125 protein-coding genes, 7 pseudogenes and 1 other annotated feature (1 of these 133 cut by a window edge) are annotated in these 112,768 nt (G+C 50.4%); of the genes and pseudogenes, 68 read left to right on the forward strand and 64 right to left on the reverse strand.

Annotated elements, in window-relative coordinates; genetic code table 11:
• Positions 1-17: 17 nt before the first annotated feature.
• The 8 genes from ihfA to thrS all read right to left on the reverse strand — a co-directional run bounded on the left by ihfA (position 18) and on the right by thrS (position 7,228).
• A complete protein-coding gene (gene ihfA / locus J1779_RS21025; protein ID WP_004089944.1) occupies positions 18-314 on the reverse strand; it encodes an integration host factor subunit alpha in 297 nt (98 codons plus the stop codon).
• A 4-nt stretch (positions 315-318) separates the two neighbouring features.
• Entirely contained in the window at positions 319-2,706 is a 2,388-nt protein-coding gene (gene pheT / locus J1779_RS21030) for a phenylalanine--tRNA ligase subunit beta (protein ID WP_122096211.1), read from the reverse strand.
• A 14-nt stretch (positions 2,707-2,720) separates the two neighbouring features.
• Positions 2,721-3,704 carry a phenylalanine--tRNA ligase subunit alpha gene (gene pheS, locus J1779_RS21035; protein ID WP_056773454.1) on the reverse strand — a complete coding sequence of 328 codons (984 nt, stop codon included), beginning with the start codon at positions 3,702-3,704 and terminating at the stop codon, positions 2,721-2,723.
• A 99-nt stretch (positions 3,705-3,803) separates the two neighbouring features.
• Positions 3,804-3,928 (reverse strand) — a sequence feature (Phe leader region).
• The gene (pheM, locus tag J1779_RS21040; RefSeq protein ID WP_106120997.1) at positions 3,879-3,923 is read right to left on the reverse strand and encodes a pheST operon leader peptide PheM; all 45 of its coding nucleotides are present in this window, start codon (positions 3,921-3,923) and stop codon (positions 3,879-3,881) included. (Overlaps the previous feature by 45 nt.)
• A 125-nt stretch (positions 3,929-4,053) precedes the next feature.
• On the reverse strand, positions 4,054-4,410 hold the full coding sequence (gene rplT / locus J1779_RS21045) for a 50S ribosomal protein L20 (RefSeq protein WP_056773451.1): 357 nt from the start codon (positions 4,408-4,410) through the stop codon (positions 4,054-4,056).
• A 41-nt stretch (positions 4,411-4,451) separates the two neighbouring features.
• Positions 4,452-4,649, reverse strand: coding sequence for a 50S ribosomal protein L35 (gene rpmI / locus J1779_RS21050; RefSeq protein WP_056773448.1), 198 nt, complete (start codon positions 4,647-4,649; stop codon positions 4,452-4,454).
• 95 nt (positions 4,650-4,744) lie between these two features.
• Positions 4,745-5,296, reverse strand: a complete 552-nt coding sequence (gene infC / locus J1779_RS21055; RefSeq protein ID WP_013576136.1) for a translation initiation factor IF-3 — start codon at positions 5,294-5,296, stop codon at positions 4,745-4,747.
• Positions 5,297-5,299: 3 nt separating this feature from the next.
• On the reverse strand, positions 5,300-7,228 hold the full coding sequence (gene thrS / locus J1779_RS21060; RefSeq protein WP_122096209.1) for a threonine--tRNA ligase: 1,929 nt from the start codon (positions 7,226-7,228) through the stop codon (positions 5,300-5,302).
• Between the two features lie 290 nt (positions 7,229-7,518).
• Between thrS and J1779_RS21065 the strand changes: the two genes are divergently transcribed.
• Entirely contained in the window at positions 7,519-8,199 is a 681-nt protein-coding gene (locus J1779_RS21065) for a MarC family NAAT transporter (RefSeq protein WP_122096208.1), read from the forward strand.
• A 23-nt stretch (positions 8,200-8,222) separates the two neighbouring features.
• Here J1779_RS21065 and J1779_RS21070 read toward each other — a convergent pair whose 3' ends face one another.
• A complete protein-coding gene (locus tag J1779_RS21070) occupies positions 8,223-8,858 on the reverse strand; it encodes a transglycosylase SLT domain-containing protein (protein ID WP_082465712.1) in 636 nt (211 codons plus the stop codon).
• Positions 8,859-9,181: 323 nt separating this feature from the next.
• Here J1779_RS21070 and J1779_RS21075 point away from each other — a divergent pair, with 323 nt between their 5' ends.
• Positions 9,182-10,051 (forward strand): fructosamine kinase family protein, encoded by an 870-nt coding sequence (locus J1779_RS21075; RefSeq protein WP_056773440.1) that lies wholly within the window; start codon positions 9,182-9,184, stop codon positions 10,049-10,051.
• Positions 10,052-10,159: 108 nt separating this feature from the next.
• Here the strand turns inward: J1779_RS21075 and J1779_RS21080 are convergent, their stop codons facing one another.
• Positions 10,160-10,708, reverse strand: a complete 549-nt coding sequence (locus J1779_RS21080) for a YniB family protein (protein ID WP_056773435.1) — start codon at positions 10,706-10,708, stop codon at positions 10,160-10,162.
• Positions 10,709-10,901: 193 nt separating this feature from the next.
• Here J1779_RS21080 and hxpB point away from each other — a divergent pair, with 193 nt between their 5' ends.
• From hxpB to J1779_RS21105, 5 genes are all read left to right on the forward strand, one after another.
• Entirely contained in the window at positions 10,902-11,567 is a 666-nt protein-coding gene (gene hxpB, locus J1779_RS21085) for a hexitol phosphatase HxpB (RefSeq protein ID WP_217204682.1), read from the forward strand.
• Positions 11,568-11,866: 299 nt separating this feature from the next.
• Positions 11,867-12,703 (forward strand): 5-dehydro-4-deoxy-D-glucuronate isomerase, encoded by an 837-nt coding sequence (kduI, locus tag J1779_RS21090; RefSeq protein WP_056773426.1) that lies wholly within the window; start codon positions 11,867-11,869, stop codon positions 12,701-12,703.
• Positions 12,704-12,779: 76 nt separating this feature from the next.
• A complete protein-coding gene (kduD, locus tag J1779_RS21095) occupies positions 12,780-13,541 on the forward strand; it encodes a 2-dehydro-3-deoxy-D-gluconate 5-dehydrogenase KduD (RefSeq protein ID WP_217204683.1) in 762 nt (253 codons plus the stop codon).
• Positions 13,542-13,692: 151 nt separating this feature from the next.
• The gene (locus J1779_RS21100; RefSeq protein ID WP_122096205.1) at positions 13,693-14,250 is read left to right on the forward strand and encodes a metal-dependent hydrolase; all 558 of its coding nucleotides are present in this window, start codon (positions 13,693-13,695) and stop codon (positions 14,248-14,250) included.
• Positions 14,251-14,435: 185 nt separating this feature from the next.
• Positions 14,436-15,827 (forward strand): L-cystine transporter, encoded by a 1,392-nt coding sequence (locus J1779_RS21105; protein WP_217204684.1) that lies wholly within the window; start codon positions 14,436-14,438, stop codon positions 15,825-15,827.
• A 251-nt stretch (positions 15,828-16,078) separates the two neighbouring features.
• Here the strand turns inward: J1779_RS21105 and kdgR are convergent, their stop codons facing one another.
• Positions 16,079-16,870: a DNA-binding transcriptional regulator KdgR gene (gene kdgR / locus J1779_RS21110; protein ID WP_056773416.1), complete on the reverse strand. Its 792-nt coding sequence runs from the start codon at positions 16,868-16,870 to the stop codon at positions 16,079-16,081.
• A gap of 238 nt (positions 16,871-17,108) precedes the next feature.
• Between kdgR and J1779_RS21115 the strand changes: the two genes are divergently transcribed.
• Positions 17,109-18,512, forward strand: a complete 1,404-nt coding sequence (locus J1779_RS21115; RefSeq protein ID WP_056773413.1) for an MFS transporter — start codon at positions 17,109-17,111, stop codon at positions 18,510-18,512.
• 63 nt (positions 18,513-18,575) lie between these two features.
• Here J1779_RS21115 and htpX read toward each other — a convergent pair whose 3' ends face one another.
• The 4 genes from htpX to J1779_RS21135 all read right to left on the reverse strand — a co-directional run bounded on the left by htpX (position 18,576) and on the right by J1779_RS21135 (position 23,117).
• On the reverse strand, positions 18,576-19,454 hold the full coding sequence (htpX, locus tag J1779_RS21120; RefSeq protein ID WP_056773410.1) for a protease HtpX: 879 nt from the start codon (positions 19,452-19,454) through the stop codon (positions 18,576-18,578).
• Positions 19,455-19,736: 282 nt separating this feature from the next.
• On the reverse strand, positions 19,737-21,815 hold the full coding sequence (gene prc / locus J1779_RS21125) for a carboxy terminal-processing peptidase (RefSeq protein WP_217204685.1): 2,079 nt from the start codon (positions 21,813-21,815) through the stop codon (positions 19,737-19,739).
• A 19-nt stretch (positions 21,816-21,834) separates the two neighbouring features.
• On the reverse strand, positions 21,835-22,524 hold the full coding sequence (proQ, locus tag J1779_RS21130) for an RNA chaperone ProQ (protein WP_056773403.1): 690 nt from the start codon (positions 22,522-22,524) through the stop codon (positions 21,835-21,837).
• A 95-nt stretch (positions 22,525-22,619) separates the two neighbouring features.
• Positions 22,620-23,117 (reverse strand): GAF domain-containing protein, encoded by a 498-nt coding sequence (locus J1779_RS21135; protein WP_217204686.1) that lies wholly within the window; start codon positions 23,115-23,117, stop codon positions 22,620-22,622.
• Positions 23,118-23,372: 255 nt separating this feature from the next.
• Between J1779_RS21135 and yebS the strand changes: the two genes are divergently transcribed.
• From yebS to J1779_RS21160, 5 genes are all read left to right on the forward strand, one after another.
• A complete protein-coding gene (gene yebS, locus J1779_RS21140) occupies positions 23,373-24,620 on the forward strand; it encodes a membrane integrity lipid transport subunit YebS (protein WP_056773397.1) in 1,248 nt (415 codons plus the stop codon).
• A complete protein-coding gene (locus J1779_RS21145) occupies positions 24,589-27,219 on the forward strand; it encodes a PqiB family protein (protein ID WP_217204687.1) in 2,631 nt (876 codons plus the stop codon). The genes yebS and J1779_RS21145 overlap by 32 nt, the downstream gene beginning before the upstream one ends.
• Positions 27,220-27,349: 130 nt before the next feature.
• A complete protein-coding gene (rsmF, locus tag J1779_RS21150; protein WP_274388823.1) occupies positions 27,350-28,828 on the forward strand; it encodes a 16S rRNA (cytosine(1407)-C(5))-methyltransferase RsmF in 1,479 nt (492 codons plus the stop codon).
• Positions 28,829-29,188: 360 nt separating this feature from the next.
• Positions 29,189-30,910, forward strand: coding sequence for a sensor domain-containing diguanylate cyclase (locus J1779_RS21155; protein WP_217204688.1), 1,722 nt, complete (start codon positions 29,189-29,191; stop codon positions 30,908-30,910).
• A 210-nt stretch (positions 30,911-31,120) separates the two neighbouring features.
• The gene (locus tag J1779_RS21160) at positions 31,121-31,363 is read left to right on the forward strand and encodes a DUF1480 family protein (protein WP_217204689.1); all 243 of its coding nucleotides are present in this window, start codon (positions 31,121-31,123) and stop codon (positions 31,361-31,363) included.
• A 44-nt stretch (positions 31,364-31,407) separates the two neighbouring features.
• Here the strand turns inward: J1779_RS21160 and J1779_RS21165 are convergent, their stop codons facing one another.
• The 4 genes from J1779_RS21165 to J1779_RS21180 all read right to left on the reverse strand — a co-directional run bounded on the left by J1779_RS21165 (position 31,408) and on the right by J1779_RS21180 (position 38,241).
• Complete coding sequence (locus J1779_RS21165) at positions 31,408-32,058, reverse strand: hypothetical protein (RefSeq protein ID WP_217204690.1); 651 nt, start codon at positions 32,056-32,058, stop codon at positions 31,408-31,410.
• Positions 32,059-32,148: 90 nt separating this feature from the next.
• Positions 32,149-32,541 carry an ASCH domain-containing protein gene (locus tag J1779_RS21170; RefSeq protein ID WP_056779198.1) on the reverse strand — a complete coding sequence of 131 codons (393 nt, stop codon included), beginning with the start codon at positions 32,539-32,541 and terminating at the stop codon, positions 32,149-32,151.
• A 97-nt stretch (positions 32,542-32,638) separates the two neighbouring features.
• The gene (locus tag J1779_RS21175; RefSeq protein WP_238485247.1) at positions 32,639-35,404 is read right to left on the reverse strand and encodes a WG repeat-containing protein; all 2,766 of its coding nucleotides are present in this window, start codon (positions 35,402-35,404) and stop codon (positions 32,639-32,641) included.
• A gap of 74 nt (positions 35,405-35,478) precedes the next feature.
• Positions 35,479-38,241 (reverse strand): WG repeat-containing protein, encoded by a 2,763-nt coding sequence (locus J1779_RS21180; RefSeq protein ID WP_217204692.1) that lies wholly within the window; start codon positions 38,239-38,241, stop codon positions 35,479-35,481.
• A 513-nt stretch (positions 38,242-38,754) separates the two neighbouring features.
• Between J1779_RS21180 and J1779_RS21185 the strand changes: the two genes are divergently transcribed.
• Positions 38,755-39,012: a DUF1883 domain-containing protein gene (locus J1779_RS21185; protein ID WP_056779210.1), complete on the forward strand. Its 258-nt coding sequence runs from the start codon at positions 38,755-38,757 to the stop codon at positions 39,010-39,012.
• Positions 39,013-39,320: 308 nt separating this feature from the next.
• Positions 39,321-40,499, forward strand: a complete 1,179-nt coding sequence (locus tag J1779_RS21190) for a M20 aminoacylase family protein (RefSeq protein WP_217204693.1) — start codon at positions 39,321-39,323, stop codon at positions 40,497-40,499.
• Positions 40,500-40,511: 12 nt separating this feature from the next.
• Here J1779_RS21190 and J1779_RS21195 read toward each other — a convergent pair whose 3' ends face one another.
• Entirely contained in the window at positions 40,512-41,210 is a 699-nt protein-coding gene (locus J1779_RS21195; RefSeq protein WP_217204694.1) for an extensin-like domain-containing protein, read from the reverse strand.
• Between the two features lie 264 nt (positions 41,211-41,474).
• Positions 41,475-41,693, reverse strand: a complete 219-nt coding sequence (locus J1779_RS21200; RefSeq protein ID WP_056779223.1) for a DUF7661 family protein — start codon at positions 41,691-41,693, stop codon at positions 41,475-41,477.
• A 581-nt stretch (positions 41,694-42,274) separates the two neighbouring features.
• Between J1779_RS21200 and J1779_RS25740 the strand changes: the two genes are divergently transcribed.
• Positions 42,275-43,933, forward strand: coding sequence for a methyl-accepting chemotaxis protein (locus J1779_RS25740; protein WP_217204695.1), 1,659 nt, complete (start codon positions 42,275-42,277; stop codon positions 43,931-43,933).
• A gap of 133 nt (positions 43,934-44,066) precedes the next feature.
• Here the strand turns inward: J1779_RS25740 and J1779_RS21210 are convergent.
• Positions 44,067-44,773 (reverse strand): annotated as a pseudogene (locus J1779_RS21210) (phage portal protein); the annotation flags it as partial.
• Between the two features lie 50 nt (positions 44,774-44,823).
• Between J1779_RS21210 and J1779_RS21215 the strand changes: the two are divergent.
• The 4 genes and pseudogenes from J1779_RS21215 to J1779_RS21230 all read left to right on the forward strand — a co-directional run bounded on the left by J1779_RS21215 (position 44,824) and on the right by J1779_RS21230 (position 46,807).
• Positions 44,824-45,033: pseudogene (locus J1779_RS21215) on the forward strand (HP1 family phage holin).
• Positions 45,014-45,240 (forward strand): annotated as a pseudogene (locus tag J1779_RS21220) (glycoside hydrolase family protein); the annotation flags it as partial. The pseudogenes J1779_RS21215 and J1779_RS21220, both read left to right, overlap by 20 nt.
• An 8-nt stretch (positions 45,241-45,248) precedes the next feature.
• Positions 45,249-45,632: a phage virion morphogenesis protein gene (locus tag J1779_RS21225; RefSeq protein WP_238485266.1), complete on the forward strand. Its 384-nt coding sequence runs from the start codon at positions 45,249-45,251 to the stop codon at positions 45,630-45,632.
• A 176-nt stretch (positions 45,633-45,808) separates the two neighbouring features.
• Positions 45,809-46,807: a DUF6896 domain-containing protein gene (locus J1779_RS21230; protein ID WP_217204696.1), complete on the forward strand. Its 999-nt coding sequence runs from the start codon at positions 45,809-45,811 to the stop codon at positions 46,805-46,807.
• A 247-nt stretch (positions 46,808-47,054) separates the two neighbouring features.
• On the opposite strand, the gene J1779_RS21235 is transcribed toward J1779_RS21230, so the two are convergent.
• Positions 47,055-47,285: a hypothetical protein gene (locus tag J1779_RS21235; RefSeq protein ID WP_238485248.1), complete on the reverse strand. Its 231-nt coding sequence runs from the start codon at positions 47,283-47,285 to the stop codon at positions 47,055-47,057.
• A 533-nt stretch (positions 47,286-47,818) separates the two neighbouring features.
• Between J1779_RS21235 and J1779_RS21240 the strand changes: the two genes are divergently transcribed.
• From J1779_RS21240 to J1779_RS21250, 3 genes are all read left to right on the forward strand, one after another.
• Entirely contained in the window at positions 47,819-48,106 is a 288-nt protein-coding gene (locus tag J1779_RS21240) for a DUF3892 domain-containing protein (RefSeq protein WP_217204697.1), read from the forward strand.
• Between the two features lie 814 nt (positions 48,107-48,920).
• The gene (locus tag J1779_RS21245; RefSeq protein ID WP_217204698.1) at positions 48,921-49,088 is read left to right on the forward strand and encodes a hypothetical protein; all 168 of its coding nucleotides are present in this window, start codon (positions 48,921-48,923) and stop codon (positions 49,086-49,088) included.
• A 273-nt stretch (positions 49,089-49,361) separates the two neighbouring features.
• Entirely contained in the window at positions 49,362-50,753 is a 1,392-nt protein-coding gene (locus J1779_RS21250) for an RNA-binding domain-containing protein (RefSeq protein WP_217204699.1), read from the forward strand.
• A gap of 58 nt (positions 50,754-50,811) precedes the next feature.
• On the opposite strand, the pseudogene J1779_RS21255 reads toward J1779_RS21250, so the two are convergent.
• Together J1779_RS21255 and J1779_RS21260 are read right to left on the reverse strand one after the other, a co-directional pair.
• A pseudogene (locus J1779_RS21255) lies at positions 50,812-51,850 on the reverse strand (phage portal protein).
• Positions 51,851-52,273: pseudogene (locus J1779_RS21260) on the reverse strand (phage terminase large subunit family protein); the annotation flags it as partial.
• On the opposite strand from J1779_RS21260, the pseudogene lysC (J1779_RS21265) reads away from it, so the two are divergent.
• From lysC (J1779_RS21265) to J1779_RS25585, 5 genes and pseudogenes are all read left to right on the forward strand, one after another.
• A pseudogene (gene lysC / locus J1779_RS21265) lies at positions 52,269-52,445 on the forward strand (Rz1-like lysis system protein LysC); the annotation flags it as partial. The pseudogenes J1779_RS21260 and lysC (J1779_RS21265) sit on opposite strands and share 5 nt — an antisense overlap.
• Positions 52,408-52,875 carry a phage tail protein gene (locus J1779_RS21270; RefSeq protein ID WP_217204701.1) on the forward strand — a complete coding sequence of 156 codons (468 nt, stop codon included), beginning with the start codon at positions 52,408-52,410 and terminating at the stop codon, positions 52,873-52,875. The pseudogene lysC (J1779_RS21265) and the gene J1779_RS21270, both read left to right, overlap by 38 nt.
• Entirely contained in the window at positions 52,868-53,134 is a 267-nt protein-coding gene (locus tag J1779_RS25580; protein WP_238485249.1) for a phage virion morphogenesis protein, read from the forward strand. Before J1779_RS21270 ends, J1779_RS25580 begins: the two co-directional genes overlap by 8 nt.
• A 46-nt stretch (positions 53,135-53,180) precedes the next feature.
• Complete coding sequence (locus J1779_RS21280) at positions 53,181-53,345, forward strand: hypothetical protein (protein ID WP_217204702.1); 165 nt, start codon at positions 53,181-53,183, stop codon at positions 53,343-53,345.
• Positions 53,346-53,560: 215 nt separating this feature from the next.
• Positions 53,561-54,085 (forward strand): phage baseplate assembly protein V, encoded by a 525-nt coding sequence (locus tag J1779_RS25585; RefSeq protein WP_238485250.1) that lies wholly within the window; start codon positions 53,561-53,563, stop codon positions 54,083-54,085.
• Positions 54,086-54,228: 143 nt separating this feature from the next.
• Here J1779_RS25585 and J1779_RS21290 read toward each other — a convergent pair whose 3' ends face one another.
• Genes J1779_RS21290 through J1779_RS21300 form a run of 3 tightly spaced genes read right to left on the reverse strand, consistent with a single transcriptional unit; the run spans position 54,229 to position 56,238 of the window.
• A complete protein-coding gene (locus J1779_RS21290; RefSeq protein ID WP_217204703.1) occupies positions 54,229-54,861 on the reverse strand; it encodes a hypothetical protein in 633 nt (210 codons plus the stop codon).
• A 25-nt stretch (positions 54,862-54,886) separates the two neighbouring features.
• Positions 54,887-55,360 carry a BRCT domain-containing protein gene (locus tag J1779_RS21295; RefSeq protein ID WP_217204704.1) on the reverse strand — a complete coding sequence of 158 codons (474 nt, stop codon included), beginning with the start codon at positions 55,358-55,360 and terminating at the stop codon, positions 54,887-54,889.
• Between the two features lie 11 nt (positions 55,361-55,371).
• Positions 55,372-56,238 carry a helix-turn-helix domain-containing protein gene (locus J1779_RS21300; protein WP_238485251.1) on the reverse strand — a complete coding sequence of 289 codons (867 nt, stop codon included), beginning with the start codon at positions 56,236-56,238 and terminating at the stop codon, positions 55,372-55,374.
• Between the two features lie 116 nt (positions 56,239-56,354).
• Between J1779_RS21300 and J1779_RS21305 the strand changes: the two genes are divergently transcribed.
• The 9 genes from J1779_RS21305 (at position 56,355) to J1779_RS21345 (ending at position 61,802) form a co-directional block, all read left to right on the forward strand.
• On the forward strand, positions 56,355-56,771 hold the full coding sequence (locus J1779_RS21305) for a hypothetical protein (RefSeq protein ID WP_217204706.1): 417 nt from the start codon (positions 56,355-56,357) through the stop codon (positions 56,769-56,771).
• A gap of 31 nt (positions 56,772-56,802) precedes the next feature.
• Positions 56,803-57,309 (forward strand): phage regulatory CII family protein, encoded by a 507-nt coding sequence (locus tag J1779_RS21310; RefSeq protein WP_217204707.1) that lies wholly within the window; start codon positions 56,803-56,805, stop codon positions 57,307-57,309.
• A gap of 2 nt (positions 57,310-57,311) precedes the next feature.
• Positions 57,312-57,482: a phage filamentation protein Fil family protein gene (locus J1779_RS21315; protein ID WP_217204708.1), complete on the forward strand. Its 171-nt coding sequence runs from the start codon at positions 57,312-57,314 to the stop codon at positions 57,480-57,482.
• A gap of 7 nt (positions 57,483-57,489) precedes the next feature.
• Positions 57,490-57,792, forward strand: a complete 303-nt coding sequence (locus J1779_RS21320; RefSeq protein WP_047609593.1) for a hypothetical protein — start codon at positions 57,490-57,492, stop codon at positions 57,790-57,792.
• Positions 57,793-57,857: 65 nt separating this feature from the next.
• Positions 57,858-58,136: a DUF2732 family protein gene (locus J1779_RS21325; RefSeq protein WP_238485252.1), complete on the forward strand. Its 279-nt coding sequence runs from the start codon at positions 57,858-57,860 to the stop codon at positions 58,134-58,136.
• 2 nt (positions 58,137-58,138) lie between these two features.
• Complete coding sequence (locus J1779_RS21330) at positions 58,139-58,360, forward strand: TraR/DksA family transcriptional regulator (protein WP_217204709.1); 222 nt, start codon at positions 58,139-58,141, stop codon at positions 58,358-58,360.
• A gap of 82 nt (positions 58,361-58,442) precedes the next feature.
• The gene (locus J1779_RS21335) at positions 58,443-59,231 is read left to right on the forward strand and encodes a hypothetical protein (protein WP_217204710.1); all 789 of its coding nucleotides are present in this window, start codon (positions 58,443-58,445) and stop codon (positions 59,229-59,231) included.
• Entirely contained in the window at positions 59,232-61,499 is a 2,268-nt protein-coding gene (locus J1779_RS21340) for a replication endonuclease (protein WP_217204711.1), read from the forward strand.
• Between the two features lie 111 nt (positions 61,500-61,610).
• A complete protein-coding gene (locus J1779_RS21345; protein ID WP_112168809.1) occupies positions 61,611-61,802 on the forward strand; it encodes a hypothetical protein in 192 nt (63 codons plus the stop codon).
• Between the two features lie 245 nt (positions 61,803-62,047).
• On the opposite strand, the gene J1779_RS21350 is transcribed toward J1779_RS21345, so the two are convergent.
• From J1779_RS21350 to J1779_RS25665, 5 genes are all read right to left on the reverse strand, one after another.
• Positions 62,048-62,941 (reverse strand): DUF4435 domain-containing protein, encoded by an 894-nt coding sequence (locus tag J1779_RS21350; RefSeq protein ID WP_217204712.1) that lies wholly within the window; start codon positions 62,939-62,941, stop codon positions 62,048-62,050.
• Positions 62,941-64,332 (reverse strand): AAA family ATPase, encoded by a 1,392-nt coding sequence (locus J1779_RS21355; RefSeq protein WP_217204713.1) that lies wholly within the window; start codon positions 64,330-64,332, stop codon positions 62,941-62,943. Before J1779_RS21355 ends, J1779_RS21350 begins: the two co-directional genes overlap by 1 nt.
• Positions 64,333-64,539: 207 nt before the next feature.
• On the reverse strand, positions 64,540-65,553 hold the full coding sequence (locus J1779_RS21360) for a phage portal protein (RefSeq protein WP_217204714.1): 1,014 nt from the start codon (positions 65,551-65,553) through the stop codon (positions 64,540-64,542).
• Complete coding sequence (locus tag J1779_RS21365) at positions 65,554-67,317, reverse strand: terminase ATPase subunit family protein (RefSeq protein WP_217204715.1); 1,764 nt, start codon at positions 67,315-67,317, stop codon at positions 65,554-65,556.
• Positions 67,314-67,436 carry a hypothetical protein gene (locus J1779_RS25665; protein WP_274388824.1) on the reverse strand — a complete coding sequence of 41 codons (123 nt, stop codon included), beginning with the start codon at positions 67,434-67,436 and terminating at the stop codon, positions 67,314-67,316. The genes J1779_RS21365 and J1779_RS25665 overlap by 4 nt, the downstream gene beginning before the upstream one ends.
• Positions 67,437-67,459: 23 nt before the next feature.
• Between J1779_RS25665 and J1779_RS21370 the strand changes: the two genes are divergently transcribed.
• From J1779_RS21370 to J1779_RS21505, 31 genes and pseudogenes are all read left to right on the forward strand, one after another.
• Entirely contained in the window at positions 67,460-68,308 is an 849-nt protein-coding gene (locus J1779_RS21370; protein ID WP_217204716.1) for a GPO family capsid scaffolding protein, read from the forward strand.
• Between the two features lie 35 nt (positions 68,309-68,343).
• Positions 68,344-69,483: a phage major capsid protein, P2 family gene (locus J1779_RS21375; RefSeq protein ID WP_217204717.1), complete on the forward strand. Its 1,140-nt coding sequence runs from the start codon at positions 68,344-68,346 to the stop codon at positions 69,481-69,483.
• A gap of 3 nt (positions 69,484-69,486) precedes the next feature.
• Positions 69,487-70,143: a phage terminase small subunit gene (locus J1779_RS21380; protein WP_217204718.1), complete on the forward strand. Its 657-nt coding sequence runs from the start codon at positions 69,487-69,489 to the stop codon at positions 70,141-70,143.
• 95 nt (positions 70,144-70,238) lie between these two features.
• The gene (locus J1779_RS21385) at positions 70,239-70,709 is read left to right on the forward strand and encodes a head completion/stabilization protein (RefSeq protein ID WP_217204719.1); all 471 of its coding nucleotides are present in this window, start codon (positions 70,239-70,241) and stop codon (positions 70,707-70,709) included.
• Positions 70,709-70,912, forward strand: coding sequence for a tail protein X (locus tag J1779_RS21390; protein WP_113876574.1), 204 nt, complete (start codon positions 70,709-70,711; stop codon positions 70,910-70,912). Before J1779_RS21385 ends, J1779_RS21390 begins: the two co-directional genes overlap by 1 nt.
• Positions 70,913-70,917: 5 nt before the next feature.
• A complete protein-coding gene (locus tag J1779_RS21395; RefSeq protein WP_112287005.1) occupies positions 70,918-71,127 on the forward strand; it encodes a phage holin in 210 nt (69 codons plus the stop codon).
• The gene (locus J1779_RS21400; protein WP_217204720.1) at positions 71,108-71,617 is read left to right on the forward strand and encodes a lysozyme; all 510 of its coding nucleotides are present in this window, start codon (positions 71,108-71,110) and stop codon (positions 71,615-71,617) included. Before J1779_RS21395 ends, J1779_RS21400 begins: the two co-directional genes overlap by 20 nt.
• On the forward strand, positions 71,617-72,042 hold the full coding sequence (gene lysB / locus J1779_RS25590; protein ID WP_238485253.1) for an Rz-like lysis system protein LysB: 426 nt from the start codon (positions 71,617-71,619) through the stop codon (positions 72,040-72,042). Before J1779_RS21400 ends, lysB begins: the two co-directional genes overlap by 1 nt.
• Positions 71,930-72,175, forward strand: coding sequence for an Rz1-like lysis system protein LysC (gene lysC, locus J1779_RS21405; protein ID WP_238485254.1), 246 nt, complete (start codon positions 71,930-71,932; stop codon positions 72,173-72,175). The genes lysB and lysC (J1779_RS21405) overlap by 113 nt, the downstream gene beginning before the upstream one ends.
• Positions 72,138-72,605 (forward strand): phage tail protein, encoded by a 468-nt coding sequence (locus J1779_RS21410; protein WP_217204722.1) that lies wholly within the window; start codon positions 72,138-72,140, stop codon positions 72,603-72,605. The genes lysC (J1779_RS21405) and J1779_RS21410 overlap by 38 nt, the downstream gene beginning before the upstream one ends.
• The gene (locus J1779_RS21415; RefSeq protein WP_217204723.1) at positions 72,598-73,056 is read left to right on the forward strand and encodes a phage virion morphogenesis protein; all 459 of its coding nucleotides are present in this window, start codon (positions 72,598-72,600) and stop codon (positions 73,054-73,056) included. Before J1779_RS21410 ends, J1779_RS21415 begins: the two co-directional genes overlap by 8 nt.
• A gap of 500 nt (positions 73,057-73,556) precedes the next feature.
• Complete coding sequence (locus J1779_RS21420) at positions 73,557-74,435, forward strand: hypothetical protein (protein ID WP_217204724.1); 879 nt, start codon at positions 73,557-73,559, stop codon at positions 74,433-74,435.
• A complete protein-coding gene (locus tag J1779_RS21425) occupies positions 74,436-75,236 on the forward strand; it encodes a DUF3037 domain-containing protein (protein WP_217204725.1) in 801 nt (266 codons plus the stop codon).
• Between the two features lie 379 nt (positions 75,237-75,615).
• On the forward strand, positions 75,616-76,257 hold the full coding sequence (locus J1779_RS21430) for a phage baseplate assembly protein V (RefSeq protein WP_217204726.1): 642 nt from the start codon (positions 75,616-75,618) through the stop codon (positions 76,255-76,257).
• A 12-nt stretch (positions 76,258-76,269) separates the two neighbouring features.
• A complete protein-coding gene (locus tag J1779_RS25670; RefSeq protein WP_274388825.1) occupies positions 76,270-76,401 on the forward strand; it encodes a hypothetical protein in 132 nt (43 codons plus the stop codon).
• Positions 76,394-76,744 carry a GPW/gp25 family protein gene (locus J1779_RS21435; RefSeq protein WP_217204727.1) on the forward strand — a complete coding sequence of 117 codons (351 nt, stop codon included), beginning with the start codon at positions 76,394-76,396 and terminating at the stop codon, positions 76,742-76,744. Before J1779_RS25670 ends, J1779_RS21435 begins: the two co-directional genes overlap by 8 nt.
• 3 nt (positions 76,745-76,747) lie before the next feature.
• Positions 76,748-77,656 carry a baseplate assembly protein gene (locus J1779_RS21440; RefSeq protein ID WP_217204728.1) on the forward strand — a complete coding sequence of 303 codons (909 nt, stop codon included), beginning with the start codon at positions 76,748-76,750 and terminating at the stop codon, positions 77,654-77,656.
• Positions 77,649-78,176 carry a phage tail protein I gene (locus J1779_RS21445; protein ID WP_056780212.1) on the forward strand — a complete coding sequence of 176 codons (528 nt, stop codon included), beginning with the start codon at positions 77,649-77,651 and terminating at the stop codon, positions 78,174-78,176. The genes J1779_RS21440 and J1779_RS21445 overlap by 8 nt, the downstream gene beginning before the upstream one ends.
• 9 nt (positions 78,177-78,185) lie before the next feature.
• Positions 78,186-78,572: pseudogene (locus J1779_RS25595) on the forward strand (phage tail protein); the annotation flags it as partial.
• Positions 78,573-78,617: 45 nt separating this feature from the next.
• Positions 78,618-80,594: a pyocin knob domain-containing protein gene (locus J1779_RS21450; protein WP_238485270.1), complete on the forward strand. Its 1,977-nt coding sequence runs from the start codon at positions 78,618-78,620 to the stop codon at positions 80,592-80,594.
• Between the two features lies 1 nt (position 80,595).
• The gene (locus J1779_RS21455; RefSeq protein WP_217204729.1) at positions 80,596-81,114 is read left to right on the forward strand and encodes a tail fiber assembly protein; all 519 of its coding nucleotides are present in this window, start codon (positions 80,596-80,598) and stop codon (positions 81,112-81,114) included.
• A gap of 105 nt (positions 81,115-81,219) precedes the next feature.
• Positions 81,220-81,360, forward strand: a complete 141-nt coding sequence (locus J1779_RS21460; protein WP_217204730.1) for a hypothetical protein — start codon at positions 81,220-81,222, stop codon at positions 81,358-81,360.
• 160 nt (positions 81,361-81,520) lie between these two features.
• Entirely contained in the window at positions 81,521-82,690 is a 1,170-nt protein-coding gene (locus tag J1779_RS21465) for a phage tail sheath protein (RefSeq protein ID WP_217204731.1), read from the forward strand.
• Positions 82,691-82,703: 13 nt separating this feature from the next.
• Entirely contained in the window at positions 82,704-83,213 is a 510-nt protein-coding gene (locus tag J1779_RS21470) for a phage major tail tube protein (protein WP_217204732.1), read from the forward strand.
• Between the two features lie 58 nt (positions 83,214-83,271).
• Complete coding sequence (locus J1779_RS21475; RefSeq protein ID WP_217204733.1) at positions 83,272-83,571, forward strand: phage tail assembly protein; 300 nt, start codon at positions 83,272-83,274, stop codon at positions 83,569-83,571.
• 32 nt (positions 83,572-83,603) lie between these two features.
• Positions 83,604-83,723: a GpE family phage tail protein gene (locus J1779_RS21480; RefSeq protein WP_120506653.1), complete on the forward strand. Its 120-nt coding sequence runs from the start codon at positions 83,604-83,606 to the stop codon at positions 83,721-83,723.
• Positions 83,716-86,310, forward strand: coding sequence for a phage tail tape measure protein (locus J1779_RS21485; protein ID WP_217204734.1), 2,595 nt, complete (start codon positions 83,716-83,718; stop codon positions 86,308-86,310). The genes J1779_RS21480 and J1779_RS21485 overlap by 8 nt, the downstream gene beginning before the upstream one ends.
• Positions 86,311-86,320: 10 nt before the next feature.
• A complete protein-coding gene (locus tag J1779_RS21490; protein ID WP_217204735.1) occupies positions 86,321-86,806 on the forward strand; it encodes a phage tail protein in 486 nt (161 codons plus the stop codon).
• Entirely contained in the window at positions 86,803-87,963 is a 1,161-nt protein-coding gene (locus J1779_RS21495; protein ID WP_217204736.1) for a phage late control D family protein, read from the forward strand. The genes J1779_RS21490 and J1779_RS21495 overlap by 4 nt, the downstream gene beginning before the upstream one ends.
• A gap of 319 nt (positions 87,964-88,282) precedes the next feature.
• Positions 88,283-88,504: a DNA-binding transcriptional regulator gene (locus J1779_RS21500; protein WP_217204737.1), complete on the forward strand. Its 222-nt coding sequence runs from the start codon at positions 88,283-88,285 to the stop codon at positions 88,502-88,504.
• Between the two features lie 138 nt (positions 88,505-88,642).
• Positions 88,643-89,698 carry a phage integrase gene (locus J1779_RS21505; RefSeq protein WP_217204738.1) on the forward strand — a complete coding sequence of 352 codons (1,056 nt, stop codon included), beginning with the start codon at positions 88,643-88,645 and terminating at the stop codon, positions 89,696-89,698.
• A gap of 884 nt (positions 89,699-90,582) precedes the next feature.
• On the opposite strand, the gene J1779_RS21510 is transcribed toward J1779_RS21505, so the two are convergent.
• From J1779_RS21510 to J1779_RS21660, 31 genes are all read right to left on the reverse strand, one after another.
• Complete coding sequence (locus tag J1779_RS21510; RefSeq protein ID WP_217204739.1) at positions 90,583-90,786, reverse strand: hypothetical protein; 204 nt, start codon at positions 90,784-90,786, stop codon at positions 90,583-90,585.
• A 152-nt stretch (positions 90,787-90,938) separates the two neighbouring features.
• Entirely contained in the window at positions 90,939-91,358 is a 420-nt protein-coding gene (locus J1779_RS21515) for a tail fiber assembly protein (protein WP_217204740.1), read from the reverse strand.
• A complete protein-coding gene (locus J1779_RS21520) occupies positions 91,355-92,242 on the reverse strand; it encodes a gp53-like domain-containing protein (RefSeq protein WP_217204741.1) in 888 nt (295 codons plus the stop codon). The genes J1779_RS21515 and J1779_RS21520 overlap by 4 nt, the downstream gene beginning before the upstream one ends.
• Positions 92,242-92,922, reverse strand: coding sequence for a DUF2612 domain-containing protein (locus tag J1779_RS21525; RefSeq protein WP_217204742.1), 681 nt, complete (start codon positions 92,920-92,922; stop codon positions 92,242-92,244). Before J1779_RS21525 ends, J1779_RS21520 begins: the two co-directional genes overlap by 1 nt.
• Positions 92,919-94,118, reverse strand: coding sequence for a baseplate J/gp47 family protein (locus J1779_RS21530; protein WP_217204888.1), 1,200 nt, complete (start codon positions 94,116-94,118; stop codon positions 92,919-92,921). Before J1779_RS21530 ends, J1779_RS21525 begins: the two co-directional genes overlap by 4 nt.
• Positions 94,115-94,468 (reverse strand): contractile injection system sheath initiator, encoded by a 354-nt coding sequence (locus tag J1779_RS21535; protein ID WP_217204743.1) that lies wholly within the window; start codon positions 94,466-94,468, stop codon positions 94,115-94,117. Before J1779_RS21535 ends, J1779_RS21530 begins: the two co-directional genes overlap by 4 nt.
• Entirely contained in the window at positions 94,465-95,220 is a 756-nt protein-coding gene (locus tag J1779_RS21540) for a Gp138 family membrane-puncturing spike protein (RefSeq protein WP_217204744.1), read from the reverse strand. Before J1779_RS21540 ends, J1779_RS21535 begins: the two co-directional genes overlap by 4 nt.
• Before the next feature lie 54 nt (positions 95,221-95,274).
• Positions 95,275-95,739 carry a hypothetical protein gene (locus tag J1779_RS21545; protein ID WP_217204745.1) on the reverse strand — a complete coding sequence of 155 codons (465 nt, stop codon included), beginning with the start codon at positions 95,737-95,739 and terminating at the stop codon, positions 95,275-95,277.
• The gene (locus J1779_RS21550) at positions 95,736-96,182 is read right to left on the reverse strand and encodes a hypothetical protein (protein WP_217204746.1); all 447 of its coding nucleotides are present in this window, start codon (positions 96,180-96,182) and stop codon (positions 95,736-95,738) included. The genes J1779_RS21545 and J1779_RS21550 overlap by 4 nt, the downstream gene beginning before the upstream one ends.
• A 54-nt stretch (positions 96,183-96,236) precedes the next feature.
• Entirely contained in the window at positions 96,237-96,581 is a 345-nt protein-coding gene (locus tag J1779_RS21555) for a hypothetical protein (protein WP_217204747.1), read from the reverse strand.
• 3 nt (positions 96,582-96,584) lie between these two features.
• Complete coding sequence (locus J1779_RS21560) at positions 96,585-97,649, reverse strand: hypothetical protein (RefSeq protein WP_217204748.1); 1,065 nt, start codon at positions 97,647-97,649, stop codon at positions 96,585-96,587.
• Between the two features lie 9 nt (positions 97,650-97,658).
• Positions 97,659-97,964 (reverse strand): phage baseplate plug family protein, encoded by a 306-nt coding sequence (locus tag J1779_RS21565; protein ID WP_217204889.1) that lies wholly within the window; start codon positions 97,962-97,964, stop codon positions 97,659-97,661.
• 2 nt (positions 97,965-97,966) lie between these two features.
• Positions 97,967-98,551, reverse strand: coding sequence for a phage baseplate protein (locus tag J1779_RS21570; protein ID WP_217204749.1), 585 nt, complete (start codon positions 98,549-98,551; stop codon positions 97,967-97,969).
• Positions 98,551-100,503: a transglycosylase SLT domain-containing protein gene (locus tag J1779_RS21575; RefSeq protein WP_217204750.1), complete on the reverse strand. Its 1,953-nt coding sequence runs from the start codon at positions 100,501-100,503 to the stop codon at positions 98,551-98,553. Before J1779_RS21575 ends, J1779_RS21570 begins: the two co-directional genes overlap by 1 nt.
• Positions 100,493-100,648 carry a DUF6889 family protein gene (locus J1779_RS21580; protein WP_217204751.1) on the reverse strand — a complete coding sequence of 52 codons (156 nt, stop codon included), beginning with the start codon at positions 100,646-100,648 and terminating at the stop codon, positions 100,493-100,495. Before J1779_RS21580 ends, J1779_RS21575 begins: the two co-directional genes overlap by 11 nt.
• A gap of 35 nt (positions 100,649-100,683) precedes the next feature.
• Complete coding sequence (locus J1779_RS21585; RefSeq protein ID WP_217204752.1) at positions 100,684-101,109, reverse strand: phage tail assembly chaperone; 426 nt, start codon at positions 101,107-101,109, stop codon at positions 100,684-100,686.
• A gap of 3 nt (positions 101,110-101,112) precedes the next feature.
• Positions 101,113-101,553, reverse strand: a complete 441-nt coding sequence (locus J1779_RS21590; RefSeq protein WP_056779060.1) for a DUF3277 family protein — start codon at positions 101,551-101,553, stop codon at positions 101,113-101,115.
• 9 nt (positions 101,554-101,562) lie between these two features.
• Entirely contained in the window at positions 101,563-103,053 is a 1,491-nt protein-coding gene (locus J1779_RS21595) for a DUF3383 domain-containing protein (protein ID WP_217204753.1), read from the reverse strand.
• A 3-nt stretch (positions 103,054-103,056) separates the two neighbouring features.
• Positions 103,057-103,599 (reverse strand): phage neck terminator protein, encoded by a 543-nt coding sequence (locus J1779_RS21600; protein ID WP_217204754.1) that lies wholly within the window; start codon positions 103,597-103,599, stop codon positions 103,057-103,059.
• Complete coding sequence (locus tag J1779_RS21605) at positions 103,592-103,978, reverse strand: head-tail adaptor (RefSeq protein WP_217204755.1); 387 nt, start codon at positions 103,976-103,978, stop codon at positions 103,592-103,594. The genes J1779_RS21600 and J1779_RS21605 overlap by 8 nt, the downstream gene beginning before the upstream one ends.
• Positions 103,978-104,484, reverse strand: coding sequence for a hypothetical protein (locus tag J1779_RS21610; RefSeq protein WP_217204756.1), 507 nt, complete (start codon positions 104,482-104,484; stop codon positions 103,978-103,980). Before J1779_RS21610 ends, J1779_RS21605 begins: the two co-directional genes overlap by 1 nt.
• The gene (locus J1779_RS21615; RefSeq protein ID WP_217204757.1) at positions 104,481-104,888 is read right to left on the reverse strand and encodes a DUF4054 domain-containing protein; all 408 of its coding nucleotides are present in this window, start codon (positions 104,886-104,888) and stop codon (positions 104,481-104,483) included. The genes J1779_RS21610 and J1779_RS21615 overlap by 4 nt, the downstream gene beginning before the upstream one ends.
• Positions 104,857-105,249 (reverse strand): STY1053 family phage-associated protein, encoded by a 393-nt coding sequence (locus tag J1779_RS21620; RefSeq protein ID WP_217204758.1) that lies wholly within the window; start codon positions 105,247-105,249, stop codon positions 104,857-104,859. Before J1779_RS21620 ends, J1779_RS21615 begins: the two co-directional genes overlap by 32 nt.
• Positions 105,250-105,289: 40 nt before the next feature.
• Positions 105,290-106,237, reverse strand: coding sequence for a DUF2184 domain-containing protein (locus J1779_RS21625; RefSeq protein ID WP_217204759.1), 948 nt, complete (start codon positions 106,235-106,237; stop codon positions 105,290-105,292).
• Positions 106,238-106,247: 10 nt separating this feature from the next.
• Entirely contained in the window at positions 106,248-106,766 is a 519-nt protein-coding gene (locus J1779_RS21630) for a structural cement protein Gp24 (RefSeq protein WP_217204760.1), read from the reverse strand.
• A 10-nt stretch (positions 106,767-106,776) separates the two neighbouring features.
• Positions 106,777-108,036 (reverse strand): DUF2213 domain-containing protein, encoded by a 1,260-nt coding sequence (locus tag J1779_RS21635; RefSeq protein WP_217204761.1) that lies wholly within the window; start codon positions 108,034-108,036, stop codon positions 106,777-106,779.
• A gap of 70 nt (positions 108,037-108,106) precedes the next feature.
• Positions 108,107-108,382: a hypothetical protein gene (locus tag J1779_RS21640; RefSeq protein ID WP_217204762.1), complete on the reverse strand. Its 276-nt coding sequence runs from the start codon at positions 108,380-108,382 to the stop codon at positions 108,107-108,109.
• A gap of 39 nt (positions 108,383-108,421) precedes the next feature.
• Complete coding sequence (locus tag J1779_RS21645) at positions 108,422-108,955, reverse strand: phage head morphogenesis protein (RefSeq protein ID WP_217204763.1); 534 nt, start codon at positions 108,953-108,955, stop codon at positions 108,422-108,424.
• Between the two features lie 70 nt (positions 108,956-109,025).
• On the reverse strand, positions 109,026-110,495 hold the full coding sequence (locus tag J1779_RS21650) for a DUF1073 domain-containing protein (protein ID WP_217204764.1): 1,470 nt from the start codon (positions 110,493-110,495) through the stop codon (positions 109,026-109,028).
• Between the two features lie 216 nt (positions 110,496-110,711).
• Entirely contained in the window at positions 110,712-112,109 is a 1,398-nt protein-coding gene (locus tag J1779_RS21655; RefSeq protein ID WP_420804215.1) for a PBSX family phage terminase large subunit, read from the reverse strand.
• Positions 112,039-112,768: the 3' portion of a hypothetical protein gene (locus J1779_RS21660; RefSeq protein WP_238485258.1), read on the reverse strand. The gene runs 80 nt beyond the window's last position; only the last 730 of its 810 coding nucleotides appear in the window; the start codon falls outside the window, past its right edge; the stop codon is at positions 112,039-112,041. The genes J1779_RS21655 and J1779_RS21660 overlap by 71 nt, the downstream gene beginning before the upstream one ends.

Consider the following 112,768-nt stretch of genomic DNA (forward strand, 5'->3'; position numbering starts at 1 on the left):
CTTTTAGAAGATGTTACTTATTCTTTCGGAGTGGCATTCTCAACGCGACTCTTCAATTTCTGTCCCGGACGGAAAGTCACCACACGACGCGCCGTGATCGGAATATCTTCGCCGGTTTTCGGGTTACGTCCCGGACGTTGGTTTTTGTCACGCAGATCGAAATTGCCAAAGCCAGACAGTTTAACTTGTTCGCCATTTTCCAAAGCTCGACGGACTTCTTCGAAAAATATTTCAACAAGGTCTTTGGCATCCCGTTTGCTAAGCCCAAGCTTCTCAAACAGGTGTTCTGACATTTCAGCTTTAGTAAGCGCCATAGGTTCAATCCCTCAAGGATGCTTGGAATCGCTGTTTTAGAGCCTCTACGCATTTTGCAACGGTAGCGGCGATCTCCTCTTCTTCCAGTGTACGGGCGGTATCCTGCAACACCAGACTGATAGCCAGGCTCTTGTAACCTTCAGCTACGCCCTTGCCACGGTACACATCAAACAAGTTTACGCCAACTACCTGATTTGCGCCAACTTTCTTGCACTCAGCCAAAATATCGTCTGCGGGCACGTTTTCAGCCACAACAACGGCGATGTCACGACGGTTCGCCGGGAAGCGGGAAATCTCTTTCGCATCAGGCAGTACGCGGTCTGCGACCTTATCCCACAGCATTTCGAAGACCACAGTACGGCCATTGAGATCGAGTTTACGTTCCAGTTCCGGATGGACTACACCAATGAAACCAATACGTTCGCCGCGTAAATAAATCGCTGCGCTCTGCCCCGGATGCAATGCAGGATTGGCTTCAACCCTGAACTGCACGTCGTTCATTTTGCCGGTAAGCTCAAGAATAGCCTCAAGATCACCTTTCAAATCGTAGTAGTCAACTGCCTGACGCGCCAGATCCCAATGCTCTTCATTTTTATTGCCGGAAATCACGCCAGACAGCATGACGTCCTGACGGATACCTAAATCAGCTTGAGTATCAGGCACAAAGCGCAGGCCACTTTCGAATAAACGCACGCGACTTTGCTGGCGATTTTGGTTGTTAACGACCGCAGTCAGCAAGCCAGACCACAGGGAAAGGCGCATTGCTGACATTTCCACGGAGATCGGACTTGGCAGAATCAGCGCGTCTTCGCCCGGATGCAGTAAAGCCTGCACTTTAGGATCAACGAAGCTGTAAGTGATGGCTTCCTGGAAACCACGATCAACCAGCAGATTTTTCACACGTTTCAGCGACAGATTGGCTTCACGGTGACGGGTCATTTCAAGATTCGCTTTTACCGGCACATCTGGAATGTTGTTGTAACCGTAAATTCGGGCAACTTCTTCCACCAGATCTTCTTCGATCTGCATGTCAAAGCGCCAGCTCGGTGCGACTGCCACCCAGTGATCGCCGTTATGGGCAACGTCACAACCCAGTCGGGTCAGAATATCCGTGACCTGTGCATCCTCAACATGGTGACCAATGAGGCGATCCAGTTTTTCGCGACGCAACGTAATGGTTGCCGCTTTCGGTAAATCTGACGCAGAAGTCACATCAATGACCGGACCGGCTTCACCGCCACAAATGCTTAACAGCAGCGCGGTGGCACGTTCAATGGCTTTAAATTGCAGTTCAGGGTCAACGCCACGCTCATAGCGGTGCGATGCATCGGTGTGCAAGCCCTGACGGCGTGCGCGGCCTGTGATCGCCAGCGGAGCAAAGAAGGCCGACTCCAGCAATACATCCTGCGTTTCGTCATTAACGCCAGAGTGCTCACCACCGAAAATACCGGCCATCGCCAGCGCTTTTTGGTGATCGGCAATCACCAGCGTGTCTTCTTTCAGCTTGGCTTGCGTACCATCGAGCAGCGTAAGCGCTTCATCTTTTTGCGCCATACGTACCACGATACCGCCATTGATACGGCTGAGATCGAAGGCATGCATTGGCTGACCCAATTCCAGCAGCACGTAGTTGGTAATATCCACTACGGCATCAATAGAACGGGTGCCACAGCGACGCAGTTTTTCACGCATCCACAGTGGCGTTGGCGCTTTAACGTTGATGCCTTTCACCACGCGGCCCAGATAGCGAGGACAGGCTTGCGGTGCCTGAACATCGATAGACACTGATGCGTCGATCGTTGCAGCTACGGGTTTCATCTCAGGTTCGTTAAGTGGAAGCTGATTAACCACGGCCACGTCGCGCGCTACACCGATAATACCGAGGCAATCTGCACGGTTTGGCGTTACGCTGATTTCGATGGTGCTGTCATCCAGCTTCAGGAATTCGCGGATATCTGTTCCGACCGGCGCATCCAGCGGCAGCTCGATGATTCCGTCATGATCTTCGGAAATACCCAGCTCGGAGAACGAGCACAGCATCCCTTCTGAAGGCTCACCGCGCAGTTTTGCGGCTTTGATTTTGAAATCACCCGGCAGCACGGCACCGACAGTTGCCACGGCAACTTTGAGGCCCTGGCGGCAGTTTGGTGCGCCACACACGATGTCCAGCAGGCGATCGCCACCCACGTTCACTTTGGTGACTCGCAGTTTGTCTGCGTTAGGATGCTGACCGCACTCCACAACTTCGCCTACCACTACGCCATTAAATGCGCCAGCGACAGGTTCAACACCGTCAACTTCCAAGCCGGCCATCGTGATTTGATCGGATAATGCTTCGCTGCTGATGGCTGGGTTTACCCACTCACGCAACCAGAGTTCACTGAATTTCATGTGATATTCCCGCCTTACTTAAACTGTTTGAGGAAACGCAGATCGTTTTCGAAGAATGCACGCAGGTCAGTCACGCCGTAACGCAACATGGTCAGGCGCTCCATCCCCATACCGAAGGCAAAACCGGAATACACTTCCGGATCGATACCGACGTTACGCAATACGTTCGGGTGCACCATGCCGCAGCCCAGCACTTCCAGCCATTTACCGTTTTTGCCCATGACGTCAACTTCCGCGGAAGGCTCTGTAAACGGGAAATAGGAAGGACGGAAACGGATCTGCAAATCAGCTTCAAAGAAGTTGTTCAGGAAATCGTGCAGCGTACCTTTCAGGTTGGAGAAGCTGATGTCTTTATCAACAATCAGGCCTTCCATCTGATGGAACATCGGGGTGTGAGTCTGGTCATAGTCGTTACGGTAAACACGGCCCGGCGCGATAATACGAATCGGCGGTTGCTGATCCTTCATGGTACGGATCTGCACACCGGATGTTTGGGTACGCAACAAGCGCTTGGCATCAAACCAGAAAGTATCATGGTCTGCACGTGCCGGGTGATGGCCGGGAATATTCAGGGCATCAAAGTTGTGATAATCATCTTCGATTTCCGGGCCAGTCTCGACGGTAAAGCCTAATTCACCGAAAAAAGTTTCGATGCGGTCAATAGTACGGGTCACCGGATGCAAACCACCGTTTTCAATGCGACGGCCAGGCAAGGAAACGTCAATCGTTTCTTCGGCGAGACGCGCATTCAGCACCGCAGACTCCAGCGTATTTTTGCGCGCATTCAGGGCTTCCTGAACCTGCGTTTTCGCTTCATTGATCACGGCACCCGCTGCCGGGCGTTCTTCCGCAGGCAATTCACGGAGGGTCGTCATCTGGAGTGTCAGGTGGCCTTTCTTACCCAGATACTCAACACGCACGTTATCGAGCGTGGCGATATCCTGAGCACTCTCTACGGCTGCCTTGGCATTGGCAACCAGCTCTGCGAGATGTGGCATTGCTTTCCTCTTCTTCTGGCCAATATGGCCCGATGTAAAATAACCGTGATTAATCAGGGGCGCGATTTTGACCCTGAACCTTAGTGTATAAAGCACAGATACAAAAAAGCCTCCACGAGGGAGGCTTAGGCGCTACTTTTCGTTTCTTCTCTTACGCGCGAAAGCCTTCCTGAGTCAGGCGCTAAAGTAAAAAAAGAAACGGAAAATAGCAGCATTCATGCTTGCGTTACCTTGTTGATGGACACTCTTGAACCGAAAATGAATCGACGTTGCAGCTATTAAACAACGAATCGGACTGATTTCAAACACAAAATATAAAAGAGGGAGCAAGCTCCCTCTTTCACCTGACTTACGCCAGTGCTGCTTTCGCTTTCTCAACCAGAGCGGCAAATACCACTTTGTCGAAGACTGCGATGTCAGCCAAAATCTTACGGTCAATTTCAATAGAAGCTTTTTTCAAGCCGTTAATGAATTTGCTGTAAGACATGTCGTTCTGACGAGCTGCTGCGTTGATACGCGCGATCCACAGCTGACGGAACTGACGTTTCTTTTGACGACGGTCACGGTAAGCGTATTGACCAGCTTTGATAACAGCCTGGAATGCAACACGATATACGCGCGAACGGGCACCGTAGTAACCTTTCGCCTGCTTTAAAATTTTCTTGTGACGTGCACGTGCAATCACACCACGTTTTACGCGAGCCATATGCTCTCCTGAGTTTTATATTCTAAATGAAAAAAGTGTATTTATGCGTACGGCAGACATGCAGAGACAAGGCCCAAATCGTTCTTGGATACCATGCCTTTTGGACGCAAGTGACGTTTACGCTTAGTAGCTTTTTTGGTCAGAATATGACGCAGGTTTGCGTGCTTACGCTTAAAACCACCGTTGGCGGTTTTTTTGAAGCGTTTAGCGGCGCCGCGTACTGTTTTGATCTTTGGCATTTTACATTCCACTTCGCATTGTTATTAACATGAATCAGAAAGGCGAATCCAGCATACGCGGTGCGAACAACGCGCAGCAGGATTACTTGGAAGCCTTACTGTTTCTTCTTAGGTGCGAGCACCATGATCATCTGACGACCTTCGATCTTCGTAGGGAAGGATTCGACAACGGCCAGTTCAGAATCTTCACACAGGTCTTTACGGACGCGGTTAAGCACTTCCATACCGATCTGTTGGTGCGCCATTTCACGCCCACGGAACCGCAGGGTGATTTTGGCTTTATCGCCATCTTCCAGAAAGCGAATCAGGTTGCGTAGTTTGACCTGATAGTCGCCATCATCGGTACCAGGTCGGAATTTAATTTCCTTAACCTGAATAACTTTTTGTTTCTTCTTCTGCTCTTTAGTCGACTTGCTCTTCTCGTAGAGGAATTTGCCGTAATCCATGATTCGACAAACTGGCGGCTCGGCATTCGGACTGATTTCTACTAAATCGACGCCCGCTTCCTCAGCTTTTTCAAGAGCTTCATTCAGACTGACAATACCAATCTGCTCGCCATCGACGCCTGTGAGGCGAACTTCTTGCGCGCGAATCTCTTTGTTAATGCGATTAGGACGCGCCGGTTGAACTCGTTTTCCGCCTTTAATACTTTATTCCTCCAGTTGATGAAGACTTCTGCTGCGGATCTCCGCCAGCAGTTTGTCAACGACTTCGCTAACGTCCATGCTTCCTAAGTCTTTGCCGCGGCGAGTTCGAACGGCAACTTTGCCCGCTTCGACCTCTTTATCGCCACAAACTAACATGTAAGGAACACGGCGTAGCGTGTGTTCGCGAATTTTAAAGCCAATCTTCTCATTTCTCAAGTCGGCTTTAACGCGAATGCCTGCTTCTTGCAGTTTTTTAGTTAATTCTTCGACATAGGTAGCTTGTGTATCAGTGATATTCATGATCACTACCTGAACCGGAGCCATCCATGTTGGGAAGAAGCCTGCGTATTCTTCAGTCAGAATACCAATGAAGCGCTCCATTGAACCCAGGATAGCACGGTGAATCATTACCGGGACCTGACGGTCGTTGCTTTCGCCAATATAAGAGGCGTTCAAGCGACCAGGTAATGAAAAGTCGAGCTGCACGGTACCACACTGCCACGCACGATCCAAACAATCGTGCAAGGTAAATTCAATTTTTGGACCGTAGAACGCACCTTCACCCGGCTGATATTCGAACGGAATCTCATTTTCTGTCAGTGCTGCCGCCAGATCGTCCTCTGCACGAGTCCACATTTCGTCAGTACCAATGCGCTTCTCAGGACGGGTGGATAATTTCACCACAATCTTCTGGAAACCAAATGTACTGTACATATCGTAAACCATGCGGATGCAGCTGTTCACTTCGTCGCGCACCTGCTCTTCAGTACAGAAGATGTGTGCATCGTCCTGAGTGAAGCCGCGAACACGCATCAGGCCATGCAATGCGCCTGATGGCTCATTACGGTGGCAGCTGCCGAACTCGGCCATACGCAGCGGCAGATCACGGTAGGATTTCAGACCCTGATTAAAGATCTGAACGTGTCCCGGGCAGTTCATTGGTTTGATGCAATATTCACGGTTCTCAGAAGACGTGGTGAACATGGCCTCTTTGTAGTTTTCCCAGTGCCCTGTTTTTTCCCACAGCACACGGTCCATCATGAACGGACCTTTCACTTCCTGATAGTCGTAAGACTTCAGTTTCATGCGCACAAAGGCTTCCAGCTCGCGGAAGATGGTCCAGCCGTCATTGTGCCAGAACACCATACCTGGTGCTTCTTCCTGCATGTGATACAGGTCAAGCTGTTTACCGATTTTACGGTGGTCGCGCTTACCCGCCTCTTCAAGGCGTTGCAGATAGGCGTTGAGTTGTTTTTTCTCAGCCCACGCGGTGCCGTAAATACGTTGCAGCATTTTGTTGTCGCTGTTACCACGCCAATACGCACCAGAGGTTTTCTGCAATTTGAAGTGATGGCAGAAACGCATATTAGGCACGTGTGGACCACGGCACATATCAACATATTCTTCGTGGTGATACAGGCCCGGACGGTCATCATGACTGATGTTTTCATCCAGGATCGCCACTTTGTATTCTTCGCCACGGCTTGCAAAGGTATCGCGTGCTTCCTGCCAGCTGACTTTCTTTTTAATAACGTCGTAATTCTTTTCAGCCAGTTCGTGCATGCGCTTTTCAAGCAGTTCGATGTCTTCCTGAGTCAACGTACGATCTAAATCCACGTCGTAATAGAAGCCATTGTCGATAACCGGGCCGATTGCCATTTTGGTATCCGGCCACAATTGTTTAATGGCATGACCCAAAAGGTGCGCACAGGAGTGGCGCAGAATTTCAAGACCGGCTTCGTCTTTGGTAGTAATGATCGCCAGTTGAGCGTCTGTCTCGATAAGATCGGTGGCATCAACCAGCTCACCGTTTACGCGACCTGCGATACAGGCTTTGGCCAGACCAGGTCCGATATCAAGCGCAACATCAAGGGGGGAAACGGGACGATCAAAAACGCGCTGGCTTCCGTCAGGAAGAGTAATAACAGGCATGTTAATTCCTTAATCTACAGTGGTGCCCCACACGACAGAGCACATCTAGAAAAATATTTGAGTGTAAATTCATTTAGTTATTCACGCTATTCAGCTTTACTTTGCCAAATATAGACACCTTCGATACATCAAGAGAGTGTACCGGGATGCGACGTAAAAACAGGCAAGGAGTTTACCATCCGTAAAGTGCGAATTTCCAGCGACCTGTGTTGCTAAAAGCGGATATTTTTCGTGTAATCCCCCCTGACACGCTAAGGTAACCACAGCAGCATTTCAAAAAAGGGAAGGATATGACAGAAGTCAGGCAGTTATTTGAAGTTTTGGGATTGGGCCTGATGGTACTGCTTCCGCTGGCAAATCCACTGACAACCGTGGCTTTAATGCTCGGGCTTTCAGGGAATATGACCACTCAGGAAAGAAACCAGCAATCGCTGATGGCCTCGGTGTATGTCTTTATCATCATGATGGTGGCGTATTACGCCGGACAGGTGGTGATGAATACGTTCGGAATTTCGATTCCCGGCCTGCGAATTGCGGGGGGGCTTATCGTTTCCTTTATCGGCTTCAGAATGCTTTTCCCGCAGCCACACGTTGAAGAAAGAATTCTTATCGAGAACAAAACGGCGGAAATGAAGAAACAGGATTCGCCAAATATCGCTTTTGTGCCTCTTGCTATGCCAAGTACCGCCGGGCCGGGCACCATCGCCATGATCATCAGCAGTGCTGCGACCGTGAAATCATCTGACTATCCACACTGGATTATTACCGTTGCACCGGTGATGATTTTCTTTTTAGTGGGCATGATTTTGTGGATTTCACTGCGCAGTTCAGGCGCCATTATGCGTCTGGTCGGTAAAAGCGGGATTGAGGCGATTTCGCGTCTGATGGGATTTTTGCTGGTCTGTATGGGCGTTCAGTTCGTCATCAACGGTATTATTGAGATTATCAAAACCTTCCCGCCAGCGGCCTGAACCGCGGGCGGGAAATTCAATGCTTACCGCATCGCGAGGTAAGCATTGTTCACTTTCCACAAGTAACGTGGCGCCTGTGGAGCCGGATGTTTGTTCTGAACATGCTGATAAAACTCCGTTGGCGACATCTGGTTGATCTGAGCAATCGCGAATGTTTTATCTTTCGCGAAGGTTCTCAGCAACGCGCCAGCACCGTTGACATAGGCTACGGTAGTGGCATAACGGCGCGTCTCTGGGTTATTTATACCCGCGAGCTGTTGCTGCAAAATGCTCAAATACGCTGTGCCCAAATCGATATTCACCGCAGGATCTTTCAGATCACGCGGTGAAGGCTGACCGTAGCGTCCTTTCATCCGGTAGGCATCGCGTCCTGCCGTTGAGGCCTTTAGCTGCATTAACCCAATCGCATTCGATTTACTGACAACGGTTGGGTTATATCCAGATTCGACCTGAATGATGGCTTTTACCAGTGTTTCATCTACGCCGTAAGTGCTTGCCGCCTGGCGAATCACCTCGCCGTAGGGGCCCTGATGCATTAATGATGTATCAGCCCGTGAAGGCGGTGATGGTTTCAAAAAATGCGTCGTCTGAACCGGCGTTTCTTTAGCGCAACCCGCCAGTAATAGCGCGGCCATCAAATAAAGAATGTTTGGTTTCACATTATCTCTCTCGCGACTTGGACGAGATGTAGCATATACATCTTCTTTCCTCACCTGAATATATTTTTAGTCTATTATTATTAATGTTTTGTTAAACAAAGGGGTTAGAAGCATGTCGATAAGATAATTCTGCTTATAAAACCTCTTTCACTTCACATATTCTGAAATTAGCATTTTCGTTGTTTATCAAGTTCAGGAAGTCTGCATCTCATAGGGCGAAAATTAACACCGTCTTCTGGTTCAGCCGTGCGCCGGATCGGGTTTTTGAAGCGGAAAAAACGCTAACTTAATGAATTATCGGGCCAGTCAGAAGGGGTCATACCATGTGGCAAGCCGTCAATCGTTTGTTGAGTGAACATCTGGGCAGTGCAGAAATCCGCGAACGTGTTGAGCTTCCGGGAGGTGAAATACATCCCGCCTGGCGGCTGAGTTATGGTGACAGGGATGTGTTTGTTAAATGCAACGCGCGCGAAATGCTGCCTATTTTCGCCGCCGAAGCCGATCAACTCGCCCTGCTCGCCCGCAGTCAGACAGTCCGCGTTCCTGAGGTTTATGGCGTGGGCAGTGACCGGGATTACAGTTTTCTGTTACTTGAATATATTCCGCAAAAATCTCTCGATGCGCATAATGCCTATCTTTTAGGTCAACAACTTGCCGCTCTGCACCAGTGGAGTGAACAACTGCAGTTCGGGCTGGATTTCGATAATGAACTGGCAACACTTCCTCAGCCCAACAGCTGGCAGAGACGCTGGGCAACATTTTTTGCCGAACAACGCATCGGCTGGCAATTACAGCTGGCAGCTGAAAAAGGCATGATTTTCGGCAATATAGACGACATCACTGCAATGGTTCATGGGCGGCTACAGAACCATCAGCCTCAGCCTTCCCTGCTGCATGGTGATTTATGGCCGCATAATTGTGGACTCTCTGAAAACGGTCCGGTGATTTTCGATCCTGCCTGTTACTGGGGCGATCGCGAGTGCGATCTGGCGATGCTACCTTTATATCCTAACGTTCCGCCTCAGCTTTACGACGGCTATCAGAGCAAGACGCCGCTCCCCGATGACTTCATTTCGAGGCAACCGATATACCAGTTATATTATCTGCTGAACCGCAGCAATTTATTCGGTGGCCAGCATCAGGTCGTCGCGCAACGCGCGGTGGAAAGGTTGTTACACGAAGATTTTAATTAGCAGGATACATGAGTAAATGCACAAACGAATAAGGCCTGAATAACTGAAATATTCAGGCCTTATTTATGCCTCAAAGCGGCTTAAATTAACCCGCCGGTTTCACCGGGATCAGCCCAGTAAACCTAATAATTTCAAAATGAAATAGCCGATAACCGCAATGATGGCGGGCAGAATATACAGCGGGAAATATTGTACAAGAATGGTATGTCGGGGGATCACTATGCGCTCTTCAATCTGGGGACGTGTACGCCCTTCTGCGCCTTTTGCCTGCTCAAGTATCAGCTGATCCTGAATGCCTTCCCGAATATGTTTCACCTGACGTGACATTCTTGCGCCAGAAGCCTGAAGTGCCAGCCCGACGAAGATCAGCCAGTAGATAACGAAGAACATAATATTCGCGCTGGTGAATCCCTGCCCCAGTGACGGCACAGGCGAGTTGTACCAGAACACGTTGAGGAATGTGGTGTTAAAACGCGCCATGTCCACCATAACATGGACAAAATCCAGCATTACCGCGTTGATACCCTCTTGAGTCTTAGTGTGTTCATTAATAAAGTTAAGCAATGAAATCAATGTGGAAAGCAGCGCGGGAATGAAAATTATCCACCCGGCAACTCTTTTCAGGACCGCGACACGCCCGGCTTGTTGGTACGTCATGAATTCCCCTTGTTAGGACGTCTTTATCTTCCGCTAAGTTTACCCACAGAAAGTCTGAACCGCTCATCATTTTAACCAGTTAGCAAAATACTGACCTGAAAATGGCTGCTTTAGGATTTTTTGCAACAGATTTAACCCTTTCTCAGCCGGTGATACAGTAACAGTCTAATTCACTGATATGGAGTTCGCCCGCATGGCCTATGCCCGCCCCGTTAACGCCGCAATTTTCGATATGGATGGTCTGTTGATTGACTCTGAACCTTTATGGGTTCAGGCAGAGCTGGATGTTTTTAGCAGCCTCGGTGTGGATATCTCACAGCGCCATTTACTGCCAGATACCCTCGGTTTGCGCATCGATCAGGTGGTGCGGATGTGGTATCAGGTATTGCCGTGGCAAGGCCCAAGCCAGGAAGAAGCATCGGCGATGGTCATCGCCCGCACCCTTGAACTGGTGGAACAAACTCGCCCGCTGTTGCCTGGCGTCACGCACGCGCTGGAGCTTTGCCGCGATCAGGGGCTGAAGATCGGTCTGGCCTCAGCATCGCCACTGCATATGCTGGATACCGTACTGGAAATGTTTAACCTGCAATCGTATTTTCAGGTTCGCGTCTCTGCAGAACACTTACCCTACAGCAAACCACATCCGGAAGTTTACTTACTCGCCGCCGCAGAGTTACATGTGGATCCGCTGCATTGCGTGACGCTGGAAGACTCTTTTAACGGCATGATCGCGACGAAAGCGGCACGTATGCGCTCAATAGTGGTGCCGGCTCATGAGTTCAGTGCAGATCCGCGCTGGGCCCTGGCCGATACCCGGCTTTCTACTCTCGAAGAATTGCGTCCTTCGCACATCAGCTGAACCTGAGGCGCAGCGCATTCTTGCAGCTGCGCCTCCTCTCCTCCTGCTAAATCCCTCGCGTTATCTGCACTAAAACTGACATCACAACAGATTAATGTCAGAAATTTTGAGCTGCCTCAAAAATAAATAAAACGTTATTTCATTTTTATTGAATTCACATACCGATGACCTTATGATTTCTGCAACACGGACGAGCCGGGAGCTCTCCTGCTTCTGTACGCTGTCACTGCCACGCAACGGTCAGACTAGCCCGGCAAGTCCTCCTTTATATGCACAACACAACGCACAAGAGGCACGACATGCAAGTTCGTCAAAGCATTCACAGCGACCACGCTAAAACGCTCGATACTGCTGAGTTACGCCGCGAATTTCTCATCGAGAAAATTTTCGAAAGAAATACTTACACCATGACCTATAGCCATATCGACCGCATCATCGTCGGTGGCGTAATGCCCGCTGAAAAATCGGTTTCTGTCGGTGATGAAGTCGGTAAGCAACTCGGTGTCAGCTATTTCCTTGAGCGCCGTGAGTTGGGCGTGATCAACATTGGCGGGCCTGGCATTATTGTCGTTGATGGCACAACGTATGAGATTGGTCATGAAGAAGCGCTGTATGTGGGCAAAGGCGCAAAACAGGTTGAATTCAGCAGCATCGATACGACAAAACCCGCCAAGTTCTATTACAACAGCGCCCCTGCGCACACCACTTTCCCAAACAAAAAAATCACTCTGGCAGAAGCATCGCCGCAAACCATCGGTGATGCTGCCACCAGCAACCGCCGGACAATCAACAAATTCATTGTTCCGGACGTGCTGGAAACCTGTCAGCTGACCATGGGGCTGACCAAGCTGGAAGAAGGCAGCCTGTGGAATACCATGCCGTGCCATACGCATGAGCGCCGCATGGAAGTGTATTTCTACTTCAACATGGAAGAAGAAACCGCCGTCTTCCATATGATGGGCAAACCGCAGGAAACGCGCCATCTGCTGGTGCATAACGAACAAGCCGTAATTTCACCAAGTTGGTCGATCCATTCCGGCGTCGGTACTAAGAATTACACCTTTATCTGGGGCATGGTGGGAGAAAACCAGGTCTTCGACGATATGGATCACGTCAAAGTCAGCGAAATTCGCTAATCCAGCGACTCCGCCATGATATGGCGGAGTCATCCAATCTTCAGGCGAACGTGCCGAAGCAAAAGAGACTCTGATTATGATCCTCAATGCGTTTGAATTAACAGGTAAAGTCGCCATTGTGACCGGTTGCAACACGGGTCTGGGACAAGGCATGGCGCTGGGACTCGCGCAGGCCGGGTGCGACATCGTGGGCATTAATGTTTCTGAGCCTGGCGAAACGGCTGAAAAAATCATGACTACCGGACGCCGTTTTCTGGATCTTCGTGCCGATCTGAGCAGTATTCAGGGCATTCCTGAACTGATTGTTCAGGCGGTGAATGAGTTCGGCCATATTGATATTCTGGTTAACAATGCAGGCATTATTCGCCGTGAAGATGCCATTGAGTTCAGTGAAAAAAACTGGGATGACGTGATGAACGTCAACAGTAAGACGTTATTCTTTATGTCTCAGGCAGTGGCTAAACAGTTTATTAAGCAAGGCAACGGCGGGAAAATCATCAACATTGCCTCGATGTTGTCCTATCAGGGTGGGATCCGCGTGCCTTCGTATACAGCGTCTAAAAGTGCGGTGATGGGCCTTACGCGACTGATGGCCAATGAATGGGCCAAACATGGCGTTAACGTGAATGCTATTGCGCCGGGTTATATGGCGACTAATAATACTGAGCAGCTCCGTTCAGACGGTGAACGCAGCAAGGAGATCCTCGATCGTATTCCTGCGGGACGCTGGGGTTTACCGGAAGATGTGATGGGGCCGGTGGTGTTTCTGGCCTCTCAAGCGTCTGATTACGTCAATGGATATACCATTGCCGTGGACGGAGGCTGGCTGGCACGTTAACTGAGAATACGTGACAGTATTAAGGCGTATTTTTATACGCCTTTTTCATTCTAATCATACCGTTGACAATTAGTTACAGGGTTCTGCTTCCAAGATTGTGACAGTTTCACTTATACTGGATAAAATAACAGTTATTCAGTTCGGACGCGTCATGACGGCGGAAGGCCACCTCATTTTTTCTATCGCCTGTGCGGTATTTGCCAAGAAGGCGCAGCTCTCTCCCGAGCTGGCGCACGGCGACTGGTGGCATATTATTCCCGGCTCATTACTGACCTGCCTGTTGCCGGACATCGACCATCCCAAATCTCTGATTGGCCAGCGTCTGAAATGGATTTCTCACCCCATCGCACGCGCCTTCGGGCATCGCGGTTTTACACACAGTTTGCTGGCCGTCATTGGCGGCATCTTCCTGCTACGCACGCATTTCCCCCACGACTGGGTTATTCCGGCTGATGCTTTTCATGCCATGATCATTGGTTATCTCAGTCATATACTTGCAGATATGCTCACGCCAGCGGGGGTTCCCCTGCTTTGGCCATGCCGATGGCGCTTTCGCCTGCCCATTATTAACAGTCAGAAAGGTAACCAGCTGGAACGAACGCTCTGTCTGATGCTGGTGGGGTTAACGCTGTTCTGGCCAGACTGGACGCCCATTATTGGTGCAATCAATCCTGACATTTTTAATCATCTTTTGAAGCTGTTCATCTGATCAGACTGAAATAGCGACGATGTGGTGAAAATAAATACAAAAACCATCAAAAAGTTATAATGCATTCTTTTTGGATATAAATGATCGGGCACCCAAACTGATATTCTGCACCCCAACGCTATGGGATGGTGCAATCCCTTTGGGAACACCCGTTTAAATATAAAACTATAAGTCTGGAGTTTGGTATGAATCTTCCGCTCGTTCTTAACGTAGTGGTTTTTGTCGCTTTGCTTTTATTGCTGGCGCAAACACGTCATAAACAATGGAGCCTGGCAAAAAAAGTCCTGGCCGGTTTGGGTCTGGGTGTTGTATTCGGTCTGGCACTGCAACTGATTTATGGTTCAGATGACCCGATTCTGAAAACGTCAATTACCTGGTTCAATATTGTCGGCAACGGCTACGTTCAGTTACTGCAAATGATCGTAATGCCGCTGGTCTTTGTGTCGATTCTCAGTGCCGTGGCGAAACTGCATAATGCATCTTCTTTAGGCAAAATCAGTTTCCTGACCATCGGTACCCTGTTGTTTACCACGCTTATCGCCTCCCTGGTGGGTATCTTCGTCACCGGTCTGTTCGGACTCACCGCCGAAGGTCTGGTACAAGGCACGCAAGAAACAGCGCGTCTGACGGCGATTCAATCCAACTATGTGGGTAAAGTGGCTGATCTGAGTGTACCTCAGCTGATCCTTTCCTTTATTCCTAAGAACCCGTTTGCCGATCTGACCGGTGCAAGCCCGACGTCGATCATCAGCGTAGTGATCTTTGCCGCTTTCGTGGGCGTTGCTGCCCTGCAGCTGGTGAAAGACGATGCTGAAAAAGGCCCGCGTGTTCTGGTCTTCATCGATACCCTGCAGGCATGGGTGATGAAACTGGTCCGTCTGGTGATGAAACTGACCCCGTACGGCGTACTGGCGTTAATGACCAAAGTCGTTGCCGGCTCCAACATTCAGGATATCGTTAAGCTCGGCAGCTTCGTTGTGGCCTCGTATTTGGGTCTGGCGATTATGTTTGTCGTGCATGCCATTCTGTTGTCTTTCACCGGCGTGAATCCGATGAAATTCTTCCGTAAAGTGTGGCCGGTGCTCACTTTCGCCTTTACCAGCCGTTCAAGTGCAGCAACTATTCCGCTAAGTGTTGAAGCGCAAACTCGCCGTCTGGGTATTCCTGAATCCATCGCCAGCTTCGCCGCATCCTTCGGTGCAACGATTGGTCAGAACGGTTGTGCAGGTTTATATCCAACCATGCTGGCAGTGATGGTGGCGCCAACGGTCGGCATCAACCCGTTTGATCCGGTGTGGATTGCAACATTAGTGGGTATCGTGACCCTGAGCTCTGCCGGTGTAGCCGGTGTGGGTGGCGGCGCAACATTTGCAGCCCTGATCGTGCTCCCGGCAATGGGCCTGCCGGTTACCCTGGTTGCATTGTTGATTTCAGTGGAACCGCTGATTGATATGGGCCGTACTGCACTGAACGTGAGTGGTTCCATGACAGCCGGTACGATCACCAGCCAGATCATGAAACAAACTGATAAAGCAGTTATGGATTCAGAAGAAACGGCTGAGCTGGCACACCGCTAAGTACTGAATGCTGAACATGTTGAGCCGAAACCGCTGGCTTTGGCGACATGTTCAGTAATCAGAAACACACATTGCAGTTCATTAACATCGGGCCTGGTGCGTCATTCAGTCACATAAAAAAGCCGTAATCTCTGTGAGACTACGGCCAGTGTGAAACAGTCGACACCATCAGGCGTTCAAACAGAGCTTAACAATTCATTTCACGTATCATCATTTCGGTTTGCGAAGACGTCGTTCTGCTCGGCACAAATTCAGAATGGATAATCGTGGAAACCAATTTGCTCTGAAATGTTACGCGCTGCGGTATGCAGCATTGCAACGTAGTCACTCTTACTTTCTTCAGAGAAACGAATTGTCGGGAAGGAAATACTTAATCCGGCAATCACCACGCCGAAACGATCGAACACCGGCACGGCGATACAGCGAAGGCCCTGCTCCTGCTCTTCATTATCTTCCCCAAAACCCTGTTCACGGACCTGATCCAGCGCCGTTTGTAAGTCAGCGGCATTCATAATGGTATTTTCAGTGCTGCGGGTGAACTCAATTTCCTGCAACAGTGCGCTCACTTCAGCTTTGTCACCCCAGGCCATCAGCACCTTACCAATCGCCGTTGTGTGCAACGGATTGCGTCGGCCAATACGGGAATGCATACGCAGGTTGTACATGGAATCGATTTTGTGGATGTAGACGATGCCATCTTCATCCAGCGCGCCGAGGTGGATGGTTTCGCGCGTCAGGCGTGACAATTCACGCATCTGAATATCAGCGCTGCGGATCAGATCAACGTTTTGCAACGCCTTTGCACCCAGCTCGAACAATTTGAGCGTCAGTGAATATTTCTCTGACTCCCCTTCCTGCGCGACGTAACCCAGAGATTTCATCGTCTGTAAAAAGCGATACACCGTGCTTTTCGACATCATTACGCGTTGAGAAAGTTCAGTAATACCAATTTCGCGCTCTTCTCCGAGCGCCTGTAAAATACCAAAAACTTTCAGAACGGAAGAAACGGAATCGGGTTGCTTATCAAGATCTGCGATAGCCATAGAGTGAATTACCTGCTCGCGTTGGTTTTGTTTCAAAAAAAATAGAACGTGGTTTTTATTATAGTGGCAAGCGTCACACAGAAGCAATCAAGCCGTTGAACAGGAATGTGAGAACTGTTAACCCTGTTTCATAATATGCATAGACTAAATAATTCGTCACAGACTGTGACTGTTGTCACTTTCAGTTCATTAGCGTAGTAATATTACCCTCACTGATGACTATGCGCTGACAGATCCTATGACCCCAAATGCTATACCCAACGACGGACTTCCCCTTCCCCAGCGATACGGCGCGATTTTGGCTATCGCACTGGGTATCACAGTTTCTGTGCTGGATGGTGCGATCGCCAACGTAGCCCTGCCGACCATTGCCAATGACTTTCACGCCAGCCCGGCCGCGTCGATTTGGGTCGTCAACGCCTATCAGCTGGCGATTACCATCTCCCTGCTTTCACTCGCCTCTCTGGGGGATATTTTTGGCTATCGCCGCATTTATCAAACAGGTCTGCTGGTTTTTAGCATTACATCCTTGTTTTGCGCTCTGTCAGACTCCCTGATGACGCTGACCATTGCACGGGTTTTACAAGGTTTTGGCGCAGCGGCAATCATGAGCGTCAATACGGCGCTGATCAGGATCATCTATCCGCAACGCTTTCTGGGACGGGGAGTGGGAATTAACGCGCTGATTGTGGCCGTCTCCTCTGCCGCCGGCCCGACGATTGCTGCCGGGATCCTGTCAGTGGCATCCTGGCAATGGCTGTTCGCCATTAACGTGCCGATCGGTGTCGCGGCGTTGCTTTTAGGCCTTAAATTCCTGCCCGCCAATTCGACACGCAGTCAGGGGCAGCGTTTTGATTTTACCAGCAGCGTGATGAATGCCCTGACCTTCGGTTTGCTCATCATCGCGATCAGCGGCTTTGCTCAGGGTCAGAATCATGGCTTAATTTTGGCAGAGGTCATCGCCTTGCTGATAATTGGCTGGTTCTTTGTACGCCGTCAGCTTTCACAGCCTTTCCCGTTATTGCCGGTAGATTTACTGCGTATCCCGATTTTCAGCCTCTCCCTCGGCACATCACTGTGTTCCTTCAGTGCGCAGATGCTGGCGTTCGTCTCTCTGCCCTTCTTCCTGCAAAATACGTTAGGACTGAACTCTGTCGACACCGGTTTACTGCTGACGCCGTGGCCGTTAGCAACCATGGTGATGGCACCCATCGCCGGTCGCCTGGTTGAGCGTTATCACCCCGGCATGCTCGGAGGTATCGGGCTTATCGTCTTTTCAATCGGATTGTTTTCGCTGTCACTGCTACCGCCTGAGCCTTCACATCTGAATATTATCTGGCGAATGCTGTTGTGCGGCGCGGGGTTCGGGCTATTTCAGTCTCCCAATAATCACACCATCATCACTTCCGCGCCGCGAAACCGCAGCGGCGGAGCAAGCGGGTTGTTAGGCACCGCACGTCTTCTGGGGCAGACGACCGGTGCGGCTATGGTGGCGCTGATGTTTAACCTGTTTCCGGAACATGGCACACATGCATCACTGATACTGGCCGGTACTCTGGCAGGAACCGGCGCGCTGGTCAGCCTGCTCAGAATGACGCAGAAAACCAGCAGTCAAAAGGCTGCTGAAGACCTGAAATCCTGAGCAGATCTCAGAAAGCAAAATGCCCGGCGATTGCCGGGCATTTTTATGTGCAATATCTGAGGATTACTTCAGATATTCGCCGCTGCGAAGTGCTTCAATACGTTTATCCAGCGGCGGGTGAGACATAAACAGCTCACTGAAAGACTTAGATTTACCGTTGATGCAAAACGCCATCATGCTGCCCGCTTCCTGCGGCTCATGGCTGGTTTTCAAACGCTGCAATGCTGCGATCATTTTCTCACGGCCAACCAGTTTCGCAGAACCGGCATCGGCATGGAATTCGCGATATCGCGAGAACCACATCGTAATGATGCTGGCCAAAATACCAAAGACCAGTTCGAGCACTGTCGCGACAGCAAAATAGATCATCGGATTGCCGTTACTCTCTTCGCCGTCACGGTTGCCAGACAGGAAGCCTGAGGCGACCTGAGCAATCAGACGGGAAATAAAGATCACGAAGGTATTCACGATCCCCTGGATCAAGGTCATGGTCACCATATCGCCATTCGCAATATGGCTGATTTCATGGGCGATAACCGCTTCGGCTTCATCCTGACTCATGCTTTGCAATAAGCCGGTGCTGACGGCAACCAGAGAAGCATCGCGTCGCGCGCCGGTAGCGAACGCATTGATATCCGGCGCGTGATAAATCGCCACCTGTGGCATACCGATGCCCGCCTGCTGTGACTGGCGGCGCACAGTCTCGACCAGCCAGCGCTCTGTTTCGTTACGTGGCTGCTCTATAACTTCACCGCCCACCGAGCGCAACGCCATCCATTTAGACATCAGCAAAGAGACGATGGAACCGCCGAAGCCAAACAACCCGGCCATGATCATCAGCCCCGGCACGCTGCTGGACTGGATGCCTGTCAGGCTGAGCACCAGCCCAAAGACCAGCATAACTGCCAGGTTTGTCATCAGGAACAACGCTATACGCATCATAAAATTTTCAATTCCTCTTCGTTACTTCATTATTATTCATTGGATCCTGCCACCGGGACATGCCCGTCCGGCTGATACTGATCCTATGGGCTTCTTCCACGGATTCAAGCGTTCCGCGGCCTTAAAGGCCTAAAATCACAATACTTTACATTTTGAAGTATTTTATTTCACAGATAAAGCCACGCTATATAACATAGAGATTGCGCTGTCTTTCATTTTCACGGCATAAAAAAAGCGCACCGAAGTGCGCTTCTTAAATTCACAGGCAGATCTGCGAAGCGATTATTTCGCCGCAGCCGGAGCCTGATCACTCAATGCTTTTTCCAGCTTGCCGAGATCAACCGCGATATTGTCGGCTTCATCAAGATACGGATCCGGTGCCACATAGTCTTTTGGCAAATCATCCAAAGATTTCAGCGGTTTCTTACCTTCACGTTTGAAGCGTTCATTCAGGCGGTTAAGACGCAGTGCATCATCCTCTTTATCTTCTTTATCACGCTGAGCGTAATTCAGAGAGGCAATATCACGTTTATCTTTCAGCGCTTTGTAGCGTGCAATATCTTGCTGGATGTACTGGAACTCAGGGTCCTTAGCAATACGCGCATCGTGATTTTTCAATAACTCAGGCAGGAACGGCTTCATGTCACCTAATTTATTGTACGTCGCGGCGTTGATGCTATCCCACGGAAGCGCGTTATCTTCGAACTTCTCGCCGGTTTCAATCGATTCAATACCGGTAGGCATCAGAATATCCGGGGTAACCCCTTTACGCTGAGTGCTGCCGCCGTTGATGCGATAGAACTTCTGGATAGTGTATTGCACGGAACCCAGGGCCGGCCATTCCGGGCGCAGCATCTGATCGTAAATACGGTTCAGCGAACGGTATTGCTGAACGGTACCTTTACCAAAGGTCGGTTCACCCACAATCAGTGCACGGCCATAATCCTGCATTGCCGCAGCAAAGATTTCAGACGCAGAAGCACTGAATCGGTCAACCAGAACCACCAGCGGACCTTTGTAGTAAACGACACCATCGGTATCGCTATCCTGACGGATGCGGCCATTGTTATCGCGAACCTGAACCACCGGGCCACTTGGGATAAACAGACCTGACAGAGAAACCGCTTCCGTCAGTGCGCCACCGCCGTTGGTACGCAGGTCGATAACCAGACTGTTAACGTTCTGCTTAGCCATTTTTTGTAGCTGAACTTTGACGTCGTCCGTCAAACCAACGTAGAAGCCAGGAATGTCCATGACAGCAACTTTTTCAGAGCCGACATTTTTAATGGTCATTTTGACTGCACGGTCTTCCAGACGAATTTTTTCGCGCGTCAGGGTAATCACATGATTTTTAGCATTTTTGCCCGCTGGCAGGATCTGCAAGCGAACTTTGCTGCCTTTTGGTCCTTTGATGAGCGCGACGACGTCATCAAGACGCCAGCCGATCACATCAACAATCGGTGAGGGTTTACCCGCCTGAACCTGACCTACGCCGACAATGCGGTCACCCACTGCAATGGCTTTGCTTTTGGCCGCCGGGCCGCCTGCTACCATTGAGTTGATCACCGTATAATCGTCGTCACCCTGCAGAACGGCACCAATACCTTCCAGAGACAGGCTCATTTCAGTATTGAATTGCTCGGTGCTGCGAGGAGAAAGGTAATTGGTATGCGGGTCGATTTCATGCGCAAAGGCATTCATCACCAACTGGAATACGTCTTCGCTGTTGCTTTGGGTCAGACGCTTCATCGCGAAATGATAGCGTTTGGAGAGCACGTCGCGAATTTCCTGATCGTTTTTACCGGTCAGCTTGAGGTTCAGCTCGTCATATTTGACTTTCGCATCCCACAATTTGTCCAGCTCCGCGCGGTCTTTCGGCCACGGGGATTTACTGCGATCAAGTTGAATCGTGTCGTTGCCAGTGAAATCCATCGGGCGGGCAAGCACTTTTAACGCATAGTCGTAGCGTTCAAAGCGACGCTTTTGCGCCAGATTGAATAAAGCGTATGGCGTGGTTAACTGACCGGATTTCAGTTCCTCACCCAAGGTTGCACGTTTATCAGTAAATTGTGCGACATCGGAAGCCATCAATACGTTGTGGCCATAATCGAGCATGTTGAGGTAACGGTCGAAGATCTTCGCTGAGAAATCTGCATTAAGGTCGAACTGACGATAATGCGAACGGGTAAAGCGTGCCGTAACACGCTCGCTCACCGTGGCGTCCTGAGGATCCTGTGTCAGGTCAGGGAGTTGAGCAAGAGTGACCGGTGCACTCTCATTCGCTGCAAAGCTGGTATTAACCAGCCCTGCTCCTGCCATTAACAGACCTGCGATAACGCTTAATCTGACAAATTTGTTCATGCCTGAGTTGGCCTCCGTATCAGAACTGCAAGTGTTCTGCGCGCACGATCATCGCCAGACCCGAAGAGAGTTGAACGCGAACACCGTCTTTGGCAATTTCCAAAACGGTAGCATCCATCGCACTCTGTCCTGCTCTGACTTTGATTTCTTGGCCAATTTGCAGTTTTGAAATGTCTGTTACTGGCACATGACGCGGTTCACGTTTTTCCTCACGCGGTGGACGAGGTGTACGTGGTTTGCGATTTTCCTGACCAGCCACAGCAGCGGGCGCATTTTCACGACGCGGCGCAGGCTTTTTAGCGGCCGGACGTGGACGGCGTGGCTCAGTGGTTTCACCGGCTTCACGACGTTTAGCCTGTTGTTCTGCACGTTGTGCCTGAACGCGGGCTTTTGCTTCTTCCAACTGTTTACGGGCATGTTCGACGTGCTGCTCTTCCAGTACGCCACATGAATTACCATCAAGGTCGACGCGTTCAGCGCCCACTTTAACGCCGTAGAGATAGCGCCAGCTTGAGGTATACAGACGCAGAGCAGAGCGTAACTGAGTTTTGCTCAGATTCTCTTCACCTTGCACGCGCTCGACCAAATCCGCAAAGATACCGATCTTTAATGGGCGTGCTTCGCCTTCGGCGGTAAAACAGAGCGGGAACCGCTCAGCCAAAAAGGCGATGACTTCTTTACTACTGTTCAACTTAGGTTGATTTTCCATGAAATTTCCTGATTACAACGGGTTTGCCAACCGGCGCAGGCATGAACAGGCGCCATTATAATGACGCCATTATTAAATGCCACGTTATCCGACGATCAACTTACGATCAGATTGACATATTTTTCAGCATCACTGTTTTCAAGATGCTGGCAAAGCCCGCTGACTAACTCTGTCAGCCCCAGCTCATCAGCTTCATCAAAGCGCTGATAAACGGTGCTATCAATGTCTAATACGCCAATAACCGTCCCTTTCACCATAATAGGCAGAACGATTTCGGCATTACTTGATGCGTCACATGCAATGTGGCCCGGGAAGGCGTGGACATCGCCCACGCGCTGAACGGTATTTTCCGCCACTGCGGTACCGCATACGCCTTTTCCTACCGGAATACGCACACAGGCAATTTTACCCTGGAATGGGCCGAGTACCAGTGTGATGCCGTCCATCAGATAAAAACCTACCCAGTTGACGCCTTCAAGACGTTCAAACAGTAAGGCACTGGTGTTCGACAGAGTGGCAATAAAATTGTTCTCTCCGGCGATCAACGCGCTCAAATCACGTTTTAATTCCGTGTAGAATGCTTCTTTATTCATGTAGTAACCAATAATAACCTAAGGGCATTGAGCCGTTCTGGTGTGCTTAACCTCTCTAAAATAAGCATTAATTGCCCATATGAAAAGATTAATCCTGTGTGACATCAAAAAGACTCACCTACAATAACTGTTTGCCGACCGCATAATACGTTATTTTGTCAAAAAAACCTGGCTGATCTTGGCCTGATGGCCTCGCCTGCCCCCCTGAGGGGATGCGTAATTGTAACAACAGGTATTCTTACTACTCCAGGTACTATGAAAATACACACGATATCAGCCCAGATCCCGCAAGTTCGCTACCAACGCTGTAGCGAATGCGATCATCTTTTTTCGCTTCCGGCGCTGAAACGCACACAGACTGCACATTGCCCGCGTTGCAATGCCAAAGTCGAAAAGGGCCGGGTTTGCTCCCTGCCCCGTCTGATCACTATTGCCATCAGCATCTTATTGCTGATGCCTTTCGCATTCACCGAGCCGCTGATCAGCATCCGTCTGTTGGGCACCCGTATAGACGCCAGCCTGCTCGAAGGCATCTGGCAGATGTCGCGTCAGGGCGATCCGGTCACAGCCAGCATGGTCGCGTTTTGCACCATTGGCGCACCGCTCACGCTGGCCCTCTCCATCCTTTATCTGCATTTTGGCAGCAAACTCGGCATGAATCTCAAACCCGTGTTGCTGATGCTCGACCGCCTGAAAGACTGGGTCATGCTCGATATTTACCTGGTGGGCATGGCCGTCGCCAGCATCAAGGTGAAAGAGTATGCCGATATCAATGTCGGCGTGGCGCTGGCCGCGTATCTGATGATGACGGTCATGGTCACGCTGACCATGATAAATCTTAATATAGAACAGCTGTGGGAAGAGTTTTATCCGCAGCGCCAGCCTAAAGGCGTGCCTTCGTCGCTGCGTCTGTGTTTATCCTGCAAATTCACCGGTCAGCCCGATGAACGTGGACGGTGTCCGCGTTGCCATACGCCAATGCGTGTGCGTTACAAACACAGCCTGCAAAAAGCCTGGGCTGCGCTGATTGCAGCGATGATCTTTTTGATTCCCGCGAACCTGTTGCCCATTTCGATTATCTACGCCAACGGTCAGCAGTTGAAGGACACCATTTTTTCTGGCGTAGTGTCGCTCGCCACCTCAGGAAATGTTCCGATCGCCGCGATTGTATTCATCGCCAGCGTGCTGGTGCCCTTTACGAAAGTTATCGTGATGCTGACGTTGCTGCTCAGCATCCATTTCAAAGCGATTCAGGGATTGAAAACGCGCATTCGTTTATTACGGCTGGTGACCTGGATCGGACGCTGGTCGATGCTCGATTTGTTTGTAATTTCATTGATGATGTCGCTGGTAAATCGTGACCAGCTTTTGTCATTTACAATGGGACCGGCCGCCTTTTACTTTGGCTCCGCCGTGATCCTGACCATTCTTGCCGTTGAATGGCTTGATAGCCGCTTGATTTGGGATGCACATGCAACAGGAAACGCCGAATACACCGACTGAAGCACGGATAAAACACAGACGCCGGATTTCACCTTTCTGGCTGCTGCCATTTATCGCTTTACTGATCGCCGGGTGGCTGATTTACAGCAACTTTCAGGAGCGCGGCACAACAGTCACCATCGACTTCCAGTCTGCCGCAGGGATTGTGGCGGGCCGTACGCCTGTGCGTTATCAGGGTGTCGAAGTCGGGACGGTTGAATCCATCAGCCTGACCAAGGATCTGCGCACCATTCAGGTGAAGGTCAGCATCAAAAGTGATCTCACTGATGCGCTGCGCGATGGCACGCAATTCTGGCTGGTCACCCCGAAAGCGTCGCTTGCCGGGGTTTCCGGCCTTGATGCACTGGTCGGCGGTAATTATATCGGCATGATGCCAGGTCCGGGTAAAGAGAAAGACCATTTTGTGGCGCTTGATACGCAGCCTAAATTCCGCCTCAATACAGGCGAACTGATGATTCATTTGCACGCTAAAGATCTGGGCTCACTGAGTACCGGTTCGCTGGTGTATTACCGTAAAATTCCGATCGGTAAAGTTTACGATTACGATATTGAAAGCGGTAATAACGGCGTGACGATTGATCTGCTGATCGATAAACGTTTTGCCAATCTGGTAAAAGACAACACCCGTTTCTGGAACGTCTCAGGTTTCAAAGGTGATTTCAGCCTCAGCGGTGCGAAAGTACAGATGGAAAGTCTGGCGGCACTGGTGAACGGCGCTATTTCAATGGATTCCCCTAACGAAGGTAAACCTGCAAAAGCCGATCAGTCTTATGTCCTTTATCCCGATCTGGCGCAAAGCCAGCGCGGTGTAGAAATCGATCTGGATCTGCCGAATGGCAATGGTTTGTCCGAAGGCCAGACACCTCTGATGTACCAGGGGCTTCAGGTCGGTACGCTGACCAAAATCACCCTGCAGGCAGACAGCAAAGTCACCGGTAAACTGACCGTCGACCCGTCTGTGCTGGATATGATCCGCACCGGCACGCGCATTGAAATGAACAGCCCGCGCATCAGCCTTAACAATGCCAACCTCAGCCAGTTGCTCACCGGCAACACGCTCGAACTGATCCCAGGCGAAGGTGAACCGCAGAAGCATTTCGTGGTGGTGGACAGTAACCGCAAGCTGCTTCAGGACCCCGGCACCGTCAAAATTCAGCTGATTGCTCCGCAAAGCTACGGCATTGACGCCGGGCAGCCGATCAAACTGTATGGCATCACGGTCGGACAAGTGATGGATCGTAAACTGACCGACGAAGGCATCCTGTTTAACGCCGCCATCATGCCGGAATACAAAGACCTGCTGCATAAAGACAGCAAGTTTGTGGTCAACAGCCGCGTGGACGTCAAACTGGGTATCGACGGAATGGAAGTGCTCGGCGCCAGCGCTCAGGAGTGGGTAGATGGCGGTGTACGCATCATTCCGGGCACCAAAGGCGCACCGGCGCAGAAATACCCGCTTTACAGCAACGCTGAAAAAGCGGCCGAAGGTATTCAGGGTGAGCAACCCGGCGCAACGCTGACGCTGACCGCGAAAAGCCTGCCAGACGTACAAACCGGCTCTGTGGTGCTCTACCGTAAATTCCAGGTCGGTGAAATCGTTAATGTTCGCCCGAAGGCCAATGAATTCGACGTGGACGTTTACATCCAGCCGCAGTATCGCAACTTGCTCACAGATAAAAGTATTTTCTGGGCAGAAGGCGGCGCGAAGGTTCAGCTCAACGGCAGCGGTTTGACCGTTCAGGCTTCACCGCTCGATCGCGCATTAAAAGGCGCCATCAGTTTCGATAATCTGGAAGGCGTGACGCTGACCAAGGGTGCGAAACGTAATCTGTATGACTCCGAAACCTCAGCCCGCGCTGTCGGCAGCCAGATCGTTCTCAATACCTACGATGCCAGCAAACTGTCGCCGGGGATGCCGCTGCGTTATCTCGGTATCACTATCGGTCAGGTCGAATCCTTGAAACTGGATCAGCAACTGAATCAGGTGGCAGCCAAAGCGGTGCTATATCCGGAATATGTTGATGCGTTTGCCCGTCGTGGCTCGCGCTTCTCGATTGTCTCACCTGAGATTTCTGCCGGTGGCGTCAGCAATCTGGATACACTGCTCCAGCCCTACATTAATGTGGAAGCGGGCAAAGGCGCACCGACGCGCAACTTTGACTTGCAGGAATCAACCATAACCGATTCCCGTTATACCGACGGATTAGGGATTGTGGTCGATGCCGCCGAAGTCGGTTCGCTGCAAATTGGTACGCCGGTGCTGTTCCGCGGTATCGAAGTGGGTACCGTATCCGGCTTATACCTTGGCGCGATGGCCGACAGGGTGAACGTCACACTGCGGATCAGTAAGAAGTATCAGTATCTGGTGCGGGCAAACACGGTCTTCTGGCTGGCATCCGGGTATGACCTGCAATTCGGTCTGACCGGCGGCGTGTTCAAAAGCGGCACATTCCAGCAGTTCATTCGTGGCGGAATTGCCTTCGCAACGCCACCGACAACTCCTCTGGCTCCGAAAGCCGCCAGCGGCAATCACTTCCTGCTTAATCCGGAGGCGCCGAAAGACTGGCAGGACTGGGGAACCGCAATCCCAAGAAACTGATCGCCCCCTCACGCACACAGGCCACCTTCGGGTGGCCTGTTCATTTTGGTCTGTCGCAGCTGCCGTTCATCGGGTGTAAATATGCTAGACTCCGTCGCTGGAAAACTTATTCAGTTCTGGAACCGCACTCTTGTCAAAACTCACCACCACCGGCGCCTTCGCCGATAAATTACCCGCTGCCTTTCTCGATGCGACCCGCGCGATCATGCCTGAAAACCTCAGCATGGAAGATTTCATTGCAGCCTGTCAGCGCCCTCTTCGCCCAAGCCTGCGGGTCAATACGCTAAAAATCAGCGTGGCGGCATTTCTCGAACTGGCCGCCAGCTATCAGTGGGAATTAGAACCGGTGCCCTGGTGCGGGGAAGGTTTCTGGATCAATCGTCATGCTCTGGATGAATCACGCTTAGGCAACGCGCTCGCGCACCTTGCCGGGCTTTTCTATATTCAGGAAGCCAGTTCTATGCTGCCGGTCACCGCGCTGTTTGCCAACGACACCCAACCCGTGCTGGTGATGGACGTTGCCGCTGCGCCCGGTTCAAAGACCACGCAAATCGCCGCACTGATGAATAACCAGGGCGGCATCGTTGCCAACGAATATTCTGCCAGCCGCGTCAAAGTGCTGCATGCCAACGTCAGCCGCTGCGGCGTCAGCAATACCGCGCTGACCCATTTTGACGGCCGCGTGTTTGGTGCCGCCCTGCCGGAAACGTTCGATGCGATTTTGCTGGATGCGCCCTGCTCTGGCGAAGGCGTGATCCGTAAAGATGCCGATGCAATGAGTAACTGGTCGCAGGCCAGCGTTCTGGAAATTGCAACCACCCAGCGGGAACTTATCGACAGCGCGTTCCATGCATTAAAACCGGGTGGCGTGCTGGTGTATTCCACCTGCACCCTCAACGCGCAGGAAAATCAGCAGGTTTGTCAGTGGTTACTTGATACCTATGCGGATGCCGTTGAAGTGGAAACGCTTGAACACTTATTTACTGACGCATCGAAAGCCGTTACCCCGCAAGGTTACCTGCACGTATTCCCTCAGGTTTATGACTGCGAGGGGTTCTTTGTCGCGCGCTTTCGTAAAACTGATTCCGTCCCGCGGCTGCCGGTGCCCGGCTATAAAGTAGGCCGTTTTCCTTTCTCTCCTATGTCACGTCAGGAGAGCGCCGAGATCGTGAATGCAGCGCAACTGTCCGGCCTGCGCTGGCCGGAAAAACAGTTCACCTTGTGGCAGCGTGATAAAGAAATCTGGTTGTTCCCGGCCGTGCTGGAACCGCTGTTTGGTAAAGTCCGCTTCTCGCGTATCGGCCTGCGTCTGGCAGAACGTTTCCCGAAAGGTTTCCGCTGGCAGCATGAGGCCGTGATCGCTTTCAGCGCCGCGGATGCGGTGAATCGTTTTGAGATAAATGATGAACTGGCGCAAAACTGGCTGCGTGGCGTGGATATCTACCCTGACACGGCACCCCCGAAAGATGAATGTCTGGTGACCTGGCAGGCGCAACCGCTCGGTCTGGCGAAGCGGATTGGCAGCAGAATCAAAAATAGTTTGCCGCGCGAACTGGTCAGAGATGGCGCCATCCGCCATCTGAATTTGCCGAACGATCAGCTAACGTGATTGTTGCTAAAGTTTACCGCGCCAGAAGATCACCCTGCTGGCGCAGAATATTCTCTTTATACTTTTCTAAAAACAGCAAAATCCCCCAAAGACGCACTTTAGTTAATACTCCTTACTCATCCCTTTAAGTGAACTTCCGAGAGCTAATCTCATGAATCAAATGCATGATAAAAATTTTATCCTGCAAATCTTTGATATGAAGCTATTTTATCTATTAAGGTTTATTGAATTATAAGTAGGAATAATCCTAGCCTGCCATGTATTATTGCCCTCAAGATAACATTGCTAGTGATATATCATTTTTCTAAATGAATCATAGTGCCTGATGTTGAGTAAAGAGCTGCCAGTCGGAGAAGTATCATGTCGGATGAAATGAAACTCGAATCAGCAGATGGACTGCTTTTACAGGAAATGGCCAGTCTGCGGGATATCATCGATAACAATTCTGACTGGATTTGGGAAGTCGATGCACAAGGACGTTACGTATTTTCCTCGAATAAATGCATCGAGTTTCTGGGAGTCCCGCCTGAAGAGGTTATAGGTAAAACCCCGTTCGACTTTATGCCGCCAGACGAAGCGAAACGTGTGGGCGAACAATTTGCCGCCATCGTTGAACGGCGCGCGCCCTTCGGCGGATTGCTTAACCGTAATATCCGCCCGGATGGAACGGAAGTTATTCTCGAAACCAGCGGTGTGCCACTGTTTGACCCCGACGGCAATTTCCGGGGCTATCGCGGCATCGACCGCAATCTGACCACACTGGATCAGGCTCCCGGACAACGTCTTTTTCAGCTGGAATCCATCTACTCGAACGCGCCTGTTGGGCTGTGCTTCATCGATCTGCACATGCGATATGTGACGGTGAATGACGCCATGGCAAATATTATTGGCCTGCAACCTTTTGAAGCCATTGGCCGCAAAGTCGGTGTTTTCCTGCCCGGCCTGTCGCCGTTGCTCAACAACGCACTGGAACTGGCGCAGCGCAACGAGCATACACCGGACAGAGAATTTTCGGTTCCGGGCAAAAATCAGGTGTTCTTCGTGCGCATTAAAGCCGCTTACGACGGGCAAAATCAGCTGAACGGACTGTCTGTGGCGATGACTGATATCACCAGCCTGAAGCGAATGGAGAAGGCTCTGCGGGAAAGTCAGGAGCATTACCGCAATATGGTCGAGCTGAACCCGCAAATTCCGTGGACCGCTGATCCGCGCGGCATGCTCAATGACGTCAGTTCACGATTTCAGCGCATAACGGGCATGACCCGTCAGGATATTCTGGCCGATAAGTGGATCCAGAGCATGCATGTGGAAGATCGTCGTGGCGCGGTTCAAACCTGGGAACAATGCCTGAAAACCGGTGCACCGCTGGATATCGAAGTGCGTTTTTGCCATGTGGATCGCGGCTGGAACTGGATGCGCATTCGCGCGGCAGCCAGTTATGCACCGGATGGCTCAATCCAGCGCTGGTACGGCACGGCGGAAGATGTTCACGAGCGTAAGCTGCTGGAACTGAAACTGGTCAAGGCTAACCGCCGTCTGGAAATTCAGGCACGTACAGATTCGCTGACCAAATTGCCCAACCGCCGCGAATTCAAAAAAGTGCTCAGTCACGAATACATGCGTTCCAAGCGCAACCGCACGCCGTTGACCGTTGTGATGATTGATATCGATTATTTCAAACATTTCAACGATCACTACGGACACTTATCAGGCGATGCCTGCCTGCGTCTGGTCGCCCGCACATTGCGTAAATCGTTAAAACGCAGCACGGACGTGGTCACGCGATTCGGCGGCGAAGAGTTTGCCGCGATCCTCCCCGATACCGATTTGAAAGGTGCCTGGATCGTCGCGCAGCACATCATGGAATCCATTGAAGCGCTGGGCATCAAGCACAGTTTCAGCGAATTTAACCGGGTGACCATCAGCCAGGGCATTGCGACCTATATGCCCGATCAGGATCCCGGCCTTGACGATCAGTCCGATATCGTCAGCGCTGCCGATGAAGCCTTGTATTTATCGAAAAATAACGGCCGCAATCAGATCAACGCCATGCCGGTTTCTGTAAGATTTAACCCGCTTTAACCTGCTGAAAATGCCGGAACGTCTTACTGACGCACCGGCACTTCTCCTCCTTGCCCTCAGCACGTCTCATGAGATTCATCCCACTTCTTCCCTGCTTGGAAATTTATTATGGCGCTTTTTGTGCTCTCGACTATTCTCAAGTAAGGGCGATCAACTGGTCGTACCTGATCCTGTTCAAATCACTGGCTTTAATCTGGCAAGGAGTACCTGATGGGAAAATCGATTATACGAATTGGCAGTTATGAAATTGATGATGCGCAGTTATCAGCACCTGAAGCAAAAGGCGGCGATAAGGTTCATATCCCCTGCAAATCAGATCCTGATTTATGCATGCAACTGGATGCCTGGGACGATAACACCAGCGTACCGGCGATACTGGATGGCCGTCATTCCGTGTTGTACAAAGAAAAATATGACAAACAGAATGACGAATGGATCATGAGACTGGAGTAACACAGCATGGCGAACGGGACGTTGTTCGCCATGCCGCTATGCGGTCACTTAGCGGCAGCCACCAGTGAAATACCCCGTCCGGCAAAAAAGCGAGAGAATGCATCAACGGACAGCGTAACGTCCTGCTGAGAAGAGATATCGTGGCCGGAAGGATTATGAAACGTTACAGACTGCGCTTCAGCCCGGGTAACAAGAACCAGATGACCCCCTTTATGCGGCGGCATTGACTCAGGTTTACGGATTGACGGATGCACCGACGCGATGAAAAAACGGTGATTTTCCAGCTCACCGGCAATATCTTTAGCGGATATCCCGACTTTCATCTGCGCACTCAGCGATAACTCCTTCCTCACGAACTCCACAAAGGGCGCATAAATCAGGCCTTTGATATTTTCGCCATCCCGCACATAAGCGCCATACGGCAAACTTTTCTGAGTCAGATTTAATATCGGCACTACGTTGCCCGACGTTGCTGCCAGTACCATTTTCAGACAGCACATTCCGCAGACATGGTTAGCCCACTCGATAAACTCTTCCTGTGAAGATGCCCCTGATTCACGCCATAGCGTCACTTCCGACAGCGAAATCTCCCCGGCAATGATCCCCGCAGCAGCATCAGGATCTTCCCATTGGCTGAAATAAGGGATCACAGATTGGGTAGAAAATGCATTCTGAAAAGCAGACTTTGCAGACATAACTGTTTCCTGAACGGGATGCGGATGAACAAGAGGGAGAATAGCTGAGTGATGGAAATTCAGGCCCGTAAAGGGCCTGAACGGAAAATATTAGAATTTTTCCACCAGCTTAAATTTCATCAATAACAGCGGCATGGTGGGCTCAAACATTTCATACTCTTCAAAGAAACGCTGATGCTCTGTGCGCCAGTAGGCCAGCGTACGGTCGCCTTCACCTTCTTCCCAGGCGTGTTGCTCAGTCACCTGGTCGAAAGGCACCTGCTTCACGTCAGTCAGCTGAACGGCGCAGACCGGATTGTTGCGGCCATCAACCACAACAAAGATCTCACCGGCTTCAGGCTCCGGGTCATCGTCGAGGTTTGAACAGGTCGCTGTTTTTGTGCCGTCGATAACGCGCTTTGCCAGTTCATCTGCGGATGATTCAGTATCACCAAAAGACCAACGTTCTGCGTCCCTGTATTTCAATGGGATCTGCGGGATCATAATTTATCCTTTCAATTGAGATAGTTCACAACGATTACCTGTAAACATTAGCACAAAAAAACCCGCCGAAGCGGGTTTCAGTCAGAGAAGGCACCGGCTATTTGGTACAGTTTTCTGGCATAACCGGCGGCCACTGTCTTGTACTTCCCGCTGCGTACAAGACCGAAATACCACATTCTTTATCGATACGCGCCAGAGGCTTACCGGTTTTATCAATCATCATCGACATCACCGGCGTCGACACCACGGCAACGCCGCTGTCAAACGGGGAAACGGCACTGAACACCGGCGGAATTGCAAAGTTGCCTTGTGCATCAACAAAACCATAACCCTGATCGATACGCGCAAATGCCAGGCCGTCAACCGGCAATCCTAAATCGGTAAATGAGACACCGTCAGTCGGTTTTCCTTGCGCATCAATCCAGGTTTTCCTGCCGTCCGCGCGGGTCAGCACAGCGTGGCCGTCGGTCATCCGGCTGGCAAAACCCTGAACCGTCAGCACCAGCTTGCCCGTACTGTCAACATAACGGGTGGCAGGCTCATCGTCCTGCGGATCGTAAGAGACAGACCAGGCACTGCCCGTCGGCAGTACCCATTTACCTTCCGGCATGGCGGCGATGCGTGCACCTTTATCATCAATCAACTCAGCACCCGCTGGCGTTGAACGCAACGCGCGCCCCTGCCCGAAAGCAGAGCCTTCGGACACCGGGACAGGCTGAATTTGCCACTCCCCCTGAGCCGTCAGGTAGCCTTGCTGTGGCTGACGGGAAAGCTTCACCCAATCGCCAAGCGCGCTGATATGTGTTTGCTGCTCGTGAAGCTGAACATTTCCTTTGGCATCCAGTAACCAGGACTGACCCGCCGCTGACGTTGCCAAAATGCGGCCATCGCTGAACTGGGTGACGGATAATCCTGCAACAGGGGAAATACGTGTCTGGGTATCATTGCCGATGATTTCAGCGATAGTACTTGATTCAGGTTGATCAGCCACAGCTGGCTGAGTAAGCAACCACAATGCGGCATTGATACGCTTAACCTCCGCATACTTTGGCTGGACCAGCACTTTACCCTGAGCGTCGACAATGCCCCATAAACCGTCTGGCATCTGTACTTCAGCCTGATTATTAGCGAAATTGCCGACACTTTTGTACGCGGGTTGTGAAATGGTTTTTTGACTGTTCGCGTCAAAAATCCCCCACAGCGCGCCTTCCGCAGCCGTCTCATGGTAACGGAACCAGCCGTTGCCCACAGATTCCAGCTCGAACACATCCGGCAGGCCATAGTGTTTGCCAGCGTGATCCATTGCCGTCAGCTTGCCGTCCAGATAATCCAGCGCATAACCGTTTACAAACGGAGAAATATTGTCTTCCGTCAGTGGGATCAGCGTTTTGCCCTGGGCATCCACCACGCCAGTACCCCCGGCGGTTCGCACAATGAACTGACCGACATTTTGGCTGCTGTCTGCAGGCTGTATATCCAGCCATTTGGTTTCAATCTGAAGTGAACCATCTGAACGCAGGAAACCCGCACCGGCTTTGCCCGAATCATTGTCTGGGCGAATTAAGGCCAACGGAGATTGCGCCCCGGCAGGCTCCGAACCGGCGTTCAGGGGCTCAATACGGCTGTCGCCAAGGGCACTGAGGCTTTTCTGATTCAGCAGCGCCTTACCGGCAGCATCAACGACGTTTAACACGTCGCCCTGTTCATCACGTAGCCACAGGCGATGATCAATCACTTCAGCACTGGCGATTTGTGCCAGCCATCCGACATTTTGTGCCCCGCCGATCATGCCGCCGGATGGCGCCACGATGGTGTTCACTTTCTTCTGCTCACCTTTGGTCAGCACTAAAAACTCACCGGTGTTTTGCCCCAGAGGCTGGCTGGCAGCAGGCACCGTCAGCGGCTGTTTGCGCCCTGGAACAAAGACCGTTAACGCTTCTTTGCCCGATGGATTCAGAACATAGTCACCTGACACCTGCAATGCAGACGCCCCGGCTTCGCTAAATGTCGCGATGACAGCGGCTGAATTATCGAGCAACTTAATGCCATCGGCGGTTTTAGCCAGCCAGAATGCGCCGGTTTCTTCACTGACCGTCAGATATTTCTGCTCATCCTGCACACCATCTGCGCGGATAAGCGTAATACCGTCGGCATTTTTAGCCAATGCAACAGCAGGATTTCTCGGGTCGAGCGTCAGCGCCGAATACTGGGGCTCAACACGCCAGGCGAGATTCTCGTCAGCAATGCCATAACCTTTGTTTGCATCAAACGCGATGAACAAACCGCTGGCACCAAAAGGCTCGACGATCTCCATTTTGTCCGTCGCGACATGCCGGACACCGTCCGGTGACAGCAAGACACTTTTAAACGAAAGCTGCAAACGCGCAGGAACACCGTCAGTCAGGGTTGCTTCATCAACTAACTCATCAAAAGCTTTACCGGCCTGCGCTCCTTTGCGATCAATCAGTTGCGGTTTGCCCGCGAGCGTCACCACAGCCAGACCCGACTGTGTGAAAGGCTGCACGCTGTCGAAAGTCGGTTGTATCAGCCAGTTGCCGGTCGTATCAATGAAACCCCATTTGCCCTGCTGCTTCGCGGCGGCGGTTCCGTAATGATAATCCCCGACGTCATCAAAGACGGGCTTGATCACCAGTTGGCCCTTGTTGTCTAAAAAGCCCCAACGGTCACCGCTTGCGTTCTCTGATGGTAAGCGGACGGCGGCCCGCCCTTCGTGAACATCACGCAGGCACAGATTCTGAACCAGAGGCTGCGCATTACGCGCCTGCATTTCAGCCTGAGCCGAGGGTAATGGTGCGAAACAACTGTCGGATTCTGCCGCCATCGCGGGAATTGTTAGTGTCAATAAGGCCAGCGCGCTTGTGGTATGAAACGCACCGAAAAGTGCGCGATGTAACCTTGAAGGTTTACTAACAATCATTAATTGCCTCCGTTACTGCAAGAAGGCGCTTTGGCTGGCCAGAGATAGGCACCTTTCGTATCAACAATGACACGCTGATTGCAGCGCACTTGTATCTTCGCCTGAACGGCACCCTCAGCGTTCAGCAGACTGACCACGCCCTTACCGCCGGCCCACGCATGTTTCTCACTGAAATCGCCTGCCCAGTTAAATTTAGGCAACACTGCAAACCGGCCTGTAGGATTGATGTAACCGAACAAATTACCGTAGGTCGATTTTTTCATGGCGGCGGCGAAATTGTCATTCATCGATCCCACCTGATCAAAATAGGCGCCGATCAATTTTTTACCCTGCTGATCCACAAACCCGAACAGGCCTTTATTGTCTCGCATTGGGATCACGCCTGAGCTCGCTTTATCTGCCAGCAGACTGTTGAGCCCTGAGAAGCGACGGACTTCATTGCCATCGTTATCGAACAGTACCGTTTCACCGGTAGCGTCATCGTTCATTGCCAGACGAACCAGTGAATTCAGCGGTTGTGCCTGGTCAAAACCATCGAGCGGAACGCCGCCGTGATCGTTGATGAGCGTTGTGTTGTTATCACTTACCCCACGGCTCCAGTTGAGTGGAGAAATGAAGTTAAACTCTGCGGTATACAGTGGCGGGATCTGCCATTCACCCTTGCCGTTAATGGCGCCGAAGTGCGCCGAGAAATTCAGCATCACCCAGTCACCTTTAAACGAGCTTGAGGATGCGACAATGCCTTTGCTCAGAGGTGCACGGCCGGCATCATCGATTAAGGACACGCCACCTTCCGACGGCTTAATCAGCCAGTGATTTTCCCCAACCCGTTGCGGACTGGCTAGCAAGTCAGTGGCCATCGCCTGGCCACTTTGCGCATTATAAAGGGCGAAATGACCGGTCACTGCACCGCGTTCACCGGGCTGATCGTTATCAGAGAAGGTAAACATCCCGTCACCCACATACTGAGGTTTGCCGCTGAGGCTGGCATCCGGTGCAATTGCCCAGGTTCCATCAAGATTAATCACGCCCCAGCCAGCATCTGTTTTCGCCAGCGCATAACCGTCGTTGAAGGATTCAATTTGCAGGTACTGAGGGGCAGCTTTGATGCTTTTGCTGGCAATATCCCAAAGACCCCAGCGCCGTGAATCACCTTCGCCTACCGCGTAATACAACATGCCGGCAGAAAGACGCTGGGCATTCTGTTGAATATCCGCTGGCACATCAACCGCATTGCCGTTGTGGTCGATTAAACGACGAGTCTCTGCTTTGTTGCTGTCGTCCACGGCCCAGGTGTAATCGCCGTTAAACGGGCTGATTTGCGAGTACACCGGCTGGATAACCCATTTCCCTGCTGAATCCACCGCCCCTGTTTTTTTGGTTTGAGTATGGATGATCAGTGGTGACTGAGAGATTGCATTATCAATGGATGCCCACTGCGGGTCCGAGAGCACCGCGCCTTGCGAGGTTAAAATGGCGGGTGGTCTGGCGGCATCTGATGAAGTCAGCACAGCCCATGGCAAAGTCCGCGAGGCATCCTGACTCTCTGAGGGTAATACCGGCGCATCATCCGTCATGACGCTGGTCGCCAGCGGTTGCAACTGATAATCCTTTAACGCCGCGAGCGTGGCATTATTGAGCAGCGCTACGCCGTTATTGTTATAGATTTGTATAACCTGCAGCGATTTACCTTCGTTTTGCGTGACCCAAAGCCGGTCACCCTGCTGTAATAACTGAGGTTTGTTGGCTTTCACCGAGACGATTTGATTATCGGCGCCGATAATGGTGACGCCTTTACTGCCTTGTCCGATAATGGCATTGCCCCAGACGAGGACGTTTTCAGCCTGATCGGCAGCGATATCCTGCACTTTTTCAAGCTTGCTGCTAAGCAGTTGTTTGCCGTTATCGTTCAGGGTCACCAGCCAACTACCAGATGACAGCGGGCGGACAGATTTGTACTGCTCTTTGCTCAGGGAAACACCCTGACGATCAACAAATGTCCAGTCGTTCTTCGTTTTCACCGCAACCACATTGCCGTTAAGCACAGGTTCGTCGCGGGTTTTCAGGATCATCGGATCAATGGCCCATTGACCGTTCTCGTCCAGATAACCCCAAAATCCGTCAGTTGCAGTATCACGTTTTTTCGCGGGAATAAGCCCCGATTGCGGTAAATCGAGGGCCATCACGTCATCAGGCAATGCAAGTGATCGATCGGTGGCGGCATTCCATAACGCCGGTGACACCTGAACCTGTACACTTGCCAGCGCCTGACCCTGCGTGAATCCTTTAGTGTCTGAAGAGGCAGCAAAAGGTAGGGTTTTGATGACTTCACCTTTGCGGTTAATCATCGCCAGTCGATTATCAGTCACGACCAGAGCGGTTCCCAGAGCATTGAAATCGGTAGCGCGGGTAAAGCGCGGCTCAATCGCCCAGTTGCCTTTTTTATCGATATAACCGAACTTATCGCCCTTTTTGACGGCGGCGACATCATTAACAAATCCGCTGACTTCGCTGAAGGCGGGTTTAATCACCATATGTCCGCTGGTATCGACATAACCCCATAAAGGTTCACGGGTCAAACTCACCTGAACCGGGGAAAGCCCCTGCTGGAAAGGTAACTGGCAATCTTTTGCCGTATTGGCATTGCCACAAGCCCGTAGCAGCGCATCATCCGCTTGTACCGGCAGGCTAAAAGTCGCGTTCAGAATCAACGCTAATGCACTGAAATTTCTGAAGTGTTTGAATGTTTCGGAGCAAATCATCCGATGCCCTTATGACTGAATGAGATAAGAAAGTGTAGTGCACACTCTTTTCTTGACCCGCTAAACAAGCGAGTTAGACGGTAAAAAATCCGATAAGAATCAATTTCAAGCGTGCACACATGCCAGACCTATAGGGTGTCAGCTTGCGAAAGAAAAAGCAGCTATTTTATTACTCTGTAACGAATGAATATTGGCAGTCACTGACGTTCACGATAACCGATGAATGTTACCGCCCCGCTTGCTTCTTTACCCTTTCTTAACCGTGAAAACACATGACACCTTTTTGATGAAGTTTTAAGCACCCTTATTTACAACACATCGATGACTCATTTGAATATCTGATGCGCAATCTCATAACTATTGATTAAGGTCATTATTTCGCCACCTGCAGTCTGCTTTTATAAGTTACAGAACGTTGTGTGACTTACATCACTCCAGAGAGTCCGGCGTAAACCCTGGCAGTGTTCAGTTACGGCGTATTTCAGATACATCACTTTATATTGAGGGACAGTCATGCCAAATGTGCGAGCCAGATTAAGTCTTTTTGGGGGCGACACTGTCGTCATTCGTTGTTCAGAGAAATGCCATATCCATCTCATGTGCGAAAATGACACGGAGCAACAGAACCGCCACTCAGGTTTCGGCGACGTACTGACGGTGAAAGATCAAAACACGGCCTATGTCGGCATCCCTTATAAAGGTATCTGGAATGTCCTCATTGATTCTCAATGTGACTCCCTGGAACATTCGATCACTTACCTCCCTGCCTGATTTCTCAAGCCCTCTTAAATGAATGCCTTTCTGGCAGGTCACTTTTCGCCTGCCAGATATTTCTAAAACCCCCTCCCGACTGTCCAGAGCGCAAATCATTTTTTGGACGACATCACGTAAAATACTTTAATCCGTTACATCAATTACATAGCGGTATTGAATTGAACATTCCAGATATTGAACAAACCTTATCAGAGGATTTATTTAGTGATTGCCAGCCCAGATTTGGCATTGCATTCTGTCTGAAGTAACCATGTGGCACCGGTCACGTAGACCGGATATCTCTCAGGCACAGACAGATACTCATAATGACTCATAAAACACTTTGCACCATCGCTGACGTCGCCGATCTCGAGCCGGGACTGCGAGAAATTCGCCAACACCTGCATCAACATCCTGAACTTTCTAACGAAGAAACCGCGACCGCTGCGTTGGTTGCGGATAAATTACGTGCGCTGGGCTATCAGGTGACCACGGGCCTGGGGGGACACGGTGTGGTCGGTTCGCTGACGTCGGGTTCCGGGTCGCGCAGCATCGGCATTCGCGCAGATATGGATGCATTACCTATCGCTGAACGAACTGGCGTGAGTTATGCGAGTCAGTACCAGGGAAAAATGCATGCCTGCGGTCACGACGGACATACCACCATGTTGCTGGGTGCGGCGGAACAGCTGGCCCGAAGCAAGAATTTCTCCGGCACCGTACATTTGATTTTTCAGCCTGCGGAGGAAATCGGCTTTAACAGCGGTGCAGAACGCATGCTGGCAGAGGGGCTGTTTGAGCGTTTTCCGTGCGACGCCGTTTACGGCCTGCACAATCATCCAGGCTATCCGGTTGGGAAAATGATGTTCCGCTCCGGGCCTTTCATGGCGGCCTGCGATACGGTGAACATCACTATTCATGGAAAAGGCGGGCATGCTGCACGGCCACATATGGCCGTAGACCCCATTCTGGTTGCGGGCAGCCTGGTGGTTGCTTTGCAGTCGATTGTGTCACGTAGCATTGATCCTAACGAAACGGCGGTGGTCACCATCGGTTCACTGCATTCAGGCCATGCGTCAAACGTTATTCCTGAAACTGCTCGGCTGGAAATGAGCGTTCGCTCATTCGATGCCGGGGTTCGTAAGATCCTTGAAGAACGCATCCGCACGTTGGTTGAACATCACGCAACAGGATACGGAGCACGGGCGGAAATCGAGTATGTTCCGGGTTATCCGGTTTTGGTTAATCACGATCAGGAAACCGCTTTCGCTCTCAGCGTGGCAAAAGAATTGCTGGGGGAAGAGAACGTAATAGACAATTTACCCCCGATTTCTGGCAGTGAGGACTTTGCGTACTTCCTGCAGCAAAAACCGGGATGCTTTTTACGCCTGGGGAATGGAGACAGCGCCGCCCTGCACAATCCGGCGTATAACTTTAACGATCAGAGCCTGACATTTGGCGCGGCCTACTGGACGCGTCTGGTTGAACGGTATTTGGCCGAATAAAGTTTTCATCTATTAACGACAAAAACCAAACCAGCGCATGCCAAGGTGAAAATGATTGGCATGCGCTGCATTGTAATCCGGCCCTATCGAGTTTCCGAAGTACGGACAGCTTTCTGAAAACAGTGCATGTATAAACTGTGCTTCATCACCGGATTGCGGCCATTGCTTTAAGACTGTCAGTTGCCGGCCATCTTTTAAGCGAAATCCGGCGATATCCAGCGCTTCAGCGGTGGCATGCTCACTCAGCCGGGCATCAGGTTTGCTATAGATATTGCGACAGGCATAACTGCCTAAATGGTCGATGCGTGTAAGCGGTGAACCCAATTTCTCTGATGCCAGCGGTTTGGCAACCTGAGAAACATACATCGCGCTACTCAGGGCCAGACGACAACTCGCCAGATAACTTGAACTGAGTGCCACATCTCCAAATCCCCTCACCCGCACGGGATTTTCCAGCGGGCACTTTCCCCCCATATTTTCTGCACGAGTAAACTGAATCGCACCGGATGATTGCGCGCGATCAAGCGCATCAAGACAGGCTTGCGGGTTACCGTCGAGACGACGGAGTTTATAGCGTGTAATGAGGTTCGGCGCATCGCTGACAGCCAGTGGCGCGAACGGGTTATAAGCCTGAGGAATACGGTCGCCAAGCCACAGGGCGCAGAGTATGGCGATAATGAAAATAACTATCGTGCCTGTCCAATATCGCATCACATTCCCTTTATCAGGCTTATGTTCCTGTTAAAAAGATAGCGGTTATAAGCTCAATGTAAACCCGCTACTGCACGGGTTACATCTCACCAGGCAAACTTACTTTGCTCTGACATAACCCTACATTCTGTTTGATACCTTAGATTCCGAAGACGAAGTTTCTTCTCCTGTGTCAACCGGGAACTGTCCTTCCCGATGTGTAAGACCCTCGCTTTACCCCTTTCAGCCCGCCCCGAGCGGGCTTTTTTTTTGTCCTCAACACGGTCACTCAACTCTAACCACATCAGGGTGCCGTTCACTCGCTGCCTCATGAAAAATATCCCCAAGCCAGCCGGGGATCTCACTCTCAGTCATTTCATCAGGAATGATAATTTCATAAAGCCGCGAGAACTTTCTTTCGGTGATATCCACGCGAAAAACCTGCCAACCCTCAGGCACTTTTAAAACCCCGAGGTATCTCCCGAAAACATTGTAAATCAACATGCTTCCTCCAATCAGATTCAACCAGGTATGGTTTCAGTAAAGCATAGCTTTGCGAAGCTGTTAATCATCGAGGAGCTTGCAGTAAAGGAAATAGGGTGCGGAGAAGATTGAGTGATCTCCTTCTGGCAGCTCTGCAAGCATTGAGTGCATGATTTCACATGGTGATCGCCCTGCTCACTTCTCCCCGCCATACCCGTGCTGGCGTGGATCACAACGGCTCGCGCAACCGCATCAAAAGCGACCTATAAAGCGGGCAGGCGTGACGGGGATAGCATTGCGCTCTATTAGGAAAATAATTTTCTTTAAGTATTCATTTTTTTAGCCCTTTAAGAACGAGATACAATTAGAAGAGAAAATATTAACATTTCTACACGCTGAAATAATATTCATACTTTTCAACATGAAGGCTTCGTTTATTCATTTTTATTTTTTTAAATCACTAAACATCTCAAGATAAAAATAATATTGCCGATATCATTGTTAGTAAAATATAAAACAGCTGTCCTGGCTGTTATATATATTATAAAAAATTCGCGGCTTTCTCAGGCGCAGTACAGTATCCAACACTTGAGGTATATAAAGTGAGATTCATAAGAGATATAAAAATACGAACAGCATTAATTACTATTCTCGTTACCTTTTCTTTTTTGTGGACTGGGGCATCATGTTTTGCGTTATACTCGCTTACTGAGTTGAAAGGCGAGCTTAGTCTTACTAATGTTCAGCAGCAAAACGGCGATATCATCAATAATGCCAATGCGCAGTATTATCGTGCTGTCACAGCATTAGAGCGTGCAATGATAGGTTTGGATAAGAATGAAAATGAAGTTTACGATCTAGAGTCAAAAGCAGCCCTTATCGAATTAGAAAGTCTTAAAAGTGGACTTAATCAATTTAAAAGCATCAGACATGGAAATCTCGACTCAAACACTGTGAATACTATATATAACAGCTCGTTATCTCTTTTTAACGATGCTTTATCTCCGATGTACAAGTCAGCGATAGAAAAAAACACAGGTGTTTTCCAGTCTTTAAAAAATGATAAGTATCTTCCACTGAGAAGAAATTTTAGTAGTGCCATTGATAAATACAATCAAAAAATAATGACTCTTAATGCTGAGGCAAATCAGAGGATTACTCAATGGGTTCAATGGTGTCAGTATATACTTATATGTGCTTTGGGCGTGAGTGTTGTAATCATGCTAACGAGCGATCGTTATCTAGCAAACTTTCTCGTTAAACCATTAAATATTGTAAAAGCGCACCTTGAATCTCTGGCATCCGGTAAACTTGACAGCAAGCTTTCTGACCAAGGTAAAAACTGTGTAGGCCAGTTAACTCCTTATATTAATAAGATGCAGACTAACTGGGCTAAAACGGTATACGACATACGCAATAGTGCTGATTCAATTTACAAAGGCTCAAGTGAAATTTCTATTGGAAATACCGATCTTTCATCAAGGACTGAAGAACAGGCTTCAGCACTTGAAGAGACTGCTGCCAGCATGGAACAACTTAGCTCAACTGTCCGACACAATGCAGATAATGCAACTCAGGCGAGTACTCTGGCAGATCAGGCAACTCGGGAAGCAAATCAAGGTGGTGATATAGTTAACGATGTTGTATCCACAATGATAAAGATTAATGCAAGCTCACATAAAATCGTCGATATTATTAGCGTGATCAACAGTATCGCTTTTCAAACCAACATCCTTGCACTTAACGCTGCCGTTGAAGCAGCGCGAGCCGGTGAGCAAGGACGGGGATTTGCAGTCGTTGCCAGTGAAGTAAGAAGCCTTGCACAACGCAGTGGGCAAGCGGCTAAAGAGATTGGAGTGCTCATTAATGAATCGGTCGAGAATATTAAGTCCGGGTCAGAACAAGTTACACTGGCTGGCGGAGCAATGGATAAAATAGTGAGTTCAGTCAGCCGTGTAAATGACATCATGAGCGAGATAGCTGCTGCATCATCTGAACAAAGCAAAGGGATAAGTCAAATTGGTATAGCTGTAGTTCAAATGGACAGTGTTACACAGCAAAATGCCGCACTGGTTCAGCAATCAGCTGCTGCAGCTGCTTCACTGGAAGAGCAAGCACGTCAACTCACAGAAATTGTCTCTGTGTTTAAAATAGAATATGAAGCCCCTCTGTCTTCTTCAACAATTCCCGTTATCAGACCTAATATACGAGAAAAAAACACCTTATTAGCCACAGAAACAGGTGGTTGGACCAAGTTCTAATGTTGGGCTCTTCTCTGAACATATGAGAAGGGCCACTCGCACCACCATTTTCATTTGTATATGTTGTATTTATATATACGAAATAAATTGCTGTTAGAAAAAATCAATCTTTATTAATTAGTAAGTGGCAAGTTTATCGTGTCTGAACGACTGAATAAATCACTCCTATATCAAACTCATAGTTAGCAAATGAAATGATTGTGCATATTGAGTTAATAACTTTCATTCTCTCCTGTAGCGGCCTCAGTTCATTCCATACGAACTCTTGCGCCGCCTGCTCCACCTCCCCAAACCCTCCGTCATTATCAGGAATGATCCCCATTGTCTGCGGCGGTACACGACGCGTACTTAGCAGATCATCACGGCTGGATTTTTTAATGTTAAAAAAATCATCCCCGGTCGCAACTTCACTCAGCGGCAGAATCTGAGTGCCGTCTCTCTTGCCGTTCGGTGCGTATATGATCAGGTTTGGGAAATAGCCCAGGTCTTTTGTATCCCTCATAGCCTTGCGCATTGAGTCAATATCACTGCTGCTTTAAGCAGCCAGGCAGAGTTCAGCGCCCTCAGGTATTCCGGCAGACAATAAATCTCCTGGTCAATATCTGGCTCGATCAGATGAAAGATGCTGCCTGCTGTGAACTGATGCGGCTCTTTCCATCCCTGTACAAACATGTACGTCCCCTCTTCCACTCGGCGCCGCATATATTTAGCCGGCGCGGCCTCAAAGCGCATCGGTTCGCCAGGCTGGTTACGGATCATTTCCAGATACGCATTTCTGAACACCAGATAGCCCAGCGCAAATTTGCTGAACTCCTGCTGGCTCAGCGGTGGATGCGGGATATTACTTAGGCCGCAGTCAGTGAAACCGTTTCACTTTGGGACTGATGACCATGGAGTGCATCACCTCGTTTATCTGTTACTGAGTCGCGGCCTTTCTCGCCTGGCTCGGCGCAATGTCACCGCAGGATATCGCCTTTCTGGTCGGTGCCGTCGTCCGTGTCGCTACCTTTCTGGTGAACTGGTATTACTGGCGCAAAACCTATCGCCTGCTGAAAGCTATGGGCGTCAGAGGGGACATTAATGCAGCCATCAATCGTTAGACGCTGCACCGTCGCCGTCGTACTGGCGATCGTCGCCCTACTTCCGCAAACGCCGACGCTGAAAACGTCCGCCGCCGGTCTGGCACTGATCGCTGATTTTGAAGGCTGCCGCCTTACCGCCTACCAGTGCAGCGCGGCGTCTGGACAAACGGCATCGGGCACACCGCAGGCGTGAAGCCTCAGACGCACATCAGCGAACGGCTGGCCGTAAAGCCCTGGCCTCTACCATTGCAAAGCGTCTGCGCAAACATCAGCAGCAGCGCATTAAGCGGCAGGTCACGCCGGAGGGGCGGCCGTTCGCCCCGCGACGGGTGCAGCCTCTGCGACCGAAGAAAGGCCGCATCAAGCGGGAGATGTTTGCCAAACTGCGCACGGCTAAATACATAAAGGCCAAAGGCACGGACAAAGACGCAGTGGTGGAATTCATCGGTCAGGTTCAGCGCATGGCGAAGGTGCATCAGTTCGGGCTGCGGGATCGCCCATCGGTCAGGGCAAAAGAAGTGCAGTATCCGGCGCGCCCGCTTTTAGGGCTGAACGCGGAGGATATGAAAATCGTGGAAGATGAATTGCTAATACTTATTGGCTCAGGCTTAACCTGACACAACTGCGGCACAGAGCCAAACCTAATCAGATAGGCAGCTCTGTGCTAAGAGCGGGTATTGAGAGCATAGCCAGTGTTAATTTCTCGGAAAAGGAGATATTATCCTTAATAGCGTTTTTGGTTCCAAGTCACGTATTGCATCCCTTTATCAATAATACGAAGCGAGCTTGTGGTATGAATAATAATCTTTATCGTTTGATTGTTGACTTTCAAGATAATGTCCAAGTTGCTTTAAAGCTAATGCATCGGTCTGGAATTAACATGCCATCTAGTTGCAATGGATGGATTGAATCTGATATACCCCGTATTGGTGAGTTAGATGGTGGTGTAAAATATTATAAACATGGGGCTGGGTGCAGGGTAGATCTAAATTCTGGGAGCGTAGACTTTGATTTTGGGGAGCGAGGTGAGGTAGGAGGGTTTAATTCTTGGTGGTTAACCAACTTTGCAGGTAAAAAATTAACAGATTACGGTTTCAGAAATTTTGGTGATGTCACTGATCATTTAAATAAGGCCCTAGATGATGGAGAGCTGATTTCTTCAGATCATGACCTTTATTACTTTGCTAATTCCCCACATATTTATGCTATAGATACAGATTGCCGAACCCCTGATGACATGCTCCCATGTCGCAATCGAGACCGTGTATTAACACTCCAAATTAATTATTTTGAAACGGCTGATCTTATGTTTAAAAATTACAATAAGCTCAACCAAAAAATGGCAAAGAAAGGCCATTTGAGTCAGAAAGAAAAATTTGACATGGGAATTTATCTTTCTACATGGTTAGGTTTTTTAGGTGTGGTCTGCGAAGGATTTAAAATCTTAAACATGCGACTCTTACTCGATAATGAACGCCCTAGAGATTTTAAAGAATTATTACCAATTTCAGATAGTATCGGAAAGTTGATGAAAGAGCACTCGAACTCACTCAGGATATTTAGAAATAATATTTTTCATCTTAGAGAAAATACTGGGTTTATACGTCATTTTTTTGATAAGGAAGTTGAGCGTCTTCCATGGGCACGTGAATTACATATAGCATTTTCAGAATTTTTTTCGCAGTATAGAATTTTTTGCGAAGTGCATTATGTTTTTAATGGTCGTAAAGGAGATAGCAATATGGTAAATATAAAGGTAACACGCCCTAAGAAAGTTGCTTTGAAATATTAAAAATACATGCTAATTAGTTGCGCTATTCATCTTACCTAAAAAATACATTCTTCTCTTTTTTATCGAGCTTGAATCTTTTTATAGCGTCCGCTTCTTTCCAGAAGCGGACGTTACTGAGGTTCAGTTACGCTAAAGCCAGCATTAAATACGCTCGCGCTCGTTCTAGAAACTCGACTATCATTTATATTGCACAATATTTTCGGACGGCAGGCCTGACTCACTGAAGTGCCGCCACGCCAATGAAAACTTAAGCAATATCCTGATTACTGAGTTGAGGCATTAATCGCTCAAATAAATCATCACTTTCATAGGGAATGTTATTAGTATGCCGAGAGTAAATTAATCCTCCCGAAAAAAATTTGGATATAGAACTTTCACATAAAACGCCTATACATTTTTTATTTTGTCCTGCCATAAAACTTTCTAAATTCGCTAAGATAAAATTTCGTGATAACTCACGATGTATACTCGTTGCCATTCTCGCCTCTTCAGAATTAATTGGGGAGACTCTAAGAAGCAAATCAGTAACGTTACGCCTTCCATAAATCTTTAAAATGAAATAAATGATGCTACCAACTGGGTCGTTTACCCCATGTATACTTAGGCCTGAGCATTCTTAAATTGACATGAATGGGGTGCATGATTAAATCCTTAGCTAACTTAGCTCATTAAGTTAGCTCATTAAGTTATCACCCAAAATGTATTATTTTTAAAGTCTACTATATTCAGCTGAGAACATTCGTAAAAATGTGGAGATTACGTAAACTAGCATGGGGATTGATGTCACTCAATGCATTTGAGAAAGATTAATGATTATGATTAAGCCCCTACTATTTGTGAAGTCAATCAAACTTTGCAACAAAAAATCATGCTTTAATCAACTTGAAGCATGATGCAACTCTGACCATAAAAACAAAATTTCAAATATTCATTCTAATCTAAACAGGTTGGTATGTGATTTTTTGATTTTGGCCAGAGAAATTTTAATAACACAGCAAAATGGAGAAGCAGATGTCAGACGTGCAGATAACTTGTATTACACTTTCTAGTACGAATAAAGTTCATGAGCATATTACACATGTGGGTAGCCCAAATTTCACACCACAAGGTAGTAAAATGACTGTAGCACAAGTAGTAAATCACATTGAAAATAAGACACACACTTTCTTTGTTCAAGCCGCTTCTGCTGGCCGTGCGGATGTAGGTGTAGTTGATCCAGGTAACGGAAGTCCGAAATTTATAAGGACATATGCTGACGGTAAGTGGAACAACAACTTATTGTCGCTACCTCTATGCTGACCGTTATAATTAAAATAATTTAGAAAAGTCATAATACCCTGTAGAATTCAATACAGGGTATTTTTCCTTAAGCTATTAATGCATTCCCAATATGTTAGCCCCACCTCATCATTGCCTAGGGACAGATGATTAACTCGTTCAGATGACTTGCTCGCTATTGAGAGATACCTCAGCCTTCTAGCCTTTTTCTCTTAAGAATTTAAATTTCAAATACTATCTTTCTCCCCATAGCAATATTAATCTCATGGTGCAAACTTGGAGTCCTGTCAATAACTGTGGGTTAGGTTCAAAGAAACGAGCCGCAAATAGGTTCGATAGCCAAGCTGCGGGCGCGCCTACAGCGTCCAATTCTGACAACCTGCGAGTGATTAACTGGACAGACACTGCCGCCGTGAAGGCGATTGTGGCGCGTATACGCGAAGAAACACCGAGGATCAACAAAGCTCAGCGTAGTTTTGACCCGACTAGAAGGCGTGTTTCAGTTCCTTCTGCCAGATTGACCCCGCAGGAACGTGACAGATTGCCTCAGATTCAACAAGAGTTGCTCAAACACGACATCAGACTAGAGAAGTGGGAACTTGAGGCATTAGTCAGGGGGGCAAAAATCACTTTTGGAGACGTTGAGATCCAATATCCTCCGCTGCAGGATTGGGCAGAATTTTATGGGAATGATAACTGATTAAGTATTCATCAGAGCTATGGATCGACCATTAACATGCAGTTTTTTATGGAATTTGTTAAAGAATGGACATATTGTACTGTACAAATAACCAGTGCATTGGAGTGAGTAATGGAATCCTCTCATGAGCTAAAAATGGCTTTTACTAAAATCCGGCTAATGGCTGACATCGCACAGTCAGCCCAGTGCAGAAATGATGAGTACGCACTGGTTATGGAAATGATCTCTGATATGGCTGATCAGGTATTGGATGAAGGGAAAGCCAGTTATCCGCCCTTCACGGTTTACGACGACGAAGAATAGCCTGGAACATCGGGTGATCCCCCTTTAGCAGCTCTGCATGCATTGAGTGCATGATTTCGCATGGTGATCGCCCTGCTCTTTTCTCCCCGCCACACCAGTGCTGGCGTGGATCACAGTGGATCACGCAACTGCATCAAAAGCGACCTATAAAGCGGGCAGGCGTGGCGGGGATAGCATTGCGCGCAAACTTTCAGAGCTTTAACTGTCACCTTGTGAAAAATACGAAGAATGGTAAATTAGAACAATCAATGATTGCACAAGGGATTTTTAGAGATGTATGAGATCATCAAGATGTCAGAAAAGGAAGTTAAAGGATTATTGGATACTGTCGAAGATCACTTTAATGATTTTAAAAGTAAACAAATTGCCCCAAATAAATTACAAGAAACTTTTGTTGCTTTCGCCAATGCCGATGGTGGCAACATTTTTGTAGGCATAGAGGATGCAAATTCTCAACGTGATCGCATTTTGGGATTCGATGAACCCGAAGATGCTAATGCTATTATCGCTATTCTTTTGGAAAACACCAACCCTGCAGTAGAAAATGTGGAAATTGATTATTTTAGAACGCCAAATGATGGTTTGATTTTACATATTGACATACCTAAAAGCCCGAAGGTTCACTACACTGCATCTGGTGATTGTTTTTTAAGGACTAATGCTCAAAAAGTAAAAATAAAAGGGGATAGAATTACTCAGCTATCTTATTCAAAAGGGGCTGAACCGTATGAGAAAAGGGCGGTTGACGTTGTTGATACACAAGATATTTTAGACAGTGCATATTATCATGATTATCTTAAAAGAGTTGATACAACACAGGCACCCCAAGTATTTCTGAAAAAAAATAGATTGCTAACAAAAAAGGATGGCGATTTCATACCTAATGTAGGGTGTGTTTTATTATTTGATGAAGAACCTCAAGGAAGCTTAGATACTCGATGTGCTGTTAAAGTCTATCGGCTTAGAACTACGGAAACAGAATACAAACGTGAGCAGTTGCAAGAAGACCCCGTTACAATTGACGGGACTCTTGAAGGTGTCATTCTCAAAACTATCGAAAAGGTCAGAGAGTATGTAGATGGCGCCTCTTTTAAGGACGGTGATAACCTTGTAAAATTGAGCTATCCAGCAGAAGCTCTAAAAGAAATTTTAGTGAACGCTGTTATACATCGTGATTACAGTTTGAATGATGATGTTCACGTTAAAGTTTATGACAATCGCATTGAGATTCTAAGCCCTGGCAGGCTTCCAGGTTATATGACTATAGCTAATTTATATGAAGAACGATTTTCACGTAATCCGAACTTGGTTCGATTACTTCATAGGCTACCAAATCCAGTGAACCATGACATTGGTGAAGGTCTTGATACTGCAAAAAATGAGCTGAGAAAAGCTGGTTTAGTCGAACCTGAGTTTGAAGAAAGGGGTAATAATTTTGTTGTGATTATAAAGCATCAGACTATAGCCTCTATAGAAGACGTTATAATGAAATACTTTGATGATAACCCAACTGGACAACTTACTAACAAGTTAGCGCGACAACTCAGTGGCGAAGATGACATGCAAAAAGTTAAAAAAGCCTTACAAAAACTCCGCTCCGATGAAAAAATTAAACCTTTGGATCCGTCTGCTCATGCATTTAGATTTAAATATATTAAAGCATAATTAAAGCGGAGAATTTTCTCCGCAATAACATGATTGCAGAATAGTTTAATCATTAGTATTAATGACTATATATCTTAAATCGAATTACATTCTCACTAATAAAATAATCTAACTCCTTCATTATCTCCTGCAGCGGCGTCAGTTCATTCCTAACAAACACCTGCGCCGCCTTTTCTACATCCCCAAACCCGCCCGCATTATCAGGAATGATCCCCATCATCTGCGGTGGAACGCGATGCGCGCTCAGCAGGTCATCACGGCTGGATTTCTTGATGTTGAAGAAATCATCCTTGGTTGCGACCTCACTCAGCGGCAAAATCTGGATGCCATCCTTCTTGCCGTTTGGAGCGTACATGAACAGGTTGCGGAAGTTTCCCAGGCCTTTGGTGTCTCGCATCGCCTTTCGCATTGAGTCAATATCACTACTACTTTGTGCTGCATCGGTCATATACAAAATGTAGCCCGCATGAGCACCGTTCTGATAATACTTCCGGCGGAACAACGTCGCGGCTTCGTTTAGCCAGGCAGAGTTAAGAGCGCTCAGGTATTCCGGCAGACCGGAAATCTCAAAAAGTGTGTGGAACTAAAGCCGGGATACTTACATCCGGTTCGATCAGGTGGAAAATACTACCCGCAGCGAACTGATGCGGTTCTTTCCATCCTTGCACAAACCAGTAAGTCCCCTCTTCTATCCCGCGACGCATATACTTTGCTGGAACGGCCTCAAATCGCAAAGGTTCGCCGAGTTGGTTGCGGATCAGTTCCAGATACGCATTTCCGAACACCAGATAGTCCAGAGCAAATTTGCTGAATTCCTGCTGGCTCAGCAGCGGATGCGGGATAAACGTCGAGGCGAGGATATTCCGCTTCACGTAAATCGGAGAGCTGTGATGAACGGCGGCGCGCAGACTGCGGGCAAGTCCGTCGAAGCTGACTGGCGGCTCATACCAGCGGCCGTTGCCAGTGCACTCGATATAATCCAGAATCTCGCGGCGGTCTAAAACCGGCGTGGGATCACCGAAGCTGAATACCTCTGCGCCCTGCTGGCTTTCAGTGGTCGTGGTCTGCGTGGCTTTACGGTATTTGCGCTTGCTCATTTAGTAGAACTCCAGAATGTTCGGGCTTTGTCCGCCGTTGGCGGCGGTCAGTGGTTCGTTTAACAGGGCGTGCATGATTGCCCACGCCACGTCGGCGTGGCTGGCCTCTTCACTGCGGCTGGCTTCGTAGGTTGAACGGTTGCCGCTGGCAGTCATGGTTTTGCGGATCGCCATAAACGAAGCAGTGATGTCTGTGTGTCCGGTGTCGTATTCCAGGCGGCCGGAGCTGATGGTGTCTTTTACTTTGAGTACCAGTGCGGTTTTCACCTCGGGGCTGTAACGGATCTCACGCGCCGCAGGAAAGAACTGCTGCACAAGCTGGAATACACCCTGCCCGATGCCAGTCGCATCGATGCCGATATACTCAACGGCATAACGATTGGTGAGTTCCTCGATGCTTCTGGCCTGCGCGGCAAAGTCCATAACGAGCTGCCCGATACCGGCAAGCTCACCCGCCACTAACGGCGATTTAAGCAGTGATGTCAGAAACCTGGAGGCCGCGCTGACCGCCTGCGGCCTCCAGGTGGAAGCGGTCAAACAATGCCAGGAGGAACACCGTGTTAAAACCCGCACAGCTACGCAAAGCCCTCACTGACGCCGTGCTGGTGCTGCAAACCAGCCCCGACCAGCTGCGGATGTTTGTGGACAACGGGCGCATCGTTTCCACGTTAGCCAGCTCGCTGTCGTTTGAATATCAGTACCAGGTCGAACTGCTGATCACCGACTTTACCCAGGACAGCGATCTGATCGTGGTGCCCATTCTGGCCTGGCTGCGTGAGCATCAGCCGGACATCATGGCGACGCCAGAAAAGCAACAAACCGGCTTTAAATTCACCGCCGACATGCTCAACGATGGCGGTTATGACATCGCTGTGCATGTACAGCTTACCGAGCGCGTGATCGTTAAACAGATTGATGCCGGTCTGCACGTGGAGCATTTTCCAGAACCGCCGCTGCCGGAGCCGGTGGAAAGGCCGCGTGAACTGTACCTGCACGGCGAGTTAGTGAGCCAGTGGCATGAGTGAGCTGACCGCGTTTGATACCCGCCTCGCGGGGCTGATTGAGGCGCTGTCTCCGCAGAGTCGTAAGGCAATGGCCGCCACCTTTGCAAAGCGTCTGCGAAAACATCAGCAACAGCGCAAATCCATTAATATCGTTGATAACTCTTTTTTACTTGATAAGAACTTATTTATCTCAGAAGGAAGAGCTTTCCGAAAGTGGGAAATCCGCACAAAAGTCCGCAAGAATAGAATTATTAAAAACATTAATATCAGCAACTTATGAAAAAGTTTCTTTATATCGAAGTGAAATGGAGGGTGTAAGTCGTGCAATGAACGGCCTACGAGGAGGGCAGTCATTTACAGCCATGGATGGAAAGCTGCACATCACAAATTTTGAACAAAATGAATACAGATTAACAATGGCTCATAAAATAAAAATAGAGTTGGAAAGAATAGATAAATATTTAGAAGAAATCGAAAACCTCTCTAATTGAGATGCACTTATCGACACTGCTAATAATATAAACTCGTTCTTCAATCATTGCGCAATGAACGACATTTCATAATTCAGTGTCCGTTTATCGCTCAAACCAGACTGTCAGATCAAATCTGAGCTAATACTCTTCAGTCAGTGATCCGCACGTTGTGCCACCCGCTATCAACCCGCCTCAAATTGTATGCCGCCTGACAGGGCGGCATTCTTTTATGCATGAATACTTCCATCCCCAACAACGACATTCCGCGCCTGCTGCGCAATCTGATCCGCATTGGCACCGTTGCCGAGGTGGATTTAGTTGCGGGCACCTGTCGCGTGAACACTGGCGGCAACGTCACCGACTGGCTGCACTGGCTGCACTGGCTGACCTCCCGCGCGGGGCGTTCCCGTTCCTGGTGGGCACCGTCCGCCGGTGAGCAGGTTCTGCTGTTCTGCCTGGGTGGCGAACTCGACACCGCCTTTGTGATGCCCGGCGTTTTCTCTGATGAATTTCCTGCGCCGGCCGCGCCCGCTGACCTGCTGGCGAAAGTTCAGGCCACGCTCAACGATGAAAACGTGCGTCCCGTGGCCGACTGCGTATACGCACTTCGCTCCCGATCACCTCGAAGACGCTATTTATCTGAACCCGCTGGCTCAAATGGTTGGCGAAAAAGTGGCGGCAGAAAGTCCGGATCCGTAAAACCAGGAGGAATAAAAATTGAAGTAAGCGATTGTTTTAAATGCAATTTACTGATTTAAAAAACAGGCAAAAAAAAGACCGAATACTTATTCAACCTATTAAAATCAATGAGTTGCATAATTTATAGGCGACATAATGGCGACATATCCATTTATGTCGCCCATGTTGATATCAAGATTTATCAAATGAAACACAGTCTATTTTATTCATTTTCCAAATTATGACGCTCTATTAAGTTCTTAGCCTGTGTTAACCTACGCCCAGAGAGTAAATTTAGCCCTGCGATCCATCCACCAACTAAAATACAACATATCACTAACCAACCTTTAGCTATGCTTGGAACGGTCTCCATTTCAATTATCATAGATGGGAAAAATCTATCATATGTAATTGGAAGGGTAAAAATAAAACATCCCAATCCGTAGAGTAATACCCTACAAGTTCTAGCGAAGTTTAAATAAACCTTTCTATTATAACGCTTTAATTTCCACTCAAATGAAAGTGGGTTTATTTTAATATTTAGTAGATAGCGACAACTAGAAAATACATCAATATCTTTCACTGGGTCCTTGCTATTTACCAATGCTTTCCTTTGTTCGAGAGACAAAAAGTCATCTTTTGTTATAGCCGCATATCCATATTCTAAAGCAAGATTCTTCAAACTTTCATCATTTGAAATCTTATACATCTCATAACTATGTTTACTAAGCTTCTCTCGTTGATCAAAAATAGCTTGCCTAGGCTTAACCCATCCCTTGAATAAAGCAATAATTGTAATTATCAATGCTATAATCGGAACCATTTGTTTGTTTAAAAAATCAATGAACTCAGTCACAAGGTGCCCCACATATTATATTATTCTAAAAGTCTGGCATTTCACCAGTTTCGACTAGCAGTTGGAACTGGTTTTCATCAAGTATCACCACCCCCTTCATCCGGGCAACATCAACTTTCTTAGGACCAGCATTGTAGCCACAGCAGAGGACTTGCAGGTTTTGAGTCACGGAAGCGCGGACGGACATTTTATTATCTGTCGCTAATGAAATGAGCCTTTCTTTGTCGTCTTTTTTAAATCCGGTGAAACAAATTTCGAAAAGATTTACTTTGGGAGTCTTAGAAAAACTGGGGTGTTCAAGACCTTTATATTCGCTTAAATCTACTAGTGCTAAATCATATGAAGAACATTCTTTTATAACCCGATCTTTTCTGAAGGTCTTCAGTTGATTTGATTTATTACAGACCCCTTGAAAATGTTCTTCGCTTTCACTTACATTATAAAGCGTATAAGCATTAACCTGTTTTTTAGCATTAATATATACAAAATACTTATCCATAAAAAGATCTCCTATACAGCATTTTTAAAAATTACAACGACTAATCCCTTCGGTATTACTTCATTGACTGAACATTCAAAGTCACCATCATGACCACTAATACGCAGTTTGTTGCCAGGTCGACGGGAAACAGTATAGACGTCCAATGTTCCATCAATATCTAAAAGCCATGAGCCATTCGATAACTCGCTAACATCCATTTCAATCAACCAAGATAATTTTCCGCTACTTACATAATTTAATTTTTTAAGATTCACACCATCAGGGACAAATGACTGGTCAATATAGCAAAAACCATCATCATCTAGTTTTCCGGCCAGAAGTATTTTCTTACTGATCATCGGTATTCCTGAGGCGGCGGTGTCCTCTTGAGTGGCTACGCCTATTTCGCCGGTAGCCAACCATTCAAGGGAAACACCTGTATCTAATGCGCAGGTAATCACTACGTCGCCTGGAAAATATTCTCTTCTGACCCAGGTGCTGATCGTTCCTGAAGAGATATTCAAATGCTCGCCAAGTTCTTTTTGCGTTTTGAAACCATAAGCTTCAATGATTCTGCTTAAAACCGCCCTTCCCCCTGAGGAAAGCATTTTCTTCAGAAGTAAATGCCCAGAAGTTGAAGTGTCTTTTTTTGTGATTTTTAAGCTTTCATTTTTTGCAAATGCAAATTCACCGGTAACTAACCATTTCAATTCAGCCCCTGTGTCCAATGCACATTTGATGATTGCATTACCAGGAACACTCTTACGTTGAACCCAGGCACTTACATTATTTGAAGGAACATCCAGACAGCTGGCTAAAGCTCGTTGAGAAGTAACCCCATAAGATGAGGAAAGACGTTCAACGATTTGCGCAGCACTGTCTTTAGTTTCAGGCATAGATCCACCAAAATGAGCACGAAAGTGATTTAAATGAGCACATTTGTGATCTAAAGTGAAAACACACCACATGTTACACAGTAGAACTCAAACTGCTTAAAAGGAGATTTTGCTTTATGTCTGATCAGAATGCAATTCAAGCGACCGTTGATAAGACAGCCGTTTCTAAGGAACTGTTAAACTCTGTTGTTTCCCAACTCCTGCCGGCTTTGGAGTCTGCCCTGTCTGCAACTATTGTGAACTCAATAAGTTTGCAACTGACCACCCTCGCTAACTCCCCGACAATCTCTAAAAAAGATTTTGCTGCAATTAACGGTATCAGCTCCGCAGTCCTCGAAAAGTGGATCGCGAACGGCGTTGTACTTCTTGCCCCAACTCCCTCAACTACAATTACCCAGCAACGCAAAAACCGAAAAACAGGTCAAATGCAAACTGTCGTTATGGAACGTCATGGCAATGCCCTGATCAATCTTGAGGCCTGGCGTGAGAAAAACCGTCAGCAAGCCATCAAGTGCCGCTACATAAATCGTTGAGTCAGACTATTCAAACTAACAGGGACTAACAATGTTTGATTATCGCGTTTCCAAACACGCTCACTTTGACGATGCATGTAAGGCATTTGTGAATCGTCATAACCTTACCGAGCTTGCCGCGCTAATGGGGACTAAACCCCAAATACTGCGCAATAAGTTCAACCCCGAACAACCTCATAAACTTACCTGTGAGGAAGTTCTTTTAATCACTGATTTGACTGAGGATGCTGCCCTTCTCGATGGCATGCTGGCACAGATAAACTGCTTGCCGTCAGTTCCGGTCAATGAAATTGCTACTTCTAATCTTTCAACTTACGCACTCCAGGCAACTGCCGCCGTAGGTTCTATTGCAGCTGATGCAGTGAAAGGTGGTGCGGTCAGCTCTCAGCGTCGAATGTCCTTACTCGAAGGTGTAAATGCCGGTATTCGCCATCTGTCACTGATCGGCTTAGTTGTTCAAGGCCGAGTACAGGCATCTCCAGCCCTGGCTTCTGCAGTTGGTGCCATTGCAAGCGTTACGACAAATGGGTTGGTGTGACTATGGCCGTTTCTATTGCTCCTTTTTTAAAACAGCAGAGTCCATCTCGCCACTTTAGCCACGGTTGCATCGAGTTACCAGGTGGAAAGCGTTGGAACCCTTCAATGTCACAAACCACTGCCCCGCAGGCCGTGAGAAATTCAAAACCGCTTATAAAGCGTCTGTTTAGTTGAGGTGATTATGTCTTTAGTGAATGAAGAACATATTCAAATAGGTAAAAAACATCTTTCCCGAATTAAAGAAATGTTTGATTTCAGAAAGAATGTAGCGCAGGAAACATTTGATACTCAGCCGCTGCATATGCGTAGAACAATCTGTTTTCATGCTGGCTTATCTCGTCGCCATCTTGAGATGAAGTTTGCTGAATTAACGCCGACGGAAAGGCATCAAGTAGTTGCGGCGCTAAATTCTTTGCTTGGTTTAACTGAATCACTGCCGAAATTTATCAGTGAAGATGACTGCAAGATAAACATTAAACATTAACCCAAATCCAAATTAAGTGGCGTCAACCCGCCGGGCATTCTTTTGCCCAAAACAGGAGTTCTTATATGAAAAATATGTTTGATAACACCCGTCAGAATATTGTTGGCTTGCCGGTTATGGGCATTGATTTAGCTTCACCAGAACGCGATTACACCTCTGTTCCTGATTTATCGTTGATGCTGGACACTGCTCGTAATGAAGAACGCGCCAATCGAGCGGTGGTATTTGCCGGCCGCCTGGAAGCAATTGCCAGTTTCATCCTCAAACGTGAAATGACAGGGATTGAAGCTGCTGAAGCACTCCGCATTGAAGCTAACCGAATCCAAAGTGAAGCGGAGGCGTAACTATGGCTGATGTAATTGACACCGCTCAGGAGCGCGCTGATCTCGTCCTTTCCGCCCAAATCCAAGCCGCCCGCGCAACTGTTGCGGGCATTTCAGCAATGTTCTGCATCGACTGTGACCGCCCGATACCGGAGGAACGCCGTGCAGCTCTGCCAGGGGTTGAGCTTTGTGTCTATTGCAAAGAACTCGCTGAAATAAACGCCAAGCACTACCGAGGTAATTGATGATGACTTTCTCGGTTGTTCTTACCGTACTGGCGTTTATCAATGCTCATTTTTTATTCGCCGACATAAAAGCTAATCAGTAATGAGTCGGCATTTTCATGGTACTCCGGTCTGGGGTGGTGCAGGTAAGGTATTGAAAGTGGCTATCCGTGATAGTGGTGCTTTCGTATCTTACGCACGTCCAGACCAGATAAAACAATGCTTCACCTATGCAAATTCTGTCGGCTTAGATTGTGGAGCTTTTAGTGCCTGGAAACGCGGCTTAGTTATTGACTGGACAAAGTACTATCAGTTTCTTTCTGCCTGGTATGGACATGACAAACTTAAGTTCTTTTGCATACCGGATGTTATCGAGGGCGGCGAAGAAGATAACGACCTTCTAATTAAACAACTTCCTACTGTATTTCGTGATAAAGCCGCACCAGTCTGGCATTTGCATGAATCGATTGATCGTTTAAAACGGCTTGCTTCCACCTGGGAGCGAGTCTGCCTGGGTTCATCCGGTCAATATGCGGCTATTCGGACGAAACATTGGCACGTAAGGATGCATGAAGCATTCGTTGCTATTCGGGACGAAAATCCAGGCATTCACGTCCACGGTCTGCGCATGTTGGATGGTCGTGTCTTTGGCAACTATCCGCTTACTACCGCTGACAGTACAAATCTGGCCTGCAATGTGCCAAAAACCGAAGTGAAATATCCTGAACTGACATCCCAGCTCCGCGCTATCGGCTGTAATGAGGAAGAAGTACTCGCGGGTCGCTGCGCAATCTTACGGAAAACCATCGAGATGGTGCACCCGCCGACATTCGCGGAATACTTCGAACGTTATGAAGCAAAGCGTTCGCCCCAGATGTGTTTGGAGTTTTAAATGAAAACTCCTGCTCATACGAACCGTTTTTCTCCTGAAATTATCGTGCCTAACGTGTGGGCATATCCCTGGAACAAACCACGCCAGGCCGTTTCTGGCCTTGAAAGAACGCTTACCCGTGATGAATACGATCAGGGGCAAGCTGTTTTAATCAGAGTAAAAAACCTCTCTACCGATCTTCGGGAAATTTTCACAGGTCGCCATGCGTATCTGCTGAAAACGCAGGGCATTCATGCCGCGAATAAATATCTGGTTTATACCCTTGGTCGCAGCATCCTTCCCCGTGTCGAAGCGGTCAATGCCGCTCACGCGATGAATGTTAAAACCTCCATGAAATTCATGTCTGAGGCAGACACTTATCACAGCCTGCCGAGCATGGGCGATAAACCCTTGCGCCGGTTCGCCCAAGACATCGCCGGACAACTGAAAGAAATCTATGAAGAACGTTGCGATCAGTTGCTTGCTAAGTACAACGGGGATAATTCGATTCTTTTTGAGCGTGATACCCAGTGCGAGCTATACCGCGAAATCGCCGGTATGGCACAGGCTTTCAATATCACGCCGATGTATTGGGCAAAATTTTGCAAAGGCAAACTGGATGCAGTTTCCGCTATCGCTGCCATATCACGCCTGGTTAATCCGGATTGGTGGTTACACCAACTGAAAGGCCAGCGCACCCGCTGGCGTGAATCTTTGCTGATCGCCATCGGCAAAGTGAACCGTGATGCTTCCCCGTATGCCAGTAAACAGGCTATCCGTGAAGTACATGCGCGCCGCCTGTCGAATCTCGACTACCTGAAAAGCTGCGATCTGGAAAACGTTGAAACCGGCGAGCGTTTCAGTCTGATCGACAAAGTGATGGCGAGTATTTCTAACCCTGAAATACGCCGTATGGAGTTAATGAGCACTATCGCCGGCACCGAAAAATATGCTGCCGCAAATGGTGACGTCGGGATGTTTCTGACCATCACCACGCCTTCCAAATATCACCCGACCCGCATGGTGGGCAAGGGCGATAAAAAGCGCGTTCAGCGAAATCACGCCTGGGACAAGGAAGCCTATACACCGAAAGATGCGCAGCGTTATCTGTGCGGGATCTGGAGCAAAATGCGTACTGCTTTCAAAGATAGCGGCCTGTCCGTTTACGGGATGCGCGTTGTAGAACCCCACCACGACGCAACGCCGCACTGGCACATGATGTTATTCACCAAGCCCGCCATGCGTCAGCGGGTGATCGATATTATGCGCAAATACGCTATGAAAGAAGACGTGGACGAACGCGGTGCAGCTAAAAACCGCTTTGACTGTAAGCACCTGAACCGTGGCGGCGCGGCGGGCTATATCGCCAAATACATCGCAAAGAACATCGACGGTTACGCACTGGAAGGCGAGCGCGACCACGAAACCGGCGAGCTACTGACAGATTCCGCTGCCGCCGTTACCGCCTGGGCTGCTACCTGGCGGATCCCTCAATTTCATCCTATCGGCCTGCCTACCATGGGGTCATACCGTGAGTGCCGCCGTATCCGTTCCATCAGCCTGACCGACACCTTTGACGAAGAAGTCGAAGCCGTACGCGCAGCTGCTGATGCTGGTGATTTTATGGCGTACATGGAGGCTCAAGGCGGCGCGAATGTTCCACGTGAAGATCAAACCGTTCGTGTAGCTCGTCGGGTTGCTGCTGAACTGAACGCCTACGACGAAGAAGTGAAAAAGGTTGTGGGCATTTTTGCCCCTCACTTCGGCGACTCTCGTGTTTATGAAACCCGTACAACTCAATGGCGCATCGTTTCTTCCGCCGTTGACGTTGAAGTTTTGACCTCAAAAAGCGCCTCCGGCGCGCCTCGGAGTCCTGTCAATAACTGTGGGTTGGGAGGAAACAAAACGGCGGCAAATGAGTGCGATAACCCTGCTGGGAGCGTCACCACAGCGACCACTTCTGACAACTTGCGAGTTATTGACTGGACAGACACTGCCGCCGTGAAGGCGATTGTGGCGCGAATACGCGAAGAAATACCGAGGATCAGCAAAGCTCAGCGTAGTTTTGACCCGACTAAAAGGCGTGTTGCAGCTCCTTCTGCCAGATTGACCCCGCAGGAACGTGACAGATTGCCTCAGATTCAACATGAGTTGCTCAAACACGACATCAGACCGGAGAAGTGGGAGCTTGAGGCCTTAGTCAGGGGGGCAAAAATCACTTTTGGAGACGTTGAGATCCAATACCCTCCGCTGCAGGATTGGGCAGAATTTTATGGGAATGATAACTGATTAAGTATTCATCAGAACTATGGCTCGACCATTAACATGCAGTTTTTTATGGAATTTGTTAAAGAATGGACATATTATACTGTACAAATAACCAGTGCATTGGAGTGAGTAATGGAATCCTCTCATGAGCTAAAAATGGCTTTGACTAAAATCCGGCTAATGGCTGACATCGCACAGTCAGCCCAGTGCAGAAATGATGAGTATGCACTGGTTATGGAAATGATCTCTGATATGGCTGATCAGGTATTGGATGAAGAGGAAGCCACGTATCCGCCCTTCACGGTTTACGACGACGAAGAATAGCCTGGAACATCGGGTGATCCCCTTATAGCAGCTCTGCATGCATTGAGTGCATGATTTCGCATGGTGATCACCCTGCTCTTTTCTCCCCGCCACACCAGTGCCGGCGTGGATCACACTGGATCACGCAAGTGCATCAAAAGCGACCTATAAAGCGGGCAGGCGTGGCGGGGATAGCATTGCGCGCATGAGAAGTTAAAGAATTAAATACTGAGGGAAGATCCAAACTTCCCTCAAATAAATCACTACTATAGTGTCAACTTACATCCAGTTGAGTTTTCCCACGCACTGATAAGATTAAATAAATTGCTATTTCGGAAATAGGTATTTTCATATGCTAAAAACATCATATCTTCTACACAATCCGCATCGACTAAAGCTTTATTTTGGCTTTTTAGTCCTTTCTTGCATAGTATAAACAATACTTCTGCAATATCGTGCCCATTGACCATCTCTCGGACATCATGATTTTCACCTATTATCAAATCTAAGCACCGAGATATTTCAGGCTTCGAAGCAGGTTCCACACCTCTATTTTTGGAATACTCCCAGACTGTATTAATTAAACATTCATGCCCTAAATATTTAATAGTCTTTTCACATACAAACTTCCAAATTTTGAGTTTCCTTCCTTCTTTTTCTTTAGGTTTAAAAGACAAACCCAGTCCAAATCTTTTATTTGCAAGTCTTAAGCAGGCTAAAGGATATGATAGTTCATACGCCAAACTTACAATATCACCATAACTACCCTCAAAATTCTTTATTTTTTCATCATTAGTAATAGTCCCCAAGAATCGCATCACTGCAGGACTGTTAGTCACCATACCTTCAGCATCATGATAGTCGGTCGGGAAAATAGGAAGATTATAAGTAACAGAGTATTTTGGGTTATTAGGTATTCTCAAAAAATCCGCATCCCTTATACCTATTGCCCGTTCAAATCCCCATCCTGTCAAGATCTCGTACACCGACCTCATATTGTACTTACCGTGCATTACCTTTAACCGTGAAATATTTCCATCAAAAAAAGGTCTGAATATTTTAATATCTTGCTCCCCTTCAACAAGAACATAATACCCCTCATACCTTTCATCCATCATTATAGCATTAGCTATCCTCTCTGGCTTAATATCCCGTTCCACTATTCTACTCCTCGTAATTTTACACGAAGACCCCAATTATCATTTATAATATCGGGTGAGTGAGTAGCAATAATTATCGTAACGTTATTAATTGATGTAACATCTTTCAAATCAGCAATGAATTCATTTTGCCAGGAAATGTGCAGAGAAAGTTCTGGCTCGTCGATAAGAATCATATCTCCCTGCTGAGAATTGAATATTAACTTATAAAATAAGATTAATTCATTTTGCTCACCGGAAGAAAGTTTTGAGGCAGGCATCAACTCAAATTCATCTTTTTTATTTTTCTTAACCGTTGATCTAAATACTAGACCACTACCCCTACTTATTTGCAACTCCTTATGCTTAAAACGTTTATTTATAATATCCTGAAATAGCTTTAACTTTATTGATAATGCATCAAATGGTTTGAGCTTTTCATGACTGTCATCAATATAAAGTTTCAAAAGATTGATTAAATCAGTCTGTGTTTCATCAATTTGCAGTATATCTGAATCTTGTGTATCTACACCCAAGCCTACGGATGAAAGCATTTTCCTTCTGTTATCTAGTGTCTTGAGTGCATCATTCAATTCTTCAAACGTATCAATCGTACCTTGTCTTAATTTATTAATTAATCTGTTCGGGTAGGAACTATCTAGCCCGGAAGTAATATCAGATGAGGCTTTCACTGCATCGGTAATCATCTTAAGAAGTTCAGCGGAACATTTCTGAACACTATTCACATAAGAGTTACCTCCAGTATCATTAGCAGTTATTATACGCTGAGTTTCAATTAATTTAACATTAACCTTATCTAGCGTTTCCATAAACCACTTTGGCCTGCTATTAGTATCCACCTCATCAAACTGAGAGTGAAAATATATATTCCTCCGATACTTCATTTCCAGGCGCTTTAAATTTATATACTCATACTCTTCTTTAATAGATTTAAAGTCTTTATCATTATCACTATCTAAATATTGCATTAATTCTAAATCGCGAAAATATTTCCTCTCCAAATCTTCATTTGCTTTTTTCTCTACATTTTTTTCAATTTTTATTTTGGCTGGTTTAAGTAGAGCATCAGATTTAGCTCTAACCCCCAGTTCAGGTTTAGGTTTTATTTTTCCATCTAACCTAGTGATATGTAAAAAGAGGTCACCACTTGAGATCTTTTTTTCTATCCTCCAAAACTCATCGTTATCAAAAGTAATAGTAAACAGTTCAAAATCAATAGATTTAAAATAATCAAATCTATTATTAAATAACGAATCAATAGCTTCAAGTATTACTGTCTTACCCAAACCATTCTCGCCTATCACTATGGTAATATTCCCATCACTCACTAAAGGTATTTGATGATCAAAGATACCAAAAAGTTTTTTGACTTCTATTTTCTTAATTTTCATTTATCACCTTTTTCATTTAACTACTAATTGCCGTGTCTAACATAAAAATCATCATTAAAATTACAATGAAAAAAAATTTACCACAAGTCAATTTAGACTTTAAAAGAGCTTGAAGTGAGTGTTTTTATGTCTCGGAATCAAAGGGCTAATCGCTATCCGTGCTAGATTATGTAATCTAAAAATCGTCTATATTCATAGCAAAAACTGTCAAAACCGGTATCTTGAAAAATGAACAACCTTGCTCATCGACGTGGCATTAATCTCCTTCATCCTCTCCTGCAGCGGCGTCAGCTCGTTCCTTACGAACACCTGCGCCGCCTTCTCCACATCTCCAAACCCACCGGCATTATCAGGTATGATCCCCATCATCTGCGGCGGAACGCGGTGCGCGCTCAGCAGGTCATCACGGCTGGATTTTTTGATGTTGAAGAAGTCGTCTTTGGTGGCGACTTCACTCAGAGGCAAAATCTGAATGCCGTCCTTCTTACCGTTAGGCGCGTACATGAACAGGTTGCGGAAGTTGCCCAGGCCTTTGGTATCACGCATTGCCTTTCGCATTGAATCGATATCACTGCTGCTTTGCGCGGCGTCGGTCATATAAAGGATGTAACCTGCGTGCGCGCCGTTCTGGTAATACTTGCGGCGGAACAACGTCGCGGCTTCATTCAGCCAGGCGGAGTTAAGAGCGCTCAGGTATTCCGGCAGGCCGTAAATCTCCTGATTGATGTCCGGTTCGATCAGGTGGAAAATACTACCCGAAGCGAACTGATGCGGCTCTTTCCATCCCTGTACAAACCAGTACGTCCCCTTTTCCACTCCGCGACGAACATATTTAGCCGGTACAGCTTCAAATCGCAGCGGTTCTCCGAGCTGGTTGCGGATAAGTTCCAGATACGCATTCCCGAACACCAGATAATCCAACGCAAATTTGCTGAACTCCTGCTGGCTCAGCAACGGATGCGGGATAAATGTTGAGGCGAGAATATTGCGCTTCACGTAAATCGGAGAGCTGTGATGAACGGCGGCGCGAAGGCTGCGGGCAAGGCCGTCGAAGCTCACCGGCGGCTCATACCAGCGGCCGTTGCCAGTGCATTCGATATAATCCAGAATCTCGCGGCGGTCTAAAACCGGCGTCGGATCACCGAAACTGAATACCTCTGCGCCCTGCTGGCTTTCAGTGGTCGTGGTCTGCGTGACTTTACGGTATTTGCGCTTGCTCATTTAGTAGAACTCCAGAATGTTCGGGCTTTGTCCGCCATTGGCGGCGGTCAGCGGTTCGTTTAACAGGGCGTGCATGATTGCCCACGCGACGTCGGCGTGGCTGGCCTCTTCACTGCGGCTGGCTTCGTAGGTTGAACGGTTGCCGCTGGCGGTCATCGTTTTGCGGATCGCCATAAACGAGGCTGTGATGTCGGTATGGCCGGTGTCATATTCCAGGCGGCCGGAGCTGATGGTGTCTTTTGCTTTGAGTACCAGTGCGGTTTTCACCTCGGGGCTGTAACGGATCTCACGCGCCGCCGGAAAGAACTGCTGAACAAGCTGGAATACCCCCTGCCCGATGCCAGTCGCATCGATACCGATGTACTCCACGGCATAACGATTGGTGAGTTCCTCGATGCTTCTGGCCTGCGCGGCAAAGTCCATACCCTTCCATTGGTGACGCTCGAGCACGCGGAACTTGCCGCCAGACACTACCGGCGGAGCAATTACCGCGCAGCCTGCGCTGTCGCCGGTGTGCGACGGGTCGTAACCGATCCAGACGGGACGATAGGTAAACGGTCGTTTCAGATACGGGTCGAAGTCTTCCCACTCGTCCAAGCTGTCCACCATGCATCCCTGCAACTCGGCGAACGGGAACACCGACGCCTGATCGTCCACGAACTCGCACATCAGCAGGTTTTCATATTCGGCGGGGCTGTATTCCAGTTTCAGCTGTTCCAGGTCGAACAGGTTACACCCGCCTGACAGCGCATCTTCCACCGTTACAATCTGCCGCCACTGGCCGTCATCGCACAACACGCCTTTCGACAGGTGAGCGTGGGTCAAATCCAGGTCAATCCTGTCGGCTTTATTGCGACGGCCTTTATTGAACAGCTCGCCTGACCAGAACGGATAGGCGCTGTGTGCAAGACTCGACGGCGTGGAAAAATAGGTGCTACGCCATTTCTTATGCAGTGACATGCCGGAGGCAACTTTGCGCAGCTCCTGAAACTTAGGGATCCAGAAGTATTCGTCCAGGTATAAATTGCCGGTGTAGCTCTGCGCGGTGCGGACGTTGGTACCGAGGAAAATCAGCCGTGCGCCATTCGGCAGCACAATCGGGTCGCCTTTTAAATCCACGTCAACCAGTCTCGCAAATTCGATGATGTAGTTCTTAAAAACATGCGCCTGTGCCTTACTGGCTGACAGGAAAATCTGATTACGGCCTGTGGTCAGCGCATCAATCAGCGCCTCCCGGGCAAAGTAGAAGGTTGCGCCAATCTGGCGGGACTTGAGGATGTTGCGAATACGGTGCTGTAATCCGGCCTGATGCCATCCGCGCTGATACTCAAACGACGTTTCAATGAAGATGTCGCCGAGTTTCTCAATGGCCTCATCGCTGAAAACATTCTTATCTGGTGCCTTTCGTTCGCCCTTGTTGCGGTTCGCGACGTTCGGGTTTAAATCAGCCTCGCTGCCAGTATGGTTGTAACGATTAACCCTTGCCAGGCGTTCAATCTGTCGGCCTAACAGGTCGATTTCCTTGTAGTCCTTACCCTCCTTCACATCTTTCATGACTAGCTGGATAAGCCGCGCTTCCATGCTGGTTTCCACGCGAGAAATGGGCGCAATGGCCTCCCACTGATCGCGAGTTTTCCAGCTCTGCACGGTCGGCGTTTTTTGGCTCAGCATCTCACCGATTTGCCGCACAGAAAATCCCTGCCAGTAAAGCAGTGCCGCCTGTCGGCGCGGGTCGCTGATGATGGTGGAGTTTGAAATATTCATGCCGCCACGTTACCGGCCAGACAGACGTTTTTCGCGCTGCCCACGTTGTGCCATTGGGCAACAACCCGCATCGGCTGGCGGCTTGCGGTGACTGTCTGGAAACTAACTCCCGTTCTCAACACTCATTACCGGAGTCAGTCACATGGCAAAGAAAGTATCGAAATGGTTCCGCATCGGGGTCGAAGGCGACACCTGCGATGGCCGCGAAATTGATGCTAACGACATCAAACAAATGGCGGAGACGTACAGCGCGAAAGCCTATGGCGCCCGCGTCAATCTGGAGCACATCAAAAGCGTATTACCGACCAGCGATTTCCGCCGTTATGGCGACGTGATCCAGCTTAAAGCCGAACAAATTAATGACGCGGCTGAACCGCTACTGCATGAAAAATGGGCGCTGTACGCAATGATCAGCCCGACCGCGGATTTAACGCAGATGGTCGGCGATGGGCAGAAGGTTTACACCTCGATGGAGATCAAACGTAACTTCGCCAATTCCAATAAATCCTACCTGGTCGGTCTGGCCGTCACCGACGACCCCGCAAGCCTCGGTACTGAAATGCTGGAGTTCAGCCGCAAAGCCAAACAGAACCCGCTCGCCGGTCGTAAATCCGATCCGGACAGCCTTTTCACGGTTGCCACCGAAGCCCTGATTGAGTTTGAAGATGCGCCGGAAACTGCCCCTTCTCTTTTCGCCCTGGTGAAACAAAAGCTTTCACGTAAACAGGCGTCAGACGATGCCCGGCTGGCCGATGTTCACGAAGCTGTCAGCGAAGTCGCTCAATACGCTCAGACCGGACTGGATAAGCATGAATCCAGCCTGACCGAACTGCTAGGTCGCGTCGATACGCTTGAGAAAACCACCGCTGCGGATCATGAGGCATTTGCCGCACTGAAGAACACGCTAACGCAGACATCGGCGCAGAAGTTCGGCCAGCGTCCGCAAGCTACCGGCGGCGCAGGCGCAGACGAGACGGTCACCGACTGCTGATCCGACACCTTTAACTCATTATAAGGAAACACCTCATGAAAAAAGAAACGCGCTTTAAATTTAATGCGTTCCTGTCTCAGCTCGCCAAACTCAACAGCGTTGACGTCGGCACGCTGGATAAAAAATTTAACGTCGAGCCGTCCGTCACGCAGACGCTGATGACCAGATTACAGGAATCCTCAGAGTTCCTGACCCGTATCAACATCATTCCGGTGGACGAAATGATGGGCGCGAAAGTGGGCGTCGGCGTCACCGGCACGATTGCCAGTACCACCAACACTGACGCCGGTGATGAACGTGAAACCGCTGATTTCACCAAGCTGGATCAGGAAGGCTACCACTGTACCAAAACCAACTACGACTTCCACTGGATGTACAGCAAGCTGGACTTGTGGGCGCGCTACAACGATTTTCAGACCCGTCTTCGTGACGCCATTATTAAGCGTCAGGCACTGGATCGCATCCTGGTCGGCTTTAACGGTGTTTCCCGCGCACCGACGTCTAACCGCGTTCAGAATCAGCTGTTGCAGGATGTCGGCGTGGGCTGGCTGCAAAAATACCGCCTGAATGCCCCGACCAAAGTGATGGGCATGATTGTCGCCGAAGACGGCACCGTGACCAATGAGGCGGTGAAAGTCGGTGGCGAAGGTGAGTACAAAAACCTCGACGCGTTGGTCTTTGATGCGGTGAATGAACTGATCGACCCCATCTATCAGGACGACACCGAACTAGTGGTGATCTGCGGCCGCAAGCTGCTCGCGGATAAGTATTTCCCACTGATCAACAAACAGCAGCCGAACACTGAGGCGATGGCCGCCGACCTGATTGTCAGCCAGAAACGCATCGGCAATCTACCCGCCGTTCGTGTGCCGGGCTTCCCTGCCAATGCAATGCTGATCACTCGCCTGGATAACCTGTCTATTTACTGGCAGGACGGCACGCACCGCCGCCACGTTGAAGAAGTACCTAAGCGTGACCGCATCGAAAACTACGAATCCATTAACGAGGATTACGTGGTGGAAGATTACGGCTGCGGCTGTCTGATCGAGAACATCGAAGTGACCGCCGGAGAAGACGACACAGCTGAAAAAGCCGAACTCAGCAAATTCACCTCGGCGATCGTTGATGCCATCAAAACTGCATCCGGTACCACTGCACCGGCAGCTCAGGAGTAAGCCATGACCAGCCCTGCCCGACGTCATTTGTTGCGGCAGTCAGCTATCGAAGCCGCGCAGCAGGATACCAGCCTGCTGCGTCATACCACCGGCTATGAACTGCTGCTGCAAAAGCTTAATGCTGACCAGAAAGCCCTGAAAAAAGCCTACTCCGCAGAGAAAAAGGCAGAACTCAAACGCAAGATGCTGCCCGAATATGCGCCGTGGGTGGCGGGCGTTCTCGCCGAGGGGAAAGGCGCACAGGACGCCATACTGATGACCATCATGATCTGGCGTATTGATGCCGGTGATTATGCCGGTGCGCTGGAAATCTCCCGCTATGCGCTGCATTACAAGCTGGCGATGCCGTTCGGCAAACGCCCTGCCGGTTATGCGCTGGCGGAGGAAATCGCCGACATGAGCACCCGCGCTCATGCTGCCGGTGAGCCGGTCAGTCTCGATGTACTCATGACCACGATGGAACTGACGGAAAACCAGGACATGCCGGATCAGGTTCGCGCCAAGCTGCACAAAATTACCGGTTACCTGTATCGCGACGCGGAGAAATTGCCGCTCGCCCTGCAACACTTGAAACGCGCCTTCCAGCTGAACAGCAACTGCGGCGTTAAAAAGGATATTGAGCGGTTGGAGTCAGCCATTAAAAAGGCAGCCAGCAGCTAAAAAGAACGCGCCCCGCGCCGGACGGCACGCCAGCCGCGACAGGTCTGTGACCTCGTTCAACGCTGGCGTCCACCGTCCCCTATTCAGAGGTCACTATGTCTCTTGTTGTACCTGCACCAAAGCCGGACGCCGCGACGGAACCCGCGATCAAAAACACGCTCTTCTGGCCGGATATCAATCCGGTGGAGTTACGCGACACGCTACGCCTGGAAGGAACGGTGACCGCCAAACGTCTGCGCGCCGTCATTAAGTACGCGCTGACCGAAGTGAATGCCGAGCTTTACAGCTACCGCGTCGCACAGCTTGCTCAGGGATACAAAACCCTTACTGATGTCCCGGCAGACCAGATTGATGACGAAAGTATCAAAGTCTGTGCCTACCTGCGGGCGGTTTCCTCAATTACGGCTGCCATTCTGGCGGAACGATATCCGAACAGTGATACCACCGATGCTGGCAGTAAAAAGGCGGAGATTATCGAAAGCACGGTTGATGAACTGTGGCGTGATGGCCGCAATGCGATCAGCGATGTCGCTGGCGTGTCGCACTGTGTGATCGGGCTGCTTTGATGAAAGTCTATGCCGAACAAGGTGACACTGTGGATTCGCTCTGCTGGCGGTATTACGGGCGTACCGAGTCGGTGATGGAACAGGTTTACGCGGCTAACGTTGGCTTAGCCGCTCGCGGGGCAATCCTGCCCCATGGCTACGCGGTGGAGCTGCCGGATATTACTCAGGCCGCAGTCAGCGAAACCGTCTCACTTTGGGACTGATGACCATGGAGCGCATCACCTCGTTTATTTGTTATTGCGTCGCTGCCTTTCTTGCCTGGCTCGGCGCAATGTCACCGCAGGATATTGCCTTTTTAGTCGGTGCCGCCGTCGGCGTCGCGACCTTCCTGGTGAACTGGTACTACCGGCGCAAAACTTACCGCCTGCTGAAAGCAATGGGCATCAGAGGGGACATTAATGCAGCCATCAATCGTTAGACGCTGCGCCGTCGCCGCAGTCCTGACGATTGCCGCGCTGCTGCCGCAAACACCAACGTTGAAGACATCCGCCGCCGGTCTGGCACTGATTGCTGATTTTGAAGGCTGCCGCCTGTCCGCCTATCAGTGCAGCGCGGGCGTCTGGACAAACGGCATCGGGCACACCGCAGGCGTGAAGCCGCAGACTCAAATAAGCGAACGTCAGGCCGCCGTGAATCTGATGGAAGACGTGATGCGGGTGGAGAAAGGCATTGCGCGCTGCATGCCGATCGACATGCCGCAGCCGGTTTATGACGCCGTGGCGTCCTTTGCGTTCAACGTCGGCGTGACGGCGGCGTGTAAATCCACCCTGGCGTTTTTCATCAACAAAGGCGAATGGCGAGAAGCCTGTGAACAGTTGCCGCGCTGGGTGTTTGTGAACGGTGTCCGCGTCACCGGCCTGGAGCGCCGCCGCGCGAATGAGCTGGCCTACTGCCTGCGGGGAGTCTGATGCGCGTTTTAATTTTATTACTGCTGGCAGCCTGCGCACTGGCGGGGCTGCAAACCTGGCGTATTGGTGGCCTGCATGATGAAGCCGACCAAGCGCAGCGCATTATCGGCACGCTGTCGGCAGGTATTGAAAGCCGCGACAACGCCATTCACCGCCTGAACGATGAGGCCGTAACGCGGGAACGGCAGGAACAAAACCTGCGCACCCAGCTCTCACGGGCGGGTGAGCAGGCACGCGTCCGTGAAATTCACCTTCAAAGGTTACTTAATGAAAATCAGGAAATACGCGATTGGTACGGCGCTCGTCTGCCTGATGCTATTAGCCGGATGCACGCACGTCCCGCCTTTGCCAGCGCCGCAGATTATTTACGTTGGCTGTCCGGCGGTGACGAGCTGCCCGATACCGGCAAGCTCGCCGGTCACTAACGGCGACTTAAGCGCCTATGTAAGAAACCTGGAGGCCGAGCTGACGTCCTGCGGCCTCCAGGTGGAAGCGGTCAAACAATGCCAGGAGGAACACCGTGTTAAAACCCGCCCAGTTGAGAAAAGCGTTAACTGATGCGGTGCCGGTGCTGCAAACCAGCCCCGACACCCTGCGGATGTTTGTGGATAACGGGCGTATTGTTTCCACGCTCAGCAGCTCGCTTTCGTTTGAGTATCAGTATCAAGTGGAACTGCTAATTACCGACTTTGCCCAGGACTGCGATCTGATCATTGTGCCTATTCTGGCCTGGTTGCGTGAGCATCAGCCGGACATAATGGCAACACCGGAGAAACAGCAAACTGGCTATAAGTTCAAAGCCGATATGCTCAATGATGGGAGCTATGACATCGCTATTCATTTGCAGTTCACCGAGCGCGTGATCGTCAAACAGATTGACGCCGGTCTGCACGTTGAGCATTTTCCTGAACCGCCAATGCCGGAGCCGGTGGAAAGGCCGCGTGAACTGTACCTGCACGGCGAGTTAGTGAGTCAATGGAATGAGTGAGCTGACCGCGTTTGATAACCATATCGATGCACTGATTGCTGCGCTTTCACCACAGCGCCGAAAAGCTTTAGCGACAGAGATTGCAAAGCGTCTGCGCAAACACCAACAACAGCGCATCAAGCGGCAGGTTACCCCGGAAGGGAAACCTTTCACCCCACGACAGGATCAGATCCTCCGCAGCAAAAAAGGACGACTCAAGCGTGAGATGTTTAGCAAGCTGCGCACGGCCAAGTACATGAAGGCCAAAGGCTCAAATAATGATGCGGTGGTGGAGTTCACTAGCAGAGTTAAACGAATGGCTGAAGTGCATCAGTACGGCCTGCGAGATCGTCCGAACGTCTGGGCTAAAGAAGCGCCTTATCCTGCTCGTCCTTTGTTGGGATTTGATGCTGAAGATTTGAAAATTGTAGAAGAAGAATTACTAATACTTATTAGCTCAGGCTTCTCCTGATATAACAGCGGCACGGAGCCAACCTAATCTGATAGGCAGCTCTGTGCCAGCAGCGAACATTGCTACATCACAATGCGTTAATCAACGGCGAGCAGGTTAATAAAGTGGTGAAAGGAGTATGTTATCCTCAGTTTTCGGCCGCCATAAACGTCAGCGATGATTCTTAACTGTACGCCCTTTAATTTACAATTGCTTCAATGAGTTACATGGATTGAGTTTAGCTAATTTTAACATTGCTTCCTTTCTGCCAAAGTAGGCAATCACATGCACACCATTTTAAGGAATGGTGTAATAGAAGGAGATGATACGCCATGCTTTTCAGATGTATTTTGTTGTTTTATAAACGTTTTATAGTGCTATAAAGGTCCGGACTGAGGAATGAAAAGTATTAAAGTCTCAAAACGCTAAGCGTGGGCAAGGTTGAGCAAAAAAAGATATAGATCGTAGATTTTTTTGATTCTCTACCTTATGATTCAAAAAAGTTCACTGGAAGATACTGTATGGCCAACAATCAACCACAAAAAACCAATGCTTCAGGTGCTGCTTCAGTAAGTCAGGTTGCTCTGCCTATTGTTCAGGATGGTTTTATAAATGTCATAACGCAGCTTCCTGCGTCCGGGTTAATGGCTAAAACATTTATTTGTTCAAACTTTGATTTAGCAAACCAAACTAACACATATTATATGAAAATTTATAATGACGATAAAATTGTTATAAATGAGATGGTTGGTTATATTCTAGCTAAATCAAGTGGCTTGGACGTGGCAAGTAAAGCCTACCTACTTGAATTAGGTACCATGACTCGTGCTCTTATTGATAGCTTTTATAAGCTTAGAGGTATCACTAACAACAGAGAGCATTACAATTCCGCATATGCTTTTATAGTATCTAGTGCCCCAGGAATAAATATAACCACTCATAGTAGTAATACAGTCGCCCAAACTGATTTTTTTAAAAAAAGAATAAGCAATTGGAATAAAAACAATTCCCTTATAGCTTTCGATGAGTGGGTGGCGAATACTGACAGGAATGCTGGTAATATTTTATTTGGTAACAATGCCAATTATGTTATTGACCATGGTGCAATGCCTGTTCAGATGAACTGGAGTAAGGGATGTTTACAATCGAATATGTGCTTCACTAACATCCACTATGCCAATACCGCTTTGGTAATGTCAAAAAATCCGGCGGATGTTGAGCTTTTGATTGAATCATCGAAACATGCTACAGCTTTCAATAATGTGAAAAATTCAATCATAGATATAATAAAAAATACAGTTAAAATGAACCCAGACTATCAACAGATGATTGATTTCCTTGAGACTAGAGCTGTTTCTGTCAGGAATGTAACATATGCGAATATGGCAGGAGCCAGATAGATGAAACAATTTAATTGGCACAAAATACAATGGATGCCGTTTTTCAATACTCAAGAAATTATTAATGTTGGCGTTGTTGTAAGTGATGATAAAAATAACATATTGAATATTAAGCTCATTGAGGATTTATCTAAAGTTAAATTCTTTTTTGGTGACTCAATAATAAGTGATGCTTCATTGGCATTTGACGTTGTGAGGGTAATGGTTAGCGGTAACACGATATCAGGTGATATTGATACTCCCCAAGTTAAAATTAGAGATCAAGGGATCGCTTTTTCCAATAGTGTTGCTTTACTGACCGAGCAATTAATGAGCCAAGTAGTAACTGCATATAAAGTTAAAGAGAGAAAATCCAGATACTCACCGTTGACAACCAAAAGGCTATTAACAACGTTAAAAGATAAAGTTCCGGATATTTATAAGGGTTATATTCCAGATAATCCATTCTTGGAAGTTAAACCAGATTTGTCTGTGTATATTCCGATGAGAAAAAATGGATTGAGCGATGTTGCGACAGTAATATCTGCAGATTATTTGGACATTGAGCGAAGATCCACTCGTTTTTATGAAGCAATGAGAGACCTTTCTTTAGTAAATATGGCCTCCAAGGGAAAAACTAATTCAAAAAGTGCTTTTGTATTAAAACCCCAAGGGATAACCCATTTATCAAATTCGCTCAGAAAGAGTATTGATGGTGAAATAGAGATGTTTAAGTACCAAGCCAAAGATAGAAGTTTTGAAGTGGTCATATGCGATGATTCGGATGATTTTGTCACTAAAGCATTATCTTGGTGCGCTTAGTTAATTGAATATAAATGTTTTTTTGTGAGCTGCGTTAAGTTTACATTTATCCAAATCATATAACCGCCTTGATGTCGCCTTTTGGTTTGGAATTAGCGTAGCTCTCATACATACGATTTGCGATTTTCACTTATTATGGCCTGCTCCCCGTTTATAGACATTCAGCTTTGTTAGTAACGCCCACATCAGATGAAAGAGTAACTGCTAACTTCCGCTTTTCGCTCAAACCAGACTGTCAGATTTAATGATGTTCTACCTACGAAATGTGTCAGCTCAAGTTCGAGCTAATATTCCTCAGTCAGTGATCCCCACGTTGTGCCACCAGCCATCAACCTGCCTCAAATTGTATGCCGCCTGACAGGGCGGCATTATTTTATCCATGAATACATCCATTCCCAAACACGACATTCCGCGCCTGCTGCGCAATCTGATCCGCATTGGCACCGTTGCCGAGGTGGATTTAGTTGCGGGCACCTGTCGCGTGAACACCGGCGGCAACGTCACCGACTGGCTGCACTGGCTGACAGCCCGCGCGGGGCGTTCCCGTTCCTGGTGGGCACCGTCTGCCGGTGAGCAGGTTCTGCTGTTCTGCCTGGGCGGAGAGCTGGATACCGCCTTTGTGATGCCCGGCGTTTTCTCTGATGAATTCCCCGCCCCGTCTGCCTCGGCGGATGCCGTACACGTCACTTTCCCCGACGGCGCGGTGATCGAGTACGAACCCAAAACTGGCGCACTGCTGGCTGCTGGCATTAAGTCCGCCACGGTAAACGCATCGGAAAAAGTCGCGGTGACTGCACCGGATATAACCTGCACGGCGAAAACGCGCATCACGCTCGACTCGCCGGAGGTGGTCTGCACGAAAAAGCTCACCACCGGCACTATCGAAATCAAACAGGGCGGCACCATGACCGGCAACCTCACACACAGCGGCGGCAGCATCACGTCAAACGGCGTGGTTGTGCATAACCATAAACACGGCGGCGTCCAGACGGGCGGCGGTAATACCGGCACACCGATCTAATAAGGGGATTTAATGAGCAAGAATCTAAAAGTATTTTTGTCTGTTTTCGCTGCCGCAATAGCTGGTGTCATGCTGGCAAGCGGGACGAATGGCTGGTGGATAGTGGCGGGTATCGGCGTGTACCTGTTGTTTAAAAATGACTAACGCTAAATACCTCGGTCTGGCTCGCGATACGGGGCGCTGCGTCGAAGACATGGCGCACATCCAGCAGTCGGTCAGCGACATTTTGCGCACGCCCGTCGGCTCCCGCGTCATGCGCCGCGACTATGGTTCGCTGCTGTCTGAGCTGACTGACCGCCCCCAGAATGCGGCGCTGCGGCTGCAAATTATGGCGGCGTGCTACAGCGCGATCCTGAAATGGGAGCCGCGCGTCAGCCTCACCGGCATCACCTTTGAAACGACGTTCGACGGGAAAGCGGTGGTTGAACTCACCGGCATCCGCATAGACACGTCCGCCGCCATCTCCTTAATCCTTCCAGTGAGCTGAATTATGGCAACTATCGACCTGAGCCAGTTACCCGCCCCCGACGTGGTGGAGGTGCTGGATTATGAAATTCTGCTGGCGGAGCGCAAAGCCACGCTGGTGTCGCTTTACCCCGAAGACCAGCAGGCCGCTATCGCCCGCACGCTGACGCTGGAGTCTGAGCCGATTGTGAAGCTGCTGGAGGAGAACGCTTACCGTGAAGTGATCCTGCGTCAGCGGGTTAATGAGGCGGCGCAGGCCGTCATGCTGGCCTACGCGACCGGCGCTGACCTCGACAACATCGCGGCGACGTTCAGCGTGGAACGCCTGACCATCACGCCTGCGGATACGGTCAGCGTGCCCGCCGTGGCGGCGGTGATGGAAAGCGACGCCGATTTTCGTATCCGCGCACAGCAGGCGTTTGAAGGGCTGAGCGTGGCGGGTCCGGTCGGCGCGTATGAGTATCACGGGCGCTCTGCCGACGGGCGCGTGGCGGACATTTCGGTGATCAGTCCGTCGCCCGCCTGCGTGACGATTTCCGTGCTGGCACAGACCGGCAACGGCACCGCGCCCGCTGACCTGCTGGCGAAAGTGCAGGCCGCGCTCAACGATGAAAACGTGCGCCCCGTGGCCGACCGCGTGACCGTTCAGTCAGCCACCGTCGTGAATTACACCATTGATGCCGTGCTGTATCTGTTCCCCGGTCCCGAAGCCGAACCCATCCGCGCAGCCGCCGAGGCGAAGCTTATCGCCTACACCACCGCGCAGCACCGTTTAGGCCGCGACATCCGGCTGTCAGCCATTTACGCCGCGCTGCACGTTGAGGGCGTCCAGCGGGTGGAGCTGAAAAGCCCGAAGGCCGACATCGAGCTGGACAAAACCCAGGCGTCATTCTGCACCGCCTACACCTTAAAAGTGGGCGGCTACGATGAGTGATCGCCTGCTGCCCGTCGGTTCATCCGCGCTGGAGGTGGCCGCCGCCGACGCCTGCGCCGCGCTTGAAAACGTGCCGGTGCCGCTGCGGCAGCTCTGGGATCCGCTGGCCTGTCCGGCAAAGTTTTTACCTTACCTGGCGTGGGCGCTGTCGGTTGACCGCTGGGATGAAAACTGGCCGGTTGCCACTAAGCGGCGCGTGATTCAGTCGGCCTGGTTCATTCACTGCCATAAGGGAACCATTGGTGCTATTCGCCGCGTGGTGGAGCCGCTCGGCTACCTGATCAATGTGACCGAGTGGTGGGAAACGAATGACGAACCGGGGACGTTTCGCCTGGACATCGGCGTGCTGGAAACCGGCATCACTGAAGAAATGTATTTAGAGATGGAGCGGCTGATAGCCGATGCCAAACCCGCAAGCCGCCACCTGATCGGGCTGACCATCACCCAGGATATTAAAGGCGACGTTTACATTGGCGCAGCGCAGTACGTCGGCGAGCTGCTGACCGTTTACCCCGCATAAGAGGACGATATGAGCACATTTAAATCCGTTGTCACCACGCTCGGCCAGGCGCGCATCGCGGCGGCCATTGCGGCGGGGACTGACATCAACATTACGCAGCTGGCCGTCGGCGACGGCAACGGCAAGCCAACAACGCCGGTCGCCTCACAGACCAAGCTGGTGAAAGAGGTCTACCGCACGCCGCTCAATTCCTTAAAGCTGGATCCGACTCATGGCAACTGAGTGATTGCCGAAGCGGTACTGTCTGCCAGCGTCGGCGGCTTCTGGATGCGTGAAATGGGGCTGTTCAGCAGCGACGGCGCGCTGATTGCCGTCTGCAACATGGCGGACACCTATAAACCGACGCTGGCGGAGGGTTCAGGCCGCACGCAGACGTTGCGCATGGTGATCGCGGTCAGCAACACCGAAGTGATCAACCTGCTGATCGACGACTCGGTGATTATGGCAACCGAGCAGTATGTGAACGACCTGCTGGCCGCGCATGAGAAATCGCGCAATCATCCAGACGGCACCACTGCGGCAAAGGGATTTGTTCAACTGAGCAGCTCGGTCAGCAGTACCAGTGAAGCGCTGGCCGCCACGCCAAAAGCAGTGAAGACTGCCAATGACAACGCCAATACGCGCGTCCCTTCCACGCGTAAAATTAACGGTAAGGCATTAAGCGCTGACCAAACTCTGACGGCGGCGGACGTGGGGGCGCTGCCTGTGGCATCCGCTGTACTGGGCACGACAAATATCAATACACTTAACCTGGCAAAAATAGGCGTCTACGTGCAGAGCACCGGCGCGAATGCCACGGTCGCGAATGGCTATCCGGCGGGCTCGCAGGCGGCGGGCGTGCTGGAGGTGATCCCCGCTTCCTGGACAGGCGGCGTTCTCCAGCGTTACACGGTGCAAAATACCGGCCTGGTGTGGACACGTGCGCTCAATGCCTCCTGGAATGGCAGCGATGGACCCTGGCGTAACTGGGAGCAAGTGAGCGCAGTCAATTCCGTTAACGTACCCACCGCCATTCTGACCGCTACCGATATTAATACTTTGGGTTTTGCCAGCGGCAACTCAGGCACGGCGATTTACTCACAGCCTAAAAATGTGAACGCGACCGCCGCGCTGCACTATCCCCAGACCATCGCGGGTACACTGTACGTGACACCCAGCGCCTACGGCTGCCAGCAGATGTATGTGACGTTTACGGGCAATATCTGGAATCGCGGATTGTCTGCTGACTGGAACGGGGCAGATGGTCCCTGGAAAGAATGGGTGCCGACCTATAGCGCAAACAACAAGCCGACGGCGGCAGACGTAGGCGCCTGGACGGCAGCGCAAAGTGCCGCCAGTGAAAAGGCGCTGTCTGATGAAATTGCCACGGCCTTTAAAATCCGCACCAACTTAACCGCAACGGATACCCCGAACACCTTGCGCGGCAGCAGTATGTTTGGGCATTACGGCGTGCCAGGTGCTGCTGCGGCGACCACGGAAAAAGGCTATCCGATAAATAATTTTGTCGGCGTGATTTTCGTTACCTGGGGTCCGAATGCGACGCAGCAAATTGCTTTCAATAACAACGGACGGCAATTCACCCGCTCTATGACGGGGGCGTGGAACGGTGTCGATGGTCCATGGTCTGCCTGGAATGAAATTTACTGTCAGGCAAACAAACCGACATTCGCAGACGTCGGCGCACTGCCTGCGGGCGGTACCGCTGTCGCGGCTTCTAAACTCGACACCGCGCGGAAGATTGCCGGTGTAGCCTTTGACGGCACCAAAGACATCAGTATAAGCGCAGCAAACGTCGGCGCACTGTCATCGGGCGGCACTGCCGTAGCAGCGACTAAACTCGCCACCGCCCGGAAGATTGCCGGTGTAGCCTTTGACGGCACCAAAGACATCAACCTCACCAACTCGAATGTCGGGCTGGGGAATGTCGGGAATTTTGCCGCTGTTCAGCAAGGCGGCGGTGCCGGTATGCAGAGCAATAAAGTCTATATCGGCTGGACGGGTTCGAAGGTCAAAATTCAGGTAGATGCTTCTGATATGGGAGAGGTATACACCACCAATTTCCCGCCGCCGCAGCAAGATTTGTCAGGGTATGCTCACCGTGATTGGATCACCTATGTTGGCCTCGAGGCTGATAACCCAAATGCCCCTTACATGAGGCGTGCATCAAATAATGCGCTGGTTTATTTAGCAACCAGCGCCTGGTCGGACTCTCGCTTTATTTATGACGTGCAGCGCGGCAGCCAGGCGCTGGAGAATGCGGGATGGACGGCGCAACAGAACTGGGAAGCGCCTACCGGTTGTTTCATGACGGGGTTAAATATCCGCTCGGATATGGGCGACTGCCGAATGATGGGGAAATACTACCGCGCATTAATGATTAGAACGGCCAGCGGAAGCTGGCGTCAGGTGGGTAACTAAGATGATCACATTTAAAAATATCAAAATTTCTAAGCAGGTGTTAGAGGAAGGCATTCCCCTGCCCGTGATGTATTTTGAAGATGAAACGGGTCAGGACTGGTACAAACTGCGAGATGAAAAATGGCAGGGCGAAAACTGTTTCATTGCCGTTGGTGCTGACGGATTTATTTCTACCTGGTCGGATAACCCGAACTTTCTCACCCTATCTGAAGGCGTGAGCATTTACGAAATCAGCCGCGAAGCGCTGCCGGAAGATGTCAGTGATCACCCTTACAGCTATGCAAACGGCGAGTTCGTGAAATTTGTACAGCCTGCGATTGAAGTCGCCGCGCAGCAAAAAAATACGTTGCTCAGCCAGGCCGCCGCCGCCATTGCTCCGCTACAGGATGCGGTTGATGTTGACGACGCCACCGACGAGGAACTGGCGAGCCTGAAAGCCTGGAAGAAATACCGCGTTGCGCTGAATCGCCTGGAATTATCCGCTGCGCCGGATATCGACTGGCCTGCTGTACCTGAATAAATTGATCGCTGAAAACGATCAATTACGGATAATTGATCAGTAGTAACTATTTGAACATATCCCGCATATGTCTAAGGATATCCCCAGACTTTTTAGGAGGATGAAATGGTATTAAACCAGGAAGAAGCGGAGATAGTTGCGGGATTTATCGCGGCAAACTGGGCGGCATTTTCACAAGCCGCTGAGGGCGTGATGTCCGTTTACGCTTTGCACCGGCTGGCTGAAAAATTAGGGTTGGAGAATTAACTCCCCCGCTTTTCAATTCTATTGACCACTGCCCCCTGGAGGGGCTTTTTTGTATCTGGCCTTCACCACGTTGTGCCATTTCCCACACACCCCGCCCGCCGTGCCTGCGCGTACACAACACGCGATGATTGACCTCACCCCAATCACAGGAAAAAACACCATGGCTGATTATCATCACGGTGTGCGCGTTGTTGAAATCAACGACGGCACCCGCGTTATCTCCACCGTTTCCACCGCCATCATCGGGATGGTCTGCACCAGCGATGATGCGGACGCCGACGCGTTCCCGCTTGATACGCCGGTGCTTATCACCAACGTACTGACCGCCGCAGGCAAGGCCGGTAAAACCGGCACGCTGCGTTCATCCCTGATGGCAATCGCCAACCAGGCGAAACCCGTTGTCGTTGTCGTGCGCGTTGCCGAAGGTGACACCGAGGCGGAAACCACCTCGAACATCATCGGCGGCACCGACGCCACCGGCATGTATACCGGCATGAAAGCCCTGCTGTCTGCCCAAACCGAACTCGGCGTGAAGCCGCGCATTCTCGGCGTGCCGGGGCTGGATAATCTGGACGTCGCGACGGCGCTCGGTGCCGTCTGTCAGCAGCTGCGCGCCTTCGGTTACGTCAGCGCATACGGCTGCAAAACCGTGTCCGATGCCATCAAGTACCGCGAGAATTTCAGCCAGCGTGAGCTGATGGTTGTCTGGCCGGATTTCGTTGCCTGGAACACCACCACCAACGCCAGCGACATCGCGCCCGCCACCGCCTATGCCCTCGGCCTGCGTGCCAAAATCGACGCCGAAACCGGCTGGCATAAAACCCTGTCTAACGTCGGCATCAACGGCGTAACCGGCTTGTCTGCCAGCGTCTACTGGGATTTGCAGACCCCAGGCACCGATGCAGATCTGCTGAACCAGGCGTGCGTCACCACCCTTATCCGCAAAGGCGGCTTTAAGTTCTGGGGGCAGCGCACCTGCTCTGACGATCCGCTGTTCCTGTTTGAGAACTACACCCGCACCGCGCAGGTGCTGGCGGACACCATGGCCGAAGCGCATCTGTGGGCAATGGACAGACCGCTGACCCCGACGCTTGTCAGAGACATGATTGCGGGCATCAACGCCAAACTGCGCGAGATGAAGACCGCCGGTCTGATCATTGACGGTAACTGCTGGTATGACACGGACGCTAACACCGTCGAAACACTGAAGGCGGGCAAGCTGTTCATTGATTACGACTATACGCCGGTGCCGCCGCTGGAAGATTTAACCCTGCGTCAGCGCATCACCGATCAGTACCTGGCGGAGTTCGCCACGTCCGTCAACAGCTAAGAGGCGCTAAACCATGGCACTGCCAAAGAAACTGAAATACCTGAACCTGTTTAACGACGGTCACAACTACGTCGGCGTGGTCAGCGCCCTGACGCTGCCAAAGCTCACCCGCAAGCTGGAGAACTATCGCGGCGGCGGCATGAACGGTGCCGCGCCGATTGACTTCGGTCTGGACGACGACGCGCTGACGCTGGAATGGACGATGGGCGGACTCGATACGCTGGTTCTCCAGCAGTGGGGGGCGGTTGACGCTACGCCGCTGCGCTTTGCCGGTTCCTTCCAGCAGGACGATACCGGCGAGATGCTTGCGGTGGAAGTTGTGATGCGCGGGCGTCACAAAGAGATTGATTTCGGCGAATACAAACAGGGCGAAGACACCGAAACCAAAGTGTCCACCCAGTGCACCTATTTCAAACTGAGCATCAACGGGCAGGACGTGATCGAGGTGGACACCGTGAACATGGTGGAAATCGTCAACGGCACTGACCGCCTGGCGGAGCACCGCAAAAACATCGGCCTGTAACCCCTGAGCGGCGCTGGTTCGCGGCGCTGCTATACCCCTTACGATTTAAGAGAATGTTATGAAACAGATTAATGAAGCCGCTATCGAAAACGAAAACGTCATTACCCTGGAAGAACCGATCACCCGTGGCGAGATGGTGATTAACCAGGTTGAAATCATCAAGCCAAACGCCGGTCATCTGCGCGGTATCGGCCTTGCCTCCTTGTCGAATGCGGACGTTGACGCGCTGGTGACTGTGCTGCCGCGCATCACGCTGCCGATCCTCACCAAACAGGAATGTAACGCGCTTTGCCTGCCCGACCTGATCGCCCTGGCGAGCAAGGTGGTCGGTTTTTTATCGCCGAAATCGGAACAGTAAAACTGCCCGCCTCTTTGATAGTTGACGACCTGATGGCTGACATTGCGGCGGTGTTTCACTGGCAGCCCTCGGAACTGTTTGCGATGTCGCTGACCGAGATTATCGGCTGGCGGCGTCGCGCGTTACTGCGTAGCGGAGCCGAAAGTGAGTAATTTACGATTGCAGGTGCTGCTGAACGCCGTAGATCGGGCGTCGCGCCCTTTCCGCTCGGTGGAAAAAGCCAGTAAGGCACTCAGCGGAAACATCCGCAACACGCAGGACACCCTGCGAAATCTAAACGCGCAGGCGTCGCAAATCGACGGCTTTCGCAAGGCGAGCGCGCAGCTGGCCGTCACCCGTGCCAGCCTGAAAAAAGCCAAAGAGGAGGCCAGCAGGCTGTCGCAGGCGTTTGCCAATACGGCGAACCCGACGGCTAAGCAGACGCGGCTGATGGAGGCCGCCAAGCGCGCCGCCAGCGAATTGCAGGCAAAAGAAAACAGCCTGCGCAACTCCGTGCAGCGACAGCGCAGCGCGCTGGAGTCGGCGGGAATTTCCACGCGTAACCTCGCCGCCGAGCAGCGCCGGTTACGAGCCAGCTCGCAGGAGGCTAACGCCACGCTTGCCCGTCAGCGGGAGGAGCTGGCACGGCTGAACCGGCAGCAGCAGCGGCGGGACAACAGCCGCAGGCGTTTTCAGGCAACCCAGCGCGCAGGCGACACCATCCGAAATAACGGCGCGGTAGCGATGGGCGTGGGCTCGGCGGCGCTGTATGCAGAGGGAAAATTTATAGCCCCAGGCATCACTTTTGATAAAGAGATGTCCGGTACACAGGCGATCCTCGGACTGGATAAAACCGACAAAAAGCTGGCGGCTATCCGGCAGCAGGCGCGCGATATCGGCGGAAGTACGGCATTTTCTCCGATGGCCGTTGCGCGCACGCAAGGCGTACTTGCCCGCTCCGGCTATAACGCCGACTCCATTCTCAGCTCAACCGAATCCACGGTGAACCTCTCGCTGGCTTCGGGGATTGATATCGCCGACGCCGCCGACATCGTCACTAACATGCAGTCTGCGTTCAACATCCCGATGGATCAGATTAAGCGCGTCTCTGACGTGATGACCAAAGGGTTTACCAGCTCTAACACCAACCTGATTGAGCTGGGCGAAGCGATGAAATACGTGGCACCTATCGCCCAGGCGGCGGGTGCCAGTATCGAAGACACCACCGCGATGCTCGGCGTGCTGGCGGATAACGGCATCAAAGGCAGCATGGCGGGCACCGGTGCCAGCGCGATGTTCAGCCGGTTGCAGGCACCGACGGGGCAGTCACCAGCGGCGCTGAAGGAGCTGGGGATCAGCACGCGGGATAAGAAAGGCAACATGCTGCCTGTTCAGAAAATCCTCACCGACATCAACGCCTCATTCAAAAGGAACAAGCTCGGGACGGCGCAGCAGGCCGAATACCTGAAAGTGATCTTCGGTGAAGAGGCGATGAAAGGCGCGGTGAAGCTGGTGGAGGCCGCAGGCAACGGCAGGCTGACCGAAAAGAAAACCGCGCTGGAAAACTCGCGGGGATCGGCGGCGTCGGTCGCGAAGGTGCAGACCGATAACCTCGACGGCGACCTGAAAAACATGCAGTCCGCGTTTGAGGATTTGCAGATCGAGACCTTTGATAAACAGGACTCCAGCCTGCGAAAGCTGACGCAATCCGCGACTGACTGGCTCGGCAACGTGGGCAAGTGGGTGAAGGCCAACCCGAAGCTGACCGGCACTATCGTTAAGTCAGCGCTGGCGGTGACGAGCCTGGTTGTTGGCCTCGGCGTGCTGGGCGTGGTTGTCGGTCCGGTCGTGAAAGGTCTGGGTTATATCGGCATGGCACTGAAAGGCGTGGGTACCGCGCTGCTGTGGATGGGACGCGCCGCGATGGCAAACCCGCTGCTGGCCGTGGTCGCACTGATCGCGATGGCGGCGATTTATATCTGGGCGAACTGGAGCACGCTGGAGCCGAAGTTTAAAAAGATGTGGGACGCGATTGCCGCCTGGACGACAGAAGCCTGGGCAACCATCACCGACTGGCTGACCGGCACCTGGAACAGCATCGTTGCCGGTGTGCAGGGATTATCGGATAAGTTTGCGGCGGTCTGGACGGGCATTAAAGACGGGGCAAAAACCGGATTTACCGCCTTTGTCGATTATCTCAAATCCTTTGGGCTGAAGATTATCGACGTGGTGAAAAGCCTGCCAGGTAAATTTAAAGAGGCGGGCAGCAATATGATCACCGCGCTGATGAACGGAATTGCAGCGAAGTGGCAGGCGCTGAAAGACAAGCTTTCCAGCATGACGGATTTTCTGCCGGACTGGATGAAGTCGGACGGCGATAAAACCATTTCGGTGAGCGTCAGCAATAGCCTGCCGAAACCGGCGGAGGGGCTTTCTTCCCCTGCGCAGTTTTACGGCACCGGCGGCGAAGCTTACGGCTATGCGGGCATGTTCGATAAAGGCGGCGACATTGCCGCTGGTGAAGTCGGCATTGTGGGCGAGAACGGCGCGGAGCTGGTACGCGGTCCGGTGAGCGTCACGGGGCGTCGGGATACGGCGGCGCTGATGCGTAATCAGGCTCCGGCTGCCGCTCCTACCTTGAACGTCTACGCTGCGCCCGGACAAAGTGCGAAGGACGTCGCCGCCGAGGCAATGCGTTTATTTGAAGATTACATGCGCCGCCAGCGTTCTGCGGCGCGAAGCTCAATGAATTACGGCTAAGGGGGTTTCTATGATGCTGGCTTTGGGGATGTTCGTGTTTATGCTGCAAACCCTGCCCTATCAGAGTTTGCAACGCTCGGCGGAATACCGCTGGCCGACCAATGACCGGATCGGCCTGCGCGCCGCGCCGCAGTTTCTCGGGCAAGGGGATGAAAAAATTACCCTGACCGCCACGCTGCTGCCGGAAATCACCGGCGGCAGACTGAGTCTGGACGCGCTGCGCCTGATGGCGGATCAAGGCCGCGCCTGGTCGCTGATTGGCGGCAACGGTGCGATTTACGGGATGTTCGTGGTGGAAAGCCTCAGTGACGAGCATTCAGAGTTTTTCGCTAACGGTGCCGCCCGCAAAATTGAGTTTACGCTGAGCCTCAAGCGGGTGGATGAAAGCCTGACCGCCATGTTCGGCGATATCAAAACTCAGGCCGACGGCCTTCTGGATCAGGCGGGCGGGATTGCCAGCAATACGCAGAAGTATGCCGGCGGGCTGCTGTCATGATGTCCACGATCGCAATGAATAACGGCGCACAGATTGCGCCGGACTACATGGTTAAACTCGCCGGTTCAGACATCACCACGGATATCAGCAGGCGACTTATCTCGCTGTCGCTGACCGACAACCGCGGCTTTGAGGCTGACCAGCTCGATATAGAGCTGGATGACGCGGACGGGCTGATGAAGATGCCCCCGCGCGGCGCGGTGCTGAGCGTCTTTCTAGGCTGGAAAGGTCAGGCGTTGTTCCATAAGGGGGAGTTTACGGTGGACGAAGTGGAGCATCGGGGCGCGCCGGATACGCTGACGCTGCGCGCCCGCAGCGCCGACTATCGCGGCAGCCTAAATTCCCGCCGCGATAACTCCTATCACGACACAACACTGGAGGCGATAGTCTCCGCCGTCGCGGCGCGAAACAGTCTTGAGCCCGCCGTCGCCGAGTCGCTCAAGGGTGTGAAGGTTTCGCACATCGACCAGACGCAGGAAACCGACGCGGCTTTTATCACCCGTCTGGCCGAGCTGAACGGCGGGGTTGTCGCCATCAAGGCCGGTAAACTGATTTTTATTAAGCCTGGCTCAGCATTAACCGCCAGTGGTAAGCCTATCCCGCAAATGACGCTGACCCGTAGCGATGGCGACGGGCATACGTTCAATATTGCTGACCGTGATGCTTACACCGGCGTATCAGCCACCTGGCTTCATACCAAAGAACCAAAACCTAAAAAGGTAAAGGTACAGAGAAAGAAGAAAGAAAAGCACCTGCGCGCCCTGCAACATCCGGCGGCCAAAAAGACCGCAGCGAAAGCACAAAAAACGCCGGAGGCGAAAGAAGGCGAATATCTGGCGGGCAATGATGAAAACGTGTTTGCGCTGACGACGGTCTACGCCACGCAGAAGGCCGCCATGCGGGCAGCACAGGCCAAATGGGACAAGCTACAGCGTGGCGTCGCACAGTTTTCTATCTCACTGGCTCGCGGACGTGCCGACCTGTTCCCCGAAACCCCGCTTGCGGTGTCAGGCTTTAAAGCAGTGATCGACGCGCAGCCATGGATAATCAGCAAGGTCACGCACAGCCTGAACAATGGCGGCTATACGACCGGGTTGGAACTGGAGGTATTGTTGTCGGATGTGAATTACGAGGCGAGCGGGGGCGAAAGATTGTGAATGATGAATGCAAAGTTTCTTTATGAGTATCTAAAAATTATTCAGAAACAATAAAATAACCTAATTACTACAGGGAAGAGTACGTATATAAGAAGGCAAACCCATACTGCCTTCATAAACCAACGGGCACGACGCCAGATATAGCGTTCCCTTTCGTTAGCGTCACGTATCGCGCTTAGTATATCGTCCTGATTTGTCATCTCGTCTGCCTTGAGCAATTAGTCACCTGTTATGTAAAACACTGTAATCCCGGATGTATGTTTTTAGCAATAACATACAATGATTACATATGATTTAAAATGACAAAATGGTGATTATTATGATGCATTGCCCCAAATGCCAGCACGCAGCTCACGCCCGTTCAAGCCGTTACCTCAGCAGTAATACCAAAGAGCGTTATCACCAGTGTCAGAATATCAATTGCAGCTGCACGTTCAAAACTCACGAGTCGATTGCTGACATTATCGTTGAGCCAGGAACTGTTCATGCCGTGCTGCTGCATCCGGATAAACATAGTCAGCAGTCGTTGCAAATGCACTGAGACGAAGCCCGCGAAAGCGGGTTTTTACTTTCATAGATTCAGTGAATTAATCCCCTTACATGTATACGCCTGACTAAATCAAACATTTACACTGTGTTTATATACAGTAAAATTCACATTCTCAAAAAGGAGGATGTGATGAGTGTAAGAAAGCTGTCTACCGGTAAATGGTTATGTGAATGCTACCCGAACGGGAGTGGAGGTAAGCGATGCCGCAGGCAGTTTGATACCAAAGGTGAAGCCGTTTCCTTTGAGACTTACACTATGGATCAGGCAAAGAACAAACCGTGGTTGGGTGAGAGGGAAGACCGGCGGAAGCTTAGCGAACTGGTCGATCTCTGGTACAGCCTGCACGGCTGCTCTCTGAATGATAAAAAGGGACGGTTGGGCAAACTGAAGATTATCAGCGCGGGCATGGGTGACCCGATAGCCAGTACCATAACGCCGAAAGACTGGGCGCATTATCGCGATCAGCGGCTGCGCGGTGAGATTGATAATGGCTACAGTACCAGTCTGGCGACCCGAAAAGTGTCAACCGGCACGGTGAACTGTGAGCATGCTTTTCTGCGGGCTGTGTTCAACGAGCTGAAACGCCTGGGGGAATGGTCGCTGCCAAACCCTCTCGAGAATATCCGCGAGTTTGATCAGCCGGAACGCGAAATGGCATGGCTGAACCAGGAACAAATTCTGCGGCTCATGGCTGCCTGTGAAGAGCATGGGAATGATGAATTAACGCTGATCGTTAAACTCTGTCTTTCGACCGGCGCACGCTGGAACGAGGCCGCCAAAATCAAAAGCTCGCAGATCTCCCCGTACAAACTCACTTTCATCAATACCAAAGGTAAAAAGAACCGTACCGTTCCCCTTGCCCGCCCACTGTATGACGAACTTATCGCCCGCAAGGGTGTGCCCTTCTCGCCCTGCTATAAGCAGTTCTATCGGGTGATCAGGCTGGCGGGCATCGAGCTGCCTGAAGGACAGATGACACACGTTCTGCGGCATACGTTCGCCAGTCATTTCATGATGGCCGGCGGCAACATCATCGTGTTACAGCGTATCCTCGGGCACTCCGATATCCGCGTCACGATGCGCTATGCCCACTTCGCCCCCGATCACTTAGAAGACGCTATTTACATGAATCCGCTGGCTCAAATCAGTGGCGATAAAATGGCGATGGGGAATCCAAATGGGTAGCATTGAGGGTAAGTAGAACTGAGGTAAGTGCTTGTTTTAAATGTAAGTTGTTGATTTTAAAAATCAACAAAAAAAAGACCGAATACGATTCCTTTATCCGCTTTCAGGTTTAAATTTCATTTAAAATCATATAGTTAATGTGTTTTTAAATGAAAAGTAACCCTTCAATAGTTACTTTTTCCTTCGTTTAATTTCAAACAGTTAGAAGGTAATTCGTTTCGATTCGGGGAAATTTAGTGTATTAAAATTACAAAATAACGTCATACTGCACTATTCTCAAATCAGCTGACACAAGATCAGCAAGCCTGCCAAGGCAAATCATTCATACCCTTACAAAAGCCCGCCCTAGAGGCGGGTTCTTTTTTGCCCGAAAATGGCGAATTTCTAAAGCTAGGCTAATATTTGAAACGGACGTTATGACTACCGTCCTGAAGTGCAAGTAATGTTGATACCTTTGATTTTTGCCCGCCGTTAACGCGGGCTTTTTTCGTCTAATTAGAACTATCTATGACCTATCATAATTAATTTTTTTCATGCCAACATGGCAATAGTTAAGTTAAAAAGATCTATAAAATCTGATTAATGATGGATTTGGTCGCTTTAAAATCATTTTTCGAACAAGTCATCATTTTATCTTGTGGATTTTTATACAGTACATATACTCACTGCCGTGATTATGTACCCTCATGTAATCACGGATGGAACCCCTTGCGACGACAAGCTTGCGTCCCCGCCCTATAGGGCGGTTTTTTACTCTAAGAGCTGGTTATTCCAATAAGTTGGGCTAAGTTGATTTTCAGCTAACGCATAAGCAGCAATCCTACTGAGGCCGCGAGTAGCTTTCTACTGATAGCTCGACGTTAACTCTGGCTCTTTTTTAAGTGCTAACTACCCTTTCTTACCAGCTCAGCCGCATCACGCAGTATCCCTTTGTGAATCGTGTTACCAACCCCCCTTCTCTTCGCCTCCAGGCTATCAACAATTGCATCTTTGCTAATGACGATGCCCACCACTACCAGCTCAACGACAGCGCCGCCTATCTCACCGGCCATAAATGCAGCCTTTTCCTCTTGCCATGAATCTTCCATACCAACCTCCGCTGAAATTTCATCCAACCTTACGCCCTGACGCATGCTTATGGGAAGTGTATGAGTCACGCCTAAAGGGGATTTGTTTTTAAAAATTTGGAAAGTCCGATCAGCAACGTTTTGTTATGCCGCTGATCGGCAAAGGAAGAAAATTATTTGGTGGGTTTGACGGGCCACGTCACATCCGGCGCTTTGCTCGTGTCCACTGCCTTCACAGCTTTAATGTATTGCATCCAGGTAATCAACGATGCCTTATCCTCGTCACTGATTATTCCCAGCGCCAACTCAGTACGCCAATCATCCGTTACGGTATTCGCTTCATTGAGAAGAGCCTGTTTTTGATTGTCAGCCCGAGCAATAAGCTCTGCCTGGGTCGGAGCAGGCGCATCAATCCAACACGGCATCCCATCCGAATCCGTTCCCCGTAGTTTCCCTGTTGGTGGCTCGCCAGCGTAAACAGAAAAAACATCCTCTTCGCAATCTGCTCCGTTTTCTGGCCACGAACCCGCAGCCTCATATTCCGCCTGCATTACAGTTGGATAAAAATTATTATTGCCGTAGAAATATTTCATACGCCGATTGCCTCCCAGTAAAATAGTACGTTTGCAACTTGTGCGCCGCCACCAACAGGTGCGTTATATCCCGTAACTGAAAACGCAGTAAGCGACGTTCCCGACGCCGGGTTTAGACTTGGAACTGCTGAGTTAATGCTACCTGCATTAACATTGCCCGTTGGGGTCGTAATAAGTGAACGTAACTGGCTAGCGAATGGAACAGGGTAATTAATTGTTATCGCTCCTGATGACATATTAAAAACATACCCATATTGCATTAGCATCCCTGAGGGCAATTTTTGCCAGAATGACGCACCTGACGCACCGGATGTAAATGACGACATGTCGGGTACCATGCCACTACCTGTACCTATATTTGTTACCGATGTGCTGCCAAGTCCAAGGTTTGAACGGGCAGACGATGCTGATTGAACATCGGCGAGATTGCTTGCTTTCTGAAGTGATCCGGTTATGCGTGAGTCATTACCAGTTGCCACCGTTCCTGCTGCAGTACCTGTGTTAAGTGTGGCTACGTTCCCTAACCCAAGATTAGTTCTTGCTGAAGCCTGGGCTGGAGCCCCAGCATTTTTAATTTCGACAAGATTGTTTAGTGTTTGAAGAAAATCATTTGCACCATTAGCTTTAAGTGCAGCAATTAAGCTGGATATTAAAGTCGCTGTATCGCCGTTATCTAAAACATCATTCCCACTCGCATTTGCAATAAATTGCGCCAGCACGCTCGCCATAACCGTGCCCTGACGAATGGCTTTATTGACCTGTGCCGAACTGGCTTTACCGGATTGAAATCCAGATAGCAGAGCCGCCAAAGCTTCATAGTCGGCCTGTGCTATTACATTTGCATCAGCGCCAATACCAAACGGTTTAAAGTTGTTCGTTGCCATTATAATGTTTTCTCCCACGCGCCAGTATCAAACCCGGCTATATATTCGTTATCCATATCAAACCCGAAAAATTTATTTCCTACAGATGGGGTTTCAATGGATGGTGTCTGAATGTCGCCCGCCCAAACACCGGCGGCTTTTACGGTCAGGTATCCTTGCCGAATTGCAGCGATAAGCTCGAGCGAAACATTAGAAATGTCGGTTTCCGGAAATACCCAAACTGAAATTGTCATGTCCTGGTTATCTACGATCTGCATCGTTAAGCCCGAACCGGCCAGCGCCGTATCGAGAATTGCCGGTAGTGTTTCGTTTGTTCCATTCCAGTGGTTAATCGCAATTTTTGCTTTCAAGACGATGCGGTAAGTTTCATCGCTCAAGTTCGTAAATCCAGCGTCAGGATCATACGGCCCCTGCCATACTCCCTGATCGAACCCCAAACCGTCCGTGTCAAAGGAAAAATAAACGCCAGAAATTGGCTGGCTCACTACTCGCGTTCTGCCAATCCACTTACCGAGGGTGTCCAACTGGACACCGATCGCTTCATCAATATCAAATTCCCTGATAAGCGATGTCATTACATTCGACGCGTCTGTTAGTGGCCGGGTTATCAGGTCAATGTGGTTAACAAATAGCGGCTTCTGGCTGTGATAATTAGTGATGAGGTCGGTGTATTTGCTCATGACGTCACCGTAATGCTGATGTTATTCACATCGCAGGTTGCTGACTCGCTGTAACCGATAGTGATATTCGCGGCTGCAACCGTCCCGGCGCTTTTGCCAATCATCAAACTGGTGATGTCGTAATATCGACTTTCTCCCCCACTAACCACACCGAGGTTTGCCGGTGAATAAACGCGGCTTAATAACACGTCATCACCAATGGTCAGCGCATTGATATACGCAGCAATGGCCGTTTTAATATCTTCGCCGATCTGCGTGGTGTAGCCCGTAAAGGCCTGAAGTGAAATAGCAATATAAACTGGTACTGGAACCGGGCGGTTGAACCCAATTACGTGAGGATTCCCGTATTTATCAGCCACGGTAATTTGCGTGGTGCCATTCGGAGTGACACCCTGCCCTTTTTTCAGCTGTATTGTGGTCGCTATTTCATTTGCATCACCGCCGTCAATAACCGCGGTGATCGAGTGAGCTGGCAGGCCGTTGGCATCCACCGCGCCAGTATCGTTCTCGTAGAGCTTGTGACGGGTCACGCCTGAGATATTAGCGATAGCACCATCCAGCGCATCGAAAGGCGTTATCGAGGCCAGCGCCACGCTCTGCGCCTGTCGAATGCGCAGCGCCGCATCCGTTTCAGCCGCAGCCCCAACAGTGGCCGCATTCGGGTTCGTGACTGATACCCACCCGCGCGTGGGGGTGTTGATGCCTGTAATCGTCCCGGCCAGCGCGGCAACAGCGCCAGCCGTCGCACACGTCGCGGTCACAATCACCGTTCCGCCGGTACCGATCACCACCGATGCCGGAAGCGACCAGGTGATGTTGTTGGCATCCTTCGCCGAACCGTTGACAATCTCCAGCCCGATGGTGCCGGTGATCAGCAGATCTACCGTTGAGTTGTTCGCCGGGTCACGGGCAATGCCATTAATTTTCACGTTGCTGGCGAGCCCATTCCCGAAACCGGTGGTCGGAGAGAATGAGTTATATACAGCGATAGCTGTGTTATTCGCGTCGTGGATCGCCAGCGCGTACAGGGCAATCATTTGGCCGTCTTTTCCGTCAGGCTCAAGATACGCGTCGGTACCGTAAATCTGTTGAAAATATCCGGTCACCGTGGAGAGGATGGTCTGATAATCGGGCGCACTGATCCCGGAGGCGGTCACCGTAGCGGAGAGCCCCAGCGTATCGAGATTGAGCATTATGCCTCGCTTGTGAAGGACGTCTTGCCGTAGATGGTGTCTATGGTCGCCGTAAAGGAAACGCGCCGCGTTCTGCTGTCAACGGACGTATCAAAGGAGATAATTGAGCTGACACCCTGCGTCTGCAGAATGTGCTGGCGGATGGCCAGGTTGTAAACGTCAGGATTTTGCTTGCCGAGCACGGACTGGATATAAGGCGTACCGGCCGTCGTATCGAGGAACCATTGCCCGCGCCAGAGCAGGAAGCGCGTTTTGACCGCCTGCCCCACCGTCTCCGGCAAATTTATCAGAAACGTGTTATCACCCCGCCCGAATGTGTAATCACCATCAGCGTCTTCTCGTCGATATCTCATACCGGTTTCCCCGTCTGCCCGCCGCCATTCTGCACTCCGCTGTGAACGTGATTTTGCAGGCTCTTGCCGCCAGCGGTAACGTCGTTCGTAACGGTGATCGGCCCCATCATTGTAGCGTTGCCGCCGCCCGGACCCATGCCCTGGCTCAGCGAGCCGTTAATCGTCACAGAACCATTCAACACGATTGTTGGAGATGTAATTTCGGTTCCGCCCTGCGCACTGGCGGTCAGCTTGCCGGGGGTATTCACGGTAATGTCATGACCTGCGGCCACTTCAATGAATGCCGCGCCATCATCAGTACGCAGCTGTGCGGCGCTGGTGCTGATCCCGCTGATTTTCTGCGCCTGTGACTGCGGGCCGACAATAACAAAAGCGTCAGAGGTATCGTGCTGGCGCTCATCTACCGCGTCGCCGGTGCCGCCGCTCTGGTACCAAAAATCTATGCAGCGGTCAGAGAAAATTACCAGGCACTCATCACCGGCCTTAACCGGGAACGTCAGCGTGACGCCCCCACCGCGCGGAAATATAACAGGCAGGTCAACCAATAACGTGATGCCCTCAACGGATTCAGCACCAGTTTCATCTGGTACCGATCCGTTTACCGCTGGCTGAACAGTGCAGGTCACCGTTTCCGGATCAAACGATTGGATTATGCCAGGAACTGCAACGCGCAAATTGCTGCTCAGCTGTTCGCCTATGGCTTTCAGCGTCTGTGACAGGTCACCGCTTAAATCATGAAATGGAATTGGCATTAAAAAACCCCATAAAAAAACCCGCCGAAGCGGGTTGATTAGTCATTCTGCAAATCAGCGGGTTGAAAGCGTCTCAATCAGCTTGTATAAACCGAAGATAACGCTAGGCAACCCAAGTACCCACAGCACAATTCCCAACTTTTGATCTTTCAACTTCCCATCGTACTCAATGGATTGGGTCGAAATTGCTGATGTCAAAGATTGAGTCTGCTGAGAAATGGAAGAAGCAAGTTTTTCTCCTTGAATCTCAATAGCAGATGACAATTTTTGGGACTGAATATCCATCGCTGACGTGAATTTTTCATTTTGTATATCAATGCGATGATCGAATTTTGTTAGGGTTTCATTCAGGCGCGACAAGGTTGACTCTAATGAGTCTACCTTTTTTTCCAGCCTTTCAAGGCGATCATTCATACCATCACCTCCATCTCCACCGTTGTCACCATTTTTAATATGGGGTTCGTGATCGAAAGAACCAATAGCCTCACCATTAAGAGGCACTGCATATAACTTGCTCACGCTTCAGGCACCTTGACTTGAACCCAAAATTCGCTTGTATGCCGATTAATTATTACGTCAGATTTTCCCCCATTTTCATCAGCTTCGTACAGGGTAACCTCGATTTCATAATAACCAGAAGTAGTAACCTTTAAATCACGCAGAAAAAATGAGGACAGAAAAACACCCGTATTGTTATTGAAAAAGCCGCCTTTCAGTGTTTCAGAGCGCCCTTCTAATGTGATGTTATCGCGATCCTTTTCTTCCCCTGTTTTATCCACACAAACTAAAATGAAATTTCGACCATTGAAATCAATCGTATAACCAACAGTAATAACAACTGGTTGTACTGAATCAGGTTCAAAACCCGTTAAGAAAGGTGAGGGGATGCACATTTCCTCTTTAGTCATATCCTCCTTGTATGCTACGGGATAGGCGAAGAGGACTTTGCTTTTACTTTCCATGCGCGCTCCGGCAAGAAAATTTTAAAATGGCTATCGTGCAGTTTAACAGATAAGTCATTTAATCTTCAGACAATCGAAAGTCCCATACGTGCGCGGTGCATCCATACTGGCTTGTAGTATCTGCGCATTCAGGAACGCTTTCCCGTTGCGCTTGATGTACTCGAGCCCATACAACTGGCCGTCTTTTGAGGACTCAACGACCCATTCCATTTTAATGTTGTTGTAGTCGTCTTTCTGTTTCAGAAAAGTAACTTTCTGGGTCTTAGGCTTATCGCCATTGATGCGGGACCATCCGTCGTTTGCCGGGCTGGTTCCTAAATAAAATGGTCCACACTGAGAATCCGCGTAAGCCAAACCAGGCAGCAGAAAAACCAGCGAGGCCAATAAAATTTTACTCATCAGTCAGTATGTCCTGTTCAAGGCAGAATTGGTTTGAAGGTCAGCAGAACCTCGCGCCACGCACATCATATCCATGTACCAGGCCTGCCCTCTCGTGTCCCCAGTATAAGATATCGACTGAACAATATACACACCATCCGTGGCAATACTGGCGGGCGGGATGCTGGCAACGCCGGTGACCACCAGATTGCCGTTGTCGTTGATTTCCGTGATCCGGCCGCCGGACATCTGAATGTCGTTCGATGACAGAGAAGCGCGATAAACTGACGTCTGATCCAGCTCTATCAGGCCATGCACACGAATATTTGGATTGATCAGACAGCGGACGTTTACCCCACCGCCCATGGTCTGCTGCGGCATGCCGATCAGGCCCGTCTGGCTATTGAGCACAATGGCTTCATGAATGAATTTATCATTCGCAACCATCTGCACCTGACCATCAACTATCTGCCAGGTGGCTTTGCACTGCTGAGCCACATTATCCATGACGTCATGCGCCATCGCATACATCGAACGTCCACGCGGGTATACCGTCGTCGGGAATTCCGGTGTCTGCCCGGCTGTTACGCCGAACGGGGCAAAATGTGACATGGTCAGATCGTAAAGGTCTTTAACCGTGTAACCTTTCGCCAGCGTCGTATTCATCACAGCGCTCATCAGCGCACGGTGCCCGTCGATGGCCTGGATGATGATAAACGTGTCAGTGGGATTATCTCGCCCGGTTACCGAGAACCGGATTTCCCCGTTATAGATTTCTCCAAAATTCTGGCCGTTGGTCTGGCCTACCTGCGAAGAATCTATGGTTGTTGGCTTGCCGACCTGACTGGCATCTAATGCCGAGGCAATCCCGTCATAGCCGGCGATGATTTTTATCTTTGAAAACTCAGCACCCAGGATCCGGCTGTTGGTGTTCTGGGAGAGGTTGTAAATTTTGACGGTGGCCACGCGGGAGAACTTTATGTTGAACCACTCAATGTCAAAAGTAACTTTGAAGTCCGACAGGCTGATCCCTTTGCCATTATCATCGAGCAACTGTATTTCAAAGTGACGCTGCCAGTTCTGGCCCATGGGTATTCCTTAATTTTGCACGATATAAAGATGGCTGCCGTTTCCGAGGTCAATTTTCGTTGGGTATTCCTGCGTGGCATCGTCGCATCCCACGTAAAGCGAGAAGCCAAACCCCATAAAGGAATACTGCGCCAGCAGGTCGACACCAGTGACCAGGGGAATGCCGCTGACCATCGGGTTACCGCCGCTGTCCTGCATATCCATGATCCAGCCAGCTGCATCACGCCAGAGCAGACGCATTTTGTAAGTGGTGTCTGCCAGGCTGATATTGAATTGCTGATTGTCCGGCGAGAGTGGGATTTCGCTGATGCTGATCGTCATAATCCAAACGCCCCCTTCGCGCCGCTAAACAGCGTCAAAAGCAGAGAGCTATTTGCGGTCTTTACAGACTTAGTGCCGGTGTTCTGCAATGACGCGGTGCTGACGCCTTCCTGCATATCGGCTTTATCCGCCACAGTAATGCTCTCAGTCTGAGAGATAATGACCTCGCGGAGCGTGAGCACGCACATCAGCACGTTCTCGCTGGTCCGGTCAGTCGTCACATCGATGGCGCGGATCAGCATGTTGCTGTATTGCCGCTTACCCGTTGTCACATCGAACGGTACCCGACTGGCCTGCAGGTCGCGAATTTGCTGATAAATCTCCTTCGGGCTGGTGCCCAAGGAAATACCGAGAGCTGAGGTGTCGGCAAAATCCAGCAGCGAGCCGCCGCCGGAAAAGCCGATTTCCATAGTGACTTCTGACGGGCGTTTATAAGCGTGATCTGAGACAGGTGCGCCAATTTCCACCGGATGCTCGGTGATTTCTAAAGCGTCCTGATGCTTTTCAGAAACCACCACATCCGGGATGATCAGGCCAATTTTACGCGACCGCTGGTTGAATAATACGGATAGGACGTCCATTAACGCGGCCCTCTCGATACCTGCTGCGCGAGGCGTGAATTAACACCGGTTTGCCGGTCAGCTACTTCCATACCGGCGCGGGTTGGATCACTTACGCCATGAATATGGATGTTGGTTTCCTGACTGACCGTCTGGTTGCCTGGCATATTGCTGAGCACCTTCGGCACGTAGTTCCGGGTTTCCTGAGGCATCAGCGCCATACCATGCTTCTGGACGTTACCGATCCCCCAGTTGTACGAAGCCAAGGTTTTCTCCAGATCGCCGCCATTCATCTTCATCAGCTGGCTGAGATATTTGGCGGCCGCCTGTGCGGACTTAACCGGGTCGAAGACGTCATTGCCCTTGAGCCCCATGTCGCGAGCCGTTGGATCCATAAACTGAAAGAGGCCTTTAGCACCAGCGCCAGACTGAGCCAACGGATTACCAGCTGACTCGGTGATAGCAACGCTTTTCAGCAGGCCAGCAGGAAGCTGGTATAGCCCTTCAAGCTTATTCAGGGTGGGTTCCAACAAGTTGAGCAGTTTAGAACCTGACTCTGTGGCATGCGGTCGGCGCACTGACTGGGCATACTGCACAGGCTGACTGGTTTGATCAGGCGGTACCGGGTTACCAACATTCCCACTGAAGAAGTTCTGCATGTCCTCAGTGTCTTTGTCAGACATGATGTGAGCTTTACGCAGTAACCGCCAGAAGGGGCTATTTGCGAGCTTTCGTCCAAACTCTTCGAAGAAACCGTTGAACTTGAGATTCACGTAGTTAATGGCTTCAGTTATGGCCTTCGACCAGTCTCCTTTCATGAAGTCTGAAAGACTTTTTAGGGTATCTTTCCAGGTGAGCGTCCCCGTATTCAGGTCGTTCAGCTTATCGGTGAACCATTCCAATCCCTTTTTAGCGGCTTCAATTCCGGGCTGCCATTTTTCCCAGTCAATAAGGCTTTTGCTGCCCTCTTTCCACGATTTATAGTCGTCGTAGAGCAGAACCAGAGAGCCACTCAGAGTGGTGATGATGCCGATCGGAGAGGTAAGAAACGCGCTGTTAAGAATACGCCAGGCCACTATCAATCCGCCAAACGTGGCGATCAGGCGTTGCGTTCCGCTATCAAGCTCCTTCCACCAGTTACGAATATCGCCAGCGGCCTGTATTAAGCGGAATACCACCCGCCCAATCACGTCGGCCAGCCAGAGCAGGCCTTTGATGCCCCGCGTGATGGTTTCTTCTATCTTCGGGAAGTTATCGAGAATTTGTTTGCGAAGGTTATCGATCGAGCCCGCCAGCCCTTCGGCCAGGTTAGAACCAATCTTATCCCGCGCCATGCCCGCCATCTGACCGAACGCGTGCAGGGAGGTCATAAATTTATTGGCACTGACCGCCGCGGTATCAGCGTTATAGCCGATGGCTTTGGTCATCTGGGAATATTGCGCGCTGAAATTACCCAGACCGCGCCGCATCGCCAGCAGGGTATTTTCATCAATGCCCAGCATCTGCGCATACTGATTAGCGCGGTAATACGGCATGCTGCTGAGCTTCTGACCGACGCCGGTGAAGACGGTTGCCATGTCGCGCATGTTGCCTTTGGCATCACGCGTCTGGATCCCCAGCCGGTTTAAAAAACTCTCCGCGCCGGGGCTGTTGCGCATAAACCGGGACAGGCTCTCCAGTGAGGAACGCGCACCGTCAACACTCCCGCCCATCTGTGAAACGGCATAGCCGATTTGCTGGATACCCTGCACCGTTGCGCCAGTGCGTTGGGAAGCCCAGTAGAGATTATCCAGACCGCTGGCAATCTTCGCAGTGAACGCTACCACGGACAGTGCGGCACCCTCGACTACCGCAGCCATTTTGAAGACATTGGCCGTCACGCCAACGATCACCGAATCGAACTTCTTCGCGCCAGCGTCATCGATTTGGAAACCGAGACTGATCAGGAAGTCCTTAATAGTTTCAGCATCCATCGTTATCCGCTCTCCATTTCGCTATGCGCGCTTCGTTATCGTTTTCCATCTGGAGGTAATCATTCATCAGAGCGATGTCGCACAGATCAACAGCGCCCGACTTCAGGTCTTTCATGTCGAGCTGAAAGGCCTTGGTCGGGCGCATGATGAAATCCAGATTATCCGGTAATGAGTTGAGCGTTATGCCTCCGGTGGCTTGTCCGTCGGCGCTGTAGGGAGTTCGCGCAAAAAATTTCCCAGTGAGTCGCCCACCACGCGACCGACGATTTGAAGCATTTCCAGCATGTCCATATCGTCGAACGCGAGCACGCCGTCCTGAAATACCGGCGCCCATCCTTTCGCGTGCTTACGGTAGGTTACCGTCAGACAGGGGAAGATCACCGCGTTGGCGTCGTCTTCACTCAGGTCTGAAAGTGACTGTGCAATCTTCGGCAGCACCTTCTCCATGATGCTGACCGCATCTTTCTTCGCTGCCAGAGTCTTGATAGCTTGGAATTCCGAGAGCATGCCGGACAAAACCGGCAGCAACTTACGGGACACTTTGAACTGGTCGAACACGCTCAGTTTGCGGATCTGATACGTATTACCTTTGATATCGAATTCCATCGATTAAAACTCCCCTAACAGTTCGTCCACTTTGCCGCCGTCAAACACCCACGCCACCGTGCCGCCATCTTTGGCGTTGGCGAAATCAGGCTGTTTCTGGAAGGCTGCGGAACGGATGGTGACCAGGTCACCGGATGCGGAGTTGCGGACAACGAATACGTTGTTACCCCACAGCGCAGACGACTGGCTTTGCGCGTTGTACGCCAAAGACAGCTTTTTATTCACCGGCGATGTTTTGAGCAGAGTCACGGTAACAGTACCGGCTTTACCCGCATGAAGGCTGTGCATGACTTCGCCATCTGCACCCACCGTCATGGTGTTCTTCGCTTCGGCCATCGCAACGGTGATCCCTTCCTCGGCATTAGCGGCGCCATAGCCCAGGTCAATAACGCCGGTCGGGCCGGTCATGGATGCTGAAACATCAATAAAGGAATAAGTCGGCATTTTTTATCCTTAGCGAACGACGTCGATTAAAACGTCAGCAAAATGAACGGCGCCAGCAAGCTTGCAGGCTACCTGAATGACGGGCGCCTTACGTGCTTCACGATCCGCCTGTGCCTGCGTAGAGAGCGGCGCTGCATAAACGTAATAGCCTTTTGTCAGCGTGTCGCCGGGGCTAAGTTGTCCGATTGAACCACCATTCCAGAGGCCAGGCGCAACCAGTCCATTTGTCACAGACTGGTCCATTGACTGTTCAACATTGGTCAGCAGGCGTGTAACCCCGGCTTCTGTTTGGGGGATTTTTGTGGTCGAGGTGTAAAGCAGGTTCCAGAGATTGTTCTGGACATAATTCTGCAACCAGTCGAGTCCGTGGCGTTCATCAAAGAAGTCACCATTCGCCATAACACCTCCCTGAATGATCGCGGTGTCATTGGCATAGCGGACGAAAACGTTGCAGTTTTTGGCTTGCAGGGTATCAGCCTGCTGCGCGGTAACCGTCTCGGCGGTGATGCCTGGCTCCTGCTTAAACTTCAGCGTGATGGTGGTGTTATTTCCGAGGAAGTTAACGGTAAACGCCCGACCGAACGCTGATGCCGCTGCATAGTTGACCTGGCTGTACTGGACGAATGAGCGCCTATAGCCTGCTGCTTTAACTTTGCTGGCGATGTCGGTAGTGCTCGTTGCGTCGAGGACCGCTGCCGCGTTTGTAGTGATACCGTAAATCCGTGAGTCGCTGGCCGCACCAATTAGCGAAGAGACGTCGAGATGGTCCTGGTCCGTCATGGCAGGGTCTGAAATTACCAGCCCATACCAGTCTGCTGAGTAATTCAGAGCAGTGTTCACTGATGGCAACGGTGAGGAGGATGCTGCCAGGCCGTCTACTGCAGTCGGATTATGTGCAGCATTGATGCCCAGCAACGACGCTATATCGGTGCCAGTACCGGCTGCTGTCGGAATTCCGATTTTGGACGTTGCGCCAGTGGTCGCTGAGGTCACCGTAAACTGATTTGATCCAGCCACCCATGCAACCACCGTTCCGGTAAGTTTGGCCTGCAGTGCTGTAGCAACGCCCGCTAAATTGGTCACCGCAGAGAGGTCAATGGCGGTGATTGTTTTAACAGTTCCGTCCACCGAAATTTTGATCGCGCCATCACTCACAGCGGTAAAGTTAGTCAGGGTCTGTTCGGTTGAAGTCAGTACAGCGCCCGTTAATTTCCCTGCTGTCGCGGCCGTCGTCTGGCGTTCCATTTTCCCGATATACAGGTCCAGTGGTTGCGGAGACTGTTGGAAATATAGTAATGCAGCCTTATATTCCTCAGCGGCAGTGCCAAAGTCTGTGCCCACGCTTTCGATATCGTTGTAGAGGCGCATCACCTCCGGCGCAAGAATGACGTCAGACGGGCCAAGGATCAGCAACGCCCCAAAGTCTCGTCCCTGCGCGGCTCTCAGCGCGAGCGAAACCTGCACGCGTACAACGCGTGATACAGATAAGCCGTTAGGCATAGGTTAGTCTCCGAAAAATTGTACTTGGGTCGAAAGGAAGGTTTTGATGCCGTAGGTGCGGGTGACTTTCCTGCGCAACTGAACGGTCAGGTCATATCGGCGAACCCACTGGTTATTGATGAGTTCAGGAAGACTCAGGACCCGGCCACACTGCTTAAATGTCAGACCTACTCTTTTCAACTCATCATTATTTTGAGAAACGAAAAGGCCATCCCTGAACTGAGTAGCGGTCGCCATACCCAGCGGACCGTAAAAACACGTCAGAATATCGACGGTTTCATGCGACCACTGTTCGGCACTTTCATCTGACTGGACATAGGCGGGATTAGCATCTTCGGGCACGGTTGTAACGCCGAAGGCGCACCAGGTGGTTCCGTTCTTTGGTATCTGGATTTGCGGGTCAGTCCAGCGCGGATAAACCAGTTTTTTATGCAGACCGGTCAGCCCACGTATCCAACGGCTGATTTCACGTTCCAGTTCCTGGTCATAAGCCGGCACGTCACCAATAGGCGTCAGATACCCTGCTGCAGTAGAGTCATTACTCAATCGGCGTCCCTCCGTCAAAGTCCATTAGCTCGCAGTGAGCCTGAACAAAACCGGCACCGTACGCGGTGTAAGGGTCAACGAAGGTCACGCGATATTCTCTCCCGCGATACGTCACACCATCCGCATCAAGACCGGGTTGTCCTTGCGTGAGTCGAAAGGACGTCACGATGAGAATTGCCCCGTTGATGTTCTGCCCGGCGGCCATGCGTTTGGCTTTCAGCGCGCGGTCGACAGTCACGACGCCTGTAAACGGAATATCAGTCGGCGTGTTCACCGGAAAGTTATCTTCGTCAGTTGTCTGGACGTTGCGATGGCAAACCAGCGTGGTGTCCACGAAGTCCGGATCCAGCAACACGTCGGACACGTCGAGAAGCGGCATTATTTGCTCCTTACCACATATGTGATTGAACGCAGGAGATAGCCATGCGCATAGAGTGGCTTATCGCCGGGAATGCCATCAGCGCGGCGTTGTTCTTTGGTTTTTTCTGAGAGAGGATGCAGCTGATCACCCGAGGAGATCACCGCCTTCGCGCCGTCGCTGGCAATTATCCCCGCGCGTTCGAGTTCCCTCATCGCTGATTCTGAATTGCCTTCCAGCGCCGCGGTTGCCGCCGCTTTCAGATACTCAATCGTGCGCGATTTGTTGTTCTCGATCCCCATGTCAAGAAAGGGGCGTGGCGGCAGAGTAACAGTGGTTCCGCCGAGCTGGACGGTTGCACCCGTCGACTGCAAATAACCAATCTCAGCGTTATTGAGCGTTTCACCATCTTCCCGGGTCGCTTTCTCAGCAGGAATACCAACCAGCACATCCATACCGCTGAGTTTTTTAAGCGACTCCAGAACAGCCGCTGCATTATCAGCCCTGACCGTCAGCCCCGATTTCATAGGAGTTGCCTCCCGCCAGCGCCAGACATTTCCCACCACCAGAAAAACTCGCGGCCATAATCGGTGTTGTTCCAGAAACCCGCATCAGCATTGATAATTCCCGATACGTCATAACTGGCACTGACCTTGTCCACGGATTTTGATGTCAAGATGCCGCCGCCGGACGAATTAACGCCGCCGAGAGCCGCCTGCGCGCTGCGCCGACCGCGAATTTCCGTGTAATGCGCCGTAAATAGCTCAGCGAGATACACGAACTGGTCGCCGAAGCGATCCTGATCCAGAAGATTGTCAGCCTGTGCGAGATAGAAATTTACCGAAGGGTCTGGATAGCGCGTTTTGTCAGAGAACTCAGGGAAGTCAGTGCGGAACTGATCACTTGTTGGAAGAAGACTGTTTTTTGGCATTGCCAGTCTCCTGTTCAGCATCGGGTTGCACCACGTCGGTTTTGCCGTCGTCCGTCAGCGCGCTATCCTGCGCATTGGTGAGGAGTGCCACCTGTGCTTTCAGGTCGGTGATTTCGCCGTCTTTGGTCGCCACCTGTGCTTTCAGGTCGGTGATTTCTGTTTCCAGCACATTAACCTTCAGGGTCAGATCAGAGTCAGAGTTCAGATTTTCAATTTCGGAATCATTGACGGCTTTGGCATGGGCACCAAACGCCCAATGTTCGGCAACCTGCTTATCAAAACTGTGAATGCCGGGCACCAGCTCAACCTGAGAACCGTCAGCAAAGCGGAGCGTTGCCGGGGTGGACACGAAATATTTCATAAATTTCTCCAGAAATGGCGGGGTTTCCCCCGCGCATTCATCAGGCTACCGGAACGTCCAGGTATGCGATGGTGTTGCCGTATGGCGCTTCGATCTGACCGAGACGCCCGTAATAGGTGGTCAACTGGTAAATGCCGCGATATTCCAGTGGAGTATTCAGCAGCGGCACCAGCGGGAAGCGAATGTATTTCTCATCCTGCGTGTAAGCCACCACGCGATGCGCACCAGCCGATCCTCGTTTGCTCGCCCATTTCATGGAGACGATTTCCAGCGGCTCGCCGTTCTCCTGAAACGCGATACAGTTGATCTTCACGTATTCCAGAACGGAGATATTCCCCGCTGATGACACCTTCTTGCTGGAAAGCAGCCCAAACAGTTCAGGCGCCATGCCCACCTTGCGCGGACACATCGCGTAACCAGACGACAACCAGGCCGACGTCAGTAACAGGTTGATGTCCTGAACGATGACGTCAGGGTCAGTTGTTGCCGTCCATGCAGCTGCGGCAGCGACAGGAACAACCTGAGCCAGATTCAGAAGGCCAGTGATGCCCAGATCGGTATCGCCGATATAAACCTGCTCATCGATATCCATGTTCCATTTCAATTGCATGGCATCGTATTTTTGCACATCAACCGGGCGTCCAAGCTGTTGAGCAGAGGCCAGTTCCGGCAGTGTCCAACCCAATTCCATCCCCCAGAGCGTGAGGGGTTGCGGAGTTTTTTCAATGAGAAGGTTGGTAGTCTGGATCGCGGTGGAGTTTTTTCCGATCCAGTTTTTACCGTTCGGATTCACGCCACCAGCAGCAGCCAGGTCGGTGTTGGTGAACGATGAAATTTCATCAGCGATCGACACGTCGCTGCGCAGCGGCATATCGCGGGACCACTTATACGAGACAAGTGGCAGATTCAGCGTCTGGTCAAGACGTTCCAGCTCACCAACGAGGAACGCGCCAGCCGCATCAGTGGTGGCTTTATCAATAGTAAACATTCAGTGTTCCTTAAATGTTGTAAGCGATTTCGATGTGACCTTTACCAGCGCCAGCGATGCCGTCACCCGGACCCATGACTTTCGCCAATGTCAGTTCGGGAGTGTTTGCTGCAGTAGCGTCAGGTGTCAGCACAAGTGAACCCAGCGGGCTGGCAGTGCTGGCGCCAGAGACGCGGACATACACTTTCGCGCCTTTGACGGCTGCAATGGCCTGTGCCTGAGGTACGCTGACGCAGATATAGCCGCGCGCCAGACGGTCGCCCGTCACACCCGCATTCACGCCCAGATAGGCGATATCGGCCTGTGACTGAGTTGGGTATGGGCGGATAAGGATGCCAGCAACTTTATCTACGGTGTCGCCGTCTTCCAGTGGCACAAATTTATTTCCACTCCATTTACCTGCAAGGCCAAGTTGGCCAAACACTTTGGTGTTATCGAGAATGACCGGCTCAGCGGTCAGATCCTGCAGGCGAGTTACTGCACCGGAAATGCCAAGGGGCATCCGGTTTACATAAGCATTTCCAGCCATGGGGGTTACCTTATTGGTTGCGTTTCCAGAAATCGGCGTTGATTTTGTTCAGTTCAGAAGGGGTCACCGGACCGCGTGCGCCGTCGCCGGTTCGCTTACTCTGACTGAGCGGCGCGATATGGTTTTTTGCCTTATTCAGCGTCACGGCAGCGGCAAAGACTGCATCTACCGTGGCCTTAGGCGCTTTAGTGAAATCAGACACCCCAAAACCTTTCAGGCTGTCACCGGTGCGCACGGCGTGATTCAGCGCCTGGCGTTTCAGGCCTTTATCACCCGCTGGCGCAAAGCCAGGAGAAAGGATTTCAGCATCAGCGATAATGTTGCGCTTGTACGCAGCGTCACCCGTGACCTTCTTGTCCTCTTCGATATCTTCATCGGTGGTTGGCAGATCGTCAGGGTTGGCGTCCGCCGTTTTACCTTCCAGCTTATCCAACCGGGCAATGAGCGCCTGAGCCCACGCGGGGACTTCTTCATCACCGGTTTTTTCCGGATCGGGCTTATCGTCAACCGTGGTTTTATTTTCCGCCGGTAGCGATGTCGCCTGCGCGGGCGTGTTCATGTTGATGGTGACGCCGGGGATAGAGCCCATACCATCAGATGGCATGTCCGGTGCTTCGTCGATGAGCTTCTGCAAAGCATCCTCATCTTTCGTTTTGATGGCCGTAGCCAGTTTTTTCAGCCATGACATTGCAGGCTTCTCCTTTTTCGCAGATATGGATGGGGCAGAATCCCCGATTGCACAGCGAGAACCCGCCCGGCCTCTGTCGATACCGACAGCCAGATGGTTTCCAGTGATTTGGTATTGCTTGCCCTTGCCCGGCGCCAGCTGCTTATAGAGCGCGTTGTAACCGCAGCTCACATCTCTGAGCCCGGCGTTAATGGCGTCGATTGCCTCTTGCCGCTTGACCAGAACGTCTGCCAGCAGGAGGTTTGATTTCTCTTCCATGCCACGCCTCACGTTCTGAATATGGCCTTGAGCCAGTTCCGCGTAGTTGCCGGGATTAACGAAGACAATGTTCCCGTCAGCGTCTTCCGGATGACCCAGCGTGACGGCAACCCCTTCGAAGCTCGCCATGGTTTCAGGAGAGAAAACTTCATCTTCAAGGCGGTAAACGGTCACGGTTCCGGTAGCGTCAGCCTTGAGGTCGATCTCTTCGGGTAAGTAGATTTGTGTCCCTGTCCGCGCTATCGGTACGTCTTTGCAAAGCAGCGAACCATCCGCCTGCAAAAATCGCGTCTCTCCCAGGCGGGTGGTGAAGAAATATTTCATTGGTCACCTGCTGAATTGCGGGCATAAAAAAACCCAGCCTCGGCTGGGTTTAGTCTTGTGAAATTAACGTTTAATCTTCTTCCATATCATTTTCAGGTACTGGGGGGAGTTTTAAATTTAAGATGGCATCAATTATAACTTCCTCTGTGGGCACAACCTCATAAGCTAATAAATACTTTTGTTTTTCCCCATTAATGTTTTCTGTTTCAAACTCTATGATTGGGTAATCTTCGTAACTTGGGGCTTTTGGTCCCATCAAGAAAGGCTGACGATGATGGGTCATAACCCCGCTAACACCTAATTTTTTAGAATTCCCATGTTTATCGAAAAAAATATAGTAATTCATTACTTTACCGTCAAAAGTTTTAAGGGTTACTAAGATTAACTATTTATTCCCAGCAGGTATATGGATCTCAGGCCAACATTTGCAATTCGGCAAGCATCCAGCATGGCCGGTCATACCGTCGAGCGTCGGCGGGTTATCCCAGCGCACAAACCTATCTTTCATTTTCTTGTGAGAGGCACGCGTCCCCGCACCTTCAATGCGCCACCAGTACCCCTCCGACCCGACAGATAACGCGCGTGCCTGAGTCAGAGCACCAGTAGCCCGGCCGATCTCTGTGCGTGCAATCATCTTTGCCCGGCTGGCAGCGACATCACCGGACTGCATGATCATGTCGTAGAGCGCGTCTGGCCGTTCACCGTTAATGACCGCCTGTATGGCGCGATCCTGAATGTCTTTAACACGGTCCGCCGCTTCCATAGGCAACGACTTCATGAGCTGAATTTGCCGGTACACGATGTCCTGCGTTACCTGCCCCACGGGGGAACTCCCCATGATGTCGCGTAAGCCTTCGGATATTTGCTCCGATACCGAACGCCACTGACTCCACTCCTCCCGCTCTACCTGCAGAAACATTTTCTGCGCCACTTGAGCAGACCAATCGCCGAGAACCTGTGAATAGTCGATCAGGTGTCCGGCGATGGTGTCAGCGCTTGCCTGGGAACCATCGTAGGAACCAGTTACTATCTGGTTTATTTGGCTGACTATCCCCAGTAGGCTTTTCTGATACTGGACTTCTGAACGACGGCGCAGCGCCGGTTTCAAGTTCAGGCTCCTCCCACTGCGACTTCGCATCTTCAATATCCTTGTCAGTGATAGAACCTCCGATGCCGATCACATCCGACATGTTACGCAGGTCACTCAGCGCAGCAGCGGGAGACATGCCAATATCACGAACAGCGGTCGCCAGCGCGGTCGTGACGTTGCTGGCCATCGTCGCCCGGTCGGTATCCGACATTTCCCAGAGTTTATTAAAGTCGAAGGTGAAATCTTCCGGCAACGGTTCGCCAAACAGCGAGCGCCAGGAGATATCGAGCAACCAGCGAATGGGGCGACGCAAACGCCGCTCCTGGAGTGAGTTCACGCGGCTGTAGTAGTTCTCAAGGTCACCATCACCGGTACTGAATCCCGAAGGTGACTGACCAAACAGACGAACCAGCGGAATGCCCGTCGCCCCTGAGACCTGCTCAGCGAAGCGCAGGATGACGTCTGCGATACCGGCAAACGAATAGCTGTGCGTCTGGAACTCGTCACTCTTATCCATAAGCGTCATCCCTTCGATGGTCTGAAACTCACGAATCATGTCCATGTGCTTTTTCAACCCCTCTTCCATCGCGCCCCCAGTAGCGAGGATTTTTCGCAATCCATCAATGCTGTAGGTCCGAAGATGCGCCTTGTGGATTAGCTGAGTAGTGCCTACGGTCGCAGTGTCGAAGGCTTGAATGCGTTCAAAGATGCGCTCAACCACTGACATGCCCCAGCCGTTCTCCGTCTGCGCCTGCTGGAATGGCAGAGAGTCGCCCTCCATGCGTACCAGTCGGGAGTGGTGGATCTTCCAGGGTGGAATGCCCTGCTGATTGGTGACCACTTTATAAAATTTTGGCTTTCCAAAGTCCGGGCCGTAGTCGGTGATTAGATCGTAATAACTCGGATTGACCATCCAGCGGTCAAACACCATCAGCCCTTTAAACTGGCCCTCCTTGATGCGGTCTAGGTTGAGTGGCGTACTCATGTCCTGACCTTCGATGAGAACCACCATCAGCGCACCGCCGTATAGCCGCGACCACTTGAGCGTGTTGTTCACCTCGTCCCAAGCGGCGATATCATCCCAGAAGGTTTCAAACTTCCCCTTCTGCCCGGGCTTTAGCTTTGAGCTTATGTTGATACCCTTGCGGGTCATATCATCGGCCATAGCATCTACGCCGGCGCCCACCAGAAACGATGACCGGTAGGCAAATTCGAGCTGTACGCGATTACGGGAAATATAACCGGGCTGATAGCTGCCGCCGGTCTGGATATTGGCGGTGCGCCCGCCGAGTTTAGCCGTGAAATTATTGTACCCGTCAGCCGTGCGTACGGGTTTCTGTACGCCAGATCGGCGATTTTTACGGGCCATGTATTACTCGCTATTTTTCATGAAATTAAACGGTTTTTAACATAATGACTCTTAAGCGCCCCGGCAGAATCAGCCACATTAAAATGTCGCCTCTTAAGGCGTATTTATCGCTGTTTAGCCGAGTGAAAGGGTCAGAACGGGTTGCATAAACGGTGCATAAAACGGGGGTGCTTTTGCATAGCAAAATATTTAGATGAACTGGCCATTTCCAACGATTTACTGACCCAACCTTCCCCACACTTCCAAAGAGCTGTCTAAAGGTGCGAAAGCCATAATGAATGCGTCCGCAATGTTGGGTGAAGGCACATCGCGTTTAGCCAGGTCTTTTTTGGTTTCTACCATCACGCGCCCGTTTTTATCAAAATCACGCTTCGGCGTTGAAAGCTCATATTTCAGTTTGTCGAGATGAGGACAATCACCATCAATGCTCAACAGCTCATCCACGGGGAATTTCTCACCATGAGTTACTGCGTTGTACGTGTTGCGCAGCCTGTCAGCCACCATCCACCAGGCCTGAGCCTTGAGATTGGCGAAGAAATCCTGATTCGTGATCTCCGGCTGATACTCGTCGTCCGGTTCATGCACACCAGCACCGGCATTAAATTTTGAAAAGGATATGGGCTGACTGGTGTAGGGGTCTTCCTTCTGTCGCTCCTCGTTTATTTCAGCAAACTTAGAGCCAGAAGATGCGCCCACGCCGATTGAGTCGTAAACGATCTCAGCACCGCGTTCGGCTGCAGCCTGATAAGTGCGTTTGCAGCTCTTCATCAGCTCGTCCTCTTTAGCCTTCCACTCGTCAGCCCAGTAAGCCACTGATCCGTGGCGGTAGACGTTAGCGCATTTATCCGCGCCGCTGTCTGCAACGTCGAACCCGATACGCTTACGGCCGCTCGGTGCAAATCCTAGTTTTTTATGTGCATCTATCGCCGCTTCAACCCATGAAAGCTTGATGATCGCCTGATCATCATCGGTGCGAGGAACGCCGAGGTATACGTGTTCAAATACTTCAGGGTCACGCTGCTTTGCCGCCGCAATGACGTTTTGCATGGTTTGGCTCAGGAAGCCGTTCTCGTCGTAATTAATTTTCCTGACGATGGTGTCAGCCGGCGGATCAACGACGAAATTTCGCCAGACAAAATCCGTGACCAGCGTCGGGTTAAAGATGAACCAGCATTCAGACCCTTCTTTACGGATTGTTGGCTCCAGAATCTCCCACTGAGCCTCGGTAATTCCGTGGGCCTCTTCGTTCCAGAGCACATCAATGCTCTCCAGAGATTTAATCTCACTGACGTGGCGCCACAGCCCGTAAAACATAAATTCACTACCGGTAAAACGGTTGATGATTTTATTGTCGAGGATACGGAAGCGGTGCCTAAGTCCGAAGCGCTCAATCTGAATTTTCAGCAGAGCATAAACAGACTCATCGATTTTATTCTGGATCTGGCGTGTGCAGAGAAAACGCAGTTTGTACTTATCCGCGAGAAAAATTGCCATTCCGGCAGCATCCCACGACTTACTCGAAGCGCGGCCACCGTAAAGCACCTTATTCCTCGCCTTGGTTGTCCAAAACGGCCTTAGCGCCGGATTCAGGGAGGGACGTTGGGTTGTCAGCATAGAAATCATCCAGACCGCCAGAGGCGTCATTATTCGGATCACCGAGTTCGAGTTTAAGACGATCGACTTCGAGCCCCACTTTCTCCGCCGCTATCACACGATAATTTGTGTCGGCGAATACCTTGCGGATTGTTGCGGTGGTGCCCTCTATCGACTCAATTCGAACGGTATTGCGCATCATGGCTTTGTCAGCCGAGCTGATTTTTTCAAGCAGCCCTTTTATCTCGTCGGGATTGGCGTCTTCAAGTTCAGTTTTCCAGCGCCCGATATTTTCCGAGGCGACCAGGTTGCTGGCGCGCAAGCGAAAGAGTTCGTCGTCGAGCGTAAGCGCCTTTGCGTCCTCTATCACCTCGTCACTCAATAACAGGCGCCGGGCGTAGCCGCCGTGCTTGAGGGAGAGCTGATTATTCGGTTTGAAGGCGTTAACCGGTGGATCGGTACGCGAGCCTCGAATCGGTTTCGTATTTTCAGGGGGCCGAGTTTCCCCCGCTGCGTTCTTTTCCGAATCGTCAGAAGTGGCGCGCTTTTCCGTGGTACGCACAGTTTTTTTTTGCGTACCGCTTTTGCGTACCTGCGTACCTTTTTGCGTACCTTTCTTTTCAGTGCGTACCCATCCGTGTTTTTTGGCGCGTTTTCTTATCGCCCCTTCACTGATGCCG

The sequence above is a fragment of the Rahnella rivi genome, assembly GCF_019049655.1.
Taxonomy (GTDB): Bacteria; Pseudomonadota; Gammaproteobacteria; order Enterobacterales; family Enterobacteriaceae; genus Rahnella; species Rahnella rivi.

Coding starts and splice junctions, on each gene's coding strand:
- J1779_RS21655 (WP_420804215.1), bottom strand. CDS start 112,109: ATGCTGACAACCCAACGTCCCTCCCTGAATCCGGCGCTAAGGCCGTTT.
- J1779_RS21480 (WP_120506653.1), top strand. CDS start 83,604: ATGGCTGACATTGCGGCGGTGTTTCACTGGCAGCCCTCGGAACTGTTT.
- J1779_RS21075 (WP_056773440.1), top strand. CDS start 9,182: ATGTGGCAAGCCGTCAATCGTTTGTTGAGTGAACATCTGGGCAGTGCA.
- J1779_RS21195 (WP_217204694.1), bottom strand. CDS start 41,210: ATGCGATATTGGACAGGCACGATAGTTATTTTCATTATCGCCATACTC.
- J1779_RS21550 (WP_217204746.1), bottom strand. CDS start 96,182: ATGGAAAGTAAAAGCAAAGTCCTCTTCGCCTATCCCGTAGCATACAAG.
- J1779_RS21615 (WP_217204757.1), bottom strand. CDS start 104,888: ATGCCAAAAAACAGTCTTCTTCCAACAAGTGATCAGTTCCGCACTGAC.
- J1779_RS25585 (WP_238485250.1), top strand. CDS start 53,561: ATGAATACTTCCATCCCCAACAACGACATTCCGCGCCTGCTGCGCAAT.
- J1779_RS21375 (WP_217204717.1), top strand. CDS start 68,344: ATGAAAAAAGAAACGCGCTTTAAATTTAATGCGTTCCTGTCTCAGCTC.
- J1779_RS21640 (WP_217204762.1), bottom strand. CDS start 108,382: ATGAATTACTATATTTTTTTCGATAAACATGGGAATTCTAAAAAATTA.
- J1779_RS21345 (WP_112168809.1), top strand. CDS start 61,611: ATGGAATCCTCTCATGAGCTAAAAATGGCTTTGACTAAAATCCGGCTA.
- J1779_RS21490 (WP_217204735.1), top strand. CDS start 86,321: ATGATGCTGGCTTTGGGGATGTTCGTGTTTATGCTGCAAACCCTGCCC.
- J1779_RS21395 (WP_112287005.1), top strand. CDS start 70,918: ATGGAGCGCATCACCTCGTTTATTTGTTATTGCGTCGCTGCCTTTCTT.
- J1779_RS21535 (WP_217204743.1), bottom strand. CDS start 94,468: ATGAGATATCGACGAGAAGACGCTGATGGTGATTACACATTCGGGCGG.
- J1779_RS21335 (WP_217204710.1), top strand. CDS start 58,443: ATGAGTCGGCATTTTCATGGTACTCCGGTCTGGGGTGGTGCAGGTAAG.
- J1779_RS21435 (WP_217204727.1), top strand. CDS start 76,394: ATGACTAACGCTAAATACCTCGGTCTGGCTCGCGATACGGGGCGCTGC.
- J1779_RS21105 (WP_217204684.1), top strand. CDS start 14,436: ATGAATCTTCCGCTCGTTCTTAACGTAGTGGTTTTTGTCGCTTTGCTT.
- J1779_RS21380 (WP_217204718.1), top strand. CDS start 69,487: ATGACCAGCCCTGCCCGACGTCATTTGTTGCGGCAGTCAGCTATCGAA.
- J1779_RS21385 (WP_217204719.1), top strand. CDS start 70,239: ATGTCTCTTGTTGTACCTGCACCAAAGCCGGACGCCGCGACGGAACCC.
- pheS (WP_056773454.1), bottom strand. CDS start 3,704: ATGCCACATCTCGCAGAGCTGGTTGCCAATGCCAAGGCAGCCGTAGAG.
- J1779_RS21555 (WP_217204747.1), bottom strand. CDS start 96,581: ATGAGTAAAATTTTATTGGCCTCGCTGGTTTTTCTGCTGCCTGGTTTG.
- J1779_RS21160 (WP_217204689.1), top strand. CDS start 31,121: ATGGGAAAATCGATTATACGAATTGGCAGTTATGAAATTGATGATGCG.
- J1779_RS21400 (WP_217204720.1), top strand. CDS start 71,108: ATGCAGCCATCAATCGTTAGACGCTGCGCCGTCGCCGCAGTCCTGACG.
- lysC (WP_238485254.1), top strand. CDS start 71,930: ATGCTATTAGCCGGATGCACGCACGTCCCGCCTTTGCCAGCGCCGCAG.
- J1779_RS21605 (WP_217204755.1), bottom strand. CDS start 103,978: ATGCCGCTTCTCGACGTGTCCGACGTGTTGCTGGATCCGGACTTCGTG.
- J1779_RS21465 (WP_217204731.1), top strand. CDS start 81,521: ATGGCTGATTATCATCACGGTGTGCGCGTTGTTGAAATCAACGACGGC.
- J1779_RS21180 (WP_217204692.1), bottom strand. CDS start 38,241: ATGATTTGCTCCGAAACATTCAAACACTTCAGAAATTTCAGTGCATTA.
- J1779_RS21230 (WP_217204696.1), top strand. CDS start 45,809: ATGAATAATAATCTTTATCGTTTGATTGTTGACTTTCAAGATAATGTC.
- J1779_RS21630 (WP_217204760.1), bottom strand. CDS start 106,766: ATGGCTGGAAATGCTTATGTAAACCGGATGCCCCTTGGCATTTCCGGT.
- J1779_RS21235 (WP_238485248.1), bottom strand. CDS start 47,285: ATGGCAACGAGTATACATCGTGAGTTATCACGAAATTTTATCTTAGCG.
- J1779_RS21635 (WP_217204761.1), bottom strand. CDS start 108,036: ATGAAATATTTCTTCACCACCCGCCTGGGAGAGACGCGATTTTTGCAG.
- J1779_RS21065 (WP_122096208.1), top strand. CDS start 7,519: ATGACAGAAGTCAGGCAGTTATTTGAAGTTTTGGGATTGGGCCTGATG.
- J1779_RS21155 (WP_217204688.1), top strand. CDS start 29,189: ATGTCGGATGAAATGAAACTCGAATCAGCAGATGGACTGCTTTTACAG.
- J1779_RS21515 (WP_217204740.1), bottom strand. CDS start 91,358: ATGAAATATTTCTACGGCAATAATAATTTTTATCCAACTGTAATGCAG.
- pheT (WP_122096211.1), bottom strand. CDS start 2,706: ATGAAATTCAGTGAACTCTGGTTGCGTGAGTGGGTAAACCCAGCCATC.
- J1779_RS21470 (WP_217204732.1), top strand. CDS start 82,704: ATGGCACTGCCAAAGAAACTGAAATACCTGAACCTGTTTAACGACGGT.
- J1779_RS21415 (WP_217204723.1), top strand. CDS start 72,598: ATGAGTGAGCTGACCGCGTTTGATAACCATATCGATGCACTGATTGCT.
- prc (WP_217204685.1), bottom strand. CDS start 21,815: ATGAACAAATTTGTCAGATTAAGCGTTATCGCAGGTCTGTTAATGGCA.
- J1779_RS21165 (WP_217204690.1), bottom strand. CDS start 32,058: ATGTCTGCAAAGTCTGCTTTTCAGAATGCATTTTCTACCCAATCTGTG.
- J1779_RS21520 (WP_217204741.1), bottom strand. CDS start 92,242: ATGGCAACGAACAACTTTAAACCGTTTGGTATTGGCGCTGATGCAAAT.
- J1779_RS21340 (WP_217204711.1), top strand. CDS start 59,232: ATGAAAACTCCTGCTCATACGAACCGTTTTTCTCCTGAAATTATCGTG.
- J1779_RS21595 (WP_217204753.1), bottom strand. CDS start 103,053: ATGCCTAACGGCTTATCTGTATCACGCGTTGTACGCGTGCAGGTTTCG.
- J1779_RS21115 (WP_056773413.1), top strand. CDS start 17,109: ATGACCCCAAATGCTATACCCAACGACGGACTTCCCCTTCCCCAGCGA.
- J1779_RS21390 (WP_113876574.1), top strand. CDS start 70,709: ATGAAAGTCTATGCCGAACAAGGTGACACTGTGGATTCGCTCTGCTGG.
- J1779_RS21460 (WP_217204730.1), top strand. CDS start 81,220: ATGGTATTAAACCAGGAAGAAGCGGAGATAGTTGCGGGATTTATCGCG.
- J1779_RS21425 (WP_217204725.1), top strand. CDS start 74,436: ATGAAACAATTTAATTGGCACAAAATACAATGGATGCCGTTTTTCAAT.
- J1779_RS21505 (WP_217204738.1), top strand. CDS start 88,643: ATGAGTGTAAGAAAGCTGTCTACCGGTAAATGGTTATGTGAATGCTAC.
- J1779_RS21365 (WP_217204715.1), bottom strand. CDS start 67,317: ATGAATATTTCAAACTCCACCATCATCAGCGACCCGCGCCGACAGGCG.
- htpX (WP_056773410.1), bottom strand. CDS start 19,454: ATGATGCGTATAGCGTTGTTCCTGATGACAAACCTGGCAGTTATGCTG.
- J1779_RS21315 (WP_217204708.1), top strand. CDS start 57,312: ATGGCCGTTTCTATTGCTCCTTTTTTAAAACAGCAGAGTCCATCTCGC.
- J1779_RS21620 (WP_217204758.1), bottom strand. CDS start 105,249: ATGAAATATTTCGTGTCCACCCCGGCAACGCTCCGCTTTGCTGACGGT.
- J1779_RS21525 (WP_217204742.1), bottom strand. CDS start 92,922: ATGAGCAAATACACCGACCTCATCACTAATTATCACAGCCAGAAGCCG.
- J1779_RS21320 (WP_047609593.1), top strand. CDS start 57,490: ATGTCTTTAGTGAATGAAGAACATATTCAAATAGGTAAAAAACATCTT.
- J1779_RS21590 (WP_056779060.1), bottom strand. CDS start 101,553: ATGCCGACTTATTCCTTTATTGATGTTTCAGCATCCATGACCGGCCCG.
- J1779_RS21300 (WP_238485251.1), bottom strand. CDS start 56,238: ATGCCTGAAACTAAAGACAGTGCTGCGCAAATCGTTGAACGTCTTTCC.
- kduD (WP_217204683.1), top strand. CDS start 12,780: ATGATCCTCAATGCGTTTGAATTAACAGGTAAAGTCGCCATTGTGACC.
- kduI (WP_056773426.1), top strand. CDS start 11,867: ATGCAAGTTCGTCAAAGCATTCACAGCGACCACGCTAAAACGCTCGAT.
- J1779_RS21360 (WP_217204714.1), bottom strand. CDS start 65,553: ATGAGCAAGCGCAAATACCGTAAAGTCACGCAGACCACGACCACTGAA.
- J1779_RS21540 (WP_217204744.1), bottom strand. CDS start 95,220: ATGCCAATTCCATTTCATGATTTAAGCGGTGACCTGTCACAGACGCTG.
- J1779_RS21325 (WP_238485252.1), top strand. CDS start 57,858: ATGAAAAATATGTTTGATAACACCCGTCAGAATATTGTTGGCTTGCCG.
- J1779_RS21495 (WP_217204736.1), top strand. CDS start 86,803: ATGATGTCCACGATCGCAATGAATAACGGCGCACAGATTGCGCCGGAC.
- J1779_RS21625 (WP_217204759.1), bottom strand. CDS start 106,237: ATGTTTACTATTGATAAAGCCACCACTGATGCGGCTGGCGCGTTCCTC.
- J1779_RS21295 (WP_217204704.1), bottom strand. CDS start 55,360: ATGGATAAGTATTTTGTATATATTAATGCTAAAAAACAGGTTAATGCT.
- J1779_RS21585 (WP_217204752.1), bottom strand. CDS start 101,109: ATGGAATTCGATATCAAAGGTAATACGTATCAGATCCGCAAACTGAGC.
- J1779_RS21420 (WP_217204724.1), top strand. CDS start 73,557: ATGGCCAACAATCAACCACAAAAAACCAATGCTTCAGGTGCTGCTTCA.
- J1779_RS25670 (WP_274388825.1), top strand. CDS start 76,270: ATGAGCAAGAATCTAAAAGTATTTTTGTCTGTTTTCGCTGCCGCAATA.
- J1779_RS21200 (WP_056779223.1), bottom strand. CDS start 41,693: ATGTTGATTTACAATGTTTTCGGGAGATACCTCGGGGTTTTAAAAGTG.
- J1779_RS21500 (WP_217204737.1), top strand. CDS start 88,283: ATGATGCATTGCCCCAAATGCCAGCACGCAGCTCACGCCCGTTCAAGC.
- J1779_RS21475 (WP_217204733.1), top strand. CDS start 83,272: ATGAAACAGATTAATGAAGCCGCTATCGAAAACGAAAACGTCATTACC.
- J1779_RS21100 (WP_122096205.1), top strand. CDS start 13,693: ATGACGGCGGAAGGCCACCTCATTTTTTCTATCGCCTGTGCGGTATTT.
- proQ (WP_056773403.1), bottom strand. CDS start 22,524: ATGGAAAATCAACCTAAGTTGAACAGTAGTAAAGAAGTCATCGCCTTT.
- J1779_RS21440 (WP_217204728.1), top strand. CDS start 76,748: ATGGCAACTATCGACCTGAGCCAGTTACCCGCCCCCGACGTGGTGGAG.
- J1779_RS21170 (WP_056779198.1), bottom strand. CDS start 32,541: ATGATCCCGCAGATCCCATTGAAATACAGGGACGCAGAACGTTGGTCT.
- J1779_RS21610 (WP_217204756.1), bottom strand. CDS start 104,484: ATGAAATCGGGGCTGACGGTCAGGGCTGATAATGCAGCGGCTGTTCTG.
- J1779_RS21370 (WP_217204716.1), top strand. CDS start 67,460: ATGGCAAAGAAAGTATCGAAATGGTTCCGCATCGGGGTCGAAGGCGAC.
- lysB (WP_238485253.1), top strand. CDS start 71,617: ATGCGCGTTTTAATTTTATTACTGCTGGCAGCCTGCGCACTGGCGGGG.
- rplT (WP_056773451.1), bottom strand. CDS start 4,410: ATGGCTCGCGTAAAACGTGGTGTGATTGCACGTGCACGTCACAAGAAA.
- J1779_RS25580 (WP_238485249.1), top strand. CDS start 52,868: ATGAGTGAGCTGACCGCGTTTGATACCCGCCTCGCGGGGCTGATTGAG.
- J1779_RS21080 (WP_056773435.1), bottom strand. CDS start 10,708: ATGACGTACCAACAAGCCGGGCGTGTCGCGGTCCTGAAAAGAGTTGCC.
- J1779_RS21355 (WP_217204713.1), bottom strand. CDS start 64,332: ATGAAAATTAAGAAAATAGAAGTCAAAAAACTTTTTGGTATCTTTGAT.
- J1779_RS21145 (WP_217204687.1), top strand. CDS start 24,589: ATGCAACAGGAAACGCCGAATACACCGACTGAAGCACGGATAAAACAC.
- thrS (WP_122096209.1), bottom strand. CDS start 7,228: ATGCCTGTTATTACTCTTCCTGACGGAAGCCAGCGCGTTTTTGATCGT.
- J1779_RS21580 (WP_217204751.1), bottom strand. CDS start 100,648: ATGCGCCCGACCAAGGCCTTTCAGCTCGACATGAAAGACCTGAAGTCG.
- J1779_RS21430 (WP_217204726.1), top strand. CDS start 75,616: ATGAATACATCCATTCCCAAACACGACATTCCGCGCCTGCTGCGCAAT.
- J1779_RS21185 (WP_056779210.1), top strand. CDS start 38,755: ATGCCAAATGTGCGAGCCAGATTAAGTCTTTTTGGGGGCGACACTGTC.
- J1779_RS21190 (WP_217204693.1), top strand. CDS start 39,321: ATGACTCATAAAACACTTTGCACCATCGCTGACGTCGCCGATCTCGAG.
- hxpB (WP_217204682.1), top strand. CDS start 10,902: ATGGCCTATGCCCGCCCCGTTAACGCCGCAATTTTCGATATGGATGGT.
- J1779_RS21575 (WP_217204750.1), bottom strand. CDS start 100,503: ATGGATGCTGAAACTATTAAGGACTTCCTGATCAGTCTCGGTTTCCAA.
- J1779_RS21330 (WP_217204709.1), top strand. CDS start 58,139: ATGGCTGATGTAATTGACACCGCTCAGGAGCGCGCTGATCTCGTCCTT.
- J1779_RS21310 (WP_217204707.1), top strand. CDS start 56,803: ATGTTTGATTATCGCGTTTCCAAACACGCTCACTTTGACGATGCATGT.
- J1779_RS21570 (WP_217204749.1), bottom strand. CDS start 98,551: ATGGACGTCCTATCCGTATTATTCAACCAGCGGTCGCGTAAAATTGGC.
- J1779_RS21560 (WP_217204748.1), bottom strand. CDS start 97,649: ATGGGCCAGAACTGGCAGCGTCACTTTGAAATACAGTTGCTCGATGAT.
- J1779_RS21135 (WP_217204686.1), bottom strand. CDS start 23,117: ATGAATAAAGAAGCATTCTACACGGAATTAAAACGTGATTTGAGCGCG.
- J1779_RS21445 (WP_056780212.1), top strand. CDS start 77,649: ATGAGTGATCGCCTGCTGCCCGTCGGTTCATCCGCGCTGGAGGTGGCC.
- J1779_RS21650 (WP_217204764.1), bottom strand. CDS start 110,495: ATGGCCCGTAAAAATCGCCGATCTGGCGTACAGAAACCCGTACGCACG.
- kdgR (WP_056773416.1), bottom strand. CDS start 16,870: ATGGCTATCGCAGATCTTGATAAGCAACCCGATTCCGTTTCTTCCGTT.
- J1779_RS21510 (WP_217204739.1), bottom strand. CDS start 90,786: ATGGAAGATTCATGGCAAGAGGAAAAGGCTGCATTTATGGCCGGTGAG.
- J1779_RS21450 (WP_238485270.1), top strand. CDS start 78,618: ATGGCAACCGAGCAGTATGTGAACGACCTGCTGGCCGCGCATGAGAAA.
- ihfA (WP_004089944.1), bottom strand. CDS start 314: ATGGCGCTTACTAAAGCTGAAATGTCAGAACACCTGTTTGAGAAGCTT.
- J1779_RS21280 (WP_217204702.1), top strand. CDS start 53,181: ATGAACGGCCTACGAGGAGGGCAGTCATTTACAGCCATGGATGGAAAG.
- rpmI (WP_056773448.1), bottom strand. CDS start 4,649: ATGCCAAAGATCAAAACAGTACGCGGCGCCGCTAAACGCTTCAAAAAA.
- yebS (WP_056773397.1), top strand. CDS start 23,373: ATGAAAATACACACGATATCAGCCCAGATCCCGCAAGTTCGCTACCAA.
- J1779_RS21455 (WP_217204729.1), top strand. CDS start 80,596: ATGATCACATTTAAAAATATCAAAATTTCTAAGCAGGTGTTAGAGGAA.
- J1779_RS21250 (WP_217204699.1), top strand. CDS start 49,362: ATGTATGAGATCATCAAGATGTCAGAAAAGGAAGTTAAAGGATTATTG.
- J1779_RS21245 (WP_217204698.1), top strand. CDS start 48,921: ATGGCTTTTACTAAAATCCGGCTAATGGCTGACATCGCACAGTCAGCC.
- J1779_RS21240 (WP_217204697.1), top strand. CDS start 47,819: ATGTCAGACGTGCAGATAACTTGTATTACACTTTCTAGTACGAATAAA.
- J1779_RS21305 (WP_217204706.1), top strand. CDS start 56,355: ATGTCTGATCAGAATGCAATTCAAGCGACCGTTGATAAGACAGCCGTT.
- J1779_RS21645 (WP_217204763.1), bottom strand. CDS start 108,955: ATGTTTCTGCAGGTAGAGCGGGAGGAGTGGAGTCAGTGGCGTTCGGTA.